The following is a 112,961-nucleotide window of genomic DNA, read 5'->3' on the forward strand; positions in this document are numbered from 1 at the left end:
AGCTCCGGCAATCGGACATAAATTTCGCAAGCGAAATTTATGTCCGATTGCCGGAGCTGACCCCGACTTTCAAAATTAATGTTGGACCTCCACGCCGTGCCAGAAGGCGATGCGGTCCTTGATATTGTTGGCCGCTTCTTTTGGCGACGGGTAGTACCAGGCGGCGTTGGCGTTCACCTTGCCATCCACCACCACGTTGTAATAGCTGGCCACGCCCTTCCATGGACACAGCGTGGTGTGCTGGCTTGGCTGGAGATAGTCCTGCTTGACCCGCGATGGCGGGAAATAGATATTGTGCTCGACGATCTCGACTTCGCTGCTATCGGCTTCCGCAATCACGGCGCCATTCCAAATTGCCTTCGGCATGCAAACTCCTGTCCTGTTCAACCTTCCACACGGTTGCGGCCATTGGCCTTGGCGCGGTACAGGGCGGCATCGGCCTGCTTCAGCAGCATTTCGGCATCATCAATATCCATGTGATTGAAGGAGCCGACGCCAAGGCTGGCCGTCACCGCTACCGTGCGGGCCCCGGCGCTGTGCACCTGGGCCTCGATCCGCGACCGCAACGTCTCTGCGAACTTGCGCGCCCCTTCGAGCGGCGTGTTCGGCAACAGGATACACAATTCTTCGCCGCCGTAGCGTCCAGCCACGTCGATCACCCGCACGTTTTCGCGCACCAGGCGGCCGATGGCGGCCAGCACTTCGTCGCCCACTTGGTGGCCGAACTCGTCGTTGACGTTCTTGAAGTGGTCAACATCGAGCATCACTGCCGACAGCGGCGTGCGGAAGCGGCGCGTGCGCGCGACCTCAAAACGAAGCCGGTTCATCAGCGAGCGGCGGTTGTGCAGCCCGGTCAGCTCGTCGGTAGTGGCCAGGGTTTCCAGCTCATCCATTGAGGATTTCAGCGCCTTTTCGTTGGCGCGCAGCTCGAACAGCGCCATCACCTGGCGTGCCAGCTTGCGCAGCATGTCCCGCTGTGAGCTGGACAGGCAACCGGGTTTGCTGTCCATCACGCACAGGGTACCGATCGCCAAGCCGTCGCTGGTGGTCAGCGGCACGCTGCTGTACATGCGCATGAACGGTGCCTGCGTCGTCAGCGGCATGGCCGCAGTGCGGGCGTCCTTGCTCAGGTCGCAGATCTCGGTGGCCGCGTCGCCCAGCACCGCCAGCGAGCAATAACACTGGCTGCGCGGCATGGATCCCACCGCCAGTCCGGTAAAGGATTTGACGAAGGCGCGCTCGGCGTCGACCAGCGTAATGAAGGCATAGGGAACGTCGCAGACCTTGGCGGCCAACTCGGTCAGGAAGGTGAAATCTTCGCTAGCGGGCGCGTCAAGGGCCTCGTAGCGGTGCAGCGCGGCCAGGCGGTTGTGGTCGTCCGACTGCCCTGGGTACAGCGTCGTTATGATTTTTTCGGCGGCAGACATGCTCTCTCCCTTGTTACTATACCAAGTGTAACAAGGTTGTTAGCAAGATAATAGTCTTATTTGTCCGCCATGATTTGCCGCAGCGCGCGCTCAAAGGCTTCTGGTGGTTGCCCGCCAGAAATCAGGTGTTTTTCGTTGATGATGACGGCCGGCACTGACTGAATGCCGTTGCGGTGGTAGAAGTGCTCCATATCGCGCACTTCCTGCGCGTAGCGCCCAGAAGACAGCACTTGCACGGCTTCCGCCTCGTCCAGGCCTACCTTGCCGGCGACTTGCACCAGCAGGGTGCGTGAGCTCGGGTCCTGTCCGCGTGTGAAATAGGCGTCGAAAAGGGCCTTTTTCAGCTCCTTCTGCTTGCCTTGTTCGCCAGCCCAGTGCAATAGGCGGTGGGCATCGAAAGTGTTGTAAATCCGGCTGCGCATGCCTACGCCGAAGTCGAAACCGACGTCGGCGCCGCGCTGGCGGATCATTTCCCTGGTTTGCTCTTGCTGGGCGGGGCTGGCGCCGTATTTCTGGCGCAGGTGCTCGGTGATGTCCTGCCCTTCCGGAACCATGTGCGGGTTCAGTTCGAAGGGCTGGAAATGGATTTGCGCCTGGACGCTGTCGCCAAGCCGGGACAGCGCCACTTCCAGGCTATTCAGCCCGATCGCACACCAGGGACAGGAAACGTCGGAGACGAAGTCGATGCGGATCGGGGTAGTAGTCATGGTTTTCTAGGCCTTTTTCTTGGCTTTGCTGCCGATGCGGCTTTCTTTGCCAGCAATAAGGTTAGCAATGTTTTTGGAATGGCGCCAAATCAGCAGGCCGCTCATCACCAACACCGCAGCCAGTTGCGGCTCGGCGCCGAACAGCAGGCCATAGTAAAACGGGGCAAACACGGAAGCGATCAGGGCAGCCAGCGAGGAATAGCGGAAGGCATACACCACCACCGCCCAGGTCGCCAGCGTCGCCAGGCCCAGCCATACGTTCAGCGCGAGCAGCACCCCCAGCGCAGTTGCCACGCCCTTGCCGCCTTCGAATTTGAAGAATACCGGCCACAGGTGGCCAACGAATACAGCCACCGCCACCAGGGAGATGATCTGGTCCGCCTGGTCACCCAGGCCCAGTTGCTGCTGGAAGTGGTCCACCAAGAAGACCGCCAGCCAGCCCTTGAAAGCGTCGCCGATCAGGGTCCAGATCGCGGCGCCCTTATTGCCGCTGCGCAGTACGTTGGTCGCGCCGGGATTGCCGGAGCCATAGGTGCGCGGGTCGTCCAGGCCGTAGACCTTGCTCACCACGACGGCGAAGGAAATCGAGCCGATCAAGTAAGCGCCAATAATCAAAAGCAAAGTAATCATAAATCCCCAGGATTCGTTGTTTTTATATGCGGCAGCGACTATACACCATACCGTCCAGCGCGGGCGGCACGGCGGCAAGCCAATCTTATCAATCCGCCAATGCGCATTGCACCGGCTTGGCTGCCAGTACTGCGGTCAACACCGTTGGTTTGATACCAATCAGGAAGCCACGACGCCCGCCATTGATATAAATCGTTTCCAGGCCGAGGATGCTTTCTTCGACATACACCGGCATCGCCTTCTTGGTGCCGAACGGCGACGTGCCGCCCACCATATAGCCGGAATGGCGCTGGGCCACCTCGGGCTTGCAAGGTTCAACGGATTTGCAACCGATATTGCGCGCCAGGTTCTTGGTCGAGACCTTGCAGTCGCCATGCATCAGCACGATCAGCGGCTTGGCCGCCTCGTCCTGCATGACCAGGGTCTTCACCACATGGTGCTCGTCGACGCCCAGTTCGCGCGAAGAGACGGAGGTGCCGCCATGCTCTTCATACTCATAAGGATGTTCGGAAAAAGCGACTTTGTGCTTGCGCAGTAAAGCTGTCGCCGGTGTTTCGGAAATGTGCTCTTTTTTTGCCATGCCGTGATACGCTAATGCCAAGAGAGGAGTTTCTCATTATGCAGCAAGAAATTCGCTTTGCCACCTTCAATGTCTGCAACCTTGCTCCACCAGGGGCGAAACTGTACGACAACCTGCAGCCTTTGACGGAGCAGGAATACGAGGCCAAGGCGGAATGGACCGCGCAGCAACTGGACCAGCTCGATGCCGACGTGATCGGATTCCAGGAAATCTTCTCGCAGGCAGCCTTGCGCGACGTGCTCTCGCGCACCCGCAAATACCGCGATGCGGTGCATGCAGGCTTCGATCCCGATCCGCAGGCGTCCCGCTTGACGCCCAATGTGGCGCTGGTATCGCGCCTGCCATTGGCGGTGGCGCCGGAAGTCTATGCCAATTTTCCCGAAGGTGTACCGGCCGATTCAGGCCTGGCGGAGTCGGACCGTTTCGCGCGGGCGCCTCTGCACGCACAAATCGTGCTTCCTAACGAAGTGGTGGTGGACGTCATCGTGGTGCACCTGAAATCGCGCCGCCCCGATTACCGCAGCGGCGACACCTCGGAAGACCCGCTGCACCTGGCCATGGCCAGCTTGCGCTCGCTGGTCTGGCGCGGCACGGAAGCCGTGGCTTTGCGGGTATTGTTAAGCAAGATGATGCGCGAATCGCGCCGCCCCTGCATCGTGCTGGGGGATTTCAACGATACAGCTGATGCGGTGACCACCACCATTGTGCTGGGCAACGGCGGCGGCCTGATGCCTGGCGACGAGCGGCGCGGCCGCATGTACGACGCCAACCAGATCCAGCTGCGGCAAGACCACTTGCGCCACGTGGCCTACACCAGCATTCACGAAGGCCACTACTCCACCATCGACCACGTGCTGGTGTCGGAAGAATTCAATCCCGTCTCGCCGCGCGCCATCGGCGAAGTGCTGGACGTCAGCTATTTCAACGACCACCTGCGGCAGGAACGCCCCGAAGTTTCCGATCACGGCCAGGTGCTGGTGCGCCTGCGGCTGCGCTAGGTTTCTCATGCTTACGCCAGCGAGGTGGTCATGGTTGGTGACCACCTCCAGCCTCCTCGCCCAGCCCCGCTCCAGCAACGACACCGGCCAGGTGGCCTTGAAATTGGTCGCAGCCAAGCTCGCGCAGGAGCTGGAGCTGGGCTTCGGTTTCGACGCCTTCGGCGATGACCGTCATGTCCAGGCTGCGCGCCATGGCGATGATGGTGCGAATGGCGGTAGCGTCGGTGCCGCGCTCAAAGAAGGATTGGGCAATCTTGAGCTTGTCGATCGGGCTGTCCTTCAGCTGCCCCAGCCGCGAGTAGCCGGTGCCGAAGTCGTCGATCGACAGCCGCACGCCAAGGCCGCGCAATTTCCCCAATACGGTTTCGGTCTGCGCGCCTCCTTGCATCAGCATGGCCTCGGTGAGCTGCAGTTCCAGCAGGCGCGGCGGCAACCCTGCCATGCGCATGGCCTTGCCCACGCAGTCGAGCAGGTCTTTATGCACAAACTGCACCGGCGCCAGGTTGACCGACACCACCAGCTCGCGCCCCTCGTCCTGCCAGCCGCGCGCATGGCGGCAGGCTTCCTCCAGCACCCAGTTGCCGACAGCGACCATCAGGCCGGCCTCGGTGGCGACATCGATAAAGCGCTCCGGCAACAGCACGCCGAATTCGGGATGGCGCCAGCGCACCAGCGCCTCCATCCCCACCACCGCGCCACTGGCAATATCCACTTCCGGCTCAAACACCAGTTCAAACTGCTGCTCGGCCAGCGCGCGCCGCAAGCCATGCTCCAGCCCCGAGCGCTCGACGACACGCGCATTCATTTCTCCGCTGAAGAACTGGTAGCCGTTGCGGCCTTCCTGCTTGGCATGGTACATGGCGATATCGGCATTCTTCAGCAGCGTGTCGATCTCGTCCCCGTCGGCCGGAAACATGGCAATGCCGATCGAACCGGAAACATGCGCGATGTGCTCGCCCAGCACGAACTCCTGTTCCAGCGCATGCAGCACCGAGTCCGCAGCATGCGCCGCCCCCTCCGGCCCCGCCACATCCGACAGCACGATGATGAATTCATCGCCACCCTGCCGGCTCACCGTGTCGGCCTCGCGCACGCAATGCACCAGCCGGCTGGCCACTTCCTTCAACAGCCGGTCGCCGACAGAGTGGCCCAGCGTATCGTTGACCATCTTGAAGCGGTCAAGGTCCACGAACAACACCGCCAGCAATGCGTGGTTGCGGCGCGCTGCCGCCAGTGCCAGCCGCAGCCGGTCGAGCAGCAGTACCCGGTTCGGCAAGTCGGTCAGGAAATCGTGTTCGGCCAGGTGGCGCGTGTGTTCTTCAGTCTTCTTGCGCTCGGTGATATCGGTGACCGTGCCCATATAGTTGCTGACACGGCCCGCGCTGTCGCGGATGGCGCTGATGCTGGTCCAGCAGGGAAACAGCGCCCCGTCCTGCTTGCGCCCCCAGGATTCGCCTTCCCAATGGTCGCTGGCATCCACCTGCGCCCATACTTCACGATAAAACGATTCGTCATGCACGCCGGAGCGGTACAGGCTGACCGGCTTGCCCAGCATATCCTGCGGTGAGAAGCCGGTGATGTCCGTGAAGGCGCGGTTGAGGGCAATCACCCGTCGGCCGCGGTCGGTCAGCACAATGGCGTCGCGGCTGTTCTCGAACACCTGGGCCGCCAGGTACAGCGCGCGCTCAGCGCGCTTACGTTCGGAAATATCACGCACCACCACGTAATACAGGTTACTGCCGTCGAGGGAAATCGCGGTCAGCAGCACTTCCGCCCAGAACAGCGCGCCTTCGCAGTCCACATAATGCCATTCGCCGCGCGCGTTGCCGCCCTGCCGAGCCTCCTCGGCCATGCTTGCCTCGGCTTCCGCTGACAATTGGCCCGACGGCTGCGTCATCGGAGAAAAATCGTGCAGGCTGCGCCCAACCAGGCGCTCGGGCCCTTCGCACTTGAACAGGCACACAGCCGCCGGGTTGGCCTCTTCCACCACGCCGTCGCGCAGCAGGAAGATCGCGTCGCTGGAACGCTGGAACATATGGTGGAAGTTGACGCCGGCCGCCTTTAGTGCGTCAAAATCCATGCGGCGCTGCGTGATATCGACTTGCATGCAAAAAATCTGGGCCAACTCACCGTCGTGCCAGACGGGAATGCAAGTCGAATACAGCCAGAGCTCACGGCCGTCGCCGGTCTTGACATGCCAGTCGCCAGCTGGCGGCGAGTGGCCGTTGCGCCAGACTTCTTCCACCATTGCATCATGCTCCGCCTGTCGCACACCATGCGAACACAAGGTAGACATGGCTTGACCGATCGCTGCCTCAACTTTAACGCCGAGCATATCGGCGTAAGCCTGGTTGCAGAACCGGATCACGCCATCGCGGTCGAAGCTGCAGACCGACACCAGCGGCGTCAGCTCAAGCGCCGCGACCATCCGCGCGATCAGATCGAGCGCGGCATGGGCAGGCGTCAGCGCATGGTGCAAGGAAGGCATGGTGGTACTCATAGTCCCATTTTTGCCAACTGGGGCGGCGCGCCGATTGCGCTGCATCAAAGGTGTGCAGGAAGACGCGGCTCCATCCTCACTTTTTGCATTTCAGGTCGCCGTTTGTGCGCTTTATCGCATTCCCGTGGCTGCTGGACTTGTTAAAACCTACAGTGACACCATCGCAACCCGCGCCAGCGGACAACATTGACGAAGAGACAAAAATGAGCCCACAACCCGTGCACCTGAAATCCCCGAAACGCTGGCGCCTTCCCCTGATCGGCCTGCTTGTAGCGGGTCTGGCGGGCGGTGGCTGGACGGTCATGAAATCGCAGGCCAAGCCGGCGGAAGCGCCCAAGGCTGGAGTGGCCAAGCCTGCGCCAGTGCTGGAGCTGGCCAGTGCCGATGTCGCCGCCATCGATGCGCGCCCACTGTCGGTCGGCCTCCCACTGTCGGGTTCGCTGATTCCGGTCAACCAGGCCACGATCAAATCCAAGGTCTCGGGCCAGGTGCAGGAAGCGGCCTTGCGCGAAGGTGTGTCGGTGCAGGATGGCCAAGTGCTGGCCCGCCTCGACCAGGCCGACCTGAAAGCACGGCTGGCCCAGCAGCAGGCCATGCTGGAAGAAGCCCAGGCCAGGCTGAGCATGGCCCAGAAAAACGAATACAACGCGAAAGCGCTGCTGTCGCAGAAATTCATCTCGCAGACCAGCTTCGACACCACGGCCAACGCCGTCGAGCTGGCGCACGCCAACGTCAAATCTGCTTCCGCCATGGTTGAGCTGGCCCGCATTGCGCTGAACGACAGCGTAATCCGCGCGCCGATCAGCGGGATCATCTCCAAACGTCATGTTCAGGCGGGCGATAAAGTCGCGCCTGACATGCCTGTCTATACCATCGTCGGCCTGCAAGAGCTGACGCTGGAGGCGCAAGTGCCCACCACCGATATCCCGCGCGTGAAAATCGGCCAGGAAGTCAGCTTCCGCGTCGACGGCTTCGCCAGGCGCGATTTCAGCGGCAAGGTGGCGCGCATCAACCCGACGACGGAAGCCGGCTCGCGCGCGATGCTGGTCTATATCTCGGTGCCGAATGCCGATGGCGTGCTGCGCGGCGGCATGTTCGCCAAAGGCAATATCACCACCGAGCGCACCAAGGAAGCGCCAATGGTGCCGCTGGCCGCCCTGCGCGAAGAAGCAGGCAAGCAGGTGGTCTACCTGGTCTCCAACGGCATCATCGTGTCGCAGCCGGTCAGCCTGGGGCTGCGCAGCGAAGACGTGGGCCTGGCCGAAGTCACTGCTGGCCTGGACAAGGGCGCCAACGTCATCATCTCCAAGCTGGACGGCGTGAAGCCAGGCGCCAAGGTGAAGCTGGCCGCGCCATCAAGCGTCCCGGCCGCCAAGCCTGCCCTGCTGGCTGCAGCTAAAGGTTAAGGGGCGCCGCCATGTGGATCACTAAAATCTCGATCCGCCAGCCGGTCTTTGCCACCATGGTGATGGTGGCGCTGATGGTGCTTGGCATCTTCTCGTACAAAGGCCTCGGCGTGGAATCCATGCCGAACGTTTCGTTCCCGTTTGCTGCGATTGAAGTGGTGTATCCGGGCGCCTCGCCGGAGGCGGTGGAAAACGACATCACCCGCCCGATCGAGGACATCGTCAACACCGTCTCCGGCGTCAAGACCATCCGCGCCAACTCGTGGGAGGGCAAGGCCGGCGTGTACGTCGAATTCGAACTGTCCACCAATATGGACAAGGCGATGCAGGACATGCGCGACAAGATCGCCCTGGTGCGCCCGAAATTCCCGCGCGAAGCAAAAGAGCCCTTCATCGCCCGCGCCGAAGGCGAGAACGACCAGCCCATCGTCAGCCTGTCCTTCACCTCGGACAAGCGCAGCCTGCGCGAGCTGTCCACCATGACCGACCAGATCCTGGCCAAGCGCTTCCAGGGCGTGCCGGGCGTGGGCCAGGTGCGCGTGTTCGGCACCACCAAGCGCCAGATGCTGGTCAGCCTGCGCCCAGCCGACATGCGTGCGCAAGGCGTCGGCGTGGACGAAGTCATGCGCGCCATCCAGAACACCAACGCCAATCTTCCCGCCGGGCGCCTGACTGCCGATGTGACGGAAACCCTGGTACGGGTGGAAGGCAAGCTGAAAGAAGCGCAGGAATTCAACAAGATCATCGTGGCGCGCCGCGCCAACGGCCCGGTCTACCTGGACCAGGTGGCCGACGTGATCGACGGCGAGGCGGAAGAACAGTCGATCTCGCGCGTCAACGGCAAGCGCGCCGTATCGCTCGACATCACCAAGGTGCAGGACGCCAACGTGGTTGAAGTCGGCAACGGCATCCTGAAAGTAGTGGAAACCCTGCGCAAGACCCTGCCGGACGACATCAAGATCAAGGTGATGGATTCGCAGTCCGAACGCGTGCAGGCGCAATTGGATAACGTGAAGCGCACCATCATCGAAGGAGCGATCCTGACCATGGTGATCGTGTTCTTCTTCCTGCACTCGTGGCGCTCGACCATCATCACCGGCCTGACGCTGCCGATCTCGGTGCTGGCTTCCTTCATCGCCATGAAGGCCTTCGGTTTCACCCTGAACTTCCTGACGCTGATGGCGCTGTCGCTGTGCATTGGCCTGCTGATCGATGACGCCATCGTGGTGCGTGAAAACATCGTGCGCCACCTCGGCTTCGGCAAGCACCACCGCAAGGCGGCGGAAGACGGCACCAATGAAATCGGCATTGCCGTGATGGCGACCACCTTTGCGATCGTCGCCGTGTTCGTGCCGGTGGCCTTCATGGAGGGCATTATCGGCCGCTTCTTCCTGCAGTTCGGCGTGACCGTGACAGTGGCGGTGCTGGTGTCGTTGTTCGTATCCTTCACGCTGGACCCGATGCTGTCGTCGGTATGGCATGACCCGGTCAAGGACCGCTTCAAATACCTGCCGTGGCTGGGCCGCATCATGGAAAAAGTCGAGCATGGCGTGGAGAGGGTGCACAAGCTGTACGGCAAGGTGCTGGCCTTCGCCCTGAAATGGCGCAAGCTGACGCTCGCTTCGGCCTTTGCGCTGTTCGTCGGCAGCCTGATGCTGGTGCCGATGATTGGTGGCGAGATGTTCCCGGAAACCGACCAGGGCCAGATCTTCCTGCAGTTCAAGGTGCCGGTCGGCTCCAGCCTGGAATACAACGACGCCAAGGTGAAGCAGGTGGAAGCGGCGCTCAAGGAATTCCCTGAAATCGACGCCGTGCTGGCCAACGTCGGCGATCCCGCCGGTCGCCACATCTCCTTCATGCGCCTGAAACTGACCGACGCCAGGAAGACCCGCCGCCAGTCGCAACAAAAGCTGGAGAGCGCCATCCGCAAGCGCTTGGAGAGCATCCCCGGCATCACCATGTCCGTAGGCCAGAAGCCGATCTTCATTGCCATCCTCGGCACCGACGAGGCGAAGCTGGAGCAAACTGCGCAGACGCTGATGACCAAGATGCGCAAGATCAAGGGCGTGGCCGACCTGGAATACAGCCAGGAAGGCGCCAATCCTTCGACCCTGATCAAGATCAACAACGAACTGGCCAGCGACCTGGGGCTGAGCGTGCAGCAGATCGGCAGCGCCATGCGTCCTTTCGTGGCGGGCGACACGGCCAGCTACTGGCTGGCGGCCGATGGCCAGAACTATGAAGTCAACGTGCAGTTGCCGAAGTCGGGCCGCCAGCGCATCGCCGACCTGGCCGACTTGTCGCTCACTTCGAGCAAGACCGGCCCGGACGGCAACCCGCTGATGGTGCCGCTGCGCCAGGTGGTGGACTTCGTGCCCGGCTTCAGCCCGCAAGTGCTGAAGCGCCAGGCCTTGCAGCGCCGCGTGGCGATCTACGCCGGCACCGAAGGCCGGCCGGCCGGCGACGTGGATGCCGACGTGAAGAAAGCCATGGACTCGATGACTTTGCCGGACGGCGTGCGCTTCGACGTGGCCGGCAACGCGCAGCAGATGGCCGAGACGATGAACGGCGCCATCACGGCGCTGGGCATTGCGGTGGTGTTCATTTACATCGTCCTGGCCTCGCAGTTCGGCAGCTTCCTGCAGCCGATTGCGATCATGGTATCGCTGCCGATGTCGCTGATCGGCGTGCTGGTGGCGCTGCTGGCGACCGGCTCCACGCTGAACGTGTTCTCCGTGATCGGCGTGATCATGCTGATGGGGCTAGTGACCAAGAACGCGATCCTGCTGGTGGACTTCACCAACCATGGCCAGCGTGAAGGCATGAGCCAGTTCGACGCCATCATGGCGGCCGGCCAGGTGCGCCTGCGCCCTATCCTGATGACGACGCTGGCCATGATCTTCGGCATGCTGCCGATGGCGATCGGCCTCGGCGAAGGCGGCGAAACCCAGGCCCCGATGGGCCGCGCAGTGATTGGCGGCGTGATCACCTCCACCCTGCTGACGCTGGTGGTGGTACCGGTGACCTACACCTACCTCGACTCCTTCGGCAAGCGCGCCAAGCGCTGGCTGCGCCGCGGCCACCACGACGACGCCCCTGACTCTGAAAAACCCGGCGTGGCGGAAGCCGCATAGCAAAGGTCGCCTTACCCGTCCCCGCATTGGCGGGGACGATACGGCGGCCAATCACTTGCCGCGGTTCGCTTCCACCAGCTCTTTCCATGCTTTGCCCTGGCGGCCAAGGATCCAGTAGCCGTTGGATTCGTAAAATCCTTCGCGCAGCACGAGTTCCGGCTTGCCGTCCTGGTTGACATCGGCATACGTCAGGAAGTCCAGGGTGGTCTCCTCGCTCTCTCCCGAAGCCTTCCTGAATACCTGGTGCGCTACCTCGTACTTGCCCTGGCTGTTCGCCTCCATCACCAGCAGCAGGGTATAGATGCGGAAAACCAGCATGTCCTGTTGCTGCTTCTCCGGAGGGATCGCCAGGTTGGCTGTCAATACCAGCACTGGCGCCGCGCCGTCCTGGCCGGGAACAGCGCTGATCGCGACATGCTCCGCCTCCAGGATGCGCGGAATATCTGCAGGCTGCACGCCCTTGGCTTTCAGCACATTGCGCGCCAGCTCCAGTGCAGCTTTTTGCTGGCCGGCGCTGGCCGCCAGTTCGCCGTCCGGCTGCTTTTCGGTGAGCTTGAAGTTCGCCATCAGGCCATTGGCCCCCGGCGCTTTGGCCGCGACACGCTTGATGGTGGCCATTGGCTGCTCCAGCTCGTCGCTGAATCGCTGTGCCAGCGCCATGCCATCGACACCGCCACGGGTGTAGAAATGATAGGCCCGGCCAGCAGCAAAATAACGCGCCACATAGCTGAGGTAATCCTTGCTGTACTCCAGGCCGGTGCCGCCAATCGATGGGAAGCTGAATAGCTTGCTGCCTTCCAGGCGCGCGAGCGGCCTCATGTTGCCGTTGTCTGCGATGAAGATCACCTTCGGTTCATCGCTTCCTTGCGCCACCGTGGGCGAGCGCAGCGCTGCCAGGCGCGCTTCCAGCTTGTGCACCGTCTCGGCATCGCCCGCTTGCCGCAAGGCCTGCAATACGGTTTCATAGTTGCGCTCTGCCACCGGATCGAGGGCAATCACCCGTTCCCCCTGCGTGCGCAAGGCAGGCAAGTTACCGGGTCCGATGGCATGCAGCGCAGCGAGCGCCGCTTCAATGGTGGGCATGTCGCGGCCCTGCAGGTTGGCCCGCATCCACCCCTGGAAGCCGCTTGACGCCAGGACATCCACCTTCAACCAGCTTTCCTGCTGGCACAACACATTGAGCCGGGTCGCAATGGGCGCATACGCGATCAGCTCGGCCGTTGCCGATGGCGCCGCGCGCACTGCGGCCGAGCTTGCAATTACATAGGCGAAGGCGGGGTCAGGGTTCTCGGGCTGCACCGCGCACTGTGGCGTGGGCGCCGCAGCTTCGGCGGCAGATGCGGGGAAATTGGTCAGGCAGGCGGTAGCAAGAATGCTGGTGGCGAAAAGGCTTCGATTCATCAGTCCGGTGTGGTCAAGTCCGACTCCGCGGTTTCAAAACCGGCCTCATCGGCCGATTGTTCCGTCGGAGGGCGGTTTTTTGCGTCCAGCTTGCGCTGGGCTTTTTCTTCTGCCTTACGTTTCTTTTCCAACTCGCGTTGCCGTTTTTCGTACTGGAAATTTGTCTTCGCCATGTTGTGATCCTCCCAGGCTTCAAGGTAAGCCGATTGACGGCGCTGCGCAAACGAAATTATCCGCGTGGATGATGTAGCGCATGAATCTGCTTCAAACGTTCGCGGGCAACGTGCGTATAAATCTGTGTTGTAGAAATGTCAGAGTGGCCCAAAAGCAACTGTACCACGCGCAGGTCGGCGCCGTGGTTCAGCAGGTGGGTGGCGAACGCGTGGCGCAGGGTGTGCGGCGACAGCGGAACCGTGATGGCGGCCTTCTGGGCATGCTTTTTCACCACCACCCAGAACATTTGCCGCGTCATCGGCCCGCCGCGGCCGGTGATGAACAGGGCATCGTCCTGCTGGCCGTCGAGGATGACTCCGCGCGCTTCGCGCAGGTAGCGCTCGATCCACAGGCGCGCCTGCTCGCCGAACGGCACCAGGCGCGTCTTGGCGCCTTTGCCGGTGATGCGCAGCACGCCGTCATTCATGCTCAGTTCGAGGGTTTTCAGTGCAACCAGTTCCGACACCCGCAGGCCGCTGGCATACATCAGTTCCAGCATGGTGCGGTCGCGGATGCCAAGCGGCGTGCGCAGGTCGGGCGCGGCCAGCAGCGCTTCCACCTGCCCTTCGCTCAGGGTATGGACGAAGCGCAGCGGCTGCTTGGCCGAGGCCATGCGCAGGCAAGGGTCTTCCGAGATATGGCGCTGGCGCAGCGCGAGCTGGTAGAAGCGTTTCAGGGCCGACAGGCGGCGGTTGGCCGAACTGGCCTTGGTGTCCTCGTGGCGCGCCGCGAAATAGGCCTGCAGGTCGGCGGTGCCGGCTGCGTGCAGGCTGCCGACCGAGGGCCGCGCCGTTTCCAGCCATTTGGCAAAGGCAGTCAGGTCGCGCCGGTAGGCATCGAGTGAGTTTTTGGACAGCCCGTCCTCCAGCCACAGGCTGTCGCAGAACTCGTCGATCAGAGCAAGGTTGCCTGTTGCCATTGATACTCTTTATGTCCTTCGTGTGCCAGCAGCCAGCGCTTCACGCCAAGGGTGAAGCCGTTCTGGTCGTCGCTGCCGGCAAAGCCGCCCAGGCTGTTGGCGCCCATCACGCGGTGGCAGGGCACCAGCGGCGGGAAGGGATTGGTGCGGCAAGCCTGCCCTACGGCGCGTGCCACGGAATCGAGGTGCTTGGCCAGCTCGCCGTAAGTGCGCACCTGGCCGCGCGGGATTTCGCGCAAGGATTGCCACACGCGGCGCTGGAATTCGCTGCCGCGCATTGCCAGCGGCAGGTCGAAGACATAGTCGGCATCGTCGCAATAGGCCAGCAGCTGCTGCACGGCGTTTTCGGCCAGGGCATTGGCCGGCGCCTGTTCCGGCGTGTCGCCGGGCAGGTAAAACAATTCCGTCACGACGGCGCCGGCCGTGCCGACGCCCATGGCGCCGAACGGGAGATGGATGATGGCGCTGAAGTCCCTGCCAACATGTTGTTTTTCGGTCACGCTTACTCCAATAAAACTGTGGCAATCATGCTACACCAGCGCGCCAGGATAGGGCAAAAAAAAACGCACCCTCAGGTGCGTCTTGAATCTTTTTTTTCACCACCCCGGCCATCTAACCCCGCTTGTGGCGGCGGCCAACAGCATACTGTCAGGCAGCGTGTCTCCTCTATGATCCGCGGCCGGGCCGCTAGTTCTTCTTCTTCACTCCCCACTAAATCCTGTGCCCGTTACCATCATGGTGCAAGCTGCACCGTTCGGGGGCGTCGCCATAGTAACCGATCTTTTTCCGAATATCGTTATTTATTTTGAGCAACTTGACAGGATTTCACTTTGCTGTTTCGCGGTTGATGGCCTGGATCAGGTCCTTGCCGATGCGCTCTTCCATCTGCTTTTGCACCGGCAGCAGGGCATTGCGCCACAGCGCCTGTTCCTGGGCGCTCAGGTTGTAGATCTGGGTCTTGCCGGACTTGCGAATCGCTTCCAGCGCCATGTCGTTGTCGCGCTGGGCGATGGCTTTCTCGTAAGTGGTGGCTTCCTTCATCGCGCCTTCCAGCTTGCTGCGGATGTCCGATGGCAGGCCGTCCCAGAACTTCTTGTTGACGATCACCGCGTAGCCCAGGTAACCGTGGTTGGAAATGGTCAGGTGCTTCTGCACCTCATGCATCTTCTGCGTGTACATATTCGATGGCGGGTTCTCGGTGCCATCCACCACGCCGGTCTGCAGCGCCATGTAGGCTTCGGAGAAGGCCAGCGACTGCGGCACCGCGCCCAGCGCGCGCATCTGGATGTCCAGCACCTTGGAGGACTGGATCCGCATCTTCAGGCCCTTGAAGTCGGCCGGCACCCGCAGCTGGCGGTTGGCCGACATGACCTTGAAGCCGTTGTCCCAATACGCCAGGCCGGTAATGCCCTTGGTCTCGAGCTTCTTCAGCAGCGACCTGCCGATCGGGCCTTCGGTGACGTTGTACAGCGCGGTCTTGTTGGGGAAGATGTAGGGCAGGTCGAAGACCTCGAATTCCTTCACGCCCAGCGGGCCGAACTTGGCCAGCGAGGGCGCCAGCATCTGTACCGCGCCCAGTTGCAGGGCTTCCAGTTCTTCCTTGTCCTTATACAGCTGGCTGTTCGGGTATACCTGGACTTTGACGCGGCCGCCGGTGGCCTTCTCCGCGAGCTGCTTGAAGCGCTCAGCTGCCTGCCCCTTGGGCGTATCCGGCGCGACGACGTGGCTGAATTTGATGACGATGGGCGCCTGCGCGAACGCTTGGGACGTGACAAGGACGGCCGCGCCGAAGGCGGCCAGGAGGGTCTTCAAATGCATAAGGTCTCCCGGCGATTCTGGTGCATTATTATTCTCACTTTATATTGTGTTGAGCGGAATGGTGGCACACAACTGTGGAAACCCACAATACAAGCAGTAACTGGATTCGATACCCTCGGCGCATGTTTAAACGCATATCCCTGCCATTTTCCATCCGCTGGCTGCTGCCGGTAGTGCTGGTGCTGCTGTTCGTCGCCATCGTGTTCTGGCTGCCCTGGCAGGCGCGCCAGCTTGAAAGCAATGAACGGCAGGAGCAGTTGATCGCCGATACGCTGTGGGTGGAACAATCGATCCGCTTCCAGTTAGGGCGCCACGAGGAAAGCCTGCGCGGCCTGGCCAATGAAATCGCTACCGGCCACCCGGCGCCGGCCGACGTGCAGCAGCGCATGGGCCGCATGCTGAAAAATGGCGCCGAGCTGAAAAGCGTGGTGCAGGTCGATACGAAGGGCCGGATCGTGGTAGCCAGCGAAGGCGCACCGGTCAGCCCGACCGGCAGCGCCCTGCTCGGCCCGGCCGCGCTGGCGGCGCAGGACCATGCGCGCCGCACCCACTCGCCGGTCTACGCCGAACCGGAACCGGTCGGCGGCGACGCCGCGCCGGAAACGCTGAAAATGGACCTGCTGTTTCCGATCTACCGCGGCGACCAGTGGATCGGCAGCCTGGTAGCGACCTTCCAGCTCAGCAGCCTGCTCGATGAAATGGTGCCGTGGTGGTTCGCGCAGGATAACCAGATCTCCCTTCTCGACCGGGACGACAAGGTGCTGGCGCGCCGCAGTTCGGCCGGCCCCGGCCACGGCGTCTACACCCACAAGCGCGCCCTCGACCTGCCCGGCGCCACCATCACGCTGATGACCGATAGCGTCAAGAGCGAACCGAAGCTGCTGCCCAACCTGCTGGTCGGCTCGGTCATCGCGCTGTCGCTGGCCCTGCTGTGGAGCCTGTTTGCGCTGTGGGGCCACATTTCGCGCCGGCTGGCCGCGGAAGGCGAACTGCGGCAGCAAATGACCTTCCGCACGGCGATGGAAAACTCGCTGGTAACCGGCTTGCGCGCACGTGACCTGGAAGGCCGCATCACCTACGTCAATCCTGCCTTCTGCCAGATGGTGGGCTACCCGGCGGAGGAATTGATCGGACGCTCGCCGCCCATGCCGTACTGGGCGCCGGACGTCATGGAGGAATACCAGCACCGCCTGGCCAACGTGCTGGCCGGTTCCATCACGCCCGAATTCGAAACCCTGTTCCAGCGCCCCGACGGCACCCGCATCCCGGTGCTGGTGTTCGAAGCGCCGCTGGTGGACAAGGAAGGCCGCCACACCGGCTATATGGGTTCCATCCTCGACATCTCCGACCGCAAACGCATGGAGGAACTGAACCGCCAGCACCAGGAAAAGCTGCAAGCCAGCGCGCGCCTGGCCACCATGGGCGAAATCGCCTCCATGCTGGCGCATGAACTGAACCAGCCGCTGGCGGCCATTTCAAGCTATACCACGGGCGCCTTGAATATCCTGGCGCGCGGCGGCGACACGGCCATGCTGAAGCCGGCGCTGGAGCAGGCCGGCTCACAGGCCCAGCGCGCCGGCCAGATCATCCGCAGCGTGCACGAATTCGTGAAGAACCGCGAATCGGAGCGCCAGGATGTGGCGCTGCAATCGATGCTCGACGCGATCCTGGTGCTGATCGAGCTGCAAGCGCGCCAGCATCACGTGTCGCTGCAAATAGAAATCCCCGAATCGCTGCCGCTGGTGCGCGCCGACCGCATGCTGATCGAGCAGGTGCTGCTGAACCTGACCCGCAACGGCATCGAAGCGATGGGCGACGTGCAGCCGCTGAAGCGCGTGCTGCGCGTGGTAGCCGAGAGCGATCCGCAGGCCGGCATGGTGGTGGTGCAGGTCATCGACAATGGCCACGGCATTCCGCAGGACGTGGCCGAGCGCCTGTTCTCGCCCTTCTTCTCGACCAAGGCGGAAGGCATGGGCATGGGCCTCAACATTTGCCGCACCGCGATCGAGTTCCACGGCGGCACATTGACGCACCGCGACAACCCGCAAGGCGGTACCATATTCACTTTTACGCTGCCGGTTGCCGGCGGCGCCCAATAGAGCAAATTCGGGAGACCCCAGAATGCTACATATCGTTGACGATGAAGCCGTGGTGCGCGATGCCTTGTCCTGGCTCGCTTCCTCGCGCGGCATCGCCGCTACGACTTACGAGAGCGCGGCCGCCTTCCTGGCTTTTGCACAAGGCGGCGCTTTCGATCCGGAGGGCGACTGCGTGCTGCTCGACGTGCGCATGCCCGAAATCAGCGGCGTGGCCGCGTTCGACCAACTGGCGGCACGCGGGCTGACGGCGCGCCTGCCCGTCATCTTCCTGACCGGCCACGGCGACGTGCCGATGGCGGTCGATACCCTCAAGCGCGGCGCTTTCGACTTCTTCGAAAAGCCTTTCAACGACAACCAGCTGATGGACCGCGTACAGGAAGGCCTGGCAGCCTCGCGCCAGGCCAGCGGCAAGGCTGCCGTGCAGGCGCGCCTGGCCACGCTGTCGAGCCGCGAACGCGAAGTGCTGGACCTGATCCTGGCCGGCAAGATGAACAAGGTGGTGGCCGACGAACTGGGCATCTCGATGCGCACTGTCGAAGTGCATCGCGCCCACATCTTCGACAAGATGCAGGTGAAGACTGCGGTCGAACTGGCCGGCCTGCTGAAGTAAGACGTGAAGTAAGACTGTTACACGCCCATGACCGCCTGGTTGCGGCCGCCCTGCTTGGCGCGGTACAGCGCCTCGTCGGCACGCCGCACCCACTGTTCATAGCTGGCCTCGTGCTTGTCGCTGACGGCGATGCCAAGGCTGACCTGGCAGCGGAACAGGCGGTTGTCATGGTTGATCTCGCAGCCCGCCACGCGCTCGCGCAGGCGCTCGGCAAAGACGAATGCCCCTTCGCGCCCGGTTTCCGGCAGCACGATCAGGAATTCCTCGCCGCCGTAGCGCGCGCCTGCGTCGACTTCCCGCATCACCGAACGGATGCAGGAGGCCAGCATGCGCAGTGCCGCATCGCCGCCCGGGTGGCCGTACTTGTCGTTGACCTGCTTGAAATGGTCGATATCGAGCAGCACCAGCGACGAGGCGTGGCCGGAACGGCGCGCCCGGTGCCACTCCGCGTCCAGATGGCGGTCGGCTGCACGGCGGTTCAGCAAACCGGTCAGCGCATCGGTGGTCGCCAGGCGCTCCAGGTCGATATTCAGGCGCTGCATCTCGTTCAGCAGGCCATCCGTCGAATCCTGCCAGTGCGAGAACAGCTGGTAGCCGAAGAAAGCGATGAAAATGATGATCGCCGCGAACACCCAATAGAAAATCCACACGGTCTGGCGGAACACTTCCGGCGCGCGGACGGCATCGGCTTCGGCCAGGCGAATCGTGACAAAGCCATAAATCAGCACGCCCGCCGCCACCGGTGCCAGCATGCGCAGCACGGAACGGCGCGAGCCGCCGCGCCGCCGTCGCATCAGTTTCTGGCGCAGCAGCTGCCAGCGGTCCACGCGCGGCCACAGCATGGCCATGGCCGGCCCGCCAATCAATACGCTTTGCAGGAAGGAGCCCAGCCACCAGCCCTGCCAGATCGGCAACTGCGCCCCCGGCGCGAGGTGGTTGGTATAGCTCCAGATCAGGGCTCCGGCCGAACCGAAAATGCTGGCGATGAAGCAAAGCTGGACATAGAACAGCAGCGATGTCAGGTGGCGCAAGTCGCGCCGCATCACCATGGCGCGGTAGCCGATCGCCAGGATGCTGAATCCGAGCGGGTTGGCGCAGGCAAACAGCAGCGCCCACTGCAAGGGCATGCCGGCATACAACGCCAGCACCAGGGTCGAACAATAAGCGGGTATCGCGCCCCACCACCAGCCCAGCGTCAGCGTCAGCAGCAGGCAAATGGGCAGCGGAGGATAAATGGTGACGTAGGCGGTGATGCCGCCCATGTCGACTGGCATCCCGGACCAGCGCCATTTGACGGTCGCCACGCCCAGCGCCACGCAAAGCAGCAGCACCAGCAGCCAGCCGCCGAAAATGGCGCGTTTTTCTGCCGGACTGCCATGCCGCCACACATTCAACGGTGACAACTCGCGATAACTCTGTACTGCTTCCGCAAAAGGAGACAATTCGTCACTCGGGATTTTTGACCAGGACAAGCCAATTATGCCTCAGTGTGTTGCCGCAGCGCCCATTCCACGTGTTCGCGCACCAGTTCCGAAGGGTGGCCGCGGCGCGCCTGCAGCGCGGCCAGGATGGCTGGATCGCCCTTGGCGCCCATGCGCGCTGCGTTCCCCAGGCCAACCGCCAGATTGCGCAGCCAGCGTTCATGGCCGATGCGGCGGATCGGGCTGCCCTCCATGCGGCGGTTGAATTCTTCCTCGCTCCACCCAAACAGTTCGATCATGCCGGCGCTGCCCAGGGCGTGGCGCTCGTCGAAGTCCGGCAGCGTGGCGCGCTGGGCGAACTTGTTCCAGGGGCAGGCGGTCTGGCAATCGTCGCAGCCGTAGACCCGGTTGCCCAGCAAGGGCCGCAGTTCTTCCGGAATGGTGCTTTTAAGTTCGATGGTCAGGTAAGAGATGCAGCGCCGCGCATCGAGCTTGCCCGGCCCGAGGATGGCCTGGGTCGGGCAGATGTCGATGCAGGCCGTGCACTGGCCGCAGTGCGCGCCGGTGGCCTGGTCCACCGGCAGCGGCAGGTCGACCAGGATCTCGCCCATGAAGAACATGGAGCCCGCGCTGCGGTTGATCAGCAAGGTATGCTTGCCGCGCCAGCCCAGGCCCGACTTTTCCGCCAGCGGCAGCTCCATCACAGGCGCCGAGTCGGTGAATACGCGGTAGCCGAATTCGCCGACCGCCGCGCTAACCTTGTCCGCCAACTGCTGCAAGCGCGCGCGCAGCACCTTGTGGTAATCGCGGCCGCGGGCATAAACCGAGATCACGGCCTGCCCAGGATCGGCCAGGCGCGCCGTTTCGCGTTCGCGCCAGTCCTCGTCGGCCGCCCCGGGCAGGTAATTCATGCGCGCCGTGATCACCCGCACCGTGCCCGGCACCAGCTCCGCCGGACGCGCGCGCTTCATGCCGTGGCTTGCCATATAGTCCATATCGCCGTGCATGCCGGCATCCAGCCAGGCTTGCAGCCCGGCCTCGGCGGCCGACAGGTCGATATCGGCAATCCGCACTTCCGCGAAGCCGAGTTCCTGCCCCCACGCCTTGATGCGGCTGGCTAATTCGTCTAAATTGGCTTGGGAGAGCGACACGGCCTTACAATGCGGGGAAATCCAAACCATCATTTTATTCGATGCAGCACTTTAAATCCCATCTTCACGATGAAGCCGGTACCGCGGCGCTTGGCGCTGCGCTGTCGCGCGCCCTGCTGCCCGGCATGGCGATCTACCTGCATGGCGACCTGGGCGCCGGCAAAACCGCGCTGACGCGCGCGCTGCTGCATGCGGCCGGCCATATAGGGCCGGTGAAAAGCCCGACATATACCCTGTCCGAGCCGTACCGCGTGAAGATCGACGGCAAGCTGGCCAACGTGGTGCATTTCGACTTGTACCGCATGGGCAGCCCGGAGGAATTCCTCGACGCGGGCTTCCGCGAGGAGTTCAATGGCGAGAACGTGTGCATCGTCGAATGGCCGGAGAAAGCGGACGGCGTGCTGCCGCCGCCCGACCTTCATGTTTTCCTCTCTGTAGCGGGGTCCGGACGTGATGTAGAATTGCAGCCGTCTTCCGCTCTTGGTACGTCATGCCTGCAACGCCTCCAATTCGCTCCAAACCTGTAAGCCGCCGCACGGTGCTCAAGGCCGGCGGTACGCTGCTGCTGTCCGTGCTCGCACCGATGTCTGCGCAGGCAGCGCAGATCCTGGCTGTGCGCGTGTGGCCGGCGGAGGATTACACGCGCGTCACGCTGGAAAACGACACCGACCTCAAGGTCAAGCACTTCCTGGTTCCCGATCCGGACCGGCTGGTGGTCGACATTGAAGGCCTGGTGCTGAACTCCACGCTGAAAAGCCTGGTCGCCAAGATCGAGTCGAACGACCCGTACATCAAGGAAGTGCGCGTCGGCCAGAACCGCCCGAACGTGGTGCGGCTGGTATTCGACCTGAAAGAAAAAGTCACGCCCCAGGTATTCACGCTGGAACCTGTCGGCAACTACAAGCATCGCCTGATCTTCGACCTGTATCCGGTCAAGGCAGTCGACCCGATCGCGGCATTGATCGAAAAAGGCGAATGGTCGCAGGACGACAAGACCAACGGCACCGGCGCACAGCAGCCAGCCGCCGGCTCGTCTGCGCGCCCGGCGCCAGGCAGCCAAGGCAGCGCAAGCAGCCAGCCAGCGCTGGCAGGACAAGCGGCGACGCCTGGACAGCCTGCAGCACCCGGCGAGGCCGGCAATGCGGGCCAAACAGCAGTTCCCGGCCAAGGCAGCGCGTCCGGCCAACCCGGCGCCGCCAAGGCCGGCGCAACCGCGTCCGCGCCGGGCGACGCCGGCAACGCTTCCGGCCAATCGCCGGCACTCGCCGCGCAATCAGGCAAGCCGGCTCCTGGCGACCCCGATCCAGCGCCGGCGCACCACAAGCCCGGCCAGAAACCCGGACCGGAGAAAATGGTCCGCATGCTCACCATCGCCCTCGACCCCGGCCACGGCGGCGAGGACCCTGGCGCCATGGGCGCGCGCGGCAGCCGCGAAAAAGACATCGTGCTGGCCATCGCCAAGCGGCTGAAGGACAAGATCGAAGATCACCCCAACATGCGGGTGATGCTCACGCGCGACGGCGACTACTTCGTCCCGCTCGGCAAGCGCGTGGAAAAAGCCCGCAAGGTCGACGCCGACCTGTTCGTCTCGATCCACGCCGACGCCTTCGTGAAAACCAGCGCCCGCGGCTCCTCGGTTTTCGTGCTCTCCGAAAAAGGCGCGACATCGAGCGCCGCACGCTGGCTGGCCGACAAGGAAAACCAGGCCGACCTGATCGGCGGCACCAACGCCAAGGGCCACGATCCGCAACTGGCCAGCGTGCTGTTCGACCTCTCCACCACCGCCCAGATCAACGACAGCATGAAGGTCGGCAAGGCGGTGCTGGGTGAAATCGGCGGCATCAACAAGCTGCATAAAGGCTCGGTCGAGCAGGCCGGTTTCGCCGTGCTGAAAGCCCCGGACATTCCGTCGATCCTGATCGAGACAGCCTTCATTTCCAATCCGGAAGAAGAAGCGCGCCTGCTGGACGACGATTACCAGGACAAGATCGCGGACGCCATCGTCAAAGGCATCCGACGCTATTTCGCCAAGAACCCGCCGCTCGCCAAGAACCGGCTCACCTGAGGAAAGCGCATGAACGAAGTTCGCATCTCCACACCCGAAGGCGCCGAAGCCATCATATCCCTGTTCGGTGCACATCTGATGTCGTGGAAGACTGCGGACGGCAAGGAACGCCTGTTCCTGAGCCAGCGTTCGGCGCTCGACGGCAGCGCCGCCGTGCGCGGTGGCATGCCGGTGATTTTCCCGCAATTTGCCACGCGCGGCGACGGCCTGCGTCACGGCTTCGCCCGCACCTCCACCTGGCGCATCGCCGAGCAGGCCAACGACTGGGCCGAACTGGCGCTGGCGCAAAGCGACCTGCCGCGCAGCCACTTCCAGTCCTGGCCGCGCGCCTTTGAATTGCGCCTGCGCTTTGAATTGAAAGCCAGCGTTCTCGCGATCCGCTATACGGTGCGCAACACGGGCCAGCAGGACTTTAGCTGGGCCGGCGCCCTGCACACGTATTTCGCGGTCACGGAATTCGAGCAAGCCACGCTGGACGGCATGCCCTTCAGTGGCGCGCTGGACGATATCCGCCCCGCCACGCCGCAACTGCGCCTGGACACCGGCGCCGGCATGCTGCAACTGGACCAGCAAGGCTTTTCGGAATGGGTGGTCTGGAATCCAGGCGCGGAAGGCGCGGCAGCCACCGCCGACATGGAAGACAGCGACTATCGCCGCTTCGTCTGCATTGAACCGGCCCGGGTGGACAAGCAAGTGCTGCAGGCCGGCGCCGAGTGGACCGGCCTTCACACCATCAGTTTGATTCCTTGATCATGCGGCCGGAGTTGGCCTGGATCGGACGTGCATTGAACGGATACAGGCGGCTGAACAAGGCCAATTGCGCAGGCGAGGCCTGAACCGGCTCCTTCATCACCAGCCACAACACGCCTTCGGTGCAGGGCGGCGTGGTCAGCGAACCCATATACGTATAGTAGTCGCGGCGCTGCGGCAGCAAGTCGTTCGGGTCCAGCACGATGCTCGGCGTTGCCGTATCGCCCTTCTCCAGCGGCAGGTTGTTCCACACGGTCTGGATGGTCGCTTGCGGCTTGCCGCGTTCCAGCAGCAGCGCCAGCACCGCCAGCCTGCCTTCCGGGTCTTTGTGCACCAGGTGCACCACCATTTCGAAGCCCTTGCCGTTGACACGTTCCTCGGCAGGACGATGGAAGTGGAACTGCTGCAGCTCGTAAGTGCGGCCCGCCACGCTCAGGTAATTGCCGGGGCCGACCATCACCTGCACGGTATGGCCGTTATCGGTCACATTGAAGCCGGATGGACGGTAGTCGAAGGCGATCTGCTCCAGGTCCACCTTCATGCCGTCGCGGATGTCGATCGGCGACTGGCGGCTGCCGGTCGAGCATTTCGCCCAGTCGGAATTGATCTTGGACCAGTTGGCCGGGCCGGCTTCGCCCTCATAAGTCCAATGGGTGCCGTACACGCGCGGCGGCGGCGCCTTGGCCGCAATTTCGGCAGCGGCAACCTTGGCGGCCTTCTGCTTGCGCGCCTTCTCGGCAGCAGCAATGCGGGCGGCCTGGTTGGCACGCATTTCAGCCAGGCGCTGGGCGATTTTTTCCGACAGTTCCGCTTCGGCGCGCGCTTCGTCTTCGCGCTGGGCAGCGGCAGATGCGGCCGAATTCTTACGCGCCGGAGGAACGTACTTGGGGCCGCTGGACGAATTGGCATCCTTTTCAATATTCGCCTTGTCGGCCGCAGCGGCAGCGGCCAGGTTCGGGCGAATACTCGGCACGCCTTTTGATGGGGTGACGGCGGGATCGGCGGCGCCTGCGGTCCCGATGACAAGACAACAGGCCGACAGGGCGATCAAGTTACGCATGTTAAATCCGGAGGAGAGACTGTTACTCCGGTTAACGGTTGCGCTGCGGGAAAACTTGAGAGCGGCTTAACGCTTGAGCATGCGGCGGGCCAGTTTCCAGGCACCGCCCAGCGCCATCGGCACCACGGCAATACCGACACCGAACAGCACGATGGTGCTCAGGTGGTCGCGCACGAACGGAGTGTTACCAAAGATGAAACCTGCCACGCACAGCGACACCACCCAGGCCACCGCGCCGACGATGTTGAACAGCTGGAAGCGTGCGTGGGTCATGTCCGACACGCCGGCCACGAACGGGGCAAAGGTGCGCACCACCGGCACGAAACGCGCCAGGATGATGGTCTTGCCGCCGTGCTTTTCAAAGAATTCGTGGGTTCGCCGCAAGGCATCCTTGTTGATCCACCGGTAATCGTGGGTGAATACCCGCTGTCCAATGGCTTCGCCGATCCAGTAATTGGTGGTATTGCCCAAAATTGCGGCAGTCGCCAGCAGGAACATCAGCAGCCCGAGGTGCATCTGGCCGGTGGCGCAGAAGGCGCCGCCAATGAACAGCAGCGTGTCGCCGGGGAAGAAGAACAGTACCACCAGGCCGGTCTCGCAAAAGACGATGGCAAACAGCAGCGCATAAACATACATGCCGTATTGCGCGATCAGTTTGTCCATCGCACTATCTACGTGCACCAGCATGTCCAGCAATTGAACGAAATCCATTTATTAGTCCCAAAAGGTTGCGGCGGGAATGATACCAAACTGTCTATCTTACAGGCTAAAATTGCCCGGCATCTTAGCACCTGCTTAGAACCCTATAAAGGAGACCCTTAGTGAAGTCCCACATGTCCGCCCTCCTCGCGTTGGCCCTGCCCCTGGCCGCGATAGCCGCACCGATCAAAGAATTGCCACCCAAGCCGAGCGTCGGCGACATCGTCAAGGCATCGCCGCAAGCCGACTGGCGCCAGCTGGACCCGGCCAACACCCTGTATATGGACCTGCCGGCAGGCCGCGTAATCATCGAACTGGCGCCGGCCTTTGCGCCGAATCACGCTGCCAATATCCGCACCATGGCCAAGGAAGGCTATTGGGACGGACTGTGGATCTACCGCACGCAGGATAATTTCGTGGTGCAGTGGGGCGATCCGCGCGAAGACAAGCCAAAATCCATCGGGACGGCGAAGGCCAAGCTGGAACAGGAATTCACGGTGCCGATGAAGAACGACACCCAGTTCACCCGCCTGCCGGACAAGGACGGCTATGCGCCGCAGGTAGGCCACTCCAACGGCTTCCCCTCCGCCCGCGACCCGAAAACCGGCCAGACCTGGCTGGCGCATTGCTACGGCATGGTTGGCGTCGCGCGCGGCAATGAGTCCGACAGCGGCAACGGCGGCACCTTGTACACCGTGATCGGCAATTCGCCGCGCCACCTGGACCGCAACATCACCGTGGTGGGACGCATTGTCAGCGGCATGCCGCTGCTGTCCGTGCTGCCGCGCGGCCCGGCGCCGATGGGCATGTTCGAAAAAGAAGAACAGTGGGTGCCGATCAAGTCGGTCAAGCTGGCGGCCGACGTGCCGGAAGCCGAACGTTCGAAATTTGAAGTGATGCGCACCGATTCGGCCAGCTTCAAGTCGGTGATTGAGGCGCAGCGCAACCGCGGCGGTCCGTGGACCAAGTACGCGGCCGGCCATGTGGACCTGTGCAACGTGCCGATCCCGGTGCGGGAAATCAAATAAGCGCTTCTGCGGGGTCGCCGGCCCCGCAGTTATAATCTTGCCCATGAACGCCCCGACCCCACCACGCCCGATCCGGGCCCTGCCAGACCAACTGATTTCCCAGATCGCTGCCGGCGAGGTAGTGGAACGTCCATCGGCAGTTGTCAAAGAACTCCTGGAAAATGCCCTGGACGCCGGTTCGACCCAGATCACCGTGCGGCTGGAAGAGGGCGGCGTCAAACGTATTTGCATTACTGACAACGGTCGCGGCATCCCGCCCGACCAGATGCCACTGGCGCTGGCGCGCCACGCAACCTCGAAAATCGCCTCCCTGGACGATCTGGAAAACGTCGGCACCCTCGGTTTCCGCGGCGAGGCACTGGCTTCGATCGCCTCCGTGGCGGCAGTCACCCTGACCTCCCGCACCGCCGACGGCGCCCACGCCTGGGAACTGGAAGGTTCGCACGAAGGCACGGTGGTGCCCTCTTCCGGCGCGCCCGGTACCACGATCGACGTGCGCGACCTGTATTTCAACACTCCTGCGCGCCGCAAATTCCTGAAATCCGAGCAGACCGAATTCGGCCACTGCGCGGAAGTGGTGCGCCGCATTGCGCTGGCTCGCCCCGACGTATCGTTCACCTTGAGCCACAACGGCAAGACGGTCGACCACTGGATGGTCAGCGACATGGCCAAGCGCAGCGCGCAAATCCTGGGCAGCAATTTCGAAGAAGCCCGCCTGGCGCTGGATGAAGGCTCCGGCGTGCTGCGCATCCACGGCTTCGCCGGCCTGCCGACTGCCTCCAAGGGCCGCGCCGACAGCCAGTATTTCTACGTCAACGGCCGCTTCGTGCGCGACAAGCTGCTGGTGCACGCCGTGCGCGCCGCGTATGAAGACGTGCTGCATGGCGACCGCTATCCCTCCTACGTGCTGGCGCTCGACCTCGACCCCGCCTTGGTCGACGTTAACGTGCACCCATCGAAGATCGAGGTTCGCTTCCGTGATGGCCGCGCGGTGCACCAGTTCGTGTTCCACGCGGTACAGCGCGCGCTGGCCGCGACCTCGGCCACCTCGCACGGCAGCGTACCGTCGCCGCTGCCGGCCGCTGACAACCTGCAGGCATCGGGCCCTGTCTGGCGCCCGCAACAGCAGACCAGCTTCGGCTCCATCCTGAACCCGGAATACCGCCCGACGTTCTCGCCATCGCCATTCGGCGGCCCAGGCGCGGGAGCAGGTGCGGGCGGCGTAGCCCAGAGCACGGAACGTTACGGCGCGCTGTGGTCGAACGACCCGCGCGACAATTTCGCGCCGGCCGCGCCGGCAGCGGAGGGCGGCAACGGTTTCCGGGCCTCCTCCGATTACACGCTGCCGCAAGCCGCCCCGATCGCCGCCTCCTCGGCGCAGCTGGCCGGCGAGGAGTTCCCGCTCGGCTTCGCACTGGCGCAACTGCATGGCATCTATATCCTGGCCCAGAACAGCAAAGGTCTGGTACTGGTCGACATGCATGCCGCCCACGAACGCATCCTGTACGAGCAGTTGAAAAATGCGCTGGATGCCCAGATCGACGGCGCCGAAATGTCGGTACAGAACCTGCTGATCCCAGTCACCTTCTACGCCGACGCGGTGGAAGTGGGCACCGTGCAGGAACACGGCGACACGCTGAAGACGCTGGGCTTCGACATTGCCGTGATGTCACCAACCACGCTGGCCGTGCGCGCCGTCCCTGCCCTGCTGAAGAACGCCGACGCCCAGACCCTGGCGCGCGACGTGATCCGCGACGTGCGCGAATACGGCGGCTCGCGGGTGCTGATCGAACGCCGCAACGAGCTGCTTGGCACCCTCGCCTGCCACACCGCGGTGCGCGCCAACCGCATCCTGGCCGTGCCGGAAATGAACGCTCTGCTGCGCCACATGGAAGCGACCGAGCGCGCCGACCAATGCAACCACGGCCGCCCGACCTGGGTGCAGATCGACATCAACGCATTGGATAAACTCTTCCTGCGCGGGCAGTAAACCATGAACGAGCAGTTGAACAAGCGCCCGCTGGCGGTCGCCATCATGGGGCCGACCGCCTCCGGCAAGACCGCCGCCGCGCTGGCCATCGCGCAGCAGGTGCCGTGCGAAATCATTTCCGTCGACTCCGCGCTGGTGTACCGCGGCATGGACATCGGCACCGCCAAGCCATCGAAGGAAGAACTGGCCGCCGCGCCGCACCACCTGATCGACATCATCGACCCGCTGGACTCCTACTCTGTGGCCCAGTTCCGCACCGATACCTTGGGCTTGGTCTCCGAAATCAGCGCGCGCGGCAAAGTCCCGCTGCTGGTCGGCGGCACCATGCTGTATTACAAAGGACTGGCCGACGGCCTGGACGACCTGCCGGGAGCCGATGCGGCCCTGCGTGCACAACTGGACGGCGAAGCGGCACGCATCGGCTGGCCCGCCATGCATGCACGCCTGGCGCAAGTCGACCCCGAAACCGCCGCTCGCCTCAAGCCTGCCGACGCCCAGCGCATCCAGCGGGCCCTTGAGATTCACGCCCTGTCCGGCAAGCCGATGTCCGAGCTGCTGGCCCAGCGCGAAAAAGAAGAACTGCCATTCGAGCTGGTGTCGTTCGCACTCGAACCGTCCGATCGCGCCTGGCTGCACGAACGCATCGCACGCCGCTTCGACATCATGCTCGATTCCGGCTTCCTCGACGAAGTGAAAGCCCTGCGCGCGCGCGGCGACCTGCACCTTGGCCTGCCGTCGATCCGCTGCGTGGGCTATCGCCAGGCCTGGGAATACCTCGATGGTGCGATCGACCATGCGACGATGCGCGAAACCGGCATCATCGCCACCCGCCAGCTATGTAAGCGCCAGCTAACCTGGCTGCGTGGCATGCCGGAGCGGATCGTGGTCGACTGCTGCGCACCGGACGCCAGCCAGCAATTGCAGCAGCAAGTGCTTGCCAAAATATCCAAGGCGAAAATCAGTCCTTGACAGAACATCCGCTGGCACCGATAATGCTGGCCTTGCGGTGATATAGCTCAGTTGGTTAGAGCATAGCATTCATAATGCTAGGGTCGGTGGTTCAAGTCCACCTATCACCACCAAAAGGATTCAGCGAAAACCCGCACTGCACTCGATGCGCTGCGGGTTTTCGTTTTCTCAGCGCTCGCGCCCCGCGTGGCGCAGTACCTGCGTGACCGGCTCGAGCAGGTATTGCAGCGGCGTGCGCTTCTCCCCTTCGATAAACACTTCTGCCGGCATGCCGGCCAGCAGTTTGAGATCGCCCGCCTTGGCCAGGGATGCCGGATCTGCCTCCACCAGCACCGAGTAATAGGGTGCCTCGGTGGCACGGTCGATCAGGCGATCGGCGGAGATGTAGATCACTTTGCCACGAACCAGTTGTGTGGTGCGGTACTTGAAAGCGGTGAAACGGATGTCGGCTGGCTGGCCGCGCCCAATGCGGCTGATGTCGTCCGGCCGAATCCGCGCCTCCGTCACCAGGCGCGTATCGTCCGGCACGATGTCGGCGATTGTTTCACGCGGCGCGATCACCGCTCCGGGCACAGGATATTTCAGGCCAATGACTTCGCCGCTGGCAGGTGCGGTGATGACCTGGCGTGCCGACGCATCGACCGACTTGCGCTGTTCCTGCTCAATTTCCGACAGGCGCGCCGTCGCCACCTTGAGCTGGTCGCTTGCTTGCTGCCTGTATTCGCCTTCCAGCGCACTTGCGCGTAAATCGATGTCGACCATGCGTTGCTGGGCGCGCGCCAGCTCCGAGCGCCGCTCTTCGAGCTTGACGCCATAATCGGCAATTGCGCCTTCGATCTGCGCGATGCGCGTGGCAGAAACAAAACCGTCCTTGCGCAGCTTGTTGTTGGTGTCCAGGTCGACCTTCTGGAACTTCATCGACTCGCTTGCCTGTGCGATCTGCGCGCGCAGTGCGACGACTTCCTCCGCGACTTTGTCCCGCTGCGAATGCAGCAGCCGCACCTGCCCCACCAGTGCATCGCGCCGCGCGGCGAACAACGAGCGCTCCTTGGAGACCTGCTCGGCCAGGCGCGCATCGGTTTTAGCGGATTCGACCACGTCCACTGGAAAATTGAGCGACTGCTGCATGCCTTGCTCAGCATCGAGCCGCGCCAGGCTGGCGCGTTCCGTTTTGACGCGGTAATCCAGCCGGTTCTTGTCTGCATCGACCGAGACGTCGCCAAGCACCAGCAAGGGCTCGCCCTGCTTCACGTGTTGGCCGTCACGCACCAGCACCTGGCGCACGATGCCGCCCTCGGCATGCTGCACCGGACGGCGGTTGAGATCCACCTTCACGTAGGCTTGCGCCACCACTGCCGACGACAGCGGCGCGAAGGTCATCCAGGCCGTCACCGGAAGCAGCCCGAAGATGACTACCGCTATGCCCCAATTCGCCAGGCGGCGTGCTTCACCGACATGCAGATGCGTGGCATCGTTAGCCGCCATCTTTTGCAATGCGCTTTCCATCATGCCCTCCCTTCGGCTGCACGCGGCATGGCCACCACCTGCGCACCTGCCCTGCCCTGGCCAGGCTGCATCGCCTGCATTACTTCCGCCACGGTGCCGAAGTGCTGCACGCGGCCGCCATCGAGTACCAGCATCTTGTCCATGTGCTGCACCAGGGTACTGCGGTGCGTAACCACGATCACGGTTACCTGTCCGCTCAGGGCCTTCAATGCATCGGCAAGCGCCAGTTCACCAGCGCCATCCAGGTTGGAGTTTGGTTCGTCCAGCACCAGCAGCTTGGGATCGCCGTACAGGGCACGCGCCAACGCAATACGCTGTCGCTGGCCGGGCGACAGCATGACACCCATGCCGTCGATCTGGGTGTCGTAGCCTTGTGGCAGCCCTAAAATGAGCGCATGCACGCCGGCGCGCTGCGCTGCCAGCACCACCTTTTCCGCATCGGCTTCGCCCAGCCGCGCAATGTTGTCCGCCACAGTGCCAGGGAACAGTTCAACATCCTGCGGCAGGTAACCAAGCCAAGGCCCAAGTTCATGGCGCGGCCATTGGGCCAGGTCCACGCCGTCCAGGCGCACCGTGCCAGTATTCGGCGTCCAGAGCCCCGTCAGCAACCGCGCCAAGGTTGACTTGCCGGCTCCGCTGGCACCGATAATGGCCAGCGATTCGCCGGGCTCCAGGCTGAATGTGACGCCTGCCAGTATCATCCGCTCGCTTTGCAGCGGGCGGAACACCAGGCCCTGTGCCTGCAACCTGCCAACGGGCGCGGGCAGTTTCATGCGCTCCGGCTGCTCGCCGGCGGCTCCCAGCAAATCGGTCAGCCGCGCGAAGCCAAGGCGCGCCTCAGCCAGCGTGCGCCAGCTTCCTACCACCTGTTCCACCGGCGACAATGCCCTGCCTAACAGCACAGTGGTCGCTACCAGGATGCCGGGCGTGCCTTCGCCGCTAATCACCAGGTAGGCGCCCAGCGCCTGCATCATGATCTGCACCAATTGCCGTGTCATGCGCGTGAAGGCCGCCATCGCCACCGATTTTCGTGCTGTCGCGCCCTGCAGTTCGGAGACCCTGGCATTCTGGCCCTGCCAGCGCCCAATCAATGCGTCGGACATGCCGAGCGACTGTACCACTTCGGCATTTTGCAAGGACGACTCAAGGTAGCGCGTGGCCTTGGCGGCTTCTTTCTGCAGCGTTTCGATGCCACGCCGCGTAATACGATCGTTCAACACCGCCAGGACCAGCATCAACACCGAGGCTGAGGCTGCCGTCGCCCCAAGCAGCGGGTGGGCCAGCCAGATCACGGCAACATACACCACCGCCCACGGCGTATCGAACAATGCCAACAAGCCTTGCGCCGAAAACAGATTGCGCAATGCAGCCACATCGCGCAAGCCTTCGGCAGATGTGCGCCCGACGCCGCGTGCCGATCTTTCCAGCATCGCCTTGACGACGACGGGCGACAGTTGTTCGGCGATCAGGTTGCCGATCACGCCCTGCAAGCGGCTGCGCAGGTAATCGAGCATCAACATCAAGCCAAGGGCGATCACCATGCCAAGCGACAGCACCAGCAAGGTTTCCTTGCTCTGGCTGGCAAGCACGCGGTCAAAGACCTGCAGCATGAAGAGAGCAGGTGCCAGCAGCAACAGGTTGACGAGGAAAGAAAACGCCGCGACAACCAGCAGCGGGCGCTTAAGGAGCTGAAAGAGTGGTTTCATGATTGGCCCCGTCCTGTTCGCAAATCATGAACCAACCCTGATGTCGTTCTGGTTGAACGTGTCGGCCGGATTTTCCAGCGTCAGCGTCGCAAACAGGGTACGGTTGGCCGCGCCCAGGCCATCCGAATCGTAGTACAGGTTGCCTGTGGCGCTGTCATAGATCACCCTCACCCCGGCGGCCACGACATCGGCTGAACCGCCGCCTGCGGACGCCGCGAACTCGGACGACGACAGCAGGTTGCCTGCCGATGTCGTGATGCCGGTAAAGGTAGCCAGCGACAATTCGATCCAGTCGCCGCTCGCCGCCGGTCCCGAGGCGTTGAAGTCGGTGATCGCATCAACTGCGTTGGGCGCCGTATCGAAGACGAAGGTGTCGTGGCCTGCCCCACCGGTGAGCATATCGGCCCCCGTTCCGCCAACGATGCGGTCATCGCCCGCCTGGCCGTTGATCACGTCGCTACCGCCACCACCGCGTATTTGGTCGGAGGAGGCTGAGCCGGTCAGGTTATCGGCGAAAGCAGTGCCAATAACGCCTTCGAAGCCCGTGTATGTGTCGGTGCCAAGTCCTGCCGCGCTGCCTGCAAAGGTACCCGGGCCGTTGTTCACCAGTGTGAACGTGATGCCTGCAGTGCCATCCGAGAAGTCGAGCAGGTCGCTGCCGCCCTTGCCGTCGAGGATGTCATTGCCCGCTCCGCCGCGGACGACATCATTGCCGGCACTGCCGTTGATGGTATCTGCCAGCGTTGTGCCGATCACCCCTTCCATATTCATATAGCTATCGGTGCCAAGGGCGCCGGCACCTCCCGTGCTCACAAATGCTCCGCTCTGCACCAGGGTGAAATTCAACGCCGCAGTGCCATCGGAAAAGTCGAGCATGTCCTCACTGCCAGCGCCGCCATCCATCTTGTCGTCGCCCAGTCCCCCGGTCATTACGTCGTTTCCTGCGCCACCCGACAATTGGTCATCGCCCCCGTTCCCGGACAGCAGGTCATTGCCGGCGGAGCCATTCAAGGTGTCGGCCGCATTGCCTGTTCCGCCAATGAAAACATCGCCTGCCGCGCCGCCGGTCACGCTATCTGGACCACCGCCGGCATCGATGTACGAGGCCTGATAGGAACCAGCGGTACTGAGGTCAATCGTGTCGCCTGTGCTGTTGTTGTTTGTCGCGGCCCGGACGTCGATCATTACCGAGGCTGTCGCACTGCCGCCGGCGCCGTCCGACACCGTGTATTGGAAACTGCCGCTTGTAGCGCTGTTGTTACTGGTGAAGCTGATTGTGCCCGCAGTTGCGTTCAGGGTAAGGCCTGTGATGCCGGTACCGCCGCTAACGCCGGTGATCGCCAGTGCATAGCCATCAATGTCGGTATCGTTGCCGAGCAATGCACTGGTTGAAATCGTGACAAAAGTATTGTTGGAAACGATGATACGGTCAGCCACACCGACGGGAGGCTGATTGTTGGCGACAACCGTGATCGCTGCAATGTCGGCAGTGGTCGAAAATGCCGAGCTGCCGCCATTGATGGAAGTATCGGCTTTGGCTCCTGCGGTGCCACTGGTTCCATCCCAGGCGCGGAACGTGACGCCGTCGCTGATCGTGCCGCTGTAACTCGTGTTCCCCTGGAAGTAGACCCGCGTATTCGCATCCGCCGACAACAGCAATGCAGAAGAATTCGAGACGCTGCCAACGGTCAACCACGTAGTCCCGCCATTCGTGGAATACCACCAAGTTCCGCTAGCGGCGTTCGTGGCAGTTAATGCGATACCGGTCACCGCGCCGTTGTCCGCATCTATCACGTTGTCGAGACCACCACTCGGTGGGTTCAAGTTAACCAGGCTCGATACGAGCGTGCCAACCGCGCCACTTGGCCCGCCGGCATTCTGGAGAACGTTTGCCAGAACGGGAGTCGCTGCGGAGATCAAGACTGGCGCATCGTTAGTGCCGGTAACGGTGAACTTCACAGTTCCTGGTGTCGTGGCCGTACCGTCGCTCACGCCGTAATTGACCACCACATCCAGCGTCTGGCCTGCCGCCAAGCTCTGATAAGCGGAATGACTCGGGTCCAGCGTAAAGCTGTGCGCATCAGCGTCGTAAGTCACACCGGCTGGCAGCGGCGCGGGTACCGACACCACTGCGAGCGTCGTACCAGCATCGACATCCGATGCATTGGCCAGCGCATTGAGCGTCACCGTAGCACCGTCTTCGGTCGCGTCGCCAGTGACCGCCCCCGTCACCACCGGCGCATCGTTAGTGCCGGTAACGGTGAACTTCACAGTTCCTGGTGTCGTRGCCGTACCGTCGCTCACGCCGTAATTGACCGCCACATCCAGCGTCTGCCCTGCCGCSAGGCTCTGGTAAGCCGAATGACTTGGATCCAGCGTAAAGCTGTGCGTATCAGCGTCGTAAGTTACACCGGCTGGCAGCGGGGCGGGTACCGACACCACTGCGAGCGYCGTACCGGCATCGACATCCGATGCATTGGCCAGCGCATTGAGTGYCACCGTCGCACCGTCTTCGGTCGCATTGCCAGTCACCGCCCCCGTCACCACCGGTGCATCGTTAGTGCCGGTAACGGTGAACTTCACAGTTCCTGGTGTCGTGGCCGTACCGTCGCTCACGCCGTAATTGACCGCCACATCCAGCGTCTGGCCTGCAGCCAGGCTCTGATAAGCGGAATGACTCGGGTCTAGCGTAAAGCTGTGCGTATCAGCGTCGCCGTAATTGACCGCCACATCCAGCGTCTGGCCTGCAGCCAGGCTCTGATAAGCGGAATGACTYGGRTCYAGCGTAAAGCTGTGCGTATCAGCGTCGTAAATCACACCAGCCGGCAGYGTGGCGGGCACCGATACCACTGCGAGCGCCGTACCGGCATCGACATCCGATGCATTGGCSAGCGCATTGAGTGTCACCGTCGCACCGTCTTCAGTCGCGTCGCCAGTGACCGCCCCCGTCACCACCGGCGCATCGTTAGTGCCGGTAACGGTGAACTTCACAGTTCCTGGTGTCGTNAGTGTCACCGTCGCACCGTCTTCAGTCGCGTCGCCAGTGACCGCCCCCGTCACCACCGGCGCATCGTTAGTGCCGGTAACGGTGAACTTCACAGTTCCCGGTGTCGTAGCCGTACCGTCGCTCACGCCGTARTTGACCGCCACATCCAGCGTCTGCCCTGCCGCCAGGCTCTGGTAAGCCGAATGACTTGGATCCAGCGTAAAGCTGTGCGTATCAGCGTCGTAAGTTACACCGGCTGGCAACACTGCCGGCATTGATACAACTGCGAGCGTCGTACCGGCATCGACATCCGATGCATTGGTCAGCGCATTGAGCGTCACCGTCGCACCATCTTCGGTCACATCGCCAGTCACCGCCCCCGTCACCACCGGTGCATCGTTCGTACCGGTAACGGTAAAATTCACGGTTCCTGGTGTCGTGGCCGTACCATCGCTTACGCCGTAATTGACCGCCACATCCAGCGTCTGCCCCGCCGCCAGGCTCTGATAAGCGGAATGACTCGGGTCCAGCGTAAAGCTGTGCGTATCAGCGTCGTAAGTCACACCTGCTGGCAGCGTGGCGGGCACCGACACCACTGCGAGCGTCGTACCGGCATCGACATCCGATGCATTGGCCAGCGCATTGACTGCCACCGTCGCACCATCTTCGGTCGCATTGCCATTGACTACCCCCGTCACCACCGGCGCATCGTTAGTGCCGGTAACGGTGAACTTCACAGTTCCCGGTGTCGTGGCCGTACCGTCGCTCACGCCGTAATTGACCGCCACATCCAGCGTCTGCCCTGCCGCCAGGCTCTGGTAAGCCGAATGACTTGGATCCAGCGTAAAGCTGTGCGTATCAGCGTCGTAAGTTACACCGGCTGGCAACACTGCCGGCATTGATACAACTGCGAGCGTCGTACCGGCATCGACATCCGATGCATTGGCCAGCGCATTGAGTGCCACCGTCGCACCGTCTTCAGTCGCATTACCAGTCACCGCCCCCGTCACCACCGGCGCATCGTTAGTTCCGGTAACGGTGAACTTCACAGTTCCTGGTGTCGTGGCCGTACCGTCGTTTACGCCGTAATTGACCGCCACATCCAGCGTCTGGCCTGCAGCCAGGCTCTGATAAGCGGAATGACTCGGGTCTAGCGTAAAGCTGTGCGTATCAGCGTCNCCGTAATTGACCGCCACATCCAGCGTCTGGCCTGCAGCCAGGCTCTGATAAGCGGAATGACTCGGGTCTAGCGTAAAGCTGTGCGTATCAGCGTCGTAAGTCACACCGGCTGGCAGCGGGGCGGGTACCGACACCACTGCGAGCGTCGCACCGGCATCGACATCCGATGCATTGGCCAGTGCATTGAGTGTCACCGTCGCACCATCTTCGGTCGCATCGCCAGTGACCGTACCCGTCACCATCGGCGCGTCGTTGGTACCTGTAACGATGAACGTCACCGATGCCGGGGTGGCCGTGATGCCGTCGGATACTTGATAGTTGACCGTCACCTCTTTCGTCTCTCCCTGAGCCAGACTTTGATAGACAGTTTGGCTGGGATCCAACGTAAAGCTGTGGGTCGCGGCATTATAGGTAACACCTGCTGGCAGCACAGATGGTAATGACTCCACTGTCAACGTCGTGCCAGCATCAACATCTGATGCATTGGCCAGTGCATTGAGTGTCACTACAGCGCCGTCTTCGGTTCCATTACCGGTCACTGCGCCCGTCACTTCCGGCGCGTCGTTACTGCCTGTGATAGTAATGTCGACGACCTTTACAGCACCGTCGGCGCTTTGCACGGTGATGCTGTCATGCAGGGTTTTGCCCGCCGCGAGCGCCTGCACATGGCTATTAGCGTTGTTCAGCGAATAGGTCCAGCTCCCCTTGTCCGTGACGACATATGTACCGTATTTAGCGGTACCCGCACTTACCGACAAGAAGGCATCGTCGAGACCATTCAAGTCGTCGGCATAAAGGTCACCGCTGACTGTCGGGGTTCCGCCATTTGAATTACCGACACCTCCTGCCTCGATAACAGTACCTGCGGCATTGCCGCTAATAAGCGACAAGCGGTAGTCGACCGTCGCGAACGAACCGCCGGGCGCTGGCTGTACCCACACGTCGAGCTGCTCCATCATTTGCACAGTCAGAGTCGACACTCCGTTTCCGCTGGGTGATGCAAAGGTGAAAGTAAAGTCGCTGGCAGAGCCATTCGAAACTTCGCCCTGCGCGCTTAATTTGACCGTCGAAAGAAACTGCACATATTTTTCGAGCTGCGCGCGCACGGCAGGATCGCACCACTGGTTCCAGGTCAACTGAAGTTGGATGACATCGACGCCCGCACCGCCCGTGTACACGTCCTTGGTTCCCGCCACCAGGTTTTCACTCAGGTTGTAGACCAGCGTATCGTTTCCGGAACCACCGTTAAGTTGGTCACTGCCGCTGCCGCCGTCGAGGGTATCGTCGCCTGCACCTCCATTCAACGAATCGTTTCCGCCGCCTCCATAGACATAGTCGTCGCCGTTGCCGCTGTTGATGGTGTCGCTACCGCTGGTGCCAACCAGTGTGTCGTTTCCGTTAGATCCGGTAATAGTGCCCATGCTCTTCTCCCCAGATTACGCCGGGCGCGCGGCGAAAGATGACTATTCGTAAATATTGATTCTTCTCGTCCATCAAGAGTGATCGGAGGGCATTTGTCTTTCCCAATCTCAATCGATATCAATTTAACAGTTGAGATTGCGCGAACGCATGAGAACAATGCCCTCTTTTCACTAGGACTAAGAACCCATCAATAAGCGCACTAAGCAGGGCTTTTGTCATGTTCCACGCAGGAGTCTAATTGCGCGGGGAGAGGATTTTGGGCGGGATGGAATAACGAGAAAGCAACGTATCGCCGGCTGCCTGCGGACCGAGGCCTTGCGCTTGAGGGCCAGAACGTCCGACCCTCATTAATTGCATAATCACAAATGGTTGACAGTATAGGCGAAACGCCGCATAATGCGTGGCTCTGGTGATATAGCTCAGTTGGTTAGAGCATAGCATTCATAATGCTAGGGTCGGTGGTTCAAGTCCACCTATCACCACCAGGATTCATCAAAAAAGGCCTGATCCGGAAACGGTTCAGGCTTTTTTTGTTTTCGATCAGCTCAGCAGCTCTGTGGCCAAGCGGGAAGTGCTTAAATCAACTCAGAACTCTTTTCCTGCTAACAAACACCTCAAGATACTCCCCGTCCAGCCCAAGCTTCCGGTCTCGATTGATATAGGTGATCGTCGTGGAGTTCGACCAGTGACTCAACAGTTCCTCAAAATCGTCCCCATAGTCCCACGTAACAAGCGCCCGTCCGTCGCCAACCGGATTTCCGTGATAAACCTCTTCCTTGATATGTTCGATCTGATCGCCCAGGAGTCTCGCTCTTTGATAACTCTTGCTTAAGCCTTTATGCTTGGGCGCGGTAAATACATGAACGCCTCCAGGCTTCAGTACCCTCATGATTTCCCTGGCTGCACGCTCGGGATCAAAGATGTGCTCAAACACGTCCTGGGTGATGAAAATATCGAAAGTTTCATCAGCGAATGTAAGCGCCTCGAGGTTTTCGCAACGCACTCCGTTGACCAGCGTTCCCACTTCCGCTCCCGCAAAATATTGCGAACACGAGTAAGAAGTGCAGAATCTTGGAAGTAGCTGGTTCGAGGGAGATGACTCGTGCAACTCTTTCTTCTCCCATCCCTCGAAATATGTATCCAGAACATACTGGATATGGCGTTGCCGGGGAATCGACAGGCAATTAGCGCAGAGGTATTGGTCCCGAAGCCACGTCCCATGAATTTCAAAAACACACTCATTTCTACAGCAGTGACAGTACCCTGAGTTACTGGCCTCAATGAGGTCTTCGCCTTCATTATGCAAAGGCTTTCGCTCTGCAGAAAATCGGGCTACCTCACCGCGTAGCCGATCGCGTTCGCTCACGATCTGCCCCAAGACAGGTGAACGCAAAGCTAGTGACTTGAAAATTTTTGGGTACACTTAGCATCCTATCAAGTATGAAAGTACATTCCCGCCTCGAGTTGCCGCCCCGTCGGGCTGACCAGGCCGTTGTCGCCCAGCTTATAGCAATTTAATAATAATTGAGCAATTCGGGTGGCAATGTCAAGCATCCATACACATGGGGTGAAAGCGACGCCGATCACCACCAAAGACTGACCAGGAGCGGCCTGAATTTGCAACGGTCCAGGCCATTTTTGTTTTCCAGCCTGTCCGGCAACTGCAGGTCCCTCACCAGCCCAAAGTGCTCAAGCACCCGCAAGGCCCACCAGCCCGGGTCCCACTCGCCTTCTCCCAGTCCAAGCCGCGCCGAATGCGGGAAGGCATGGTGATTGTTGTGCCAGCTCTCGCCCATTGTCAGCAGGGATGTCCAGCGGATGTTGCGGCCCTGGACGGCGGCGCCGTCCACCTCATACGACATATCGCCGTGGTTATGGGCGAAATAGCCGATCAGCCAATGGCCAGTCACCCCGGCGACGATGCGGGCGCACACGCCCCAGCACACGAAGGCCCAGCCGCCCCACACATAAAACAGCACAGCAAGCGGCAACTGCTGCAGCATCCAGGTCCGTTCCAGGAAGCGGTAAAACGCATCGCCGGCAATGCGTCGCTCAATGTGGATCGCTGGCGGCTTGTCCAGCACCAGGTCGCATTGCAACTGCCACCAGGCATCGCGCCAGAATCCCGCGCCATGCCGCAAATATGGGTGACAGTCGGACTGGCGCTGCGCGTAATCGCGCAACTCGTGCTGACGCAGCAAGCCAATCGGTCCGGCCAGGCCAACTTGCACGCCGGTCCAGACCAGCAGGTATTCCAGCCATTTGGGGCACGCGAAGCTGTTGTGGATCAGCTTGCGATGACTTCCCAGCGAGTGCCCGAACAGCAGCACAAGAGCTGTGGCCGTGGCGAACAGCGCCATTGCCGGCAACAATGGGTAGGCAATGGCGCCATACAGCGCTCCTCCCCACATTGCCACCAGCCAGAGCGACTTGGCCGGGGCATAACGCACTTGGCCTGCGCACACCGCAGCCAGGTCCTCGCTTGCGACGCGATGCTTATGTATGACGTTACGAATCTTTTTCATGCCGTCCCCCTTTTTTTACCGAAGCCATCGCCCGCGACTCGCGCTTGAGCGGACGCCCAACGGGACAGACCTCCAGCGCATAACCAGTCAAGGTATTCACCAGGTTGTCCCCGTTCAGTTTGTAGAACACGAACTGCCCTCGCCTTTCGCTGCTGACGAGGCCTGCGTTTTCCAGCACCGATAAGTGCCTTGAAATCGCAGGCGCACTGATGCCAAAACGCTCGGCCAGCTCGGACGTGGACAGCTCTACCTCGGACAGGTAAGCAAGGATCTGGCGGCGCGGCTTCGACGCAAGCGCCTCAAAGACTTTATCAAGTTCCATAATTTCAAAATTAACTAATTCGTTAATAGTTAAATCGAAATTCGGGCCGATGTCAAGCCGTTTGAATTAATCAGGGTTCAGGCGCCGGAGATCTGGCGGAAGCCTTCGCGCAGTTCATCGGCATCTTCGGGCCGCACGACGCGCGCGACTTCCTTGCCGTCTTTCAGGAAGATCACGGTCGGCCACAGCTTGACGCGGAAGGCGCGCCCCAGCACGCGGCCAGGACCGTCTTCCACTTTGAAGTGAGGGATGTTGGCGTACTCGCGGTACGCTTCAGCGATGGCCGGCTGGGCGCCGCTGCAATAGCCGCACCAGTTGGTGCCGAATTCCAGCACCGCCGGCCCGGTGAGCGCATCAATGTCAGCCCTGGAAGGCTGTTCTGTCTTGTACACAGTTTCCATCATGCGGCCCACCTTATCATGATCGGCCAGGCTTATGCGCCCGGCTGGATCTTGCCGTCGACTACGCGCGGCACGTTTTGCGGATTGCTGTTGGCCAGGGTCGAAGGCAGCGCCCATTCCGGCGCATCCTGGTAGCACACCGGGCGCAGGAAGCGGTCGATGGCGGTAGCGCCAACGGACGTGCTGCGCGGATCGGAAGTCGACGGGAACGGACCGCCGTGCACCATGGCGTGCGCCACTTCGACACCGGTCGGGAAGCCGTTGAACAGGATGCGGCCAGCCTTGCGTTCCAGCGTTGGCAGCAGGGCCGCGGCGATCTCGCGATCGTCGGCGGTGGCGTGCACGGTGGAGGTCAACTGGCCTTCCACGTGTTCGGCGATGCGGCGCATGTCGGCCGCATCGCGGCAGCGCACCAGCACCGAGCTGGGGCCAAAGTTCTCGTCTTCCAGCGCCGGCGTGGACAGGAAGGTGTCGACGTCGGTGCTGTACAGGTGCGGTTGCGCCGCGCAGGCCGTGCTGCCGGCGCCGCCTTGCGCCAGCAGCGCCACCTTGTCCAGCGAGGACAATTTGCCCACGCCGGCTTCATAGGATTTGTGGATGCCAGGGGTCAGCATGGTAGTCGATGGCTTGGCCTGCACTGCAGCCGCAGCCGCAGCCGCAAATTCGTTCAGCTCAGGGCCTTCCAGCGCGATCAGCAGGCCAGGATTGGTACAGAACTGGCCGGAGCCCATGGTCAGCGAATCGGCAAAACCTTGCGCGATACGCGCCGCGCCAGCTTTCAGGGCGCCCGGCAGCAGGAACACCGGATTGATCGATGCCATTTCGGCATACACCGGAATCGGCTCCTTGCGGGCCTGCGCGATGCGCACCAGCGCCAGGCCGCCGCCGCGCGAACCGGTGAAGCCCACAGCCTTGATGGCCGGATGCGCCACCAGGTCGCCGCCAATCTGCACATCGCCGATCACCAGCGAGAATACGCCTTCATGCAGGCCGCAGTCGGCCACGGCTTTCTGGATCGCCTTGCCCACCAATTCGGACGTGCCGAGGTGCGCCGGGTGCGCTTTCACAACCACCGGGCAGCCGGCAGCCAGTGCCGATGCGGTATCGCCGCCGGCCACCGAGAACGCCAGTGGGAAGTTGGAAGCGCCGAAGACGGCAACCGGGCCAACGCCGATCTTGCGCATGCGCAGGTCGGAGCGTGGCGGCACGCGCTCCGGCAGTGCGGAGTCCAGGGTGGCGCCGAGGAACAGGCCATCGCGCACCACTTTGGCGAACAGGCGCAGCTGGTTGACGGTGCGACCGCGCTCACCTTCCAGGCGCACCTGCGGCAGGCCGGATTCCTGCATGGCGCGCTCGATCAGTTGCGGCCCGATGTCGAGGATGTTCTGCGCCACCTGCTCCAGGAATTGCGCGCGCTTTTCCAGCGTGGTTTCGCGGTAGGAGTCGAATGCTTGCGCTGCCAGTTCGCAGGCGCGCTGCAGGTCGGCCGGGGTAGCCATGCCAAATGCTGGCTCAATTTCAGTATTTCGGGCCGGGTCGGTGGCCTTCATCTGGCCTGCGCTGCCTTTGATGGCGGCTTGTCCGATCAACATTTCACCTGCGATCTGCATTCTTTGCTCCTTGATTGATTGGGGTCGGCAGGGCCGGAAGTTTACTTGAATTTGGCGCAAGGGTCTGTGCGCTTTTGCGCAGCCACCTTGCGGATTTCGTCATAGCTGCCCTGCAGGCCATCAGGCTCGATAAAGCCGATGGTGCGGACATTCAGCCTGGGTTCAATGGCATTCAGCCAACGCGGCACGCCGATATCCTTGCGCACATGGCCGTTGCCGGCGATGAGCACTACGTCGCGCGGCTGCTGCTGGCGAATCAGCTTGGCCATCCAGATATCGCGCGCCACCTGGGCGTTGACCATGCCGGGCAACATCATGTCCGGCGCCATATTGCAATGGCCCTCCTGGATCGCCTTTTCCTGGCCTCGACGCAGGTCCGCCGGCAGAGGGTCTTTCAGCTTGTAGGCGGCAACGGTGGCGGCATCAAAACTGGAGGCGACGCCATCGCGCACCACTTTCGATGCGTCGTTGCGCGACAGATTGACGGCCACCAGCGGCAGGTGGTTGCTCAGGGCGAGCTGGATGATGGGGTGGTAAAGCTGCCAGTCCCAACCCTTCTTGTTCATGACGTTGATCACACAGGAGGCGTCCAGGCAGCCCTTCTGCGCTTCGTCCAGCAAGCCTTGCGACTCGCGGTCGAACTGCTCCATCGCGATCGCAGGACGCCAGCCGGCTTCCACGCGCTGCCGCAAGTCCTCGAAGCGCAGCTTATGCCCTTCCTTGTTGTCATGCACTTCCCCCAGCAACAGCACTTGCGGGTTGGAGGCGGTGATGTGGGCCGTGTAGGTGACGGTTTGTTTGCTGCTGCAGCCGGCCAAAGCCAGGCCGGCCAGCAGCAGTGCGATGGTGTATGGCTTCATCGATGCGTGGTCAGGCTATCCTCGAAAGCGTCTAGTCTAACAGGGCGTGGATGGCTTTGCCGATCACCTCGACGTGGGTTTCGAGCGCAAAATGCCCGGTATCGAGCAATTGCACGATCGCGTTCGGGTTATCGCGGCGATAGGCCTCGGCGCCCGGCGGAGTGAAGAACGGGTCGTTCTTGCCCCAGATCGCCAGCGTTGGCACCTGCGCTTTGCGGAAGAATTCCTGGAATACCGGGTACAGTTCGAGATTTTTGCGGTAGTCGTAGAACAGCTCGAGCTGGATATCGACATTGCCGGGACGCGCCATCAGGGCCGAGTCCAGCGTGTAGGATTCGGGCGCCACGCTGGCGGGATCGGCAACACCATGGGTGTACTGCCATTTGGTGGCATCCGGCGTCAGGAAGCCGCGCATGACGTTGGTGTTTTCTTCGTTCGGGTCGGCCCAGTGTTTGCGCATTGGCCCCCAGCCATCGCTCAAGCCTTCCAGGTAAGCGTTGCCGTTCTGGGAAACCAGGGCCGTAATGCGTTCCGGTTTGGCGGCAGCCAGGCGCAAGCCGACCGGGGCGCCGTAATCGAACACGTACAGCGCAAACTTATCCAGCTCGATGGCTTGCAGGAAGGCCTCCATGGTGCTGGCCAGGTTGTCGAAGGTGTATTGGTATTTGCGTTCAGGCGGCACCTCGGTGAAGCCGAACCCCGGCAGGTCGGGAGCGATCACGCGGTATTTGGTCGCCAGCAGCGGGATCAGGTTGCGGAACATGTGGGAACTGGTGGGGAAACCGTGCATCAGGAGGATGGCCGGAGCGTCCGGTGCGCCTGCCTCGCGGTAGAAGATGTTGACGCCGTCTGCCTGGATGGTGCGATTCATAATTAACCCCTTAAAGTTAGTTTTGATGGTTACCAGATTACTCTCGCCGCGTAACTTGTCAAGCATTATTTTGATGGTTACAATAAAGTCGGGAGGACAGAAAAATGATTGAGTTCTATGGCGATCATCCGGCGCTGGATTTGATGAATACCGTCGTGCAAGGCGAAGAAACCTGGCATGACGACGCCAGCGTCATGGAGTGGCTGGCGGCGGCCGGGCAGTTCGCAGCGGAAGGCACGGCGCCTGGCAAGCCAGGCGAATTGCTGATGGCTGCACGCGCACTGCGCGAGACGGTCCGCGCGGCCGTAGCGGCGCGCAAGGCTGGCCAGCGGGTCGACGCGGCAGCACTGAACGCGGCAATGGCACACGCCGAGCGCCACCTGGTACTGATGGAAGAAAGTGGGGATGGGCTGTCGCTGCAGGCCCGCTACGCCGCCCGCACGCCGCAGCAGCTTTTGGCGCCACTGGCGGAAGCGGCGGCACAGTTGCTGGCTACGGCCGACTTCAAGCTGGTGCGCAAATGCGAAGACCACGCCTGCACGCTATGGTTCCTTGACCGCACCAAATCGCACCGCCGCCGCTGGTGCAGCATGGCGCTGTGCGGCAACCGCAATAAGGTGGCAGCCTTCCGCCAGCGCCAGCAGGAAGGCTAGCGCAGCAGGAACTCGACGAAGCTGCGCACCCGCAGCGACAGGTGGCGCGCGTGCGGGTAAATCAGGTAGAAGGGACGCGAACTGCCGGCATGCTGCGGCAGCAATTCGACCAGCGCCCCGCTGGCCAGTTCGCGCTCCACGGCAAAGCGATAGGTCTGGGCAATGCCGCCGCCGTGCACGGCCAGCGCGCCCATGCCAAGGAAGTCTTCCGCGCACACGATGGCATCGCTGCCCGCCAACTCGATTTCAATGCCATCGCGCATGAACTGCCAGGGAATCAGGCGCCCGGTACTTGGCAGAACGAACTGGATGCAGTCATGCCCCGCAAGTTCCTCCAGCGTTTTGGGCTCGCCGCGCCGCTTCAGGTAGGACGGCGCCGCCACCAGCACCAATGCCGCATCTTCCAGCTTGCGCGCGATCAGGGTTGAATCCTGCGGCGCGCGGCCGCGCACGGCCAGGTCATAGCCCTCCTCCGCAAAATCGATGTTGCGGTTGCTGACGTGGACTTCGACCTGCACTTCGGGGAACTGCTGGCGGAACGCCGCCACGCGCGCCAGCAAGCGGTAATGCGCATACGGTGTCGGCACGCTGATGCGCAGCCTGCCCGACGGCGCGGCCTGCTGCCCCGTTACTTCGCGTTCTGCTTCCACCAACTGCGACAGCGCTTGCCGGCACTGCTCGAAGTACACCTTACCGCCATCGGTCAGGCGGATCTGGCGCGTAGTGCGCACGAACAGCCGCACGCCGAGGCGCTCCTCCAGCCGTGAGATCGAACGGCTTACTGCCGCCGGCGTCACGCCCGCCATGGCCGCCGCCGCAGTAAAACTCCCGTGCTCCCCGGCCAGCACGAACAGCTCGATGCTGCCCAATTGCATATCATCGAAATGGCGCTGCATTTATTACTCCATGTATCAAGTCAATTTCTGGAAGCCATATTTATCAACCAAAACGTCATAAGTATAGTGGACTCACCGTCACCCAACCAAGGAGTTCCAAATGACTAAGACAGCAATCATCACCGGCGCCTCCAGCGGCCTCGGATTCGCCATCGCCAAGGCCTACCTGGCGCGCGGCTACAACGTGGTCGGCAATGCGCGCACCATGGACCGCCTGCAAACGGCCGCAGCGCAACTGGGCAACCCGGCCAACTTCCTGCCTGTCGCCGGCGATATCGCCGCGCCGCAAACTGCCAGGGAATTGTTCGAAAAAGCCGCTGCCCGCTTTGGCAAGGTCGACATCCTGGTGAATAACGCCGGCGTCTTCATCGCCAAGCCGGCTGTCGATTACACCGAAGCCGAAACCGACGCCCTGGTGGCGACCAACCTGAAGGGCTTTCTGTTCCCCACGCAGGAAGCGGTGCGCCATATGGAAGCCAACGGCGGCGGCCATATCGTCAACATCACCGCCAGCCTGGGTGTGACGCCAGCCAAGGCAAGCGCCCTGCTGCCGGTGCTGATCAAGGGCGGCCTGAATATGGCAACCCGCGCCCTGGCGCTGGAAGTAGCCAACAAGAACATCAAGGTGAATGCTGTGGCGCCCGGCATCATCAGCACCCCGCTGCATAGCCCGGATGCCGGCACCCAGGAATTCCTGAAAGGCCTGGTGCCGACCCACAAGATGGGCACGGCCGGCGACATCGCCGACGCGGTGCTCTACCTGACCGATTCCACCTTCATCTCCGGCCATGTGCTGACCGTCGACGACGGCGCCGCAGCCGGCAACTGGTAAGCAAGGAGAACGACATGCCCTATGTGAATATCAAAGTCACCCGCGAACAAGGCGGCCCGACCAGGGAACAGAAGAAGGAATTGATTGCCCGTACCACCAGAATGCTGCAGGAGGTGCTGGACAAGGATCCGGCCACCACCTTCGTCATCATCGACGAAGTGGAGACCGATAGCTGGGGAGTGGGATATGAATCGGTGACCGAACGGCGCGCCCGCCAGTCATAAACCGCAAACGCTGTGGATATTGCTCAGTGCAACACCCCCGACAATGGCGCGGCCAACGCAACTGACCTTTTGCCAGCCATTGTCGGCCACAGCGAAGCCGCCGATTACCAGGGCCAGGACCACGGCGCCAAGTATCATGGCGCCTCTTATCGAATCGTTAATCCTCATTGTGCATCTGACAAAAACATGGATAAACGATTTTAGACGCTGAACGTAACAGCCGACAACTAATTATTTGCCATTGCGTGCAATTTGCTGATCGTGCTCCAGTTGCGGGAAGTGACCGCATCGCCCAGCGCCTTGCCCATGGCGGCGGCAGCGCGGCTGGCCAGCACGCCGTCCGGGCACCAGATATAGGCGGCGTGGCTGCCGAGTGCGAACGCTTCCGGCTGCCAGCTCTGCCGCGCCAGTGGCTCCAGCTTGCCGCGGTCTTCATCGGGTTTGTTGAGCACGGCCACCACCAGGCGCGAATGGTCACTGGCCACGTTCTGCAAGCTGTTTTCCCTGACGATCTCGGCCAACTGGGCGGCTTCAATCACCGTGACTTTGGCGGGAACGCCGAGCTTCAGCACCAGCGCTTCCTCGATGCGCACCGCACTGTCAGCCGCATCGGTGGCGTTGCAATCGAACACGACATTGCCACTGTTGAGCAGTGTGCGCACATCGCCGTATCCCATATCGCTCAGCACCTTGCGCAGGTCGGCCATCGCAACGCGTTTTGCGCGTCCGACATTTATGCCGCGCAGCAAGGCGATCAGGCGCTGCTTATCCATAACATTTCTCCCTGCATGGCCGCAGTATGCGGCAGATACAGCAGGGGCGGCGCTCAGCTCACGGTCGGTGCATGCAACGGCGCATCCGGATGCTTGTCCTCGCTCTCGTCGCCCGGCGTCACGCGCGGAATGCGCAACACGAAGCTGGCGCCTTTGCCCTGGATGCTTGCGACGGAAATCGTGCCGCCGAATTGCTTGACGATCAGGTTGAAGACAATGTTCAGGCCAAGGCCGGTGCCGCCCTGGCCGCGCCGGGTGGTGACGAAGGGGTCGAACACCTTGTCCAGCATATCCGGCGCGATGCCCTTGCCGTTGTCGACCACCTGCATCTCGATGATGTCGCCGTCGGGGATGACATTGATATCGATATTGCCCGCGCCATCGGGCTCGAAGGCGTGCTCCACGCAATTCAGTGTGAGGTTGGTGATGACCTGGGCCAGGGCGCCCGGGTAGCTGTCCAGCATGATGTCGTCGGGGCAGTTGATCGCCACCACGATGCGCGTCTTCTTCAGTTTTGGCTGCAGGCTGGACACCACCTCGCCAATGTATTCCTTCAACTCGAAGCGGCGGCGCGCTTCGCTGACCTGGTCGACCGCGATCTGCTTGAAGCTGTGGATCAGGTGCGCTGCGCGGTAGGCGTTGTTCATGATCAGGCGCGCACTTTCGCCGGCCGTTTCGATGTATTTCTGGATTTCCGACTTCTTCACCTGGCCGGCCTTCATCGACTCGTCGACGGCCGTCGTGGCATCCATCAGCACCGAGGCACTGGTCAGGGCAATGCCTACCGGGGTATTGATTTCATGCGCCACGCCGGCCACCAGCGAGCCAAGCGATGCCAGGCGCTCGGCCTGCAGCAGCGATTCCTGGGTGCGTTGCAGGTCGTCCAGCGCCTGCGCCGTTTCCTGCGCCGAGCGGCGCGCCAGGTCTTCCGCCTCGCGGGTGCGCTTGATGATCGACTTAACCTTGCGCTGGATGGCATTGAAGCCGCGGATCACGTCGCCCAGCTCGTCGCTGCGCTTTTCCGGCAGCTCCTCCACTTCGTCGGAGCCGCGCGTGGCCAGTTCGAACAAGCCGTCGCGCAGCTTTTTCAATGGATCGAACACGATGCGCAGCGACAGCGCCAGCGCCACCACCAGGATCAGGTCCAGTGTCAGCACTTCCACCACCTTGCGCCGCACTTCGGCGGCCAGCGTGGCATCGATCTGGGCCCGGCTGAAATTGACCACCACGCGGCCCACGATCACCGGCTTCAAGGCACTGCCGGCGGCGCCGGCGTCGCGGTAAGCCAGGTCGGCCACCACCGGCGCGCCCTGCACGGTTGTTTCGGATTCGATGGGAACGATGCTGCCATCGTCCTTGCGGCGCTTGCCGGAGAACAGGCCGACCGAAGTGTCATAGACACGGATCGCCACCAGTTCCGGCGGCAGCATCTCGGCCGCCACGATATTGTCGACCTTGGCCTTGTCGAGGTCCCAGAGGGCTGACGGCAAGCTGGTTTGCAAACGGGTCAGCACCCCTTCGCGCAGGCGCTGGTTAGCCACTTCCAGTTCATGGCCAAGGCTGTACTGCGCGTAAGTACCGGAAATGCCCAGCACAACGGTGACGATCACCACGAACAGCGCGGTCAGCCGGCCTTGGATACCAAACATTCACTCCCTCCCCCGAATTCCCACCAATGTAAGGGATGGAGTGTTGCTTGGCAAGATTTTAAGGATGATGGCTTTCCGTCACTGAGGTAAGATTTGCCTTGCATACAATGGAGATCAAAATGACGGGCACATACCGCCACCTGCCTCTGGCTAAAGTTGAGCCTGGCATGGTGCTTTCAGACGAACTGTTGGACACGCATGGCCAGGTCTTGCTGCCGGCAGGCGCCGTGCTCACTGAACGCATGCTGGAGCGCTTGCAGGACCACGGCATCGAGTCACTGGCGGTGGTGTGCGACACGCCGCCTGACCCGGCCCAGACTGCCGCCGAACGCGAAGCCCACCTGGCGCGCATCGGCGTGCTGTTCCGCCGCCACGATCCGACTGATGCCGAAGACTGGGCGGCCAATGCGCTGCGCGCGCTGGTCACTGAATTTCGTGTCGGCAAGGAGGCTGCATGAGCGAACAGCTCAGTTATGACGATGTGGTGAAGAACCTGGACGACCTGCCCTCGCTGCCGGCGGTGGTGATGGAATTGCTGAACAGCGTGGACCAGGAGGACATCGACATCGCGGTACTGGCCAAAAAGGTCTCGCACGACCAGGCACTGACCGCCAAGACGCTGCGCCTTGCCAATTCGTCGCTGTTCGGGCTGCAGGTCAAGGTCACCACGATCCAGCAGGCGATCACCTTCCTCGGCTTCCAGAGCACGCGCAACCTGATTACGGCGGCCGCCGTCACCGGCTGCTTCGCCGACAAGCTTTGCCCGGGCTTCGACCACAACTTGTTCTGGCGCCATTCGATTGCCACGGCTGCATGCGCCAAAGTGCTGGCGCGCCACGTGCGCTTCAACCAGGATTACGCTTTCACGGCAGGCCTGCTGCACGATATCGGCCGCCTGGTGCTGGTGTCGACCTTCCCGGACCTGTATGCCGAGGTGATCGCCTACCAGAAGGAGAACGACTGCTACATGCTGGACGCGGAACGCGCCGTGCTCGGCATCGATCACGTCGAAGCCGGCCTGGCGTTGGCGGAGCATTGGAATTTCTCAGACACCATGCGGCTGGCAATTGCCGGCCACCATGAACCAGGAACACCGGGTGCCGGCTTCCTGGCGGCGATCGTGCACGTGGCCGACGCGGTGGTGCATGCGCTGGACCTGGTGCAGAAACCGGACGGCCTGGTGCCGCCCGTTTCCCCGATTGCCTGGAAAGCGCTCAACCTGGGTCAAGACACTTTCCTGCACCTGTTCCGCGAAACGGAACTGCAATATGAAGAAATTGCGATGGTGCTGATGGCCTGAGTTGCCGGCGTGCTGCCGGCACGCTCAGTGCGCGCTGGCTTGCGGCATGCCGCCCTGGGTCGAGGCGCCGACTGGCTTGTCCTCTGGCTTCGGGCGGCCTTGTGCATCCGACAGGCGGTACTTGGTGCGGCGGTCGCCCATCAAGTCACGCAGTTCGCGGATACTCATGCCAGTCACTTCGTGCATGCGGATCAGCAGGGAAGCGCCGACTGGCAAGCGGTGGTGACGGATTTTACTGATTACAGGCGGTGCAACTTCCAGCATGCGCGACAGCGCAGCGTCGTTCTTCAATTGCATTTTGCCGAGCAGGATGTCCAGCAGGTGGTTCGGGTTGTAGCTTTCCTGCGAAGCGAGAGCGTGGTGTGCCATGATGATCCTCTCTTGACAGTGGAGTGTTGAGGAAAGGGCCTTGCAGTCTTGCTAAATTTTCATGCTGCTCTGCGAAGCGAACCTTGTTCAACATCAAGACTTTGCGATGATTTACCGAAAATCTTGACAACAATGCCATTTCAACACAGTCATTATTCCTGTGTCGCACGAAAGAACCACACGGAAATTGTGTTGCGCGGATATTTCAAGCTGTAACGGAAATAATGCTGCCCGGTGCCGGGGTGCCTGGGGTCTGGCGGTTGGCCTGGGCATTCTGGGCCAGCAGGTCTTGCCGGGTGAGGAAGTCTTGCTGCTCGGCCGACTGGGCTTGCTGTTGGACGCGGGTTTCTTCGCGTCGGGTGCTGATTTGCTCGGTACGCGCGGCCTGCTGCTCGCGGATGCGCTGCTCTTCCTGCTGCAACTGGCGCTGTTCGGCCAGGCGGCGTTCGGTGGCGGCGGCATCGACCTGCTGGGCCTGCTGGAAAATCGGGGTGGTCGATCCTATTCCATTGATAGCCATGACATAGCTCCCGCAGAAGATTGCTCTTTTAACTCTAGAGCCCGCGGGGCCTGTTTTCAAGGGCCAGTTGGCGATTTACGGTAAACTTGCGGATATGCAGAAAAAAGTATTCATCAAAACCTTCGGCTGCCAGATGAACGAGTACGACTCGGACAAGATGGCAGACCTGCTCGGCGCGTCCGAGGGACTGGTACGCACCGAATCCCCGGAAGACGCCGACGTTATCCTCCTCAACACTTGCTCGGTGCGCGAGAAGGCGCAGGAAAAGGTGTTTTCGGACCTGGGAACCTTCAAGAAGCTCAAGCAAGCCAAGCCTGAACTGGTGATCGGCGTGGGCGGCTGCGTCGCCTCGCAGGAGGGCGAAGCCATCGTCAAGCGCGCGCCGCTGGTGGACGTGGTTTTCGGCCCGCAGACACTGCACCGCCTGCCGAAGATGATCGAACTGCGCCGCCACACCGGCAAGCCGCAGATCGACATCAGCTTCCCCGAAATCGAGAAGTTCGACCACCTGCCGCCGGCACGCGTGGAGGGCGCTTTCGCCTACGTCTCGATCATGGAAGGCTGCTCCAAGTACTGCTCCTACTGCGTGGTGCCCTACACCCGCGGCGAAGAAGTGTCGCGCCGCTTTGAAGACGTGCTGACCGAAGTGGCCGGGCTGGCAGCACAAGGCGTGAAGGAAGTCATGCTGCTTGGCCAGAACGTGAATGCCTTCCGCGGCGAGACTGCCGACGGCAGCGTCGCCGATTTCGCTATGCTGATCGAATACGTGGCCGAAATCCCCGGCATTGAACGCATCCGCTTCGTCACCAGCCATCCGAAAGAATTCACGCAGCGCCTGATCGACTGCTATGCGAAGATCCCGAAACTGGCCGACCAGCTCTACCTGCCGGCCCAGCATGGCTCGGACAAGATCCTGGGCGCCATGAAGCGCGGCTACACTGCCCTGGAATACAAGTCCATCATCCGTAAGGTGCGCGCGGTGCGCCCGAACGTGGTGATTTCCTCCGACTTCATCGTCGGCTTCCCTGGTGAAACCGACGAGGATTTCGAAGCCATGTTCAAGCTGGTGCAGGATGTCGATTTCGACAACAGCTTCAGCTTCATCTTCAGCAAACGTCCCGGCACGCCGGCCGCCAACCTGGCCGACGATACCGCGGCCGAAGTGAAATCGGCCCGCCTGCAGCGCCTGCAAGCCCTGTTCGACGAGAACACCAAGCGCCACAGCGCCGCCATGGTCGGCATGACCATGCAGGTGCTGGTGGAAGGCCCGTCCAAGCGCGGCGGCAATGAAATGCAGGGCCGCGCCAGCAATACCCGCACCGTCCACTTCGACGGCGGCGCCAATGCGCAGACACTGATTGGCCGGATGGTCAGCGTGCGCATCACTGAAAGCCTGGATTACTCCCTGCGCGGAGAAGCGATACTTTGAAAACAAAAACCCCGGTGCAACCGCACTACTTCGTTCCAGAACCACTGGACAACACGCGCCTGGCCCATTTGTGCGGCCCGCTCGATGAAAACCTGCGCCAGATTTCGGCAGCGCTGGACGTGACTATTTTCCGCCGCGGCGAGAAGTTCATCGTCAGCGGCACCAATGCCGAACGCGCCGTCGCCATCCTGGAACACTTCTATGATGTCGCCGACAAGGTGGTGCCGGTGGAAGAAGTGCAGCTGGCATTGGTGGAGCAGCGCGCCAGCGAGGCGCAGGACGATTTCGCCCCTGCCGGCGAAGAGCCGCCCTTCCACGAGCCGGACATCACCAGCCCGGTGCTGAAAACGCGCCGCAACGACCTGCGCGGCCGCACCCCGCACCAGATCCGCTACCTGCGCAATATCCTCGATCACGACATCAGCTTCGGCATTGGCCCGGCCGGTACCGGCAAGACCTACCTGGCCGTGGCTTGCGCTGTCGATGCGCTGGAGCGCGACGCCGTCAAGCGCATCATCCTGACCCGCCCTGCGGTGGAGGCGGGCGAGCGCCTGGGCTTCCTGCCTGGCGACCTGGCGCAAAAGGTCGACCCTTACCTGCGCCCGCTGTACGACGCGCTGTACGACCTGCTGGGCTTCGACCGCACGCAGAAGATGTTCGAGAAACAGGTGATCGAGATCGCACCGCTGGCCTATATGCGCGGCCGCACGCTGAACCACGCCTTCGTGATCCTGGATGAGGCGCAGAACACGACGGTCGAACAGATGAAGATGTTCCTGACGCGTATCGGATTTGGCAGCAAGGCCGTAGTGACGGGCGACGTAACCCAGATCGACCTGGCCAAGCACCAGAAGTCCGGCCTGATCGACGCCATGCATGTGCTGCGCAATGTGCGCGGCATCGCCTTCAGCCAGTTCTCCAGCGCCGACGTGGTGCGCCATCCGCTGGTGGCGCGCATTGTCGACGCCTACGAAAGCTCGCAGGAAGCCAGTGCCGAAATCGCCCCCCTGCTGCAGACCGTCAAACCCGCTGTGAAAGCCGTGCGCAATGTCCGAAAAAAATAAGCTGACCCTGTCCGTCCAATATGCCGACCCGCGCCTGCAGCAGGAAATCACCCGCCCGATGATCCGCAAATGGGTCAAGGCCGCCCTGTTCGCTCCGGCGGAACTGACCATCCGTTTCGTCGATGCGGAAGAAGGCCAGGAACTGAATCGCGATTATCGCGGCAAGGACTACGCCACTAATGTGCTGACCTTCGCCTACAACGAGGGCGAGGAAGTGGCGGAAGACGAACCGACCCGCGCCGACATCATCCTGTGCACCGACGTGCTGCAGCGCGAAGCGGCCGAGCAGAAGAAAACCGTGGAAGAACACACCGCCCACCTGATCGTGCACGGCGTGCTGCACGCCCAGGGCTACGACCACGAGGACGATGAGGAAGCGGCCGAGATGGAAGGCATCGAGACCGAGATTGTCACCGGTCTCGGCTATGCCGACCCGTACTGAACCTTCAGCGACAGCATCGCCAGCCCGAACGCGCAAAACACCAGTGCGCTCAGGCGCGACAACATACGCGCGCTGCGCGGTTGGCAGAGCCAAGTCCTGGCCCGTGCCGCCAGCCCCGCATACAAGGCATGAATCGCAATCAGTACCAGGCAGTAGGTGGCGATGGCCAATGCCAGCGGCATCTGCTGCCGCGCCGAGACCGCTGCGCCGGCAAACTGCGGCAGGACCGACAGGAAGAACAGCAGCGCTTTCGGATTGCTGGTCTGAAGCAATGCGCCGCGCAACAGGCGGCCGCGCCACCCGCCGCCACGCGGCAAGCGGCCTGCCGCGACAGTGACGCCAGGAGGCGGCGGCATCCGGCGCCAGGTTTTGCAGGCCAGGTAAAACAGATAAGCCACGCCGCAATATTTCAGCACCAGGAACAGGTTCGGCGATGAGCGGATCAACAAGCCGATGCCGGCAGCCGACAGGCCGGCCATCACCGCAGCGCCGGCTGCCAGGCCAAGCACGCCATGCATAGCTGCACGCCAGCCGCAGGCAATCGCATTATCAAGCGTCATCAGCACGCCAGGCCCGGGGCTGGCGACCGTGACGGCCACCATGACGAAGAAAATCCAGTAAGTATTCTGCATGCGGGCAGTGTGCGCCAGCACCGGCCTGGCGATCAAACGAGATTTTGGTATGATGCGTTGAGTTTTCCTCAACACTACCACGCCGGATTTCCATGCCCGTCCGCCCGCCACTTCATGCGCTGCATATTTTTTGTGTCGTCGTTCGCGAAGGAGGATTTCGCCAGGCGGCACAAGCATTGCACTTGACGCCGGGCGCCATCAGCCGTCAGGTGCAAGCGCTGGAAGAACACCTCAAGCAAGTGCTGTTCGAGCGCGCCAGCAGCAATGCGGCGACGCTGACCGCCGCCGGCAAGCAACTGCACGAAAACGCGGCCGGCAAGATGGCGCACCTCATCCAGGTCCTCGAACCCGGCGGCAGGCCGGCGCGCCGGCATTCCATTCTGGTCGATACCAGCGTGACGCTGGCCATGCACTGGCTGATTCCGCAATTGCCGGACTTCCGCCAGCGCTATCCGCACATCACGGTCGATGTGCGCACCGCCGATGGCGACATCAATCCTGCCGCGCCGGTCGACGTCTTCCTGCGGCGCGAAGAGGCCGAGTTGCGCGGCTTGCCGTCGCATTGCTTCATGCGGGAACGCAGCATCCTGGTGTCGAGCCAGGCCTTCGCTTCGGCCCTGAGGCCGCACCCAACGGCCAACATGCGCTGGCTGGCCAGGGCGGCGCGCATCGGCATGCGCTCGCGGCCCGATCTGTGGCCGGGCTGGTGCCAGGCACACGGCATGAAGGCTGGAGCACTGGCGCCGACCATTGAATTCGACAATACGGTGCTGGCGATCCAGGCTGCCATCCAGGGACTGGGCATGCTGGTGGTGCCGGAAGCTTTTGTCGCGGCAATACTCGCCAGCGGTGCGCTGCTGCGCATTGCTCCGGCCAGCGTGGAGACCGGCAGCTACTCGTATGCCGTCGGCCGCCGGCGCGCCTCGCCGCGCGTGGAAGCTTTCACGCAGTGGCTGGCGGAACGCGCAAACGCCAGCTAATCGTTTCGCTGGCGGAACAGCCAGGCGCCCGCCACCACGGTAAACAGGACCACGATGCCTGCGATGATCCAGAAGCCGGCCTTGTCGTCGGCCAGCGGCACGCCGCCGACATTCATGCCCAAAAGACCGGCGATGATGTTGATCGGCAGCGCCAGCACCGTCACGATGGTCAACACATAGAGGCTGCGGTTATTGGCTTCGTTGACCAGGGCCGCAATCTCCTCCTGCAGCAACTTGATACGCTCCTGCAGCGCTGCCATATCGTTCAGCACCACGGCAAACTCCTCGGTCGATTCGCGCAGTTCCTGGCGATCGGCTTCGTTGGCCCATGATGGAGGACGCTGCAGCAGGCGGAACAAGGCCGCCGGTTCCGGCGCCAGCAAGCGTTGCAAACGCACCAGCACCCGCCGCAGGGCGCCCAGGTCGGCGCGCTTGAATTTCAGCTTGCCCGACAGGAGATTGTCTTCGATCCGGTCCACCTTGCCGGTAGCGTCGCGCACGATGCGGGTCAGCACGTCGGCCTGGTCGCGCAGCAGGTGGGTCAGCAGCACCACGCTCGACACCAGGTTCTCGCCGCCGCGCACCGCCTGCCGCAGCCTCTCGACGGCCTGCAGCGGCTTGCGCCTGGCGCTGACCACCAGCCGCCGGTCGACGCTCAGGCAGACGCTGGAAATATCCGATGGTTCGAAACTGAAATCACGCAGCACATCGTTGACCACCGCCACCAGGGTATCGTCGGCCTGCTCGATGCGGGTCGAGCGCGCGCCCTCTTCGTGCAGGCTGTCGTAGTATTCATTGGCCAGCACGGCATGTTCGCGCATCCATTTCTCGCTGGCAGTGTTGGCAAGATTGAAATGCAGCCAGAGGAATTCACCGGGCGGATTGGCAGGGTCGCGCAGCCATTGTTCGGCCTCGGAGGCCTCGATCGGCACCGGTTGCGGGCCGCGCCCGAACAGGTAACCACAAACGAGGCCGCATTGGTCGGATCCATAGGTGACTGCACTGATCTGCATGAGTTTCCAATCTGATAATTTCGGCCGGTACTCGGCCGTTTAGTGTATGCTATAGCACTTCGGAACAACGGCTTTAATGCCAATTATGCAAGAGCACTCTAGTAGCGTCAGGAATGACGCTAAACCACACCGGTCGCTGTTCGAGCGACTCACCGCCCTGATTTCCCCTGAGCCCGAGAGCCGCTCGGAGCTGCTTGAAGTCCTGCACGACGCCCATGAACGCAACCTGATCGACGCCGATGCCTTGTCGATGATCGAAGGCGTGTTCCAGGTGTCGGACCTGTCCGCGCGCGACATCATGATCCCGCGCTCGCAGATGGACGTCATCGACATCACCAAACCGATCGAGGAATGGATCCCGCTGGTGCTGGAAACGGCCCACTCGCGCTTCCCTGCCATCGAAGGTGAACGCGACAAGGTGGTCGGCATCCTGCTGGCCAAGGACTTGCTGCGCTACTACGCGGAAGAATCGTTCGATGTGCGCGACATGCTGCGCCCGGCGATTTTCATCCCGGAGTCGAAACGCCTGAACGTGCTGCTGCGCGATTTCCGTGCCAACCATAACCACATGGCCATCGTGGTCGATGAGTACTCCGGCGTGGCCGGCCTGATCACCATCGAGGACGTGCTGGAGCAGATCGTCGGCGATATCGAGGACGAATATGACTTCGACGAAGAGGAAGACAATATCCTCTCCATCAAGGAAGGCAAGATCGGCCCGCGCTGGCGCGTCAAGGCGCTGACCGAGCTGGAACAGTTCAACGACGAACTGGATACCGGCCTGGCCGACGAGGATGTCGACACCATCGGCGGCCTGGTGGCCAAGCACCTGGGCCGCATGCCGCACAAGGGCGATACCTTCGACATCGCCAACCTGCGCTTTGAAGTGCTGCGCGCCGACGCGCGCCAGGTCCATGTGCTGACGGTTGAAAAACTGCCGGCTTCCGTGGACGAGCAGGACTGATGCGCTGGCGCAAGACCAAGGCAGGCGAGCCGCCTGCCCCGCCCCGTTCTACCCGTAGCCGCATGCTGATCGCCGCCATCTGCGGCGCGATTGGCGTGTTTGCGTTCGCGCCGTTCGGCTGGTGGCCGCTGCAGATCCTGTCGCTGGCGGTGCTGGTGTACCAGGCCTTGCGTGCCGATGGCGTGCGCGCCGCCGCGCTGGTGGGCTGGGCTTTCGGCTTTGGCTGGTGCCTGGCCGGTTTCCACTGGCTGTACATTGCGATCCACAATTTCGGCGGCATGCCGGCGCCGCTGGCCGCCATCTCGATCGCCCTGCTGGCCGCGGCGATGGCGCTGTATGCTTCGGGCGCCATGGCCGCTACGGCCTGGTTGCGCAAGCGCTGGCCGCTGCCGCTGCCTGCCGCCACGCTGCTGGTGCTGCCGGCCTTCTGGGCCTTGTTCGAATTCCTGCGCGGCTGGCTGTTCACCGGCTTCCCGTGGGTGACTGCGGGCTATGCGCACAACACCTCGCCGCTGGCCGGCTATGCGCCGGTGCTGGGTGTGTACGGCATCAGCTGGCTGGCGGCCATGACTGCCGGCGCGCTGCCGCTGCTGATGCATCCGTTCCGCTACAAGGCGATCGCGCTGGTGGCTGCCATCTGGATTGGCGGCTTTGCGCTAGGACGCATTGATTGGACCGTGCCTTCCGGCCAGCCGCTGTCGGTGCGGCTGGTGCAAGGCAATGTCCCGCTCGAGAACAAGTTCGATGTCAAACATCTCGGCGATATCTTGCGCATGTACCAGCAAGTGGTAACCTCCGCCCCGGCGGACCTGATTGCCATTCCCGAAACGGGTGTACCGCTGTTCGCTTCGCAATTGCCGCCCGGCTATCTCGATTCCTACGGCCAGTTCGCGCGCCGGACTGGAAGCCACCTTGTGCTGGGCATGCCGATGACCAACGGCGTGGAATATTCAAACAGCGTACTTGGGCTGGCACCGACGCTGGCTGCCAGCACCTATCGCTACGACAAGCACCACCTGGTCCCGTTTGGCGAATTCATTCCGACCGGCTTCCGCTGGTTTACCAACCTGATGCAGATTCCGCTTGGCGACCAGACGCGCGGCGCGGTGATCCAGGCGCCGTTCCCAGTGAAAGACCAGAAGGTGCTGCCGAATATCTGCTACGAAAATGTGTTCGGCGAAGAGATCGCGGAACAGATTTCGCTGACCGGCGCCACCGTCATGCTGAACGTGTCCGAACTGGCCTGGTACGGCGAGTCGATCGCCATCCCGCAGCATTTGCAAATGTCGCAAATGCGTTCGCTCGAGACGGGCCGCCCGATGCTGAGCGCCACCAACAGCGGCGCCACGGTTGTGATCTCCCCGCGCGGCGAGCTTGTGCATGCGCTGCCTTACCGTCAACCGGGTGTGCTGAGCGCAACGGTGCAAGGCATGTCGGGCGACACGCCGTACATCAAGCTGCAGAACAAGCTGTTCCTCGCTCTGGCCGCCCTGTCCATCGCCGCCGCTTGGCTGTGGTCGCGCGGCCGCAGGGGCTAAAACACCTCGTCAATGGTCCTGGCGGTCAACACCGCCTGGCACCAACGCTGCAACTCATCCGGCGAAGCGCTCATCACTTTTTGACGCGCGCTCGCGTCGAGTTGCCCAAAACGCAGCTCGAGTTGAGCGCAGATCATGCTTCGCATCGACTCCAGTCGACCACGCGCTTCACCACGCGCTTCACCTCGCGCTTCACCTCGCGCTTCGCCAATAGCCTCGCCCTTTGCTTCGCCACGCTCCACCCCACGCTGTTCGGCTCGCTCTTGCCATAGATATTTCCAAGCCATTTCTCGCCTCCCATCGAAAATTTCCTGCTGTGCTTCCAACTCGGCCTGCAGAGGTAGCGGCAGTGCCATCATCCTGTCAATCAGGTCGGACACGTCTCTGAACTTCTTGCGCGCCCAACCGCATGTACGCAGCCCCGTCAGGAGTTTTTCTTTGACAATCGCGCGCCTTAAAGGTTCCCTGCGGGTGCGCTGGGTGAACAGATGTGCCACCACCAGCCATGCAAAAACGTTCTCACTGAGCAGAAGCGCTACCAGACTGCCTTCAAAGTCCCGTAGCTTGATGGTCTCAAAGTCGAATGTCATGCGCGTGTCCCCAGCGGCGAGTTCAAATCGGCTCGGCCGCCAGGTGGGACTGCGGTCGCCGAGGATGGCGATGCTGCGCATCGGCAATTGAAAATGGTCGTATAAGCGGTATTGGCAAACAAACATGCGTTCCGCGAACCCGCGCTGGCGGGCAGCCTGGATTTCGATATGCCACAGGCAAGGCCGGCCATCAATGCCGGGCGCGCCGAGCAGCTTATCGACCCTGAACAGACCCATCTGACCATCGCGGGAACACTTGGCGAGTTCCTGGTCCCTGCTTTCGGGCGCGGGACGACCTCCCCACTGTTCGAGCAGGAAAAATTCTGTGAAATCAGGCCAGTAGAGCTCAATCGCCTGCTTCCAGACGGAGTCGTAATCGGCATTTGGCGTGTCCATGCCGATTTGACGGCCCGGCGGGACGGCAGTTCTCGCCGCGCACTGAGGCTTTGATATGGATCAAACGCCCCGCGGATCGGGCAAAACTCTACAGGTTCGCCACAAAAACCGCTAAAATGAGCCGTTTTAGCGAACCGATAACGCTCGCGCCCAGGCGCCACCAACGACCACGATGCTGACATTTCAACAAATTATCCTGACCCTGCAAACCTATTGGGACAAGCAGGGCTGCGCATTGCTCCAGCCATACGACATGGAAGTCGGCGCGGGCACCTTCCACACCGGCACTTTCCTGCGCGCCATCGGCCCTGAGCCTTGGCGTGCCGCCTATGTCCAGCCATCGCGCCGGCCGAAAGATGGCCGCTACGGCGAAAATCCGAACCGCCTGCAGCACTACTACCAGTACCAGGTAGTCTTGAAGCCGGCGCCGGAAAACATCCTGGACCTGTACCTCGGTTCGCTGCAAGCGCTGGGCCTGGACCTGAAGCAGAACGACGTGCGCTTCGTGGAAGACGACTGGGAAAGCCCGACCCTGGGCGCCTGGGGCCTGGGCTGGGAAGTCTGGCTGAACGGCATGGAAGTGACCCAGTTCACCTACTTCCAGCAAGTTGGCGGCCTCGATTGCAAGCCTGTGCTGGGCGAGATCACTTACGGCGTCGAGCGCCTGGCCATGTACCTGCAGGGCGTGGAAAACGTCTACGACCTGGTCTGGACCGAATGGGAAGAGAACGGCGTGACGAAGCAGCTGAAGTACGGCGACGTCTTCCACCAGAACGAAGTGGAGCAATCCACCTACAACTTCGAGCACGCCAACACCGACCTGCTGTTCTCTCAGTTCGCCAACCACGAATCCGAAGCCAAGCGCCTGATCGAGCTGCAACTGGTGCTGCCTGCCTACGAGCAAATCATGAAAGCATCGCACAGCTTCAATATGCTGGATGCCCGCGGCGCCATCTCCGTGACTGAGCGCGCCGCCTACATCGGCCGCGTGCGCACCCTGTCGCGCATGGTCGCCCAGGCCTATTACGAGTCCCGCGAACGCCTCGGCTTCCCGATGGTCGCCAAATAAAAGAATACCGAACATGAATCAGACCCTGCTCATCGAACTGCTGACCGAAGAACTGCCGCCGAAAGCCCTGTCCAAGCTGGGAGAGAGCTTTGGTCATAGCATTTTCTCAACATTAAGCAAATTGGACTTTGTTGGTCCAAATGGCAAATTCCAATGGTATGCAACGCCTCGTCGCCTCGCTGTTACTATCAGCGACGTTCTAGACGTCTCTCCACCTAAAGATGAAGAGATCAAACTCATGCCGGCTGCTATCGGTCTAGATAGCGAGGGTAAGCCAACTGCTGCATTACTTAAAAAACTTGCAGCCCTCGGTATTCCAGACGAAAAAGTTGCCGAGTTTGAGCAGCGCGATGATGGAAAAGCAAAAACGCTCTACTACAAGCGCACTGTAAGTGGTGGGCAACTGGCAACGGCTGCACAAGGAGCGTTGCTCGTTGCTGCCAACAATCTGCCGATCCCCAAAGTCATGAGTTACCAACGCCAGAACGGCGAAACAGTGCAATTTGTTCGCCCTGCACACAGTTTGATCGCATTGCATGGCGCTACGGTCTTGCCTCTGACTCTTCTAGGTCTTAGCGCATCGAACAAGACCGAAGGCCACCGCTTCCTTACGGCTCCGGGGAAGCGCACGGTATGTATTCAACACGCGAATCGTTATGCTGAGATCCTCGCTGAGGAAGGAATGGTTGCCCCGAACTTTGAAGTTCGAAAGGAAGCAATCCGCGAGCGTCTCATGGGCAAAGCCGGTACTGACCAAGTACTAATGCCGGAAGCGCTGCTCGATGAAGTGACATCGTTGGTCGAATGGCCAGTCGTGTACGAGTGCCACTTCGAGGAAGAATTCCTGGCCGTGCCGCAGGAATGCCTGATCCTCACCATGCAGACCAACCAGAAATACTTCGCCCTGACCGACGCCAACGGCAAGCTGCGCTCGCGCTTCCTGATCGTGTCGAACATCGCGACCGACACCCCGGCAGCCATCATCGGCGGCAACGAGCGCGTGGTGCGCCCGCGCCTGTCCGACGCCAAGTTCTTCTTCGAACAGGACAAGAAGAAATCGCTGGAGTCGCGCCTGCCGCTGCTGAAGAACGTCGTCTACCACAACAAGCTGGGCACCCAAGCCGAACGCTCGGAGCGCGTGACCTCTCTGGCTGCGGCCATTGCCGGCCGCCTGGGCGGCGACAAAGCGCTGGCCGAACGCGCCGCACGCCTTTCCAAGGCCGACCTGCTGACCGACATGGTGGGCGAATTCCCTGAGCTGCAAGGCATCATGGGCACCTACTACGCGCGCCACGACGGCGAGCACGAAGAAGTCGCGCTGGCCGCTTCCGAGCACTACCAGCCGCGCTTCGCCGGCGACAACCTGCCGTCCACCGCCACCGGTACCGCCGTGGCGCTGGCCGACAAGGTGGAAACTCTGGTCGGCATCTGGGCCATCGGCCTGCAGCCGACCGGCGACAAGGACCCGTTCGCGCTGCGCCGCCACGCCCTGGGCGTGCTGCGCATGCTGCTGGAAAAGCGCCTGCCGCTGTCCATCTCCGCGCTGCTGGGCGACGCCGTCGCACAGTTCGTGGCCGTGCCGAACTTCAAGGACCCAAGCGCCGAAGTTACCGCCTTCATGCTGGACCGCCTGCGCGGCATGCTGCGCGAGCGCGGCTTCAGCGTGAACGAGATCGAAGCAGTGGTGGCGCAGAATCCCGACCGCCTGGACGACATCGTGCAGCGCCTGGAGGCCGTGCAAGCTTTCGCCGCCCTGCCGGAATCGGTCTCGCTGGCGGGCGCCAACAAGCGCATTACCAACATCCTGAAGAAGAACGAAGAAGCGCTGGCACAGGCAAGCACCGTCAAGGCCGAACTGCTGCAGGACGCAGCGGAGAAAGCCCTGCACGCCGCCATGGGCCGTGTCGCGCCGGAAGTCGATGCAGCATGGGCCAAGGGCGACTTCAGCGCCACCCTGAAGACCCTGGCGCAATTGAAGGAAGAAGTCGATGCCTTCTTCAACGACGTCATGGTCATGGCCGAAGACATCGCCCTGCGCAACAATCGCTTGGCGCTGCTGTCTTCCCTGCACGGCATGATGAACCGCGTGGCCGACATTTCCAAGCTGGCGGCCTGATATGCCACAGAGCCAGCCGACCAAGCTGATCATCCTGGACCGGGATGGCGTGATCAACCACGACTCGCCCGACTTCATCAAGTCGCCGGACGAGTGGATCCCCATCCCCGGCTCGCTGGAAGCGATCGCCCGCCTGAACCAGGCGGGTTATCGCGTGGTGATCGCGTCGAACCAGTCGGGTATCGCCCGCCAGTACTTCGACATCAACACCCTGAACGCGATCCACCAGAAGATGCACCGCCAGGCGCAGCAGGTTGGCGCCGATATCGACGCCATTTTCTTCTGCCCGCACGCAGCGGCAGACAACTGCGACTGCCGCAAGCCAAAACCTGGCATGTTCACGGAAATCTCGAAACGCTTCGAGGTCAGCCTGAAAGGCGTGCCGACCGTGGGCGACTCGCTGCGCGACCTGCAGGCCGGCTTCATCAGCGGCTGCGTGCCGTTCCTGGTATTGACGGGCAAAGGCGAGAAGACCCATGCTACGGGTGGCCTGCCGCCCGGCACGCAAGTCTTCCCTGACCTGGCGGCCACTGTGGACCACCTCTTAAAAGCTGAATAAAACTGGAGACTGTCGTTGCGTAATTTCGTTCTGTTCCTGCGTTCCGCCCTGTTCATGGTTCTGATGGCGATTGCCACCGTCATCTGGTCCGCAGTCTGTATGCTGGCAGCGCCGCTACCCTACAACAAACGCTATTTCGTGACCTCGCGCTGGAATGTCTTCATCGTCGGGTGTGCCAAATGGATCTGCGGCATTAACTACCAGTTCAAGGGCTACGAGAACTTCCCGGATGCTCCCGCGATCATCCTGTCCAAGCACCAGTCGGCATGGGAGACCATCTTCTTGCTGGCCAACCTGCCACGCCCGCTGGTGTTTGTATTTAAAAAAGAAATCCTGTACATCCCCTTCTTCGGCTGGGGCATCGCGCTGCTGCGCATGATCCCGATCGACCGCAAACAAGGCAAGAATGCATTCAAATCTGTTGTCGCGCATGGCAAGCGTCGACTCAAGGACGGCCAATGGATTATCATGTTCCCGGAAGGGACTCGCATTCCGGTCGGACAGCAAGGCAAATACAAGAGCGGTGGCACGCGCCTGGCGGTGGAAACCGGCGCGGTAGTAGTGCCGATCGCGCTGAACTCCGGCGAATGCTGGCCGAAGAATTCCTTTATCAAGAAACCAGGCACCGTCACGGTGTCGGTTGGCAAACCGATTTCGTCGGAAGGCAAGACCCCCGACGAATTGATGGAGCAGGTGGAACAGTGGATCGAATCAGAAATGCGCGTCATTTCGCCCCACGCCTACAGCGCTGGCTAGCCGAAAAGGCTGAAGCGCAACAGGAGGCGCCGCCGCCAGCGGCCGCGCCTTCTTCCCCGTTTCCCGTTCCCGCTCCCGCGGCAGTGAACCTGTTGCGCCCTCCGGTGCAGTTGCGCCGACCCGAACCGATTTCCCCGCCGCTGACCGGCGACCTGGACAAGCGCCAACTGCTTGTCGGCGAATACATCCTCGAATATGTGCTGAAGCGCTCCACGCGCCGCTCGATCGGCTTCACGGTCGACGACACCGGCCTGTACGTGACGGCGCCCAAGCGCTGCTCGCTGGCCGACATCGACAATGCCATCCGCGCCAAGCAGCACTGGATTCTGTCCAAGCTCGATGAACGCCGCCAGCGCCGCGCCGCGCGCCTGGAAAAGCCTCCTATCGTGTGGGACGACGGCGCCCGCCTGCCCTACCTTGGCGAAGAAATCACATTGCGCTTGTACCAGGCGCCGCGCAACCGCACCGAATTCGACCCGGTGGCGATGGAACTGTCCATGGGCCTGGTGCAAGGCGCCACCGAGCAATTGCTCAAGGAACGGGTCAAGAACTGGTACAAGGCCCAGGCGGAAGGCCTGTTCCAGCAGCGCCTGGACCTGTATGCGGCGCGCCTGGGCGTGCAATATGCCGGCTTCTCGCTGTCGTCGGCCGACACGCGCTGGGGCTCCTGCACCGCGCAGCGCACCATCCGCCTGAACTGGAAGCTGATGCACTTCTCGCTGCCGCTGGTGGATTATGTGGTGGCGCACGAGCTGGCGCACATCCTGGAAATGAACCATAGCCCTCGCTTCTGGGCCAACGTCGGCCGCATCTATCCGCAATACGAAGAAGCCAAGCAATTGCTGCGCAAACGCGCCGCGGAGCTGCCTACCCTGTTCGCCTGATGCGCATTCTCGCGGCCGCCGTCGCCCTGCCGCTGTTTGCCTTGCTGGCAGCATGCGCATCGATACGCGCCGCCGAGCCCCGGTTTACCGTTGTGACAGTTGATCCCGCCCGCGAGCACCTGCAGCTATTCCTCAATGATGAACACGGGCGTCCTTACAAACGCCTGGAGAACGTCGCAGCCGCGTTGGGCAGGCATGGAAAACGGCTGACCTTCGCCATGAACGCCGGTATGTACCACGCGGACTATTCGCCGGTCGGGCTGTTCATGGCCAACGGAGTCGAACTGTCGCCGCTTAACCTGGCATCCGGCAAGGGCAATTTCTTCATGCGCCCGAACGGCGTGTTCCTGGTCACCGAAGCCGGCGCGCTGGTGGTCGAGTCGTCTGCCTTTCCGGGACTGGCTGGCAAGGCTCGCATCGCAACGCAATCGGGCCCAATGCTGCTGTCGCACGGATTGATCAATCCGGCGTTCGATCCGAACTCCCGTTCCGTCCATATCCGCAACGGCGTCTGCACCCAGGATGGCAAGGCGACGTTCGTGATCAGCGAAGAGCGCATCAATTTCTACGACTTCGCCAGGTATATGCGCGATACCTTGAATTGCCGCGATGCGCTGTACCTGGACGGCTCCGTGTCTTCACTCTATTCACCGGCGCTTGGCCGAAACGATCATCGGGCCGACCTGGGCCCGATGATCGGCGTGGTAGCAGACTGAATTAAGCCAGCACCCCGCATAGATTTCTTGATAATATTCCGGCCACCTTTCATCACTTCCAGCCTGCCAATGAATTTTCGCCTCAAATCCAGCTTGTCGTTGCTTGCCCTGCTTGCACTCGGAGGCTGTGCTACGCCATACGTCGCGCCATCCGATCCCTCAAGCGCCAGGCTGCTCCTGGAAAACAACAATACCCAGCACATCGTCAATTTCGCGACCTTCGACGATGGAGAGACTTGCCAGGCCAGCACCGTCAAACGCATTACCCTGGATTCCTCCGGCAACTGGGGCATTGCACCGGCTGGGAAGCACGAAATCCGCATCAAGCCCGGCGAACCTTTCACACTCAGTTCATCCGTCGGTACCGGCTGCGAGGTCATGATCACGTTCCTGCCGAAGAAAGACGCGGTCTACCGGGCCTCGTTTACCTTCAGAGAACAATACTGCTTCCTGACGGTCGAGCGTGCAGTCCAGGATAGCCGGACCGGCCAGCGCTATGTACCGGAGGAGTCAGCCCGCAAGCGTGAGCCGGTGGCTGGCCTTGCAAACGGTGGCAGCTCCTGCAAATAAGCGTTCCCTCTGCAATCAGAGCCAGCCTGCTTCGCGGGCCAGGCGGAAGGCTTCCACGCGATTGCCGGCATTGAGCTTGCTGATCGCTTCCGACAGGTAGTTGCGCACCGTGCCTTCCGACAGGCTCAAATGCCTGGCAATCTCCGCGCCGCTGCGGCCTTCGCCGGCCAGGCGCAGCACCTGGCGTTCGCGTTCGCTCAAGGGATCTTCACCGCCGCTCCAGCTTTCCAGCGCCAGCTCGGGCGCAATGGCGCGGCCGCCGGCATGCACGCTGCGGATGGCGGCTGCCAGCGATTCGGACGGCGCATCCTTCAGCAGGTAGCCCCGCACGCCGGCCGCCATGGCACGGCGCAGGTAGCCGGAGCGGGCAAAGGTCGTGACGATCACCACGCGCGTCGCGGCGCCACGTTCGGACAGCACCGCGGCCAGCTCCAAGCCTGTCATCAGCGGCATTTCGATATCGGTCAGCACGATGTCCGGGTGCAGTTCCTGGCACAGGGCCAAGGCATCCTGGCCGTTGCGTGCCTGGCCAACCACGTCCAGGTCGGGTTCCAGTTTCAATAGCGCCGCCAGGGCGCCCAGTACCATCGACTGGTCTTCGGCAATCAACACGCGGATCATGCAACGGCTCCCATCGGCAAATGTAACTCCAGCGCCAGGCCGCCCGCAGACGCGCCGTGGCCCGCCAGCATTGTCAGGCGTCCCCCTGCTGCCGCAATACGCTCACGCATGCCGCGCAAGCCATTGCCGCATGCCAGCGCATCGCGGTCGACGGGCGCACTGCCATCGTCACTGATGTGGCAGACGATCTGCCCGTCCTCCTGGCGAACCCGGACCTGGCAGCGTGTCGCCCTGGCATGGCGCAGGATGTTGGTGACGGCCTCGCGCAGGGACAGCGCAAGCACGTTTTCCACCGTGGCCGGCATGGGGAATGGCTGCACGTTTGCATCGAGCTCCACGCCGGCTGCCGCGAGCGCGGCACGCGCCTGCGCCAGTTCCTGGGCAAAGCCGCTTTGGCGGTAGCCGGTAACGGCGCTGCGCACTTCGGCCAGGGCATGGCGTGCTGTGGTTTCGATATCCTTGATTTCCTTCGCCGTTGCCGCCGTATCGCGCTCGAGCAAGCGCCCAGCCAGTTCGGCCTTGATGGCAATCAGCGACAGGGTGTGCCCCAACAGGTCGTGCAGGTCGCGCGAAATGCGCTCGCGCTCGGCGATGCGGGCGATGTGCTCGACTTCTTCCTGTTTGCGAAGAAGCTGCTGGCTCGAACGGCGCACGCGGGCATCCATCACGCTGGCGATGCCGACTGGTGCGCCGACCGCCAGTGCCGGCAACAGGAACGGCAGCGTCAAGTCCACCGCCAGGGCCGCCAGCGCCGCACTACCGAGTACCAGGCCGATCCCCAGGTAGGCGTGGCGCGGCTGCTCCAGCGCCGCACACATCGAACAGGCAAAAATGAAAAAGGTGCAGGCGCCGAAATTGAATGGCGCCCAGGCGAAGCCCAGGGCGACCGTCGCCAGCAACAGCGGCACCGCCTGCCGGTTGCGCAGCCGGTAGCTGGCCAGGTACATCGGCACGAAGGCCGCCACCGACAGCACCAGCAGGGCAAATTCCAGCAGCGTGGGCCTGATGTAGAAGTACTTCCAGAGGAAGAAATTCAGCGACAGCAACCACAGGTAAGGCGCCTTGCCCAAGTGCGGCGGCACCCAGGGACCTTCCAGCCAACGTCTTACCTGGACCATGCTGATTCCCTTTACTGGTTAGTCAAACGAACGTCGGCAATCTGGAACTGGTAGTCGCCAATCCTGGGGCCGGCGTTAAACATGATCAGGGTGATCGCACTGGTATCGACGCCGGCGAAACTGGCCATCGGCATCGCCACTTCCTGCCATTCCGCTCCGGCGGCAAACGGCTGGTAGACCGGAATGCGCGCACTACCGTGCATGATCCCCACCTGGTAGCCCTGGCCATCACCCTTGACGCGGAAGCGCAAGGTCTTGGCGGCGCTCAGGTTGGCGGCCTGGAACGGCTGGCTGCCGGGCACGAACGCGATACCAGCCCATGGGAAGGCGAAGCCCTGCTGCACGCTCGCTTTCACGTTGACCGCATTTTCACCCGCGTACTCCAGGTTCACCGTCGATTTGCCGCCCAGGAAAGCGTCGTTGGAGGGCACCCAGCCGGTGCCGAACGGACTGGCCAGCTTTTCCTTGCTGAACAGGCTGATCATGCCATCTGCAGGCAGCACTAGCGGCGTACCTTTCGGCGTGCTCAATTCCTTGGCCACCAATTCCTGCTGCGCCTTGCGGCGTGCAGACTGGGTCTCGCCATCTTTCCAGACTTCGACAATATTGCGGGTCGCCTTGATGTCCTGGCTTGGATCGCCGTCCACCAGCACCAGGTCGGCCTTGGCGCCCTTGGCAATCGTGCCCCGGTCAGCCAGGCGGAACGCCTTGGCCGGCACCGACGTGGCGGCGCGCAGCGCTTCCAGCGGCGTAAGTCCTGCCTGGGTCAAGGAGAGCAGTTCGTGGTGCAGGCTGGCGCCGGCCTGGGTACCGCCGTTGCCGGCGTCGGTGCCGGCCAGCACCGGCACGCCAGCCGTGCGCAATGCAGCGACCACCGACCTGGTCGCGCTCAGGCGCTGAGCCATTTCCTTTTTGCCGTATGGGGAGTTCAGCGGCGCGATCTGGTCGCTCGTCAGCAGGGCCATCATCTGCTTGTCTTCCAACACGTCCTTCTCCTTCAGGCCAGCCACGCTTTCCAGTACGCTGAAGGTCGGGATGATGAAAGCCTTGCGCTCGTGGGCCAGCTTGACGAAGGACTTCAGGTCTGCGTCCGCAATCGACTGGCCGTCGAACATGTGCACCAGGCCGTCGGCGCCTTCTTCCAGCGCGCTGCGGGCATCCTGCGCATTGGAAATGTGCACCACGGCCAGCTTGCCGCGCTGATGCGCGGCCGAGATCAGCGCCCTCACCGTGGCGCGGTCCAGGCTTGGCGTCGGATGGCCCGGCCAGCCCGGCTCCATCACGATCTTGATGAAATGCGAGCCTTCGGCAATGCGGGCATCGACCCAGGGCTGCGCCTCTTCCGGCCTGGTCAGGGTGGGAATAGGCATGCCGTATTCGGTACCATGGCCGCCGGGCACGGTGGCCAGTACGCCAGCCGAGATGATGTCCGGACGGTCCTTGTTCTCGCCGCGCGCCATGCGGCCGTTCATTTCCTGCAGCAGCGGCACGGCGGTGAACATATCCAGTTCGCTGGTCACGCCGAACACCAGCGGCAGTTCGAGATGCTGGAAGCTGTGGGTATGCGAATCGATCAGGCCCGGCATCAGCGTGCGGCCGGCGCCATCGACCACCTTCGCACCAGCGGGCAGCTTGCCCTTGAAGTCGGCGTTGGCGATCTTGCCGCCTTCCAGCAGCACGCTGCGCCTGGCATGCACTTTCTGCCCGTCGAAAACCCGGACGTCCTTGATCAGGGTGGTTTCAACTGCCATGGCAGGCACGGCGCAGGCCAGGCTGGCGGCAACTAACAGTTTTAGCATTGCGGTTCTCCTTGTGGTCAGGTGAACGCAGTATCCGGTGTGCGCCCGGTGCGCGCCAGAACGGAATGCCACGACTTCGTCATGACATTTGTCACTTCAAATCAGGAAGCAACGCGATCGTGCGTGCGGTGGCGCCGCGGTGGGTATTGGCGAAGGTCAGCGCATGCGCGCCCATCGCGCCGCGTGCCGTGCTGTCGGCCAGCAGGCGCGCAGCCTGCTGCATCAGGCCATCGCTGTTCGGCACGCGTACTGCGCCGCCTTGCTGCAGGCAGTCTTCGGTGGCTTGGGCGAAGTTGAAAGTATGCTCGCCGACGATGATCGGCTTGCCCAGTGCGGCCGGTTCGATCAGGTTCTGGCCACCCAGCGGCTGCAGGCTGCCGCCGATAAAGGCCAGGTCGCAGGCCGAATAATAGGCAAACATTTCGCCCATCGAATCGCCCAGTACCACTTCGGTGGAAGGGGCGACGCCGGCGGCCGCGCCGTTGCTCATTGCCGTCAGCGACGAGCGGCGCTGCAGCGACAGGCCGCGCTCCGTCACCATCGCCGCCACTTCGTCGAAGCGTTGCGGATGGCGCGGCACAATCAGCAGCAGCACGTCCTGCGGCAGCGCTGCGCGCGCGGCCTGGAATGCTTGCAGGATCATGTCCTCCTCGCCCTCACGCGTGCTGGCGCACAGGAACACCGGACGCACGCCGAACTGCTGGCGCAAATGCGAGCCCGTTGCCAGGGCTGCTTGCGGGATCACCACGTCGAACTTGATGCTGCCGGTCACGCTCACGTTGGCGGCGCCCAACTCGCGGATGCGCAATGCATCGGCTTCGGTCTGCGCCGCCACCAGGGTAATGCCCTGGGCTGCATCGCGTATCACCTTGCCGAAGCGCTGCGCCTTGACCAGCGAACGCTCGCTCAGCCGGGCATTGGCCAATACCACCGGCACTTTATCGCGCTGGCATTGCAGGATCAGGTTGGGCCAGACTTCCGTCTCCATCAGGATACAGACGCGCGGCTCGAAATGGCGGATGAAGCGCGCCACCAGCAGCGGCATGTCGTATGGCAGGAAGGACTGCACCACGCGCGCGCCATGCTTGCCGAACAGGCTCTTGCCGGTGGCACGCCCGGTCGGCGTCATGCAAGTGAGCACGATGCGCGCCTGCGGATATTTCTTCAACAGGGCATCGACCAGCGGCTCGGCGGCACGCGTCTCGCCGACCGACACCGCGTGCACCCAGATGGTGGCCGGTTCATCGTTGGCAGCGCGTGCGCCATAAAAGCCCAGGCGCTCGCCCCAATGCTGGCGGTAGCCCGGCTCCTTGCGGCCGCGCCACCACAGGCGGCACAGCACCAGCGGCAAAGCCAGCCACCACATGAATGTGTAAAAGAGTCGCATACTCAGAGCAGGCTTTGGGCGGCGGCCAGCACTTCAGCCACGCCGGGCGGCGAGCCTTTGTCGCCGAGGTTGATAATGCGGGGCGACCAGTTGCCTTCCGTTTTCCAGCGCGGCGAATCGGCGTAGATTTCCACCACGGGACGCGAAAACGCCGCCGCGATATGGGTCAGGCCAGTGTCCACGCCGACGGCCAGCGCAGCGCGGCGCGCCAGCATGACGGCATCGGCCATCGACAGCTTCGGCAGCACGCGGGCATTCGGCATGCCGGCGGCCAGCGCTTCCGCTTCCGTCTTTTCCTTGTCCGAGCCCCATGGCAGCAACACCGGCATCGGCGCCAGTGCCTTGCCCAGCTCGATCCAGTTGGCCGGAGCCCATTTCTTGGCGTCACGTGCCGTGCCGTGGAAGAACACGGCGTATGGCGCCTCTCCCATCCACTGCGGCCGTGGCTCGCCGGCAGCTACTTCGGGCAGGCCGAAATCGGCCGGGTAATCGACCGTGAACCCGAGCGCAGCGCCCACTACCAGGCGGCCGCGTGCCACCGCGTGCGTGCGCGGGTCGAGTGCAACGCTCTTGCTGTGGAAGATGCGGGAAATGCCTTCGTAGCCCGAACCTTCGCTGCCGTTGGCCAGGCCGACCTTGTTCTTGCCGCGTGCAGCGCCCATGATGACACCGGTCTTCAGCAGTCCCTGGGTGTCGAACACGTAGTCGTATTGCACTTCGCGCAGCTTGCTGAAGAAGGCGCCGATCTCGGCGCGCGTTTCCTTCTTGCCCAGGCTCTTGCGCCAGCGGCGCAGGCCCCACGGCAGGATATTGCGCACCATCGGGTTCAGGCGCACCAGGCTGACATAGCCTTCCTCCACCACCCAATCGATGTTCGCGTCGGGGAAATGGCGCTTGATGTCGGCCACGATCGGCATATTGTGCAGCACGTCCCCCAGCGAAGAGACGCGCACGAGCAGGATATTCATCTAGAACGGCAGTTTCGCATCCGGCTTGGCAGCCAGGATCACATCGCGGAACTGCCCCTGGATGCGTGCCAGCGCAGCCGGCGATTCCGCCTCGAAGCGCATCACGATCACCGGCGTGGTGTTCGAGGAGCGCGCCAGGCCGAAGCCATCGGCATATTCCACGCGCAGGCCGTCGATATCGATGACGCGTTCATTGCCAGGGAATGTCGCCTCGGCGGCCAGCTTGGCCATCAGCGCGTAGTTTTCGCCTTCGTCCAGTTGCAGTTGCAGTTCCGGCGTACTGTCCGACTTGGGCAGTGCATTCAGCAGCGCCGAAGGATCGGCGTGGCGGGTCAGGATTTCCAGCATGCGCGCGCCGGCATACAGGCCGTCATCGAAGCCGTACCAGCGGTCCTTGAAGAACACGTGGCCACTCATTTCGCCGCCCAGCGGGGCGCCGGTTTCCTTCAGCTTGGCCTTCACCAGCGAGTGGCCGGTCTTGCACATGAGCGGCTTGCCGCCGGCTTGCTCGATGTAGGAAGCCAGGTGGCGCGTGCATTTCACGTCGTACAGGATTTGCCCGCCCGGATTGCGGCTCAGCACGTCTTCCGCAAACAGCATCAACTGGCGGTCCGGGTAGATGATCTGGCCATCCTTGGTCACGATGCCGAGGCGGTCGCCGTCGCCGTCGAAAGCCAGGCCGATTTCAGCGTCGGTATCCTGCAGCGCCTTGACCAGGTCCTGCAGGTTTTCCGGATGCGCCGGGTCCGGGTGGTGGTTCGGGAACGTGCCGTCCACTTCGCAGAACAACTCGATCACTTCGCAGCCCATGCCGCGATACAGCTCGCCGGCGAAGGCGCCGGCCACGCCGTTGCCGCAATCGACGGCAATCTTGATCGGGCGCGCAATCTTCACGTCGCCGATGATGCGCTGCAAATACTGTTCGCGGATGTCGTAAGTGCTGTACTTACCGGCGGCAGCAGCCGGCCGCAGGCCCCCTTCGATGGCATGGTACAAGGCGGTGATGGAGTCGCCATGGATCGCCTCGCCCTTCAGCACCATCTTGAAGCCGTTATAGTCTGGCGGGTTATGGCTGCCGGTGACCATGATGCCGGAACGCGTGTCCAGCACCTGGGTACCGAAATACACCATCGGCGTCGCCACCACGCCCAGGTCGATCACGTCGACGCCGGCAGCCTGCAGGCCCTGCGCCAGGGCTGCGATCAGGCCGGGGCCGGACAAGCGGCCGTCGCGGCCGATGACGACACTGCGCTCCCCCTTGGCGGCGGCAGCCAGGCCGAATGCATGGCCGACCGAACGCGCCACGCCTTCGTCCAGGGTGTTACCGATGATGCCGCGGATATCGTAGGCTTTGAAGATGGATTTAGAGAGAGCAACCATGGAGACTGAAAGACAAATATTAAAAAGCTGGCTCAGATGCGCAGGTCGTCAATCGACTTGCCGCCGTCGACCCAGTCCTTGACCCATTTCGGCTGGCGGCCGCGGCCGGTCCACTGCTCGGCTGCATTGGCGGGATTGCGATAGCGCGCTTCGACCTTGCCCCCCTTGTTGCGGGTACCTGGGAAGCCAGCCAGCAATTCCTTGAGCGGAACGCCGGCTTGCTGGGCGATGGCGAATATCTGTTCGCGCGCCTTTTGCTTATCCATGCCTTCACGCTGCTTTAATTCGCGCTTAATCTGTTCCTGCAGGTTGCGCAATTCAGAGGATGACAAATTCGACAGGTCCATCTTCCTATCCTTTATTAGATTTCGATGCTTGGGAATATACACGAAATCGGCCTAGCGGATTTTCTTATGTCGAATCATCCAGCGCGGCGCTTTAAAGCGGACAATCCGCGCATATAGCCAGACATAACTCGCAATAAATAACAGGCAGAACAGCATCAACACCCAGGTATAGCGCCAGAAAATCGTGGCGGGAATCACGGCCATCAGCGAAAACATCCACAGGTATGGCGAGGTCATCGAATTGCGGCGCACCAGGGCGCGCGCATCCTTGCGGCCAACGGTCCATTGCACCACGCGCCGGAAAATCAGGCTATGCAGGTGAATACCGTCCGGCATGGCCGGCGAAGTGCCGCGGATGAAGAAACGCCGATATACGCTGAACAGGGTTTCAAAAGTCGGATATATTAATAGCAATACGGCGTACCAAGTAGAAACTTGTGGATTGCGCATTACCAGCAACAGGGCCAATTCGCCCAACATAAATCCGATAAAGTAAGCACCGCCATCGCCCAGGAATATCAGCCCGACCGGATAATTCCAGATCAGGAACCCAGCCGTGGCGCCGGCCACCATCAAGGCCGCCACCAGCACGAACATATCATTGACCTGCAGCGCGACATAACCCAATGACAGCAGCATGCAAATCGTCACCACGCTGGCCAGCCCATTGAAGCCATCGATAATATTGATGGCGTTGGCAATGCCGGCCACCGCCAGCACCGTGAGCGGCAGCGTAAACCACAGGTAGGGTAGCGGCGTGGTCGAGAACATCCAGTCGATGCGGTCAATCCGCGCATCCATCAGGAAATAGGCCAGCAAGGCGGCAAACATGGTCAGCAGCAGGCGCCGGCGCGCGCTGACTTTGCCCGTATAGTCTTCGACAATGCCGCCGAGGAAGGCAAACATGGCGCACATGATCAGTGACAGCATCCAGCTCGTCATGACCGGCACGCGCCAGACCGAAACGCAGGCGCTCAGGGCAACGGCCAGGAAGATGGACAAGCCGCCGATGCGGGCCACATGGTGGACGTGTACTTTCTGTACGCCGCCGAAATCAGTGTCTAGTGCCGGGCCATGCAAGCGCACTTCCTTGATGACCCACAGGGTCAAGAGTGCGGACGTGAAAAAGCTCACGAGGAAGGAAAACATTTGTTCTTATCAGTATAGTGAGCCAGCCGCCATTGTCGCAGCGCAGCAAGAAAGATTGCTCGCGCGCTAAGCGGCGATTGTACCGTATGCGCAGGACGGGACGGGAAATTCTAGCCTATAGCGTTGCGTCTAAGGTATTTACTTACTAATTGATACTTTTAGCCCGGCAGGCCCGGCGCTGCGCACCGCCAGCCGGCATGATCATGCGTTATCCTATGCTGATGAAAACTTACGTAGTCGGCGACCTGCAGGGTTGCCATGGCGAGACCGTCACCCTGGTCGAACGGATTCTGGACACCGAACATGCTGCCGGCAATGAACCGCCTGCCATCCTGTTTTGCGGCGACTTGATCAATCGCGGGCCCGATTCGCTGTCCACCTTGCGCTATGTGCAAGCCCTGAGCCAGGGCAGCGACGGCCGTATCGACGCGGTGCTGGGCAACCACGACCTGCACCTGCTGGCAGTGGCCAACGGCATCCGCCCCGAGTCGAGTTCCGACACCATCGAACACATCCTGGCCGCAGCCGACCGCGAAGCCCTGCTGCACTGGCTGCGCCTGCGGCCGATGGCCCTGATGCGCCTCGGCCACCTGCTGGTGCATGGCGGCGTGCTGCCGCAATGGACGGCGCAGCAGGCCATGGCGCTGGCCGGCGAAGTGGAGACCGCACTGCGCGGCGAGGAATGGGTGGCTTTCCTGCGCGAGATGTACGGCAACCAGCCCGACCGCTGGAGCGATGAGCTGACCGGTGCCGCGCGCCTGCGCTGCATCGTCAACGCCCTGACCCGCATGCGCTTTTGCAGCGCCGAGGGCGTGATGGACTTCAAGATGAAGGAATCGGCGCATGCCGCCCCGTCGAGCGGCCTGATGCCGTGGTTTGAGGTGCCGGGCCGCCGCACCAGCGATATCACCGTGGTCTTCGGCCACTGGTCGGCGTTGGGCTTGCGCATCATGCCGCGCCTGATTGCCCTCGACAGCGGCTGCGTCTGGGGCGGCAAGCTGTCGGCCGTCTGCCTGGACGACCGCAGCCTGCTGCAGGTGGACTGCCCGGAATACCGGATGATTTAGTGCTTCGAGCTGCCCTCGGCTGGTGTCGAGGCCTGCGCCTGTGACTGTGCCGGGCCCTGGCTGTCGGCCTTGCCCGCTTCGCCCGCGCCTTCCGCCGCGGCGGGCGCCGTGCCTTCGGCCGGCGCAAAGGTCACCACCATCAATTCCTTGTACGCTTCCGACTTGCGCAACGGCTCCAGGTTGGCACTGCCCTTGATCGCCTCTTCATCCGTGAAGCCGTTGACGATGGCCGTCTCCAGCGAGGCCATGGCGGCGTTCTTGCGGCCTAGCTGCGCCTGGGCCTGGGCCAGCAGGAAGTAGGACTCCGCCTCCTTGGGGGCCTTCAGCGTGGCGGCATACGCCTTGTCGGCCGCGATGCCGAAATTCTTCTGCGCCAGGCTTTCCGTCGCCTGCGTGCGCAGGGTCCTGGCATTGGTGAAGGTGTCGCCACTGCAGGCCGCCAACAGCAGGCAGGCCGCCAGCACACTGATCCTGGTCATGCTGATTGCTCCTGTAAAGATTCCGGCTGCGGCACGATGCCCAGCGCGGCGCCGATCGCAGCATGGGTTGCTGCCGCCAGTTCACGGCGATGGGCGCCCTCGCCCGGCACCGCTTCCAGCACGCTCAGGCGTGCCCGCACCGGCTTGCCATCAAGGATATTTGCCACGCTTTGCACGAACGTCATGTCGCCGATGAAGTCCACCGAGGGATGCGGCTGGCCCGCCGGGTCGACATAGGACAGGGCGAAAGGCTGCACCAGTACCTTGCCGTCCACTGCCGCCTCGAACAGGTTGGCGTGGAAAGGCAGCAGCGTGCCTTGCGCGGCTGTCGTCCCCTCCGGGAAGAAGGCTACGCGCTGGCCGTCCTGCAAGGCATGCACCAGGCCCTTGAAGATATTGCGCAGCTCGCGCTTGTTACCGCGTGCGATGAATACCGTTCCCGCCTGCGCCGCCAGCCAGCCGGCCAGCGGCCAGTCGCGGATTTCAGACTTGGCCACGAAACGGCAAGGATACAGCGCATTGATGACGAAGATGTCCAGCCACGAAATGTGGTTGCAGACGATCATGCCCTGCTCCAGCGGCGCCGCGCTGCCCGGCGTCATCTGCACCGCGACATTGCACATTGCCAGCAGCTGGCGCGACCAGCGCCGGATCTGGCCACTGCGCTTTGCCGTCCCGATGAAGGGGAACAGGAAAGCGCAGGTGGCCATGCCCTCCAGCATGTGCAGCAAAACGCGCCCGAGGCGCAGCACCAGGCGCCAGTCGAGATTGCGTTTAGCCGGCTGTGCGTTCATAGGCGACTTGGCCCGCTACGATGGTCGCCTGCACCTGCCCCGCCAGCTCGTAGCCGAGGAACGGAGTGTGCTTGCCCTGGCTGGCCAGGGCGCTACCGGTGACGGTCCAGCGTGCGGCCGGGTCGAACACCACCACGTCGGCCACGCTGCCCACGCCCAACTGGCCGGCTTGCGCCAGGCCAGCCACGCGTGCTGCTTCGCAGGTGACGCGTGCCACGGCGCGCGACAGCGCATCGTCCTTGCCCTGCGCCGCGGCATAGTCGTCGGCCCACTTGAGGGCCAGCGACAGCAGCAGTTCCAGCCCGGTGGCGCCGGGCGAAGCTTCGCCGAACGGCAGCAGCTTTTCGTCGTCGTCGCACGGGGTGTGATCGGAGCACATCGCATCGATGGTGCCGTCCAGCAGGCCGGCACGGATCGCATCGCGGTCGCGCTGGCTGCGGAACGGCGGGTCGACACGCGCGTTCGAGTCGAAGAAGTTGATGTCGGTGTCGGTCAGGTGCACGTGGTGCGCACCCACGTCGCAGGTGATCGGCAAGCCTTCGGCCTTGGCGGCGCGCACCAGCTCCAGGCCGGCGGCGGACGACATGCGGCACAGGTGGACCTTGGCGCCCGTGGCGCGCATCAGCTCGAAGATGGTGTGCAGGGCGATGGTCTCGGCCATCACCGGTACGCCGGACAGGCCCAGGCGCGAAGCCAGCGGGCCGCTGTTGGCAACGCCGCCGCGGCCGATGTACGCGTCCTGCGGGCGCAGCCAGATGGTGAAGCCGAAGGTGGCCGCGTACTGCATGCAGCGCTGCAGCACGGTGGTGTCCTTGATCGGGCTTTCGGCCTGCGAGAAGCCGATGCAGCCGGCGCCGGTCAGTTCCACCAGCTCGGTCAGCGCTTCGCCTTTCAGGCCGTGGGTCAGTGCGCCCAGCGGATGCACGTGGGCCTGGTTCAGGGCATTGGCGCGGTGCTTCAGCATTTCAATCAGGCCCGGCTCGTCAAGCACCGGATCGGTATCAGGCGGGCACACCAGGGAAGTCACGCCGCCCTGCACTGCCGCCTGCATTTCCGATTTCAGCGTGGCCTTGTATTCAAAGCCCGGTTCGCGCAGGCGCGCCGACAGGTCGACCAGGCCCGGCGCCACCACCTTGCCGGCGGCGTCGATGGTGCGCTCGGCCTTGAAGCCGGCCGGCGCGCTGCCGATGGCGGCCACCTTGCCGTCCACGATATACAGGTCTTGTTTGGAATCGATCTTGTTGGCCGGATCGATCAGTCGGCCGTTTTGGATAAGTACGTTCATTTTTATGCTTGCGTGCCTGCCAGGATGCTCATCACCGCCATGCGGACTGCGATACCGAAGGTGACCTGCGACAGGATCACCGCTTGCGGGCCGTCGGCCACGGCGGAGTCGATCTCCACCCCGCGGTTCATCGGGCCCGGGTGCATCACGATGGCGTCCGGCTTGGCCAGCGCCAGGCGCTCCGGCGTCAGGCCGTAGGCGCGGAAATATTCGCCGGCCGACGGCAGCAGGGCGCCGCTCATGCGCTCGTTCTGCAGGCGCAGCATGATGATCACGTCCACGTCCTTCAGGCCTTCATCCATGTTGGTAAAGGTGCGCACGCCCAGTTGCTCCAGGCCGCCCGGCAGCAGGGTGTGCGGGCCGATGGCGCGGATTTCCGGCACGCCCAGCGTGGTCAGCGCATGGATGTCGGAACGGGCCACGCGGCTGTGCAGGATGTCGCCCACGATGGCCACGCGCAGGCTGGTGAAGTCCTTCTTGTAGTGGCGGATGGTGTACATGTCCAGCAGGCCCTGCGTCGGGTGCGCGTGGCGGCCGTCGCCCGCGTTCACCACGTGCACGTGGTTCTGTTTGGTGTCCTGCAGGTGCTTGGCGATCAGGTATGGCGCGCCCGATTGCGAGTGGCGCACCACGAACATGTCGGCGTGCATGGCCGACAGGTTGTCGATGGTGTCCAGCAGCGACTCGCCCTTGCTGGCGGAAGACGCGGCGATGTTCAGGTTGATCACGTCGGCCGACAGGCGCTTGGCCGCGATCTCGAAGGTGGTGCGGGTACGGGTGGAATTTTCGAAGAACAGGTTGAAAACGCTTTTGCCGCGCATCAGCGGGACCTTCTTCACTTCGCGGTCCGACACGGACACGAATGAGGAGGCGGTATCGAGGATCTGGTTGATGATGGCCTTCGGCAGGCCCTCGGTCGTCAGCAGGTGCTGAAGCTCGCCGTGTTTGTTGAGTTGCGGATTAAGCATGGTTCTGTTCAATAGTCAGGGAAAACTTTCCTTCGCCGGCCTGCTGCAGGCGCAGCGCCTGGCCGGGCGCGCAGCGGGTGTGGGCCGCCACGAAATCGGCAGCCACCGGCAGTTGGCGTTCGCCGCGGTCCACCAGCGAGGCGAGCATGATGCGCGCCGGGCGGCCGTAGTCGAACAATTCGTTGATGGCGGCGCGCGTGGTGCGGCCGGTGTAGAGCACGTCGTCCACCAGCACGATGCTGGCGCCATTCACGTCGAAGCCGATATGGGTCGGCTTCACCTCGTGCGGCAAGCCCTTCTTCGCGTAATCGTCGCGGTAGAAGGACACGTCCAGCACGCCCAGGCGCGCGGTGAGGTTCAGGTCCTTGGCCAGGCGCTCGGCAATCCAGGCGCCGCCGGAATGGATGCCGACAATGGCCGGCTCGTTGGCGCCGGCAATACCGGTCTTGACCTGCTCGAGCAGGCTGGCGTACAGCGCTTCGGCGTCAAGCTGTTGGGGATCAGTGTGGGACATATTCGTCAAAGTATTGTTGGAGGATGATGGCGGCGGCACGGTCGTCGATGATTTCGCCGCGCTTGGCGGCAATCATCGCCGACGAGTAGCGCTCGTCGACCAGCACCACGGGAAGATTGAAGCGGCCGTTCAATTGATTGGCGAACTTGCGGCAGCGCGCAGTCATTTCGTGCTCTGCCCCGTCCGGGTGGAAGGGCAGGCCCACAATCAGCCTGGTCGGCCCCCATTTATCGATCAGGGCCTTGATCTCGGCGAAGCGTGCATCGTTGACGGTGGATTGAATGACGGCCAGGGGGCTGGCCTGGCCGATCATCGTATTTCCCATTGCGACACCAACGCGTTTGATGCCGAAGTCGAAGCCTAAAACAGTTTCCGGACTATGCATGACCCGCTTCAGAGTTCAACATCAGGGGGTCGAAGCCCAGCAGCTTGATGGCGGCCTGGTAGCGCTCCTCGATCGGCACATCGAACACGATGCGCGGGTCGGCGGCCACAGTCAGCCAGCCATTGCGTGCCAGTTCGTCTTCCAGCTGGCCGGGGCTCCAGCCCGCGTAGCCGATCGACACCATCATGCGTTCCGGGCCCTGGCCGCGGGCAACCGCTTCCAGCACGTCGATCGAGGTGGTAAAGGCCACGTCGTTGGTCACCGTCAGCGACGACGAATAGTGCGCGCCCGGAGTATGCAGCACGAAACCGCGGTCATCCTGCACCGGGCCGCCGAACATGATCGGCTCCGATTCCAGGTGGCGTTCGGCGGCGGACGACACTTCCAGGTCGATCCGGTCGAACAGCACTTCCATGGTCATATCGGTAGGCTTGTTGATCACGACGCCCAGCACGCCGTTCTCGTTGTGTTCGCACACATACACGACCGTGCCGCCAAAGATCGGGTCATGCATGGATGGCATGGCAATCAGGAAATGATTTGCCAGATTGAGCGCAGGGGCAGTCATATGTGCCTTTAGCTCCTTCAGTTCGCTAGTTTCCGGTAACAATCCCGGCACAGGCATGCTTCTGGTCAATTTGACTTTTTTCATGATTGCTCTCGATGCAGGACTGTTAAGAGTTCTTTACTGTAATATCCGCGCTGCAACTGCCGGATATACCCACAGTTTACTATGAATTGCTGATCCAGCCATGAAAAACGCCCTTGTCTGGTTGCGCCGGGACCTGCGCCTGTTCGATCATGCCGCCATGCATCACGCGCTGGCCTCTGCAGGGACAGTGTACTTTGCCTTTATTTTCGACCGCGCCATCCTGGATGCGCTGCCGGCGGCTGACCGCCGGGTCGAGTTCATCCACGATACGCTGTCGGCGCTTGCGGCTGAGCTGGAAGCGGCTGGCGGTCACCTGATCGTGCGGCACGACTTTGCCGAAATGGCAATCCCCGCGTTGGCTGCCGAGCTCGCAGTGGACGTTGTTTTTGCCAATCACGACTATGAGCCGGCAGCCATTGCCCGCGACGCCGCCGTGGCGCACACCCTGCGCGCCGCCGGGCGTGCGTTGCGTACTTTCAAGGACCAGGTGGTGTTCGAACGCGACGAGGTGAGGACCCAGTCCGGGCAACCGTTTTCCGTGTTCACCCCCTACAAGAACGCCTGGCTGCGCAAGCTGGAGGCCGATCCCTCGGTGCTGGCGCCGTGGACCGTGGAGCCGGGCCGCTTTGCGCCGGGCCGCAGCACGCTGCCGTCGCTGGCCGACATCGGTTTCGAGCGCACCAACCTGCATGAACTGGGCATCGGCAACGGGCCGCAGCTATTCGACGACTTCCTGGGCCGGATTGCCGGTTACGGCGCCGCGCGCGATTATCCGGCCGTAAAAGGGCCGTCCTACCTGTCGCTGCACCTGCGCTTCGGCACTGTGTCAATCCGCCACCTGGTGCGCACCGTGATGACCATCTCGGCGCGCGGCGCGGCAGGCGACGGCGGCGCGGTCTGGCTGTCCGAGCTGGTCTGGCGCGAGTTCTACATGCAGATCTTGTATCACAACCCGCACGTGGTGGAAGGCGCCTTCAAGCCGGCCTACGACAAGATCGAATGGGAGACCGGCCCGCAAGCCGACGAGCTGTTTGCCGCCTGGTGCCAAGGCCGGACCGGTTACCCGCTGGTGGATGCGGCCATGCTGCAGATCAACCGCACCGGCTATATGCACAACCGCCTGCGCATGGTGGCGGCATCGTTCCTGTGCAAGGACCTCGGCATCGACTGGCGCCGCGGCGAAGCTTTCTTTGCCTTGCACCTCAATGATTTCGACCTGGCCAACAACAACGGCGGCTGGCAATGGGCCTCGTCCTCAGGCTGCGATGCACAGCCCTACTTCCGCATTTTCAATCCCGTCACCCAATCGCAGAAGTTCGACCCGGAGGGGAAGTTCATCAAGCGCTACCTGCCGCAACTGGCAGGACTGTCGGCCAAGGAGATCCACCTGCCGCGCAACCCGGTGGTCGACCACGACGAAGCGCGCAAGCGCACGCTGGAACGCTACGCGGTCGTCAAAAAGTAAGCGATGCAGCCGAGCACTTCGCGCGGAATCGAGTAAAGGTCGCGCAGCTCGACATAGCGCGCGTGGCTATGGCCGGCAACGCGCACGCCGGCACGTTCGAGCGCAAGCCCGGTGCGCGGCACATGGAAGTACTGCGTCGCGACCAGCGCCGTGCGCAGGCCCCTGGCGCGCATGAAGGCAGCCGCGTTCCTGGCCGTCGCCATGGTATCCAGGCCCTGGCTGTCGACAACGATGGCAGCTGCCGGCACACCGTTCCCTGCCAGGTAGCCTGCCATCACCACTGCCTCGTCAAAGCCTTCCCTGCCCAGCCCTCCGCTCACGAAAATCAATGGCGCACGCTGGTCGCGGTACAAGGCCAACGCCATGTCGAGCCGCGCCTGCAGCCTTGGACTGGGCCTGCCATCTGGAGCTACTGTATTGCCTGGCACGACAATCAGGTCGGCATCGGCGTGCCGGTCGCTGCAGCCCGCAACGACAAGCAGGCCGCAGCCCAGCAGGAATACGCCCGCCAGCAGCGCGGCAAATAACTTGAGCAGTCGCATTCGATCAAATAAAAAAAAGGGCAGGCGCGGCGGCCTGCCCTGTGGTTCGCTACTGCACGCCTCAAGCGCGTTGCGGCAGCAGGCCGGCGATGGCGCCAAGCAGGATGTCTTCCTGGAACGGCTTGCCGAAGTAGGCATTCACGCCCAGTTGCAGCGCGTAGTTGCGGTGCTTGTCCGCCGAACGCGAGGTGATCATGATGATCGGGATCTCCTTGGTGCGTTCGTCGCCGCGCACGTTGCGGGTCAGGTCGAAGCCGTCCATGCGCGGCATTTCGATGTCGACCAGCATCAGTTCCGGCAAGCGGTCCTGCAACTGCTCCAGCGCATCCACGCCGTCCTTGGCCAGCATCACGTGATAGCCTTCGCGCTCCAGCAGGCGCTGGGTCACCTTGCGCACGGTGAGCGAATCGTCCACCACCATGACGGTGCCGTGGGCGCGGGTCGGTTCCGCCGGTTCGGCAACGCCGCCGGCCGGCGCTGGCGCCGGAGTCGCGGAAGTGCGCGGTGCCAGTTCCGGGTGCTGCGCCACGTGCAGCTGCAGCGCCACCGGATTCAGGATCAGCACGATCTCGCCCGAACCGAGCACGGTCGCGCCGGCGATGCCTGGCATGCGCGACAGTTGCGGGCCGATGTTCTTGATTACCACCTCGCGGTTGCCGAGGATCTCGTCGACGTGCAGCGCGACGCGGTCGGTACCGTTACGCAGCATCATGACCGGCGAAGAACGCTGCAGCAGCGGACGCGCATTGCCGTCGCCCAGCAAGGTCGCCAGGTAGCGCAGCGGCACGTGCTGGCCGTGGTGCACCACGGCGCCCTTGCCGGTTGCTTCGGCCAGTGCGCCTTCTTTCAATTGCAGCACCTGCTCCACCATCAGCGCCGGCACCGCGTGGGTGCGGCCGCCGGCGGAGATCAGCACCACCTGGGTCACGGCCAGCGTCAGCGGCAGGCGAATGGTGAAGCGGGAACCCTTGCCTGCTTCGGTGAAGGTTTCCACGCGGCCGCCCAGGGCTTGCGCCTCGGACAGCACGATGTCCATGCCCACGCCGCGGCCGGCCAGTTCGGTCAGCGTATCGGCGGTGGAGAAGCCAGGCTGGAAGATCAGGTTGGACGCTTCGGCGTCGCTCACCACCTGGTCTTCGGCCAGCAGGCCGACACTGCGCGCCTTGGCGCGGATGCGCTCCAGGTCCAGGCCGGCGCCGTCGTCGCTGAACTCCAGCACCACTTCGTTACCCTGCTGGCTGACCTGCACCAGCAGTTCGCCGGTCTCGCCCTTGCCGTGTTCAACGCGGCGTTCGCGCGACTCGATACCGTGCACGATGGCGTTACGCAGCAAGTGTTCGAACGGAGCGGCCATGCGTTCCAGAACGCTACGGTCCATTTCCACGCCGCCGCCGCGGATGTCCAGGTTGACGCGCTTGTCGGTTTCTTTCGCACCCTGGCGGGCCACGCGGAACAGACGCTCGGACACGCTGTTGAACGGCACCATGCGCACACGCATCAGGTCACGCTGCAGGTCACGCGTCATGCGCGCTTGCTGCGTCAAGTCGCCGGTGGCGCCGTCGATGGAACGGATCAGGCCTTCGTGGAAGGAGGCCACGTCGTTCACCGATTCGGCCATCATGCGGGTCAGTTCCTGCAGACGGGTAAAGCGGTCGAACTCCAGCGGGTCGAATTCACGCTCGCCGGCAATCGACATACGCGAGGCGATCTGCGATTCAGCTTGCATTTCGACTTCGCGCAGCTGGCGGCGCAGGCGATTCAAGTTCTCCTGGAAGTCGGATACCGAAGTACGTAGCGAGGTCACTTCGTTTTCCAGGCGCGACCGGGTGATCGATACTTCACCGGCCTGGTTGACCAGGCGGTCGAGGATGTCTGCACGCACACGCACCAGCGGCGAGGCCTTGGCGGCTTCCGCTTCATCGCCGCCACGGGCTGCCGCTGCAGGCGCTGTGGCCAGGCGCGCGGCCAGGGCGCTAAGCGAAGGCTGGGCTGCGCCTGGCACGGCTGGCGCGCCCGCTTCGGCGGCCGGCGCCGCGGCTGCCGCTTGCGCGGCGGCCATGGCAGCGGCGTAGGCTTCCGGATTTTGCAGTTGTTCGAACAGCAGCAGCGCGTGGTCGTAGTGCGCCATCAGCTCGTCGAACGAGTGCTGGGACGCGCTACCTGCGTGCACCATGTTTTCAATGTGCGTTTCGATTTCGTGCGCGTGCTGGCCAAGGCGCATTGCACCGGCCATGCGGGCGCTGCCCTTCACGGTGTGCAGCACGCGCTGCAGGCTGTGGGCATGCGAGAAATCGGTCGGCTTGGCGTGCCAGGCGCGCAGCGACTCGCCGATCTGCGGCAGCAGGTCGGTACCCTCTTCCAGGAACACCGGCAGCAGGTCCGGATCCAGCTCGTCGTGGATGTCGGACGGGCTGGCACCGAGCAGGTGCGGGGTTTCCGGCAGTTCGACCACCTGCACTTCGCTTGGCGCGGCGTGGTCGAGGTCGACCGCGTCTTCTTCGATCGCTTCGCCGGCGGCCAGCGCGGTGGCGTCGATGGCGTCGACTTCGATCGCGGCTTCCGCAGTCGCAGCGTCGGCTTCGGCCAGCAGCGCAGCTTCTTCAATTTCTTCGGCGGCCGGCTCCGGTTCGGCTTCGGCAACAGCGGGCGCAGCGATTTCTTCAACCACTGGCGCAGCGATTTCCTCGACGGCCGGTGCAACGATTTCTTCCAGCACTGGCGCAGCGATTTCCTCGACGGCCGGTGCTGCGGTTTCTTCGATGGCTGGTGCAGGCTGTTCGATCACCGGTGCGGCTTCGGCAACCAGTTCTTCCATCGCTTCAGGCGCCGCTTCGACCGGCTCCACCAGGTGCAAGGTGTCGGCCGCAGGCGCCGCTTGCGTCAGCTCCGGCGCGTCGAACGCATCATCGAAGGCGGCATCGAACAGGTTGTCGATATTGCCTTCCTGGGCGGCCACTGCCGGCGCCGGCTGCTCTGCGCTGTCGACTGCGGCAGGCGCTTCGGTCACCAGGCTGTGGTAGGTGTCGCTGAACAGGTTGTCGAGACGCTCTTCCAGCTGCTCGCCGCCTGGCTCGCCCACGATGCTGTCCAGGCGCTCGTCGAGCTCATGGCCAACTTCCGGCGGATGCGCCAGGTGGTCGCGCAGCTTGTGCAGCGCTTCGATCAGTTCCGGTTGCTCCGGCGGCAGCTCGCCGGTAGCGAAACTTTGCAGCATCTGCCGCACGCGCTCGATCGTGAAGTCGAACAGGTCGTGCTGGGCATCGTCCAGGTGCGGTGCCGGCGGCTGCAATTCTTGCAGCGTGATTTCCAGCGCATAGGACAGTTCCCGCAGCGGCTTGAAGCCCACCGTGCCGGACGTGCCGGTCAGGGTGTGCACCGCTTGCAGCGCTTCCGCGTTGACCGGGCGCCGTTCGTGGCGCCACTCGCCGAAATCTTGCGACAACAGGCGCACCAGTTCGTCGGTCTCCGCCATGTAGATGTTGTACAGCGGCAGCGGGATCGCCAGGCGTCCCACGAACTTCATATTGTCTTCCGCAGGCGGCTCTGGCGGCGTAGGTGCGGTAGCGGTCGGGAATTCGATGACGTTGGTGGCACGGGCCGGTGCCGCCTCGTCGTTCAGCGCCTCAAGTTGCAGGTCGGCGCTTGGCTCGCCTTCCACATATTCCGCGACCGGCAGGTCGGCGCTGATGTCGAACTGTTCGACACTGTCTGCGCCTGCTGCCCCAACGACGATCGGCTCTTCCAGCGACAAGGCAGGCTCGGCTTCGGGCACTTCGATCGCGTCCAGGTCGAAGGACAAGTCGCCGGACAGCGCTTCGCTTGCAGCGGCGACAGGTTCTGCCGCTTCGATTGCTTCCGCAGCCAGCTCCGGCAGCGGCTCTTCGGCCACCGGCGCGCTTGCTTCGGCAACTGCTTCGGCCGCGGCCGGGGCGGCTGGCGCAGGCGCTGCCTGGGTGCCGACAGCCGGACGCTCGAACACGCCGGTTTCCTGCACCCGCGCGGCGGCATCGACGATCGGTTTTTCCTGGCGCGCCGAGTTGCCGGTGGTCGCCAGTTCCTCGACCCAGGCCGACATCTCTTCGCTTGCATAGTTGAGCAGCGCGAACAAGTCTTCCGAGGCGCGGCGCTCTTCCGCCAGCCACAGGTTCATGACTTTTTCGATCGCATGGCCGCCATCGCCAAAGCGGTTCAGGCCCACCATGCGGCTGCTGCCCTTCAGCGTGTGGAAGGAGCGGCGCAGCATGGTCATGGTGTCGAGGTTGGAGATCTCGCCGTGCGGGCGCGCCAGCGTCTCGCGCACGAAGGCCAGCACTTCCTGGGCCTCGCCGATGAAGATTTCCAGCAGTTCGGCTTCGACTGCCTCGTCGCCGGCGGCGCCGGCTTCAGGGACAGGCGCCGTCAGCACCGGTTCGGGAGCCGCTTCCGGCTCCGGCAATGCTTCCTCCAGCACCGGGATCGATTCCGGGCCGGAAATTTTCTTGAACGGCACGGCGCGGAAAGTGCCGTGCTCCGGATCGAAGGTGAAACGCTCGCGTGCGCCGGATGGATTCTGCGCCAGCATGTCGACGAAGAAGCCCAGCGCGCCCACGTTCTGCGCGATATCGTCCAGCGCCTTGGCTTCGTGCGCCTCATCGAACTGGCCCGATGCCAGGCGGCCGATCTCGATGCGCACGTGCGCGGCGGCGTTCATCGCGTCATCCTGGTCCAGGATGGCGCAGGCGCCGTGCAACTGGTGCAGCACCTTGTCCAGGTCCGACAGCTCGGCGCGGCGCGCCGGGTCGGTGTAATACTCGTCCAGCATCTTCTCGACCTGGCGCAAGCCGGTCTTCATTTCCAGCGCCAGGGCGACGACGGTATCTTCCTCGTGCAGCTGGCGGGCCAGGCCGCCTTGCCACTGCGCCGGTTCCGGCGCCGCACCGCCGGCCGCCAGGGCCTGCAGGCGAGCCGCGATGGTGTCGGCGTGGGCGTTGAAATCGTCCGGCAGGTGGCGGATCTGGGCGATGCCATGCTCGGCGAACAGCAGCGCCGTCGCCATCTCCAGCCCCAGCGCCTCGCTGCGGCGGGTGCCTACGGTGCTGCGTGCCGATTCTGCGAGCTGGCGCAGCAATGCTGCCAGTGCGCCCAGGCCCAGCATTTCGCTGGCCACGGCGACCTTGGCCAGCGACTGGCCGAAATCGTTATCGAGTTCCTGGTTGTTTTCGTGCTGCTCGATGCGCTGCCACACCGAACGCGCATGGGCGATGCCCTCGCGCGCAGCGGCCAGCGATGCATCGTCGATACGGCCGTAGCGGCGCGTTTCGAAATCGTGCGGCACCATGCCGTCCAGCGCATAGCCGGCGCGCAGCTGGCGCGCCAGCGGCGGCAGGTGTTCCGGATCGGCCGAGGCGACGAAGAACAGCGCCTCCTTCAGCACGTTGTCCGGCAGTTCAGGCGAACCGGCCGACAGGCGGCGCAGTTGCAGGTTGATCAGGCCGAACAGCTGTTTGACGTAGCGGTTGCTTTCCTGCTGGCCGCCCACCACCAGCTCGGCGAAGGCCTGCATGGCGCGCCAGAACACGCGCGACTTGCGCTCGGCCTGCTGGTCTGCCACATCGGTGATGGCTGCCTGCAGCGCCGCGGCGTGGATAGCCTGGGTGCCGGCATCGGCCGCTTTCAGGTAAGGCAGCAGCGCGCGTTCAAAGCGCTGGCGCAGGGCCTTGTAGTCGGGGGTGCCGGTTGGCGCGCCGCTCGACGGCAGGGCTGCCGGCAGTTCCGGCACATGCGATACGTCAGGGAAGAACAGGTCGGCCGGGTGCACCCGGTCGATGCCCAGCAAATCCTGGATATCGCGGAAGAACGGGAACAGCCGCACCGGCTGGAACGGGGCGCCGGACAGCAGCTCCTCCAGGAATTCCACCAGTGCCTGGTACATATTGGCCAGCAACTGGGCGTGGTCCGACGTGCATTTCAGGGTGCCGTCACGCATGCGGTCCAGCACCACTTCCGCCAATTGCGTCAGCAGCGCCACGCCGTCCACGTCCACCATCTGCAAGGCGCCGTGCGCCTGGTGCAGGTGGGACTTGGCATGCATCAGCGCCGTGGTCTGGTCTTCCGCGTCACGCCCGCCGGCTTCGAACAGCGCCGTGCGGGAACGGGCCAGCGCTTCGCGGATTTCACCCATGACCCAGGACAGCGGGCCGGTGTCGTATTGCGGCAAAGCGGTGAACGAAAGATCAGGTTTGCTCATAGATTCTAAAAATTAAGCGGCAACTTGGGCACTAATCAGGCACCAACACGGAATCGCGACACGGAGTTCTTCAACTCCTGCGCCAGCGAGGTCAGTTTGCGAACCGAGCTAGCGGTTTGCTGGGTACCGTCCTGGGTTTGCTGCGTTACCTGCAGGATGTGCTGCATATTGTGCGCCACGCCGTTTGCCGACGTCGCCTGCATCCCGGTTGCGTAGGAAATGCCCTGAATCAGTTCCGCCAGGCGGTTCGAAACCTGCGAAATGTCCTGCAGTGCGGTACCTGCCGCGTCGGACAGTTTGGCACCTTCAACCACACCCTGCGTGGATTTTTCCATAGCGGCTACGGCGTCGTGGGTGTCGGTCTGAATGGTTTTCACCAGCGCACCGATCTGCTTGGCCGCTTCGGCGGAACGTTCCGCCAGTCGCTGAACCTCTTCCGCAACCACCGAGAAGCCTCGGCCTGCTTCACCTGCCGATGCCGCCTGGATCGCCGCGTTCAGCGCCAGCACGTTGGTCTGTTCGGTAATGTCGGAAATCAGCTCGGTAATTTCACCAATCTCCTGCGAGGATTCACCCAGTCGCTTGATGCGCTTCGAGGTTTCCTGGATCTGCTCGCGGATCTCGTCCATACCCTTGATCGCGTTCTGCACCGCGTCCGCACCCTGGCGTGCCGCATCAACCGACTGGCGCGCAACGTCCGCCGATTCTGCCGCGCTGCGCGACACGTCGGTAATTTCGTTGGCCATCTTCACGACGGTGTTCGATGCATCCTGAATCTCTTTCGACTGCGCTGCCGATGCTGCCAGCAGGTCGTTCGAAATGCCCTGTGCGTGGCTGGAAGCGGAGGTAACCTGTTCCGCGGTGACGGTCACACGGCCGACCAGGCCGCGCAGCTCTTCCACGGTGTAGTTGACCGAGTCGGCAATCGCGCCGGTAATGTCTTCGGAAACGGTTGCCTGCACGGTCAAGTCGCCGTCCGCCACTTCCTGCAGTTCGTTCATCAGGCGCAAAATTGCGGCCTGGTTCTGCTCGTTAATGGCCTTGGTTTCTTCTTCCTGCTGCTGCGCTTTCTGGCGCATGGCTTCCGCTTCCTGGCGGCGCCGCTCGGAAGCGCGGCCACGGTTCTGGGAATCGAGCAGCAGCACGCGGCCGATCGCCGCAGCGGAGACCAGGGTCACCACCAGGCCAACCACCATCAGCCAGAACGAAATACCCAGCGAGTCCTGCTGTTCGCGCAGCTTGGTCTGCAGGTTGGCGAAGTTGTTACGGACGTCTTCGTTCTCATTGAACAGCAGGCGTTCCGCGCTCTTCGCGGCGGAGAATTTTTCCAGACGGTCCAGAATGAACTTGACCAGCTTGTCGTAGTCTTCAAAGCCTTTTTTCAGGGCTTGCAGGTTTTCGCGGGTCTCGCCATCCTTCACGGCCGGCAGGCCGAGCTGGTCGCTGCCGCCCAGGAAGCCGTCCACGGTCTGGCGGAACACGGTGGCGTCGCGGCCCAGCTGGAACGCCGTTTCGGAGGAGGAAATGCCGCCCTCGGTCAGGAAGGCCGAAGCGCTACGGCTCATGCGCTGGGTCAGCATGCCCAGCTTGCCCAGCGCCGCCAGTTCCTTGGCGCTGCCGCCCTGCTTCAGGCGCGCCGACGAGACTTCTTCGGTCAGCGACAGCAGGTCAGGCGACATGGCGTTCAGTTTTTGCAGGGTCTCGTCCAGACCCGCCAGGTCCCACTTGTATTTGGCGATGGTGGCAGCCGCCTTGTCGGAAGCGGTCCACTTCTTGCGGGCGTCGTTCAGGGTCGGCAGCACCGCGCCTGGCGCCGACAGCACCGAGTGGCCGGCATAGCGGCCGCCGTCGGCCAGCGTCAGCAGCGCGCGATTCAGTTCGCTGCGGCTGTCTTCCAGCTGCTTGATCGCTTGCTGATTACCCTTAATCGCGTTAGGCGCCGCCTTGCCGATACGCTGCGAGTGCATCAGCACGTCGGAAGCGATCTGGGTACGGGTCGAGGTCACGCCGCTGTTGTACGCGTTCCATGCCACGAACACCACCGACAGCAGCAGGGACACGCCCAGCGTGGTGGACAGCAGGCTCAGCTGGCGTGCGCTCGGCAGGTGGCCGATCAGCGGCAGCTTGACGTTGGCCGCCGCTTCGCCCACCGAGCTGGTGCGCAGGCGCTGCAGCAGGCCGCGTGCGCCTTCTGCCGCTTCCGGGGTGACGCCGTCGGTCGCTGCCGGTTGTTCAGCAGTGGCAACCGCCGCTTCTGGCGACCCGCCCTCGTACTGAGAATTGTTAAAGCTGGCAAACTCCGAATTGGAACCCAGCTCGGCGCTGGCCTCCGGTGCGGAGCGCGACAAGAATTTAAATGCCATTACTACGTCCCCCGATAGCTTTCGATATATTGCGCCTGCCCGATGGCAGCGCGAGATTACAGGCCGATTTGCAGGAACCGCGCATCGTGCACCAGTTGGCCCAGGTCCAGCCTGGTCCACTGCTGCCCGTCACGGTCTTTGAATTGCTGGCCACCCCAGGCAGCTTGCCCATTGTCCGCCGGTGCTTCTTCCACCATTTCGTCCAGGTTGCGCAAGCCAAGCACACGCCCGGCCAGGATTGCGACGTTGAAGCCGAGGTGGGTGGCCAACGTCACCAGGCGGCTGTCCGGACCCGGCTGGGTGCCGGCCTCGCCCATATAGCGCGCCAGGTCGACCACACCGACCAGGTTGCCGCGGATATTGGACAGGCCGCGATACCAGTCCTGCGACAGCGGTACTGCTGTCACGGCCTGGAACGGCACGATTTCGCCGACCTGGGTCAGGTCCAGCAGGCAGCGGCGGCCGCCCAGCAGCACGCCCAGCTCGCGGCCTGCATTGCCCGTGCCGGCCTTGGCGGCCTGCATGCGCTCCAGCAGCGTCACTTGGTACTGCCGCAAGCGGCTGCGGCGTTCAGCGCCGGTCGGCGCCTGCTGTTCGGTCGTCATCGTTTAACCGAGTGCCGCGATCTTGGCCAGCAGCTCGGCTGCATCGACCGGTTTCACCAGGTAATCCTTGGCGCCCTGGCGAATGCCCCAGATGCGGTCGGTTTCCTGGTTCTTGGACGAGCAGATGATGATCGGCACGTCCTGCAGTTCCGGGTCCTTGGCGATGGCGCGCGTGACCTGGAAGCCGTTCTGGCCAGGCATCACCACGTCCATCAGGATCAGTTGCGGCTTGTCGGCCTTGATCTTGGCCATGGCTTCTTCGCCGTTTTCAGCGGTAGAAACGGTGAAGCCGCTGCGTACCAGGATGTCGGTCAGGTAATAACGCTCGGTAGGCGAGTCGTCTACGATCAGGATTCGTTGAATGGCCATGCTTTACTCTCTGTATTACGGTGTTTACGCACTGGCGGCGGCGGTGTGCTCTCGCACCGCAGCCAGCAGGCTATCTTTGGTGAAGGGTTTGGTCAGGTAGGCAGCCGAACCGACCATGGCGCCGCGCGCACGGTCGAACAGGCCATCCTTGGATGAGAGCATCAGCACTGGGGTGGAATGAAACTTGGCGCTCTTTTTGATCAGGGCGCAGGTTTGGTAACCATCCAGCCGCGGCATCAGGATGTCGCAGAAGATCAGCGCCGGCTGCTGGTCATTGATCTTGGCCAGCGCGTCGAAGCCGTCTTCGGCCAGGATTACCTGGTATCCCGCCTGGGTCAGGAAAATTTCTGCAGACCGACGAATGGTGCTGCTATCGTCGATCACCATGATTTTCAGTCCGGTTCCTTGCGGTTTATTCGTCATTTCTAAAGTATTCGCTCAATAGTCTCGCTACGATAGCACAGGGGGAGGGCCTGTGGCAGATCATGCTGCTGAAAAGAAACACTTATTTATTTGAAAACTTGGAAACATTCATTATTTGTCAAGTAACTGAGTTTTCAAATATATAACTTTTAGATCGCCACCATTTCGAAATCATCCTTGCGCGCGCCGCATTCGGGGCAAGTCCAGTTCATCGGCACATCGGCCCAGCGGGTGCCTGGTGCAATGCCTTCTTCCGGCAAGCCTGCGGCTTCGTCGTAAATCCATCCGCAGATCAGGCACATCCAGCTTTGGAATTCCTGGCTTGGTTCATTGCTGCTCACGTTGAGTCACCTTCTAATAAAGTAAAATGCTGAATTAGGTATCTTAATCTACCCGCCGTGCAAAACCAAACATCTCCCCTGATCCTGACATTTGGCGTGGCCGATCCGGTCGGCGCGGTTGGCGTGCATGCCGACCTGGCTGTATTCAATGCCCTGGGTTGCCGCGGCCTGTCCGCCACCACCGCCCTGCTGGTGGGCGACAGTGCGCGCGTCGAAGACCAGCAGCATGTCGATCCCGACTGGGTGGCCGACCAGGCCCGCATGGTACTGGAAGACGTACCGGTGCAAGCCTTCAAGGTCGGCGCGCTGGACCACCTGGAGCATGTCTCCACCCTGGCCGAAATCGTCTCCGACTATCCCGATGCGCCGCTGGTGCTCGATCCCTTCGGCAGCCAATTGCCGCCGCCGGGCGACGAAGACGATCCGGAAGAACTGCTGACGGTGCTGCGCCAGCTGCTGGTGCCGCAAGGCACGCTGCTGATGCTGTCCGAAGTCGAGCTGGCGCGCATGGCTGAAACCTGGCGCGAGCTGGGCAACGGCGAAACCATGGCCGACGACGCCGAGCACCTGATCGACCTCGGTTGCGAATACGTGCTGGTGACCGGCACCAATGCCGGCAGCGGCCAGCGCGCCAACACCCTGTATAACGCCGAAGGCGTGCTGCGTCACGATAAATGGCAACACCTGCCCGGCCCCTTCGTGGGCGCCGGCGGCACCCTGTCGGCCGCCATCGCCGCTTACCTGGCGCACGGCCTGGCCGTGCCGGAAGCGGTGGAACGCGCCGAGCAATACACTTACCAGACCCTGCTTCATGCCCAGCGCTACGGCATGGGGCGCTTTGTCCCCAATCGATTCTTCAAACTATGACCATTTCGAAAAACGACACCCTGTTTGAACGCGCCCAGAAAACCACCCCGGGCGGCGTCAACTCGCCGGTGCGCGCCTTCCGTTCGGTGGGCGGCACGCCGCGCTTCATCACCCGCGCCGAAGGTCCTTACTTCTGGGATGCGGACGGCAAGCGCTATATCGACTACATCGGCTCCTGGGGCCCGGCCATCGTCGGCCACGCCCATCCGCAAGTAGTGAAGGCGGTGCAGGACGCGGCGACGCGCGGCCTGTCCTTCGGCGCGCCAACCGAAGCGGAAATCGAGATGGCGGAAGAAATCTGCCGCCTGGTGCCGTCGATCGAACAGGTGCGCCTGGTCTCCTCCGGCACGGAAGCGACCATGAGCGCGCTGCGCCTGGCGCGCGGCGCCACCGGCCGCGACAAGATCGTCAAGTTCGAAGGCTGCTACCACGGCCACGCCGACTCCCTGCTGGTGAAAGCGGGCAGCGGCCTGCTCACCTTCGGCAACCCGACCTCGGCCGGCGTGCCGGAAGACTTCGTGAAACACACCCTGGTGCTGGACTACAACAACGTGGAGGCGATCCGCACCGCGTTTGAAGAATACGGCGACGAAATCGCCTGCGTCATCGTGGAACCGGTGGCCGGCAATATGAACCTGATCAAGGGCACCCCGGAATTCCTGGGCGCGCTGCGCGAACTGTGCACCCGGCACGGCGCCATCCTGATATTCGACGAAGTGATGTGCGGCTTCCGCGTCGGCCTGGGCGGCGCACAGGCACGGTACGGCATCAAGCCGGACCTGACCGCGCTGGGCAAGGTGATCGGCGGCGGCTTGCCGGTGGCAGCCTTCGGCGGTTCCAGGGAACTGATGTCGAAAATGTCGCCGGTTGGCGCCGTGTACCAGGCCGGCACCCTGTCGGGCAATCCGGTTGCCGTGGCAGCCGGCATGACCACCCTGAAGCTGATCCAGCAGCCGGGCTTTTATGACGGTCTGGCCCGCAGCGCGCGCCGCCTGGCCGATGGCCTGACCGCCGCCGCGAAAGAAGCCGGCGTGACCTTCTGCGCCGATGCCGAAGGCGGCATGTTCGGCCTGTACTTCAGCGCCACCCCGCCCAACAACTACGCTGAAATGATGGCCGGCGACCGCGACAAGTTCAACCTGTTCTTCCACAAGATGCTGGACGAAGGCGTCTACTTCGCCCCCGCCGCCTTCGAAGCGGGTTTCGTCAGCGCGCAGCACGATGATGCCGTGATCGACGCCACCATCGCTGCCGCGAAAAAAGTCTTCGCTACGCTCTAAAGCACCGGCGCGCTGCCGAAAGGCCGCGCGTCCATCGGGATGTCGATCAGGAAGGTGGTGCCCAGCGCCGCGGAACTGGTGACGATGATGCTGCCGCCGTGGCTCTCCGCCACGCGGCGCGCATACGGCAGCCCGACTCCCCAGCCATCCTTGGTGCATTTGCCGCCGCGCGCGCGGCGGTAGACCTGGAAGATCGATTCCATCTCTTCCGGCGGGATCGGATCGCCCTCATTGTGCACGGACAATTGCACGCGCTGGCCAAGGCTGCCCACCCGCACCAGTACCGGCGTGCCCGGTGCACGATACTTGATCGCATTGCCCAGCAAGTTCTCCAGCGCCCGCTGCAGCGAGGCGCGGCACCAGTGCCCCACGGCCGACTCAAATTCCACCTGCACCTGCACTGCGCTGCGCTCGATCGTTTGCTGCGCAATCTCATACGCCAGCAAGGCCAGGTCGAATTCCTCCAGGTGCAGCGGCAGGCGCTGTCCACCTTCAAACACCATGCAATCGAGCAGGTCGCGTGTCATGGCCTCGATGCGCTGCGCGTTCACCACGATGCGCTCGGCCAGGCGGCGGATATCGTCGCTCGGCGCCTTGCTTTCGATCACCTGCGCCGCCACGCTGACCGTCGACAGCGGCGTGCGCAAATCATGCGTCAGGGCGGCGATGAACTGCTCGCGCAGCGCCGACTGGATCAGCGCAAATGCCGTCACGCTTTCGCGGATGGCGCTGTCGATCGAGGTGGCAATCGCTTCACGCTGCTCATGCGTCAGCGTCACGTTGCCCTGGTGCAGCATCTTGAACAGCACCTGCCGGAACAACTGGTATTCGCGGATCAGGGTGGTGGTGTCATAGCCGCTCAGGCGCGCCCGCTCGCCGCCATGCTCTTGTGCGATCAGCGCCACGTCGACCCCGCTGGCCTGGTAAAACTCTTGCGTCAGCAGGCGCGCCAGGTGTTCGTAAAAAGTCGGCAAGGTGTTCAGCAAGATCGGATCGGGCAGCTCGCCGGCCTTGCCCAGCGTCTCCCGCGCGGCCTGGCGCCAGGCGTCGATCACCTGGTCGCGCAGCGCCAGCATCGCTTGCGATGAAGGAGACAAACCGACCTCAGTCATTCAGCCTCCTGGAAAATGTGAATTGTGAATCGAAAGAATGTGGCGGAGATACTTTCGTGTCAATACACAGCGGAATGCAGTAAATAACCGACAAGTACAAAAGCGGCGCGGCACGGGCGTGCCGGGCAGGCGTGGGCAAACACTGCTTAACCAATGGTTACAGGCAGTGTTGCAATCTTGCAGCGTGATTAGCGCGCCGGCGAACCGGCCGGCGCCTCGCACTCGGCCGCTGCCGGGCGGGTGCGCTGGAGCGGCACCGACATCAACCAGCCGCGCAGGTTCCTGATCAGCGCCCGGCCGCAGTGTTCGCTGATCGGTTCTGCCCGTTCGAGCGCATCGGTCTGCCCTTCCAGGTAATGGAAGGTCCGTTGGGCACCGGCGGCCCCCGCGGCCGGTGCCAGCGCATGCTTGCGCACGATCTCCACCGAGGCGCGGAACAGTGCGGCGCTCGCCTCGCGCAGCCGCAGGCCGCCGTCCTTTTGCCAGAATACGGCCTCATTCTCGACTTCGACCGCGCGCGACACCACCCGTACCGTGTTGCTGTAGACCGGCTGCTCGCTGCCGCCCTGGAATACGGACACGGTGTTATCAATGATCAGCGCGGTCTGGTCCTGCGTCATGTAAAACACCGGCGTGCTGGAAATCCGCCAGCCCGACTGTGGCCGGGCATTGGGCGCCAGCAAGGGCACGCCCGCCCGCTCGGCCAGTTCACCGTAGTTGAAGGAGTCCAGCGTTTTCCTAAACGGCACCAGGATCCGGTCGGCGTCGGTTTGCATCTCGCTGAGTTGCTCTTTCCTTTGGCCGTTGACCACCGCCGCATGCGTCACCAGGGCCACGATAAAGCCAAGCAGGCCAGGCGCCGGGTACAGCATGGTGCCCGGCTCCTGCCCTGCCTTGTCGAAATTGACCTGGCCGCGGAAATCGACTTTTTCCCTGGCCGGCAAACTCAGCGACCAGGCGGCATCGGGCTCGACCGATTCGCTCGCCTGCGTGGCCGGCATGCAGGCCAACAGCGCGGCCAACGCAATCAGGATCTGGCGTGCCATCAGTTTGCCAGCGGCTTGAGGATGGCCTGGCGCGCCTCTTCAATCGCCTGGAAATAGGCATTGCTCAAGCCAGGGAAAGCCGGCGCCTCATCCCAGTTGCCGTGCGCGCTCTTTTGCCGCAACACCGGCTGGTACCAGTCATAGGAATTGTCCTTGAGGTTGACCATATAGCTGACGCCGCTCACGATACCCTTGGGGTCGCCTGTTGGAATATAGGAAGAATAAGGGCGGGTGATGCCGACTTCGGTCAACTCCACCACCAGCAGCTTGTCGAGCCGGTATTTCGATCGCAGCGATGCGTAATCCCTGGCGGCCGCATTGCGCGCCGTGGCGCTGGCTTTCGGCAACTGGTCGGCCGCAATCGGCTCGTCGATCATGACCGGCACCTGGCCCTTCAGTTTCAGCGCTTCGGCGATGTCGCCCTTCAGGCTGGCCAGGTCGTCAGCCGGCAAGGTCCGGGTATGGGCCGTCAGCGCGGCATTCGCAACCGAGGCGGCAACGCGGGTCAGCGGCCAATCGGCGCCGGGGAAACTGGTATCGACCTTCGGCAGCCTGCTCATCGCGACACCGACCCGCAACCCCGGTTCAGCAAAGACCCTGAAGCCCTTCGATACCGGGGCTTGGGGCGCGCTGGCGCAGCCGCTCAGGAGTGCTGCGGCAACGGCAGCCAGCAGTCCAAATCGGAAGCTCATCTCAGCCCTTTCGTGTAGTTAAAATTTCCGCAACCGGGAGTTGCGACGAAATTTTACCTATCAAACGGGACTTAGCAAATGAATATGTTGCCCAATTTCAACAAATATGTTGCAGTAGTGCAAGAACGGTAATGGTGGGGCGGGACCGGATGGTCATTCGCGCTCTACAGATTGACGAAGGCATTTTCACCACGCAACCATTTGCCGGCATCTTGCTGCCCAGTGCGCAACCAGGTGTTGCGCACTGCCGGCACGCGAAACCACGCACAACGTATTGGTGCAGACCGGCTTCGCTACGGCGGCGGTTGCCGGTCGGCGGCCCAGTGCGGCTGGCTGAACGCGGCGGGCACGCCTTCGGCGTCGTAGATGCGGCGCCCCAAGCGCCAGGAATAAGGCATGGTCAGGTGGCTGGCGTCGGCATAGCGCAAGCTGCCGTCGGCCTCGTGCGCGCGGCAGACGCCGTTGTCGCACAGGTAAGCGTTGGCGTCGAAGTAGGCCACGTTGCGGTCCTGGCGCGCCAGTTGGCGCAGGTAGTCGTTGGCCGCCGCGATTTCGGGCTTGATCTCGACCCCGGACGGCTGGCAATCCAGCGCCGGATAAGTCAGCGCCTTCGCCTGGCAACCGCGCCGCACGCCCGGCACCTCCGGCACCTTGCCAAGCAGGACCACTTTCTTGTCCTGGCGCGTCAACTGGCTTACGGTCGCGCTCAATTGTTCGAAGAACTGCGGCGAACGGGCCTGGTATTGCGACCAGGAGGCGCCGAGGATGATCATGTCGTACTGCGCCAGCACGCCTTGCACCAGCTTGAGGGAATTGCGGCAATCCTGCAGGCGGCGCGCTTCGACAAAGGGTGCCGGGTCGCCCAGCACCGGCGGGCAGGAACCGATTTCCAGGTTGCGGAAGCGCAGCGCCGAATGCCTGGTGAATTCGCCCAGCATGCCGACGTAATGGGCCGCGTTCGAATCGCCCCACAGCAGCACCCGGATCTGGCCAGGGCCGCTGCCGACCACGCACTGCGCATCCACCAGGTCCGATTCGCTCAGGCGCTGGCGATGGCAGACATAGGGCTGGCCGGCGGCGGGCTGGTTGGCGTCGCCCAGCCGGACCAGTTCCTTGCGATACGGGGTGTCAAGCAGGCCCGGCCAGATCTTTCCGCCATATACCAGGGCCAGTGCCGCCATGCCGGCCAAGCCGCCCGGCAGGACGAACTGGCGCCAGGCCAGCGGCAACAGCGGCGCGCGGGAGTGGCGCGCCGGCACTTCGACCAGGCGGTAGCTGAGCGCAGCCAGCGCGAAGGTCAGCGCCGCCAGCAGCAGTGCCACCTTCAGATCGGGCGCGCCGTAACCATACTGCCACAGGGCGATCAGCGGCCAGTGCCACAGGTAGGCCGAGTACGACACCTTGCCGATGGCCACCGGCACGCGGTGCGCCAGCAAGCCGATGCCGGCATAGCGGCTGCGCCCGGCCTGGATCAGCAAGGCCGTTCCCAGCGTGGGCGGCAAGGCCAGCAGGCCGGGGAAGCGATCCAGCTTCGACAGGCCAAATAGCGACCACAGGATCAGCGCCGCGCCCAGCAGGGCCGCCGCGCCAGCCACGCGCGGCCGCCAAGCTGCCTGGCCGTCGCGCGCCGGCCAGGCCAGCATGGCGCCGGCCAGCATTTCGCCGCCGCGCGTGGGCAGCATGAAATAGGCCAGGTCTTTTTGCGCCCCCACCAGCCATTCGGCGCCGAGGAACGATGCCGCCGCCAGGCCGCCGGCCACCAGCAGGTAGGCCAGCCGGCTGCGCGGCCGCCAGCACATCAGCAGCAAGGGCCACAGCATATAGAACTGTTCTTCCACGCCGAGCGACCACAGGTGCAGCAAGGGATAGTTCTCGTTGCCGCCGGCGAAGTAGCCGCTGTCCTTGAAGAAGCAGAAATAGAAATTGGCCAGCGAAGCCAGCGACCACACTGCCGACTTGGCCGTGGTGCGCACGTCTTCCGGCAGCATCAGCAGCGCCGACAGCGCCAGCGTGACGCCCAGCACCAGCAGCATGGCCGGTGCAATGCGCTTGATGCGGCGGCGGTAGAATTCGGCCAGGGAGAAGGTGCCGGCGCCCAGCTCCTGCAGGATGTAGCGCGTGATCAGGTAGCCGGAAATGACGAAGAAGATGTCGACGCCGACAAAGCCGCCGGGCAGCCACTCCGCCCGCATGTGGAAGATGATGACGGCCAACACCGCAACGGCGCGCAGGCCATCGATATCCGGTCGATAGTCCTGTGCCGCCGGGCGCATCGCCTACCTGAGCCAGCCGCGGCGGCGGAAGTACAGCAGCGGCGCGGCGGCGCTGACGATCATCAGGCCCCAGGCCCAGCCATAGCCAATCTGCCACTTCAGTTCCGGCATGAAGTCGAAGTTCATGCCGTACACCGAGGCGATCAGGGTCGGCGGCAGGAAGGCCACCGACGCCACCGAGAAGATCTTGATGATCTTATTCTGGTTAATGTTGATGAAGCCGACGGTGGCATCCATCAGGAAGTTGATCTTATCGAACAGGAAGGAGGTGTGGCCGTCCAGCGATTCGATGTCGCGCAGGATCTGGCGCGCTTCCTCGAACTGGTCGGAATTCAGCAGGCGGCCGCGCATCAGGAACGACACCGCGCGGCGTGTATCCATCATGTTGCGGCGGATACGGCCGTTCAAGTCTTCCTCGTGGGCGATGGCGCTCAGGGCGTCGGCTGCGTCCTTGTCGGTGAATTCCTCCTGCAGCACGCGGCCCGAGACTTCTTCCAGGTTCTGGTAGATGCCCTCCAGCGCGTCCGCCGAGTATTCGGCGTCGGTAGCGTACAGGTCCAGCAGCACGTCCATGTAGTCGGCGATCGAGCCCGGGCGCGAACGGGCGCGCATGCGCACCAGGCGGAACACCGGCAGGTCGTCGGTGTGCACCGAGAACAGCATTTTCTTGGCCAGGATGAACGCCACCGTCACCACGCGCGACGGGCCTTCATCTTCTTCCAGCAGGAAGTCGGTACGCAGGTGGAGGTCGCCGTTTTCCGCTTCGTAGTAACGGGCGGAAGCTTCGATGTCCTTGACTTCGTCTTCGCCGGGCAGGATCACGCCGTAGATGGACTTGACCCAGGCGCGTTCGGCTTCTGTGGGATCGGTCAGGTCGACCCAGACCGGCGCCACTTGTTCAAGGTCTTCGCGCGTCTCAATAGGCACCTGGTTGAGCCGGCCATTTTGTAAAACGAAAACATTGATCATAGGCAATCTCAGCCGGACAGGAGGTGTAGAGCGCGGGTTCTAAAAAACTTCGCAAGTGTACCCGCAAAGGGGTAGCCGTTGCCACCCCCGGCGCTGCATATTTTTTAGCGTGTCGCGCGCTCGATGGCACGCTCTGTGGCACTTGGCATCGCCGCTGGCGGCGGCTTGGGCGGCTCTTTCGGCGCCTCGATCCCGCGCGTGTCGTGGATCTCGATGACTTTGCCCTTTTCACCACAGTCGGTATTGGAAATCACCGTCTGGCCATTGATGACGCACTTGCGCATCGGCGCCGCCGGCGGCGTCACCGTTGCCACCACGGGCGCCGCCGCTTCGGCAGCCTTGGCGCCGACCTTGTTCAAGCCTTCGGCAAACAGGTTTCGGTCCTGCCGCATGGAGATCAGCGCAAATACCGCCACTGCGCCCAGGGCGCCCATGATGACCGCCACGGTGACCAGGCTGATGCCCGATTGATATTTTTTCAAGGAAGCTCCGCCGAATTCATTCTTTGCATGATGATGCTGGTACGCCGCGCCAGGTAAGCCGATTCGCGGTGCGCATCAAAGTATTTGGGGCGCGGCAGCATCACTGCCAGCCGCGCCGCCTGTTCAGGCCCCAGCCGGGACGCCGGGATCCGGTAATAATGGCGCGCCGCTGCTTCCGCGCCGTAAATGCCGCGGCCGAACTCCGCCACATTCAGGTAGATCTCGAAGATGCGGCGCTTATCCATCAGCAGCTCCAGCATGTAAGTGATGATCAGCTCCTGCCCCTTGCGCAGGTAGCTGCGCGAGCCGGACAGGAACAGGTTCTTGGCCAGCTGCTGGGTGATCGTCGAGCCGCCATGGATCTTGGCGCCCTTTTTATTTTCCTGGTTATGCTCGTAGGCTTTCTGCATCGCCTCCCAATCCACGCCTTCATGTTCGGCGAAGTTGGCGTCTTCCGAAGCGATCACGGCGCGTTTCAGGTTCGGCGAAATGGCCGGGTAGCTGACCCAGGCCTGCTGTACGCGCGCTTTCGGGTCCTTCTCCTGCATCGCCGCCTGCTGCTCGCGCATGAAGGCCGTCATGCTCGGGTTATGGTCGACCCACCACCAGATCTGCACGAAGAAATACAACTGCACCGCGAGGAAAATCGCGATCGGGACGATGATGAACCATTTCAGCTTCTTGATCATAACTTGGCGCGCAACTGCTGCAGCACTTCGGCAGTTTGCGGGCGCACGCCGCGCCAGAGCTGGAAGGCTTCGGCGGCTTGCTCGACCAGCATGCCCAGGCCGTCGCGCGTGACGGCGCCGTGGCGGGCGGCGAATTCCATGAAGACGGTCGGCTTGGCGCCGTACATCATGTCCAGCGCCAGGGCGCCGTGCGCGAAGACGGTGGCCGGCACCGGCGGCAGGTCGGCGCTCAGGCTGGCGGACGTGGCATTGATGATGATGTCGAAAGCGCCCAGCACGTCGGCAAAGCCGCAGGGCGACAGCACGCCCGGCCCGGCCAGCGCGCCGAACTGATCGACCAGAGCTTCCGCGGTGGCGACGGTGCGGTTGGCAATCACCAGCGACGCCGGACGGTGTTCCAGGATGGGCAGCACCACGCCGCGCGCGGCGCCGCCGGCACCCAGCAGCAGCACGCGCTTGCCGGTAATCGGCACGCCGGCATTGAGCACGATATCGGCCACCAGGCCGGCGCCATCGGTATTGTCGCCCGTGATGCCGCCGTCGGCGTCGAACACCAGGGTGTTCACGGCGCCTGCGGCCTGGGCGCGCACGGTCAGGGAGCTAGCCAGCTTGTGCGCTTCCAGTTTGAACGGCACGGTGACGTTGGCCCCCTTGCCGCCACCCGCAATAAAGGCTTGCACCGCGGCGCCGAAGCCATCCAGCGGGGCCAGCCATTTTTCGTAACTCAGTTGCTGGCCAGTCTGCGCCGCATAAGCCGCGTGGATTTCAGGCGACTTGCTGTGGGCAATCGGGTTGCCGAAGACGCAGTACTTGTCCATTACTGGTTGCTTCCGTAGGAAACCTCGACCTTTTCTTCGCGCGTGAACACGAACTTCTGCACGATCACCCACAGGTCGTCGCGATCCTTGGAGCGCATATTCGGCGGGAATTTGCCGAACGGTGCGGAGCGGCGCACGATGCTGATGGCCGCTTTATCGAGATCCGGGTTGCCGGAACTGCGTTCAACCACGGTGCCGCCTTCCTTTTCATAGACGCTGCCGTCCTGGAAGATAGGAATGCTCAGCACTACCACGCCATACAGCTTGCGCCCATCCTTCTGCGGGAAATTCAGCGTGCCGATATCTTCCACGCGGCGGCGGAAGGCGTTGTAATACATGGCATAGCCCACGCCCTGCGTGCTCGGCGACAGGAAAGTCTTTTTCGGACGCTTGTTCTGGTCTTCGATGGTTTGCGTGATTTCCGCTTCCATGCGGGCGATGGCCTTGCTGCTTTCAATCAGCTCGGCGCCGGTGCGGCTCGGATCGGTCTGGTTCTTTTCCGCCACCGGTGCCGCGCTCAAAGGACTCTTCCTGACCTGGGTCAGCAGGTTTTTCTGGCGTTCTTCCAGCTCCTGCATATAACGCTGGGAAGCCTTGATGCTTTCGCCGGTTTCCATGCGGCGCATGTCGGGCAGCGGCGACTTGGCACGGCCGGCATCGGCATTGCCGCCGCCATCCAGGTCGGCCTGCGCCAGCGCATCGGCCTTCAGCGGCTTCGATGCATGCTTGGCATTGACCAGGATGACTTCAAGGCCGGGGTCGGTTGGCTCGACCTTGAAATCTTTGGGGGCGACGAAATGCACCGTCAGCGCCACGGCGTGGAACACCACCGATACTGCGGTGGCGATGACAAGGAACTGGTTTTCTTTGAAAGACTTCACGCGCTGGAATCAGAAATGATGCTTTTGAGAATCTTGAATTCTACTTCACTGTGGGCCTGGTTCGGTAACAACCGTCTCGCTGGCGAGCGAAGCTTCCTCCGCATCGACCTCGGTCGGCTGCGCCGGGTCGGCCGGCGCCTCTTCCTCGTCCAGTTCCGCTTCGGGCTCGGCAGGCAAGGTAATCGAGCCTTCCTGCAGGCGCGTCTCGATGGCAAGGTCGACTTCGTCCCAGCGCAGCAGGTCCAGCTTCACGTGTGACCCGCGTGCAACAGACGGCATGCCCGGCATGCGCACGATCAGCGGAATATCGGCCAGGCGCAGCACTTCATCCTTCAACACCACCGCCTCGACTTCCTTCGCATTTTCCTGGCCCAGCCAGCGCAGGCACCAGTAACGCTCCATATTCGACTGGAAGTCGGCATACGCCGCGTAGGCCGCATCGAAGGCCGACACGATGGCAAACAGGTTGGCATCCTTGTGCTTGAACGGCGCCACCATCGGCGCGGTCACGCCATGCGAGGCGCAAGCCAGGATCTGCCACTGGTTGACCAGGTCGGTATACCGGCGCAGCGGCGAGGTCGACCAGGCGTACTGGTCGACGCCCAGGCCCTGGTGCGGCGCGGCCTGGGTCATCATGCGTACCTGCATCTTGGCGGCCCAGCCGCCGACGCCCTGCCCCTGGGTACGGTAAATGCCCGGCACGCCGTGGTCATGCATCAGCTTGCCCCAGGTGCTGTTGGCGAAGATCATCAGCTCGGCCACGATCTTGTCCAGCGGCGCGCCGCGCTTGCGGCGGGCGATGGTGACCACGTCGTCTTCCACGTAGAAGTTGAAGTCGACGCGGTTGTTCTGTTCCGGCTTCAGGCCAAAGGCCTCGCGCTTGACCATGCGGCCCGCTTCCAGGTGCTGGGCCCAGCCCCACAGCAGGGTCAGTTCGGCCTTGCGCGGGTAGTCGCCCGCGCCGCTGGCCAGGGTTTCCTCGTTGACCAGTTCGTCCAGCGTGTTGTGGCGCAGGTTGTTGGCAATCGGGACCAGCTCGGCCCTGGTTTCGGTCGAAATCACCGACCAGTCGGCCGGATCGAGCACGGCGTACAGCGACAGCGCCGGGCAGGTCTTGCCTTCGGCCAGGGTGAAGGCGTCGACGATGCTGTCCGGCAGCATGGTGATCTTATCGCCCGGCATATAGACCGTGGACATGCGGCCGCGCGCGATCTTGTCGATGGCGTCGTCCGGCTTGATGCCCAGGCCAGGGGCGGCGATGTGGATGCCGACCCGCACCTTGCCATCCGCCTGGTGCACCACGGAGAAGGCGTCGTCGATCTCGGTGGTGGTCACGTCGTCAATCGAGAATGCTTCGACTGCCGCAGTGGGCAAGCCGGCCGGCGCGGCAGGCACCGGCAGTTCCGGGAAACCGTGGCCTTTGGGGAAGTTCTCGAACAGGAACCTGGCCATGTGCAGGTCTTTCGGCGACTTGATGCCGCCGGCCGACAGCATCAGGCGCGCCGGCGTGGTGTGCGCCTCGTTGGCGGCTTGCTCCAGCGCCTTGTATTCAATCGTGTTCTTGTCCGGCTTGAACAGCAGCTGGCTTACGATGTTCTGCATCGATGCCGGCAGGGTGCCCGCCTTCAGTTCCTCGGCATACTGGCCCTGGATGATGGCTTGCTGCTTCTTCTTTTCGATGCCGGCCAAGGCGGCCTTCAGGGTCTGCTCCGGCGCTTTCTTGTAGCGGCCGCGGCCCTTCTTGTGGAAGTAGATCGGGGCGGCGTGCAGGCTCAGGATCAGGCCGGCTGCTTCGGCCGGCTGCGGGGCGTGGCCGAAATACTCGGCGCCCAGCTCGGCAAAACCGAATTCCTCTTCGCCCGCCACTTCCCACAGGAAGTCCAGGTCGACGTCGGCGGCGATGGCCTTGGCCTGCTCCATCAGTTCGGCCGGCGACGGCTTGTCGAACTGCAGCATCACATCCTTGGTCTTGACCTTGTTGCGCTTGCCGCTTGCCATTTCGACCTGGTAGGCCTCGCCTGCTCGCGACAGCACGCTGCCTACTTTGAAATCGCCGGATTCTTCAAAAAATACATTCATTTCACATTGTTCCGTTCAAGCTGGAGCACCGGCGGCAGGAAAACCTCGGTCACCAGCAAAGTTCCTTCATGGCGCTGGTACAGGCAGCGCCGTGCATACAGTAAAGCGTCATCCGGCACCGCGGCACCATGCACCGCCAGGGCGCCGCGGGCGCGCCGGGCCAGCGGATGAGTCGCGCGCAAGCGCGCAAATTCCAGTTCGCCGCGCCGCACTTGCGGGTCGCCAAACAGCGTACTGCCGAGCGAGCGTTCGCCCAGGGCGCTGAACAGCGGCCAATCCGAGGCGTCGGCCGACATCGGCACCACGGTGTGGGCGAAGACGACAGGCGTATTATCACACCGCAGCAAAACCTCCCGCTCCCAGACGCGGCCGGGGCGATGGTAGCCGATGATATTGGCTTCGTCGGCGAGGCAGGTTGCCGTGTCCTGGTGCAGCAATTGCACGCGGAAGACGCTGCTGTGCGCTTTCAGCTTATTGGTCAGCGAACCGCCGCCCGTCAGCCAGTGGCGGTAAGGGTGCGGGGCGTTTGTCGCGAGCACGTGAGCGTGCCAGTTGGCCTGGCGCAGCGATTGACCTTTCATTGAATTTTGCCCGTGGTGCCGCAAAACTCGAGTACTTCGCCGAGGTAGCCGGCGTACTCGCTGATGGCGTGGTCGCTGCCCTGCACCACCTTCTGCTTCGCGCCGGCATAATGCGCCACCATGTCGCGGTAGTCCAGCACTTCGTCGCCGGTGCAGGCGACCAGGAAATAGCGTTCCGGCTGCGTGACTTGCGCCACGGCCAGCGCCCGCAGTTGCCCTATATATTCACGCTTGAATTCGAACGGCTGGTCCGAGTGGTAGGCGGTGGTGACGCCGACGTGCTGGTCGAGATCCAGCATCGGCACCACGGCGGGGTTCAGCAGGACGGCGCGGCAGCCCAGCTTTTCCGCCATCCACGTGGCGTAGTAGCCGCCCAGCGAGGAGCCGACGATGGCCAGTTCTTTCGCCGGCACGCCCGCCACCAAGCCGAACGCCAGCTCCATCGCCAGCTTGGGGCTGGCCGGCAGTTGCGGGCAGATGAACTCGGCGCTGCGGCCAAGCTGCGCCATCCGCTCCCCGGTCAGCCGCGCCTTCATCGACAGCGGCGAGGAGCGGAAGCCATGCAGGTACAAAATCATTACTTCAGGGCCTCCAGCAATTTCTGGTGGACGCCGCCGAAGCCGCCATTGCTCATCACAATAATATGGTCGCCCGGCCTGGCCTGCGCCACGATGGCTTTCACCATCAGGTCGAGGTCGTCGTAGGCCGACGCGATTTCGCCCATTGGCAACAGTGCTTCGCCCAGCTTCCAGCCCAGGGCTTTCTCGCTGCCGAAGCCGAATACCAGGTCGGCCTCTTTCAGGCTGCCGGGCAGCGCATCTTTCATGGTGCCCAGCTTCATGGTGTTGGAGCGCGGCTCCAGCACAGCCAGGATGCGGACATTCTTGCCGATCTTCTGGCGCAGGCCACCGACCGTGGTCTCGATGGCAGTCGGATGGTGGGCGAAGTCATCGTAGACGGTCACGCCGTTGACGCTGCCGCGCACTTCCATGCGGCGCTTGACGCTCTGGAAGCTGGCCAGTGCCTGCACGGCGATCTCGATCGGTACGCCCACGTGGCGCGCAGCGGCAATCGCTGCCAGCGCATTGGAACGATTATGTTTACCGGTCAGTTGCCAGTTCACGGTGGCGGACTTGGCGCCTTTGAAGATCACGTCGAAGCTGCCATCGGCATGTTCGGCCATGGCCCAGTCGGCGCCGTCCGCACTGCCGAAAGTTTCCTTCTCGCTCCAGCAGCCGCGCTTCAGCACGCGCTGCAGGCTGGTTTGGTCGGCATTGGCGATCACGCGGCCGATGCCCGGCACGGTGCGCACCAGGTGGTGGAACTGGGTTTCGATGGCGCCGATGTCGGGGAAGATGTCGGCGTGGTCGTATTCCAGGTTGTTCAGGATGGCGGTTTTCGAGTGGTAGTGCACAAACTTGCTGCGCTTGTCGAAGAAGGCAGTGTCATATTCGTCCGCTTCGATGACGAAGAATTCGGAGCTGGCGCCAGGACCGGTCAGGCGCGCCGAGATGCCGAAGTTCTGCGGAATGCCGCCGATCAGGAAGCCGGGAGCGTAACCGGCATGTTCCAGTATCCAGGCCACCATGGCCGAGGTGGTGGTCTTGCCGTGCGTGCCGGCGACCGACAGCACCCATTTGTCTTTCAGGATGTGGTCGCCGATCCACTGCGGGCCGGAGATCATCGGCAGGTTGCGGTTCATGATCTCTTCGACCAGCGGATTGCCGCGCGAAACCACGTTGCCGATCACATATAAATCGGGATTCAGTTCCACTTGCTCGGGGCCAAAGCCCTGGATCAGCTCAATACCCTGCGCTTCCAGCTGCGTGCTCATCGGGGGATAGACGTTGGCGTCGCAACCCGTTACGCGGTGGCCGGCTTCCTTTGCCAGAACGGCAAGGCCGCCCATGAAAGTGCCGCAAATGCCTAGGATGTGGATGTGCATGGTGGTGATGGAAAAGAATCAAGAGCCGGATTTTACCTGATTAAAACCGGTAAACCGGGGTCTGACACGAGTGTCAGACCCCGTCTGCTCATCTGTCTGGGGTCACGGTTGTGCGCTGTTGATCTTCTCAATAAATCAAAAGCCCAGAACCGGAACCGCAGACCGCGAGACCGTAGAGGGTCGGCCCCTGTGGGTCAGACCCTGGTTTACCGGTTTTAGGTATGATGCAACCATGAACCCCGAGATCAAAACCGAAATCGCCGCCGCCGCCGCCCGCATGATCGCGCAGGATGGTGCCGACTACGGTAGCGCCAAACGCAAGGCCGCCCGCCAGATATTGGGCGAGTCGCAGGCCCGCGACCTGTCCGACATCCTCCCCGACAACGAACAGATCGAAGAAGAAGTCCGCCTATACCACGCTCTATATAACGCCGACACCCACCCGGCACACTTGTTCAGATTGCGCGGCCTGGCTTTGCAAGTGATGGAAATGCTGGAACAATACCAACCCTTCCTGACCGGCTCCGTGCTGCACGGCACGGCGGGCATGCACGACGACATCCACCTGCAAGTGTTTGTGGACAGCGCCAAGGAAGTGGAGATTTATCTATTGAACAAGAACCTGCAAATCGAGATTTCCGAATCGCCCCACTTCCGCGGGCCCCGTTTCGAAGACGTCGAAACGGCCAGCTTCATGTGGAAAAACGTGGGCGTGCACGTCGAACTGTATGAACAGGACGACCTGCGCGGCGCCAAAAAGAAAAGCGGTGACAAGCTGCTGCGCGCCGACATCGCGGAACTACGCACCATCCTCACCAACAGCTCCCACCCAGCCCAACAATGAAAAAAATTGCGATGTACGCCGTGGTCGCCGTCCTGTTTGCCGGCGCCGGCGCCTGGTACGGCACACATAAAAAACCAGCTCCGGCCCCGATTACCGCCACCGCGCCGGCCGGCGTGAGTGGCCCGGTAGCAGCCATGATGGCCGAAACCTTGCCAAATGATAAAGGCATCAAGGAAGCGCTGTCGAAATGGCAAGGCAAAAACCTGCTGGTGAATTTCTGGGCACCGTGGTGCGCGCCATGCGTGGAAGAGATGCCGGAATTGTCGGAACTGCAAAATTCCGAGCTCGGCAAAAAAATCCAGGTGATTGGCATCGGCATCGATTCGCCGTCCAATATTGCAGAATTCACACAGAAAGTGAAAGTCGCCTACCCCATCTATGTGGCCGGCATGAGCGGCACCGAACTGTCGCGCCAGTTCGGCAATACGCAAGGCGGCCTGCCCTTTACGGTCCTGATTGGCGCTGACGGCACGGTCAAAAAGACCTACCTGGCGCGCTTGAAATTCGACGACCTGAAGGCCGACCTGGCGGCCTTAAACTAGCAGAAGCCGGTCGCCGAACGATCGTTCTATTAACTTCCGCCAAGCTATTTTCTCTTGCCAATGCTCGTAGATGGCGGCAAAATGCGGAACTTTCGCGGAAAATGGTCAGGGAATCATGGCATCGAACCTGCTGCTACTTAATGGCCCCAACCTGAATTTGTTGGGGACGCGCGAGCCTGAAACCTACGGCGCCAGCACATTGGCGGACGTTGAACAGGCAGCGCAGGCGCAGGCCAAAACAGCCGGTGCACAGCTCGCCTGTTTCCAGAGCAACCACGAAGGAGCGTTGATTGACCGCATCCACGCAGCCCGAACCGAGGGCGTGGATTTCATCGTCATCAACCCGGGAGGCTATACCCACACCAGCGTCGCACTGCGCGATGCATTGGCAGGCGTAGCGATCCCTTTTATTGAAGTACACATTTCGAATATTTATCGGCGGGAGGAATTCCGCCACCATTCCTATCTCAGCGCAATCGCACAGGGGACGATCTGCGGGCTTGGTATCGACGGATATCGTCTCGCCATCGACTTTGCTTTAAAAAGCAGTTAATCTACCGCGATCTGCGCACATCTAACGCGATGCCGCCCATAAGGCGACATCAAAGTAACCGTCAACATAATAGATAGAACAAGGGAGCCAACAACATGGATCTACGCAAGCTGAAGACGCTGATCGACCTGGTAGCAGAGTCGGACATCGCTGAACTGGAAGTG

106 protein-coding genes, 2 tRNA genes and 2 pseudogenes (1 of these 110 running past the window's edge) are annotated in these 112,961 nt (G+C 62.6%); 39 read left to right on the plus strand and 71 right to left on the minus strand.

The window, feature by feature from the left end; genetic code table 11:
- Positions 1-75 precede the first annotated feature (75 nt).
- From ASD58_RS08815 to ybaK, 5 genes are all read right to left on the minus strand, one after another.
- Positions 76-366: a DUF427 domain-containing protein gene (locus ASD58_RS08815; RefSeq protein WP_057260755.1), complete on the minus strand. Its 291-nt coding sequence runs from the start codon at positions 364-366 to the stop codon at positions 76-78.
- A gap of 17 nt (positions 367-383) precedes the next feature.
- Complete coding sequence (locus tag ASD58_RS08820) at positions 384-1,427, minus strand: sensor domain-containing diguanylate cyclase (RefSeq protein ID WP_057260756.1); 1,044 nt, start codon at positions 1,425-1,427, stop codon at positions 384-386.
- A 56-nt stretch (positions 1,428-1,483) separates the two neighbouring features.
- Positions 1,484-2,134, minus strand: coding sequence for a DsbA family oxidoreductase (locus ASD58_RS08825; protein ID WP_057260757.1), 651 nt, complete (start codon positions 2,132-2,134; stop codon positions 1,484-1,486).
- Between the two features lie 6 nt (positions 2,135-2,140).
- Positions 2,141-2,764 carry a glycerol-3-phosphate 1-O-acyltransferase PlsY gene (gene plsY / locus ASD58_RS08830; protein WP_057260758.1) on the minus strand — a complete coding sequence of 208 codons (624 nt, stop codon included), beginning with the start codon at positions 2,762-2,764 and terminating at the stop codon, positions 2,141-2,143.
- Positions 2,765-2,852: 88 nt separating this feature from the next.
- A complete protein-coding gene (gene ybaK, locus ASD58_RS08835; RefSeq protein ID WP_057260759.1) occupies positions 2,853-3,344 on the minus strand; it encodes a Cys-tRNA(Pro) deacylase in 492 nt (163 codons plus the stop codon).
- Positions 3,345-3,382: 38 nt separating this feature from the next.
- Here ybaK and ASD58_RS08840 point away from each other — a divergent pair, with 38 nt between their 5' ends.
- A complete protein-coding gene (locus tag ASD58_RS08840) occupies positions 3,383-4,342 on the plus strand; it encodes an endonuclease/exonuclease/phosphatase family protein (protein ID WP_057260760.1) in 960 nt (319 codons plus the stop codon).
- A gap of 28 nt (positions 4,343-4,370) precedes the next feature.
- On the opposite strand, the gene ASD58_RS08845 is transcribed toward ASD58_RS08840, so the two are convergent.
- Positions 4,371-6,830 (minus strand): EAL domain-containing protein, encoded by a 2,460-nt coding sequence (locus tag ASD58_RS08845; protein WP_229209939.1) that lies wholly within the window; start codon positions 6,828-6,830, stop codon positions 4,371-4,373.
- A gap of 215 nt (positions 6,831-7,045) precedes the next feature.
- On the opposite strand from ASD58_RS08845, the gene ASD58_RS08850 reads away from it, so the two are divergent.
- A complete protein-coding gene (locus ASD58_RS08850) occupies positions 7,046-8,248 on the plus strand; it encodes an efflux RND transporter periplasmic adaptor subunit (RefSeq protein WP_057260762.1) in 1,203 nt (400 codons plus the stop codon).
- Between the two features lie 11 nt (positions 8,249-8,259).
- On the plus strand, positions 8,260-11,382 hold the full coding sequence (locus ASD58_RS08855; RefSeq protein WP_057260763.1) for an efflux RND transporter permease subunit: 3,123 nt from the start codon (positions 8,260-8,262) through the stop codon (positions 11,380-11,382).
- Between the two features lie 51 nt (positions 11,383-11,433).
- Here ASD58_RS08855 and ASD58_RS08860 read toward each other — a convergent pair whose 3' ends face one another.
- The 5 genes from ASD58_RS08860 to ASD58_RS08875 form a co-directional block, all read right to left on the minus strand.
- The gene (locus ASD58_RS08860) at positions 11,434-12,783 is read right to left on the minus strand and encodes an SH3 domain-containing protein (RefSeq protein WP_057260764.1); all 1,350 of its coding nucleotides are present in this window, start codon (positions 12,781-12,783) and stop codon (positions 11,434-11,436) included.
- Positions 12,783-12,956 carry a hypothetical protein gene (locus ASD58_RS31810; protein WP_200951597.1) on the minus strand — a complete coding sequence of 58 codons (174 nt, stop codon included), beginning with the start codon at positions 12,954-12,956 and terminating at the stop codon, positions 12,783-12,785. Before ASD58_RS31810 ends, ASD58_RS08860 begins: the two co-directional genes overlap by 1 nt.
- 56 nt (positions 12,957-13,012) lie before the next feature.
- The gene (xerD, locus tag ASD58_RS08865) at positions 13,013-13,915 is read right to left on the minus strand and encodes a site-specific tyrosine recombinase XerD (protein WP_057260765.1); all 903 of its coding nucleotides are present in this window, start codon (positions 13,913-13,915) and stop codon (positions 13,013-13,015) included.
- Positions 13,891-14,415, minus strand: coding sequence for a methylated-DNA--[protein]-cysteine S-methyltransferase (locus tag ASD58_RS08870; RefSeq protein ID WP_229209940.1), 525 nt, complete (start codon positions 14,413-14,415; stop codon positions 13,891-13,893). The genes xerD and ASD58_RS08870 overlap by 25 nt, the downstream gene beginning before the upstream one ends.
- A 325-nt stretch (positions 14,416-14,740) precedes the next feature.
- Positions 14,741-15,733, minus strand: a complete 993-nt coding sequence (locus ASD58_RS08875; RefSeq protein WP_057260766.1) for a TRAP transporter substrate-binding protein — start codon at positions 15,731-15,733, stop codon at positions 14,741-14,743.
- 122 nt (positions 15,734-15,855) lie between these two features.
- Between ASD58_RS08875 and ASD58_RS08880 the strand changes: the two genes are divergently transcribed.
- A complete protein-coding gene (locus ASD58_RS08880; protein ID WP_057260767.1) occupies positions 15,856-17,832 on the plus strand; it encodes a nitrogen regulation protein NR(II) in 1,977 nt (658 codons plus the stop codon).
- Positions 17,833-17,854: 22 nt separating this feature from the next.
- Positions 17,855-18,442, plus strand: coding sequence for a response regulator transcription factor (locus tag ASD58_RS08885; RefSeq protein ID WP_057260768.1), 588 nt, complete (start codon positions 17,855-17,857; stop codon positions 18,440-18,442).
- A 17-nt stretch (positions 18,443-18,459) separates the two neighbouring features.
- On the opposite strand, the gene ASD58_RS08890 is transcribed toward ASD58_RS08885, so the two are convergent.
- Entirely contained in the window at positions 18,460-19,884 is a 1,425-nt protein-coding gene (locus ASD58_RS08890) for a diguanylate cyclase (RefSeq protein ID WP_200951592.1), read from the minus strand.
- Positions 19,885-19,919: 35 nt separating this feature from the next.
- Positions 19,920-21,014: a tRNA epoxyqueuosine(34) reductase QueG gene (queG, locus tag ASD58_RS08895; RefSeq protein ID WP_156401208.1), complete on the minus strand. Its 1,095-nt coding sequence runs from the start codon at positions 21,012-21,014 to the stop codon at positions 19,920-19,922.
- 41 nt (positions 21,015-21,055) lie between these two features.
- On the opposite strand from queG, the gene tsaE reads away from it, so the two are divergent.
- From tsaE to ASD58_RS08910, 3 genes are read left to right on the plus strand one after another with little or no spacing between them, the layout of a single operon-like run.
- Entirely contained in the window at positions 21,056-21,541 is a 486-nt protein-coding gene (tsaE, locus tag ASD58_RS08900; RefSeq protein ID WP_057260769.1) for a tRNA (adenosine(37)-N6)-threonylcarbamoyltransferase complex ATPase subunit type 1 TsaE, read from the plus strand.
- Entirely contained in the window at positions 21,505-23,079 is a 1,575-nt protein-coding gene (locus tag ASD58_RS08905; RefSeq protein ID WP_057260770.1) for an N-acetylmuramoyl-L-alanine amidase, read from the plus strand. Before tsaE ends, ASD58_RS08905 begins: the two co-directional genes overlap by 37 nt.
- A 9-nt stretch (positions 23,080-23,088) precedes the next feature.
- Positions 23,089-23,829 carry a hypothetical protein gene (locus tag ASD58_RS08910; protein ID WP_057260771.1) on the plus strand — a complete coding sequence of 247 codons (741 nt, stop codon included), beginning with the start codon at positions 23,089-23,091 and terminating at the stop codon, positions 23,827-23,829.
- On the opposite strand, the gene ASD58_RS08915 is transcribed toward ASD58_RS08910, so the two are convergent.
- Entirely contained in the window at positions 23,813-24,889 is a 1,077-nt protein-coding gene (locus ASD58_RS08915; RefSeq protein ID WP_057260772.1) for a carbonic anhydrase, read from the minus strand. The two genes, ASD58_RS08910 and ASD58_RS08915, sit on opposite strands and share 17 nt — an antisense overlap.
- Positions 24,890-24,955: 66 nt before the next feature.
- Complete coding sequence (locus ASD58_RS08920; RefSeq protein ID WP_057260773.1) at positions 24,956-25,600, minus strand: VTT domain-containing protein; 645 nt, start codon at positions 25,598-25,600, stop codon at positions 24,956-24,958.
- Positions 25,601-25,722: 122 nt separating this feature from the next.
- On the opposite strand from ASD58_RS08920, the gene ASD58_RS08925 reads away from it, so the two are divergent.
- The 4 genes from ASD58_RS08925 (at position 25,723) to ASD58_RS08940 (ending at position 29,688) form a co-directional block, all read left to right on the plus strand.
- Positions 25,723-26,616: a peptidylprolyl isomerase gene (locus ASD58_RS08925; protein ID WP_057260774.1), complete on the plus strand. Its 894-nt coding sequence runs from the start codon at positions 25,723-25,725 to the stop codon at positions 26,614-26,616.
- 43 nt (positions 26,617-26,659) lie between these two features.
- Positions 26,660-28,606, plus strand: coding sequence for a DNA mismatch repair endonuclease MutL (gene mutL, locus ASD58_RS08930; RefSeq protein ID WP_057260775.1), 1,947 nt, complete (start codon positions 26,660-26,662; stop codon positions 28,604-28,606).
- Between the two features lie 3 nt (positions 28,607-28,609).
- Complete coding sequence (gene miaA / locus ASD58_RS08935; protein WP_082565314.1) at positions 28,610-29,575, plus strand: tRNA (adenosine(37)-N6)-dimethylallyltransferase MiaA; 966 nt, start codon at positions 28,610-28,612, stop codon at positions 29,573-29,575.
- Between the two features lie 36 nt (positions 29,576-29,611).
- Positions 29,612-29,688: transfer RNA gene (locus ASD58_RS08940), tRNA-Met, on the plus strand.
- Positions 29,689-29,743: 55 nt separating this feature from the next.
- Here the strand turns inward: ASD58_RS08940 and ASD58_RS08945 are convergent.
- The 5 genes and pseudogenes from ASD58_RS08945 to ASD58_RS32750 form a co-directional block, all read right to left on the minus strand.
- Complete coding sequence (locus ASD58_RS08945) at positions 29,744-31,084, minus strand: HlyD family type I secretion periplasmic adaptor subunit (protein ID WP_229209941.1); 1,341 nt, start codon at positions 31,082-31,084, stop codon at positions 29,744-29,746.
- On the minus strand, positions 31,081-32,787 hold the full coding sequence (locus ASD58_RS08950) for a type I secretion system permease/ATPase (protein ID WP_057260776.1): 1,707 nt from the start codon (positions 32,785-32,787) through the stop codon (positions 31,081-31,083). Before ASD58_RS08950 ends, ASD58_RS08945 begins: the two co-directional genes overlap by 4 nt.
- A gap of 24 nt (positions 32,788-32,811) precedes the next feature.
- Positions 32,812-35,778 (minus strand): calcium-binding protein, encoded by a 2,967-nt coding sequence (locus ASD58_RS32135; protein WP_229209942.1) that lies wholly within the window; start codon positions 35,776-35,778, stop codon positions 32,812-32,814.
- A gap of 16 nt (positions 35,779-35,794) precedes the next feature.
- Positions 35,795-36,951, minus strand: a pseudogene (locus ASD58_RS32745) (VCBS domain-containing protein); the annotation flags it as partial.
- 1 nt (position 36,952) lies between these two features.
- Positions 36,953-38,373, minus strand: a pseudogene (locus tag ASD58_RS32750) (VCBS domain-containing protein); the annotation flags it as partial.
- A gap of 409 nt (positions 38,374-38,782) precedes the next feature.
- Here ASD58_RS32750 and ASD58_RS08960 point away from each other — a divergent pair.
- A tRNA-Met gene (locus tag ASD58_RS08960) sits at positions 38,783-38,859 on the plus strand.
- Positions 38,860-38,954: 95 nt separating this feature from the next.
- Here the strand turns inward: ASD58_RS08960 and ASD58_RS31815 are convergent.
- The 7 genes from ASD58_RS31815 to ASD58_RS08995 all read right to left on the minus strand — a co-directional run bounded on the left by ASD58_RS31815 (position 38,955) and on the right by ASD58_RS08995 (position 44,963).
- The gene (locus ASD58_RS31815) at positions 38,955-39,398 is read right to left on the minus strand and encodes a class I SAM-dependent methyltransferase (RefSeq protein ID WP_200951593.1); all 444 of its coding nucleotides are present in this window, start codon (positions 39,396-39,398) and stop codon (positions 38,955-38,957) included.
- 559 nt (positions 39,399-39,957) lie between these two features.
- The gene (locus ASD58_RS08970) at positions 39,958-40,899 is read right to left on the minus strand and encodes an acyl-CoA desaturase (protein WP_082565315.1); all 942 of its coding nucleotides are present in this window, start codon (positions 40,897-40,899) and stop codon (positions 39,958-39,960) included.
- Positions 40,883-41,221 (minus strand): metalloregulator ArsR/SmtB family transcription factor, encoded by a 339-nt coding sequence (locus ASD58_RS08975; protein ID WP_057260778.1) that lies wholly within the window; start codon positions 41,219-41,221, stop codon positions 40,883-40,885. Before ASD58_RS08975 ends, ASD58_RS08970 begins: the two co-directional genes overlap by 17 nt.
- A 77-nt stretch (positions 41,222-41,298) precedes the next feature.
- Positions 41,299-41,622, minus strand: a complete 324-nt coding sequence (locus ASD58_RS08980) for a thioredoxin family protein (RefSeq protein ID WP_057261029.1) — start codon at positions 41,620-41,622, stop codon at positions 41,299-41,301.
- 32 nt (positions 41,623-41,654) lie between these two features.
- Positions 41,655-43,232, minus strand: coding sequence for an aldehyde dehydrogenase (NADP(+)) (locus tag ASD58_RS08985; protein WP_057260779.1), 1,578 nt, complete (start codon positions 43,230-43,232; stop codon positions 41,655-41,657).
- A 41-nt stretch (positions 43,233-43,273) separates the two neighbouring features.
- Positions 43,274-44,092, minus strand: a complete 819-nt coding sequence (locus ASD58_RS08990) for a ChaN family lipoprotein (RefSeq protein WP_057260780.1) — start codon at positions 44,090-44,092, stop codon at positions 43,274-43,276.
- Positions 44,093-44,123: 31 nt separating this feature from the next.
- Entirely contained in the window at positions 44,124-44,963 is an 840-nt protein-coding gene (locus tag ASD58_RS08995; RefSeq protein ID WP_082565316.1) for an alpha/beta fold hydrolase, read from the minus strand.
- A gap of 104 nt (positions 44,964-45,067) precedes the next feature.
- Between ASD58_RS08995 and ASD58_RS09000 the strand changes: the two genes are divergently transcribed.
- Entirely contained in the window at positions 45,068-45,616 is a 549-nt protein-coding gene (locus ASD58_RS09000) for a CGNR zinc finger domain-containing protein (RefSeq protein ID WP_057260782.1), read from the plus strand.
- On the opposite strand, the gene ASD58_RS09005 is transcribed toward ASD58_RS09000, so the two are convergent.
- On the minus strand, positions 45,613-46,512 hold the full coding sequence (locus ASD58_RS09005; RefSeq protein WP_057260783.1) for a LysR family transcriptional regulator: 900 nt from the start codon (positions 46,510-46,512) through the stop codon (positions 45,613-45,615). The two genes, ASD58_RS09000 and ASD58_RS09005, sit on opposite strands and share 4 nt — an antisense overlap.
- Before the next feature lie 100 nt (positions 46,513-46,612).
- On the opposite strand from ASD58_RS09005, the gene ASD58_RS09010 reads away from it, so the two are divergent.
- Positions 46,613-47,344, plus strand: coding sequence for an SDR family NAD(P)-dependent oxidoreductase (locus ASD58_RS09010; protein WP_057260784.1), 732 nt, complete (start codon positions 46,613-46,615; stop codon positions 47,342-47,344).
- A 14-nt stretch (positions 47,345-47,358) separates the two neighbouring features.
- Complete coding sequence (locus tag ASD58_RS09015) at positions 47,359-47,568, plus strand: 4-oxalocrotonate tautomerase family protein (RefSeq protein WP_057260785.1); 210 nt, start codon at positions 47,359-47,361, stop codon at positions 47,566-47,568.
- On the opposite strand, the gene ASD58_RS31625 is transcribed toward ASD58_RS09015, so the two are convergent.
- The 3 genes from ASD58_RS31625 to ASD58_RS09025 all read right to left on the minus strand — a co-directional run bounded on the left by ASD58_RS31625 (position 47,563) and on the right by ASD58_RS09025 (position 49,990).
- On the minus strand, positions 47,563-47,706 hold the full coding sequence (locus ASD58_RS31625) for a hypothetical protein (protein ID WP_162253001.1): 144 nt from the start codon (positions 47,704-47,706) through the stop codon (positions 47,563-47,565). The two genes, ASD58_RS09015 and ASD58_RS31625, sit on opposite strands and share 6 nt — an antisense overlap.
- Before the next feature lie 89 nt (positions 47,707-47,795).
- Positions 47,796-48,341 carry a DUF1697 domain-containing protein gene (locus tag ASD58_RS09020; RefSeq protein ID WP_057260786.1) on the minus strand — a complete coding sequence of 182 codons (546 nt, stop codon included), beginning with the start codon at positions 48,339-48,341 and terminating at the stop codon, positions 47,796-47,798.
- 53 nt (positions 48,342-48,394) lie between these two features.
- The gene (locus tag ASD58_RS09025) at positions 48,395-49,990 is read right to left on the minus strand and encodes a sensor histidine kinase (protein ID WP_057260787.1); all 1,596 of its coding nucleotides are present in this window, start codon (positions 49,988-49,990) and stop codon (positions 48,395-48,397) included.
- A 119-nt stretch (positions 49,991-50,109) separates the two neighbouring features.
- On the opposite strand from ASD58_RS09025, the gene ASD58_RS09030 reads away from it, so the two are divergent.
- Both ASD58_RS09030 and ASD58_RS09035 read left to right on the plus strand, forming a co-directional pair.
- On the plus strand, positions 50,110-50,448 hold the full coding sequence (locus ASD58_RS09030) for a hypothetical protein (RefSeq protein ID WP_057261030.1): 339 nt from the start codon (positions 50,110-50,112) through the stop codon (positions 50,446-50,448).
- On the plus strand, positions 50,445-51,290 hold the full coding sequence (locus tag ASD58_RS09035) for an HDOD domain-containing protein (RefSeq protein WP_057260788.1): 846 nt from the start codon (positions 50,445-50,447) through the stop codon (positions 51,288-51,290). The genes ASD58_RS09030 and ASD58_RS09035 overlap by 4 nt, the downstream gene beginning before the upstream one ends.
- 24 nt (positions 51,291-51,314) lie before the next feature.
- Here ASD58_RS09035 and ASD58_RS09040 read toward each other — a convergent pair whose 3' ends face one another.
- Positions 51,315-51,659, minus strand: a complete 345-nt coding sequence (locus tag ASD58_RS09040) for a hypothetical protein (protein ID WP_055929479.1) — start codon at positions 51,657-51,659, stop codon at positions 51,315-51,317.
- A 205-nt stretch (positions 51,660-51,864) separates the two neighbouring features.
- Positions 51,865-52,179, minus strand: coding sequence for a hypothetical protein (locus tag ASD58_RS09045; protein WP_057260789.1), 315 nt, complete (start codon positions 52,177-52,179; stop codon positions 51,865-51,867).
- Between the two features lie 94 nt (positions 52,180-52,273).
- Here ASD58_RS09045 and miaB point away from each other — a divergent pair, with 94 nt between their 5' ends.
- Genes miaB through ybeY form a run of 3 tightly spaced genes read left to right on the plus strand, consistent with a single transcriptional unit; the run spans position 52,274 to position 55,114 of the window.
- On the plus strand, positions 52,274-53,608 hold the full coding sequence (miaB, locus tag ASD58_RS09050) for a tRNA (N6-isopentenyl adenosine(37)-C2)-methylthiotransferase MiaB (protein WP_057260790.1): 1,335 nt from the start codon (positions 52,274-52,276) through the stop codon (positions 53,606-53,608).
- On the plus strand, positions 53,605-54,672 hold the full coding sequence (locus tag ASD58_RS09055; RefSeq protein WP_057260791.1) for a PhoH family protein: 1,068 nt from the start codon (positions 53,605-53,607) through the stop codon (positions 54,670-54,672). The genes miaB and ASD58_RS09055 overlap by 4 nt, the downstream gene beginning before the upstream one ends.
- On the plus strand, positions 54,656-55,114 hold the full coding sequence (gene ybeY, locus ASD58_RS09060) for an rRNA maturation RNase YbeY (RefSeq protein WP_057260792.1): 459 nt from the start codon (positions 54,656-54,658) through the stop codon (positions 55,112-55,114). Before ASD58_RS09055 ends, ybeY begins: the two co-directional genes overlap by 17 nt.
- Here the strand turns inward: ybeY and ASD58_RS09065 are convergent.
- Positions 55,096-55,782 (minus strand): LysE family translocator, encoded by a 687-nt coding sequence (locus ASD58_RS09065; protein WP_057260793.1) that lies wholly within the window; start codon positions 55,780-55,782, stop codon positions 55,096-55,098. The two genes, ybeY and ASD58_RS09065, sit on opposite strands and share 19 nt — an antisense overlap.
- Before the next feature lie 56 nt (positions 55,783-55,838).
- On the opposite strand from ASD58_RS09065, the gene ASD58_RS09070 reads away from it, so the two are divergent.
- The gene (locus ASD58_RS09070; RefSeq protein WP_082565317.1) at positions 55,839-56,726 is read left to right on the plus strand and encodes a LysR family transcriptional regulator; all 888 of its coding nucleotides are present in this window, start codon (positions 55,839-55,841) and stop codon (positions 56,724-56,726) included.
- Here ASD58_RS09070 and ASD58_RS09075 read toward each other — a convergent pair.
- Positions 56,723-57,739, minus strand: coding sequence for a transporter (locus tag ASD58_RS09075; RefSeq protein ID WP_057260795.1), 1,017 nt, complete (start codon positions 57,737-57,739; stop codon positions 56,723-56,725). The two genes, ASD58_RS09070 and ASD58_RS09075, sit on opposite strands and share 4 nt — an antisense overlap.
- An 85-nt stretch (positions 57,740-57,824) precedes the next feature.
- Here ASD58_RS09075 and ASD58_RS09080 point away from each other — a divergent pair, with 85 nt between their 5' ends.
- Both ASD58_RS09080 and lnt read left to right on the plus strand, forming a co-directional pair.
- Positions 57,825-58,703, plus strand: coding sequence for an HlyC/CorC family transporter (locus ASD58_RS09080; RefSeq protein ID WP_057260796.1), 879 nt, complete (start codon positions 57,825-57,827; stop codon positions 58,701-58,703).
- Positions 58,703-60,241: an apolipoprotein N-acyltransferase gene (gene lnt / locus ASD58_RS09085; protein ID WP_057260797.1), complete on the plus strand. Its 1,539-nt coding sequence runs from the start codon at positions 58,703-58,705 to the stop codon at positions 60,239-60,241. Before ASD58_RS09080 ends, lnt begins: the two co-directional genes overlap by 1 nt.
- Here lnt and ASD58_RS09090 read toward each other — a convergent pair.
- Entirely contained in the window at positions 60,238-61,227 is a 990-nt protein-coding gene (locus ASD58_RS09090; RefSeq protein WP_057260798.1) for a hypothetical protein, read from the minus strand. The two genes, lnt and ASD58_RS09090, sit on opposite strands and share 4 nt — an antisense overlap.
- A gap of 172 nt (positions 61,228-61,399) precedes the next feature.
- On the opposite strand from ASD58_RS09090, the gene glyQ reads away from it, so the two are divergent.
- The 7 genes from glyQ to ASD58_RS09125 all read left to right on the plus strand — a co-directional run bounded on the left by glyQ (position 61,400) and on the right by ASD58_RS09125 (position 67,897).
- Positions 61,400-62,296: a glycine--tRNA ligase subunit alpha gene (gene glyQ, locus ASD58_RS09095; protein WP_057260799.1), complete on the plus strand. Its 897-nt coding sequence runs from the start codon at positions 61,400-61,402 to the stop codon at positions 62,294-62,296.
- Positions 62,297-62,309: 13 nt separating this feature from the next.
- Complete coding sequence (glyS, locus tag ASD58_RS09100; protein WP_057260800.1) at positions 62,310-64,412, plus strand: glycine--tRNA ligase subunit beta; 2,103 nt, start codon at positions 62,310-62,312, stop codon at positions 64,410-64,412.
- Between the two features lies 1 nt (position 64,413).
- Positions 64,414-64,971 carry a D-glycero-beta-D-manno-heptose 1,7-bisphosphate 7-phosphatase gene (gmhB, locus tag ASD58_RS09105; protein ID WP_057260801.1) on the plus strand — a complete coding sequence of 186 codons (558 nt, stop codon included), beginning with the start codon at positions 64,414-64,416 and terminating at the stop codon, positions 64,969-64,971.
- A 15-nt stretch (positions 64,972-64,986) separates the two neighbouring features.
- Positions 64,987-65,727: a 1-acyl-sn-glycerol-3-phosphate acyltransferase gene (locus tag ASD58_RS09110; protein ID WP_057260802.1), complete on the plus strand. Its 741-nt coding sequence runs from the start codon at positions 64,987-64,989 to the stop codon at positions 65,725-65,727.
- Positions 65,673-66,611, plus strand: coding sequence for a M48 family metallopeptidase (locus ASD58_RS09115; protein WP_156401210.1), 939 nt, complete (start codon positions 65,673-65,675; stop codon positions 66,609-66,611). Before ASD58_RS09110 ends, ASD58_RS09115 begins: the two co-directional genes overlap by 55 nt.
- Entirely contained in the window at positions 66,611-67,327 is a 717-nt protein-coding gene (locus tag ASD58_RS09120) for a phosphodiester glycosidase family protein (protein WP_057260803.1), read from the plus strand. The genes ASD58_RS09115 and ASD58_RS09120 overlap by 1 nt, the downstream gene beginning before the upstream one ends.
- A 69-nt stretch (positions 67,328-67,396) precedes the next feature.
- On the plus strand, positions 67,397-67,897 hold the full coding sequence (locus tag ASD58_RS09125; RefSeq protein ID WP_057260804.1) for a hypothetical protein: 501 nt from the start codon (positions 67,397-67,399) through the stop codon (positions 67,895-67,897).
- Between the two features lie 15 nt (positions 67,898-67,912).
- On the opposite strand, the gene ASD58_RS09130 is transcribed toward ASD58_RS09125, so the two are convergent.
- From ASD58_RS09130 to ASD58_RS09165, 8 genes are all read right to left on the minus strand, one after another.
- Positions 67,913-68,518, minus strand: coding sequence for a response regulator transcription factor (locus ASD58_RS09130; RefSeq protein ID WP_057260805.1), 606 nt, complete (start codon positions 68,516-68,518; stop codon positions 67,913-67,915).
- The gene (locus tag ASD58_RS09135) at positions 68,515-69,636 is read right to left on the minus strand and encodes a sensor histidine kinase (RefSeq protein WP_057260806.1); all 1,122 of its coding nucleotides are present in this window, start codon (positions 69,634-69,636) and stop codon (positions 68,515-68,517) included. Before ASD58_RS09135 ends, ASD58_RS09130 begins: the two co-directional genes overlap by 4 nt.
- A gap of 11 nt (positions 69,637-69,647) precedes the next feature.
- Positions 69,648-71,435 carry a CIA30 family protein gene (locus ASD58_RS09140; protein WP_057260807.1) on the minus strand — a complete coding sequence of 596 codons (1,788 nt, stop codon included), beginning with the start codon at positions 71,433-71,435 and terminating at the stop codon, positions 69,648-69,650.
- 91 nt (positions 71,436-71,526) lie between these two features.
- Entirely contained in the window at positions 71,527-72,822 is a 1,296-nt protein-coding gene (gene waaA / locus ASD58_RS09145) for a lipid IV(A) 3-deoxy-D-manno-octulosonic acid transferase (RefSeq protein ID WP_057260808.1), read from the minus strand.
- A gap of 2 nt (positions 72,823-72,824) precedes the next feature.
- The gene (gene waaC / locus ASD58_RS09150; RefSeq protein ID WP_057260809.1) at positions 72,825-73,790 is read right to left on the minus strand and encodes a lipopolysaccharide heptosyltransferase I; all 966 of its coding nucleotides are present in this window, start codon (positions 73,788-73,790) and stop codon (positions 72,825-72,827) included.
- Positions 73,791-75,170, minus strand: a complete 1,380-nt coding sequence (locus tag ASD58_RS09155) for a phosphomannomutase/phosphoglucomutase (protein ID WP_057260810.1) — start codon at positions 75,168-75,170, stop codon at positions 73,791-73,793.
- Between the two features lie 32 nt (positions 75,171-75,202).
- Positions 75,203-75,517 (minus strand): H-NS family nucleoid-associated regulatory protein, encoded by a 315-nt coding sequence (locus ASD58_RS09160; RefSeq protein WP_057260811.1) that lies wholly within the window; start codon positions 75,515-75,517, stop codon positions 75,203-75,205.
- 51 nt (positions 75,518-75,568) lie between these two features.
- Positions 75,569-76,666 carry a glycosyltransferase gene (locus tag ASD58_RS09165; RefSeq protein ID WP_057260812.1) on the minus strand — a complete coding sequence of 366 codons (1,098 nt, stop codon included), beginning with the start codon at positions 76,664-76,666 and terminating at the stop codon, positions 75,569-75,571.
- 221 nt (positions 76,667-76,887) lie between these two features.
- Between ASD58_RS09165 and ASD58_RS09170 the strand changes: the two genes are divergently transcribed.
- Positions 76,888-77,733: a symmetrical bis(5'-nucleosyl)-tetraphosphatase gene (locus ASD58_RS09170; RefSeq protein ID WP_156401211.1), complete on the plus strand. Its 846-nt coding sequence runs from the start codon at positions 76,888-76,890 to the stop codon at positions 77,731-77,733.
- On the opposite strand, the gene ASD58_RS09175 is transcribed toward ASD58_RS09170, so the two are convergent.
- Genes ASD58_RS09175 through ASD58_RS09205 form a run of 7 tightly spaced genes read right to left on the minus strand, consistent with a single transcriptional unit; the run spans position 77,730 to position 82,726 of the window.
- Positions 77,730-78,212: a tetratricopeptide repeat protein gene (locus ASD58_RS09175; protein ID WP_057260814.1), complete on the minus strand. Its 483-nt coding sequence runs from the start codon at positions 78,210-78,212 to the stop codon at positions 77,730-77,732. The genes ASD58_RS09170 and ASD58_RS09175 overlap by 4 nt on opposite strands.
- Positions 78,209-79,006, minus strand: coding sequence for a 1-acyl-sn-glycerol-3-phosphate acyltransferase (locus tag ASD58_RS09180; protein ID WP_229209943.1), 798 nt, complete (start codon positions 79,004-79,006; stop codon positions 78,209-78,211). Before ASD58_RS09180 ends, ASD58_RS09175 begins: the two co-directional genes overlap by 4 nt.
- A complete protein-coding gene (locus ASD58_RS09185) occupies positions 78,987-80,291 on the minus strand; it encodes a dihydroorotase (RefSeq protein ID WP_057260815.1) in 1,305 nt (434 codons plus the stop codon). Before ASD58_RS09185 ends, ASD58_RS09180 begins: the two co-directional genes overlap by 20 nt.
- Before the next feature lie 2 nt (positions 80,292-80,293).
- Positions 80,294-81,259 (minus strand): aspartate carbamoyltransferase catalytic subunit, encoded by a 966-nt coding sequence (locus ASD58_RS09190; RefSeq protein WP_057260816.1) that lies wholly within the window; start codon positions 81,257-81,259, stop codon positions 80,294-80,296.
- Positions 81,252-81,773 carry a bifunctional pyr operon transcriptional regulator/uracil phosphoribosyltransferase PyrR gene (pyrR, locus tag ASD58_RS09195; RefSeq protein WP_057260817.1) on the minus strand — a complete coding sequence of 174 codons (522 nt, stop codon included), beginning with the start codon at positions 81,771-81,773 and terminating at the stop codon, positions 81,252-81,254. The genes ASD58_RS09190 and pyrR overlap by 8 nt, the downstream gene beginning before the upstream one ends.
- Positions 81,760-82,158 carry a Holliday junction resolvase RuvX gene (gene ruvX / locus ASD58_RS09200; RefSeq protein WP_055929388.1) on the minus strand — a complete coding sequence of 133 codons (399 nt, stop codon included), beginning with the start codon at positions 82,156-82,158 and terminating at the stop codon, positions 81,760-81,762. Before ruvX ends, pyrR begins: the two co-directional genes overlap by 14 nt.
- Positions 82,151-82,726, minus strand: coding sequence for a YqgE/AlgH family protein (locus tag ASD58_RS09205; protein WP_229204455.1), 576 nt, complete (start codon positions 82,724-82,726; stop codon positions 82,151-82,153). The genes ruvX and ASD58_RS09205 overlap by 8 nt, the downstream gene beginning before the upstream one ends.
- Before the next feature lie 184 nt (positions 82,727-82,910).
- Between ASD58_RS09205 and ASD58_RS09210 the strand changes: the two genes are divergently transcribed.
- Positions 82,911-84,275, plus strand: a complete 1,365-nt coding sequence (locus ASD58_RS09210; RefSeq protein WP_057260819.1) for a deoxyribodipyrimidine photo-lyase — start codon at positions 82,911-82,913, stop codon at positions 84,273-84,275.
- On the opposite strand, the gene ASD58_RS09215 is transcribed toward ASD58_RS09210, so the two are convergent.
- The 7 genes from ASD58_RS09215 to ASD58_RS09245 all read right to left on the minus strand — a co-directional run bounded on the left by ASD58_RS09215 (position 84,254) and on the right by ASD58_RS09245 (position 95,105).
- A complete protein-coding gene (locus tag ASD58_RS09215; protein WP_057260820.1) occupies positions 84,254-84,817 on the minus strand; it encodes a YdcF family protein in 564 nt (187 codons plus the stop codon). The genes ASD58_RS09210 and ASD58_RS09215 overlap by 22 nt on opposite strands.
- 61 nt (positions 84,818-84,878) lie before the next feature.
- Entirely contained in the window at positions 84,879-91,043 is a 6,165-nt protein-coding gene (locus tag ASD58_RS09220; RefSeq protein WP_057260821.1) for an Hpt domain-containing protein, read from the minus strand.
- 35 nt (positions 91,044-91,078) lie between these two features.
- Entirely contained in the window at positions 91,079-93,406 is a 2,328-nt protein-coding gene (locus tag ASD58_RS09225; RefSeq protein ID WP_057260822.1) for a methyl-accepting chemotaxis protein, read from the minus strand.
- A gap of 56 nt (positions 93,407-93,462) precedes the next feature.
- Positions 93,463-94,011, minus strand: a complete 549-nt coding sequence (locus tag ASD58_RS09230) for a chemotaxis protein CheW (RefSeq protein ID WP_057260823.1) — start codon at positions 94,009-94,011, stop codon at positions 93,463-93,465.
- A 3-nt stretch (positions 94,012-94,014) separates the two neighbouring features.
- Positions 94,015-94,380 (minus strand): response regulator transcription factor, encoded by a 366-nt coding sequence (locus tag ASD58_RS09235; RefSeq protein WP_055929369.1) that lies wholly within the window; start codon positions 94,378-94,380, stop codon positions 94,015-94,017.
- 24 nt (positions 94,381-94,404) lie between these two features.
- Positions 94,405-94,803, minus strand: a complete 399-nt coding sequence (locus ASD58_RS09240; protein WP_055929366.1) for a PleD family two-component system response regulator — start codon at positions 94,801-94,803, stop codon at positions 94,405-94,407.
- A gap of 149 nt (positions 94,804-94,952) precedes the next feature.
- Positions 94,953-95,105: a rubredoxin gene (locus ASD58_RS09245; protein ID WP_028104578.1), complete on the minus strand. Its 153-nt coding sequence runs from the start codon at positions 95,103-95,105 to the stop codon at positions 94,953-94,955.
- A gap of 96 nt (positions 95,106-95,201) precedes the next feature.
- On the opposite strand from ASD58_RS09245, the gene ASD58_RS09250 reads away from it, so the two are divergent.
- Both ASD58_RS09250 and hemL read left to right on the plus strand, forming a co-directional pair.
- Positions 95,202-96,011, plus strand: coding sequence for a bifunctional hydroxymethylpyrimidine kinase/phosphomethylpyrimidine kinase (locus ASD58_RS09250; RefSeq protein WP_057260824.1), 810 nt, complete (start codon positions 95,202-95,204; stop codon positions 96,009-96,011).
- On the plus strand, positions 96,008-97,291 hold the full coding sequence (gene hemL / locus ASD58_RS09255) for a glutamate-1-semialdehyde 2,1-aminomutase (RefSeq protein WP_057260825.1): 1,284 nt from the start codon (positions 96,008-96,010) through the stop codon (positions 97,289-97,291). The genes ASD58_RS09250 and hemL overlap by 4 nt, the downstream gene beginning before the upstream one ends.
- On the opposite strand, the gene ASD58_RS09260 is transcribed toward hemL, so the two are convergent.
- From ASD58_RS09260 to mpl, 13 genes are all read right to left on the minus strand, one after another.
- Positions 97,288-98,403, minus strand: a complete 1,116-nt coding sequence (locus ASD58_RS09260; RefSeq protein ID WP_082565318.1) for a sensor histidine kinase — start codon at positions 98,401-98,403, stop codon at positions 97,288-97,290. The genes hemL and ASD58_RS09260 overlap by 4 nt on opposite strands.
- A gap of 188 nt (positions 98,404-98,591) precedes the next feature.
- A complete protein-coding gene (locus ASD58_RS09265; RefSeq protein ID WP_057260827.1) occupies positions 98,592-99,449 on the minus strand; it encodes a hypothetical protein in 858 nt (285 codons plus the stop codon).
- Positions 99,449-100,141 (minus strand): hypothetical protein, encoded by a 693-nt coding sequence (locus tag ASD58_RS09270; RefSeq protein ID WP_057260828.1) that lies wholly within the window; start codon positions 100,139-100,141, stop codon positions 99,449-99,451. Before ASD58_RS09270 ends, ASD58_RS09265 begins: the two co-directional genes overlap by 1 nt.
- Before the next feature lie 293 nt (positions 100,142-100,434).
- Complete coding sequence (locus ASD58_RS09275) at positions 100,435-102,414, minus strand: acyltransferase family protein (RefSeq protein ID WP_057260829.1); 1,980 nt, start codon at positions 102,412-102,414, stop codon at positions 100,435-100,437.
- Positions 102,415-102,417: 3 nt separating this feature from the next.
- The gene (gene corA / locus ASD58_RS09280) at positions 102,418-103,383 is read right to left on the minus strand and encodes a magnesium/cobalt transporter CorA (protein ID WP_057260830.1); all 966 of its coding nucleotides are present in this window, start codon (positions 103,381-103,383) and stop codon (positions 102,418-102,420) included.
- Positions 103,384-103,487: 104 nt separating this feature from the next.
- Positions 103,488-103,865 carry a hypothetical protein gene (locus ASD58_RS09285; RefSeq protein ID WP_057260831.1) on the minus strand — a complete coding sequence of 126 codons (378 nt, stop codon included), beginning with the start codon at positions 103,863-103,865 and terminating at the stop codon, positions 103,488-103,490.
- Positions 103,862-104,554: a monofunctional biosynthetic peptidoglycan transglycosylase gene (gene mtgA, locus ASD58_RS09290; protein WP_057260832.1), complete on the minus strand. Its 693-nt coding sequence runs from the start codon at positions 104,552-104,554 to the stop codon at positions 103,862-103,864. The genes ASD58_RS09285 and mtgA overlap by 4 nt, the downstream gene beginning before the upstream one ends.
- Positions 104,551-105,372 (minus strand): shikimate dehydrogenase, encoded by an 822-nt coding sequence (aroE, locus tag ASD58_RS09295; protein WP_057260833.1) that lies wholly within the window; start codon positions 105,370-105,372, stop codon positions 104,551-104,553. Before aroE ends, mtgA begins: the two co-directional genes overlap by 4 nt.
- Complete coding sequence (locus tag ASD58_RS09300) at positions 105,372-106,253, minus strand: energy transducer TonB (protein WP_057260834.1); 882 nt, start codon at positions 106,251-106,253, stop codon at positions 105,372-105,374. Before ASD58_RS09300 ends, aroE begins: the two co-directional genes overlap by 1 nt.
- 45 nt (positions 106,254-106,298) lie before the next feature.
- A complete protein-coding gene (locus ASD58_RS09305; RefSeq protein ID WP_057260835.1) occupies positions 106,299-108,332 on the minus strand; it encodes a ribonuclease catalytic domain-containing protein in 2,034 nt (677 codons plus the stop codon).
- Positions 108,329-108,913, minus strand: coding sequence for a chorismate lyase (locus ASD58_RS09310; RefSeq protein ID WP_057260836.1), 585 nt, complete (start codon positions 108,911-108,913; stop codon positions 108,329-108,331). The genes ASD58_RS09305 and ASD58_RS09310 overlap by 4 nt, the downstream gene beginning before the upstream one ends.
- Positions 108,910-109,491: a YqiA/YcfP family alpha/beta fold hydrolase gene (locus ASD58_RS09315; protein WP_057260837.1), complete on the minus strand. Its 582-nt coding sequence runs from the start codon at positions 109,489-109,491 to the stop codon at positions 108,910-108,912. Before ASD58_RS09315 ends, ASD58_RS09310 begins: the two co-directional genes overlap by 4 nt.
- Positions 109,491-110,858: a UDP-N-acetylmuramate:L-alanyl-gamma-D-glutamyl-meso-diaminopimelate ligase gene (mpl, locus tag ASD58_RS09320; RefSeq protein ID WP_082565319.1), complete on the minus strand. Its 1,368-nt coding sequence runs from the start codon at positions 110,856-110,858 to the stop codon at positions 109,491-109,493. Before mpl ends, ASD58_RS09315 begins: the two co-directional genes overlap by 1 nt.
- 232 nt (positions 110,859-111,090) lie before the next feature.
- On the opposite strand from mpl, the gene ASD58_RS09325 reads away from it, so the two are divergent.
- The 4 genes from ASD58_RS09325 to accB all read left to right on the plus strand — a co-directional run.
- On the plus strand, positions 111,091-111,702 hold the full coding sequence (locus tag ASD58_RS09325; protein WP_057260839.1) for a hypothetical protein: 612 nt from the start codon (positions 111,091-111,093) through the stop codon (positions 111,700-111,702).
- Positions 111,699-112,244, plus strand: coding sequence for a TlpA disulfide reductase family protein (locus ASD58_RS09330; RefSeq protein WP_057260840.1), 546 nt, complete (start codon positions 111,699-111,701; stop codon positions 112,242-112,244). The genes ASD58_RS09325 and ASD58_RS09330 overlap by 4 nt, the downstream gene beginning before the upstream one ends.
- A gap of 115 nt (positions 112,245-112,359) precedes the next feature.
- On the plus strand, positions 112,360-112,797 hold the full coding sequence (gene aroQ, locus ASD58_RS09335; RefSeq protein WP_057261033.1) for a type II 3-dehydroquinate dehydratase: 438 nt from the start codon (positions 112,360-112,362) through the stop codon (positions 112,795-112,797).
- Between the two features lie 95 nt (positions 112,798-112,892).
- Positions 112,893-112,961, plus strand: partial view of an acetyl-CoA carboxylase biotin carboxyl carrier protein gene (accB, locus tag ASD58_RS09340; protein ID WP_057260841.1) — the beginning only. It continues 399 nt past the right edge of the window; 69 of the gene's 468 nt are visible here — the first part of the coding sequence; it begins with the start codon at positions 112,893-112,895; the stop codon falls past the right edge of the window.

It is taken from the genome of Duganella sp. Root1480D1 (assembly GCF_001427305.1).
GTDB lineage: Bacteria > Pseudomonadota > Gammaproteobacteria > Burkholderiales > Burkholderiaceae_D > Rugamonas.

Coding starts and splice junctions, on each gene's coding strand:
- ASD58_RS08815 (WP_057260755.1), bottom strand. CDS start 366: ATGCCGAAGGCAATTTGGAATGGCGCCGTGATTGCGGAAGCCGATAGC.
- ASD58_RS08820 (WP_057260756.1), bottom strand. CDS start 1,427: ATGTCTGCCGCCGAAAAAATCATAACGACGCTGTACCCAGGGCAGTCG.
- ASD58_RS08825 (WP_057260757.1), bottom strand. CDS start 2,134: ATGACTACTACCCCGATCCGCATCGACTTCGTCTCCGACGTTTCCTGT.
- plsY (WP_057260758.1), bottom strand. CDS start 2,764: ATGATTACTTTGCTTTTGATTATTGGCGCTTACTTGATCGGCTCGATT.
- ybaK (WP_057260759.1), bottom strand. CDS start 3,344: ATGGCAAAAAAAGAGCACATTTCCGAAACACCGGCGACAGCTTTACTG.
- ASD58_RS08840 (WP_057260760.1), top strand. CDS start 3,383: ATGCAGCAAGAAATTCGCTTTGCCACCTTCAATGTCTGCAACCTTGCT.
- ASD58_RS08845 (WP_229209939.1), bottom strand. CDS start 6,830: ATGCCTTCCTTGCACCATGCGCTGACGCCTGCCCATGCCGCGCTCGAT.
- ASD58_RS08850 (WP_057260762.1), top strand. CDS start 7,046: ATGAGCCCACAACCCGTGCACCTGAAATCCCCGAAACGCTGGCGCCTT.
- ASD58_RS08855 (WP_057260763.1), top strand. CDS start 8,260: ATGTGGATCACTAAAATCTCGATCCGCCAGCCGGTCTTTGCCACCATG.
- ASD58_RS08860 (WP_057260764.1), bottom strand. CDS start 12,783: ATGAATCGAAGCCTTTTCGCCACCAGCATTCTTGCTACCGCCTGCCTG.
- ASD58_RS31810 (WP_200951597.1), bottom strand. CDS start 12,956: ATGGCGAAGACAAATTTCCAGTACGAAAAACGGCAACGCGAGTTGGAA.
- xerD (WP_057260765.1), bottom strand. CDS start 13,915: ATGGCAACAGGCAACCTTGCTCTGATCGACGAGTTCTGCGACAGCCTG.
- ASD58_RS08875 (WP_057260766.1), bottom strand. CDS start 15,733: ATGCATTTGAAGACCCTCCTGGCCGCCTTCGGCGCGGCCGTCCTTGTC.
- ASD58_RS08880 (WP_057260767.1), top strand. CDS start 15,856: ATGTTTAAACGCATATCCCTGCCATTTTCCATCCGCTGGCTGCTGCCG.
- ASD58_RS08885 (WP_057260768.1), top strand. CDS start 17,855: ATGCTACATATCGTTGACGATGAAGCCGTGGTGCGCGATGCCTTGTCC.
- tsaE (WP_057260769.1), top strand. CDS start 21,056: ATGCAGCACTTTAAATCCCATCTTCACGATGAAGCCGGTACCGCGGCG.
- ASD58_RS08905 (WP_057260770.1), top strand. CDS start 21,505: ATGCCTGCAACGCCTCCAATTCGCTCCAAACCTGTAAGCCGCCGCACG.
- ASD58_RS08910 (WP_057260771.1), top strand. CDS start 23,089: ATGAACGAAGTTCGCATCTCCACACCCGAAGGCGCCGAAGCCATCATA.
- ASD58_RS08915 (WP_057260772.1), bottom strand. CDS start 24,889: ATGCGTAACTTGATCGCCCTGTCGGCCTGTTGTCTTGTCATCGGGACC.
- ASD58_RS08920 (WP_057260773.1), bottom strand. CDS start 25,600: ATGGATTTCGTTCAATTGCTGGACATGCTGGTGCACGTAGATAGTGCG.
- ASD58_RS08925 (WP_057260774.1), top strand. CDS start 25,723: ATGTCCGCCCTCCTCGCGTTGGCCCTGCCCCTGGCCGCGATAGCCGCA.
- mutL (WP_057260775.1), top strand. CDS start 26,660: ATGAACGCCCCGACCCCACCACGCCCGATCCGGGCCCTGCCAGACCAA.
- miaA (WP_082565314.1), top strand. CDS start 28,610: ATGAACGAGCAGTTGAACAAGCGCCCGCTGGCGGTCGCCATCATGGGG.
- ASD58_RS08945 (WP_229209941.1), bottom strand. CDS start 31,084: ATGATGGAAAGCGCATTGCAAAAGATGGCGGCTAACGATGCCACGCAT.
- ASD58_RS08950 (WP_057260776.1), bottom strand. CDS start 32,787: ATGAAACCACTCTTTCAGCTCCTTAAGCGCCCGCTGCTGGTTGTCGCG.
- ASD58_RS08970 (WP_082565315.1), bottom strand. CDS start 40,899: ATGAAAAAGATTCGTAACGTCATACATAAGCATCGCGTCGCAAGCGAG.
- ASD58_RS08975 (WP_057260778.1), bottom strand. CDS start 41,221: ATGGAACTTGATAAAGTCTTTGAGGCGCTTGCGTCGAAGCCGCGCCGC.
- ASD58_RS08980 (WP_057261029.1), bottom strand. CDS start 41,622: ATGGAAACTGTGTACAAGACAGAACAGCCTTCCAGGGCTGACATTGAT.
- ASD58_RS08985 (WP_057260779.1), bottom strand. CDS start 43,232: ATGCAGATCGCAGGTGAAATGTTGATCGGACAAGCCGCCATCAAAGGC.
- ASD58_RS08990 (WP_057260780.1), bottom strand. CDS start 44,092: ATGAAGCCATACACCATCGCACTGCTGCTGGCCGGCCTGGCTTTGGCC.
- ASD58_RS08995 (WP_082565316.1), bottom strand. CDS start 44,963: ATGAATCGCACCATCCAGGCAGACGGCGTCAACATCTTCTACCGCGAG.
- ASD58_RS09000 (WP_057260782.1), top strand. CDS start 45,068: ATGATTGAGTTCTATGGCGATCATCCGGCGCTGGATTTGATGAATACC.
- ASD58_RS09005 (WP_057260783.1), bottom strand. CDS start 46,512: ATGCAGCGCCATTTCGATGATATGCAATTGGGCAGCATCGAGCTGTTC.
- ASD58_RS09010 (WP_057260784.1), top strand. CDS start 46,613: ATGACTAAGACAGCAATCATCACCGGCGCCTCCAGCGGCCTCGGATTC.
- ASD58_RS09015 (WP_057260785.1), top strand. CDS start 47,359: ATGCCCTATGTGAATATCAAAGTCACCCGCGAACAAGGCGGCCCGACC.
- ASD58_RS31625 (WP_162253001.1), bottom strand. CDS start 47,706: ATGATACTTGGCGCCGTGGTCCTGGCCCTGGTAATCGGCGGCTTCGCT.
- ASD58_RS09020 (WP_057260786.1), bottom strand. CDS start 48,341: ATGGATAAGCAGCGCCTGATCGCCTTGCTGCGCGGCATAAATGTCGGA.
- ASD58_RS09025 (WP_057260787.1), bottom strand. CDS start 49,990: ATGTTTGGTATCCAAGGCCGGCTGACCGCGCTGTTCGTGGTGATCGTC.
- ASD58_RS09030 (WP_057261030.1), top strand. CDS start 50,110: ATGACGGGCACATACCGCCACCTGCCTCTGGCTAAAGTTGAGCCTGGC.
- ASD58_RS09035 (WP_057260788.1), top strand. CDS start 50,445: ATGAGCGAACAGCTCAGTTATGACGATGTGGTGAAGAACCTGGACGAC.
- ASD58_RS09040 (WP_055929479.1), bottom strand. CDS start 51,659: ATGGCACACCACGCTCTCGCTTCGCAGGAAAGCTACAACCCGAACCAC.
- ASD58_RS09045 (WP_057260789.1), bottom strand. CDS start 52,179: ATGGCTATCAATGGAATAGGATCGACCACCCCGATTTTCCAGCAGGCC.
- miaB (WP_057260790.1), top strand. CDS start 52,274: ATGCAGAAAAAAGTATTCATCAAAACCTTCGGCTGCCAGATGAACGAG.
- ybeY (WP_057260792.1), top strand. CDS start 54,656: ATGTCCGAAAAAAATAAGCTGACCCTGTCCGTCCAATATGCCGACCCG.
- ASD58_RS09070 (WP_082565317.1), top strand. CDS start 55,839: ATGCCCGTCCGCCCGCCACTTCATGCGCTGCATATTTTTTGTGTCGTC.
- ASD58_RS09075 (WP_057260795.1), bottom strand. CDS start 57,739: ATGCAGATCAGTGCAGTCACCTATGGATCCGACCAATGCGGCCTCGTT.
- ASD58_RS09080 (WP_057260796.1), top strand. CDS start 57,825: ATGCAAGAGCACTCTAGTAGCGTCAGGAATGACGCTAAACCACACCGG.
- lnt (WP_057260797.1), top strand. CDS start 58,703: ATGCGCTGGCGCAAGACCAAGGCAGGCGAGCCGCCTGCCCCGCCCCGT.
- ASD58_RS09090 (WP_057260798.1), bottom strand. CDS start 61,227: ATGGACACGCCAAATGCCGATTACGACTCCGTCTGGAAGCAGGCGATT.
- glyQ (WP_057260799.1), top strand. CDS start 61,400: ATGCTGACATTTCAACAAATTATCCTGACCCTGCAAACCTATTGGGAC.
- glyS (WP_057260800.1), top strand. CDS start 62,310: ATGAATCAGACCCTGCTCATCGAACTGCTGACCGAAGAACTGCCGCCG.
- gmhB (WP_057260801.1), top strand. CDS start 64,414: ATGCCACAGAGCCAGCCGACCAAGCTGATCATCCTGGACCGGGATGGC.
- ASD58_RS09120 (WP_057260803.1), top strand. CDS start 66,611: ATGCGCATTCTCGCGGCCGCCGTCGCCCTGCCGCTGTTTGCCTTGCTG.
- ASD58_RS09125 (WP_057260804.1), top strand. CDS start 67,397: ATGAATTTTCGCCTCAAATCCAGCTTGTCGTTGCTTGCCCTGCTTGCA.
- ASD58_RS09130 (WP_057260805.1), bottom strand. CDS start 68,518: ATGATCCGCGTGTTGATTGCCGAAGACCAGTCGATGGTACTGGGCGCC.
- ASD58_RS09135 (WP_057260806.1), bottom strand. CDS start 69,636: ATGGTCCAGGTAAGACGTTGGCTGGAAGGTCCCTGGGTGCCGCCGCAC.
- ASD58_RS09140 (WP_057260807.1), bottom strand. CDS start 71,435: ATGCTAAAACTGTTAGTTGCCGCCAGCCTGGCCTGCGCCGTGCCTGCC.
- waaA (WP_057260808.1), bottom strand. CDS start 72,822: ATGCGACTCTTTTACACATTCATGTGGTGGCTGGCTTTGCCGCTGGTG.
- waaC (WP_057260809.1), bottom strand. CDS start 73,790: ATGAATATCCTGCTCGTGCGCGTCTCTTCGCTGGGGGACGTGCTGCAC.
- ASD58_RS09155 (WP_057260810.1), bottom strand. CDS start 75,170: ATGGTTGCTCTCTCTAAATCCATCTTCAAAGCCTACGATATCCGCGGC.
- ASD58_RS09160 (WP_057260811.1), bottom strand. CDS start 75,517: ATGGACCTGTCGAATTTGTCATCCTCTGAATTGCGCAACCTGCAGGAA.
- ASD58_RS09165 (WP_057260812.1), bottom strand. CDS start 76,666: ATGTTTTCCTTCCTCGTGAGCTTTTTCACGTCCGCACTCTTGACCCTG.
- ASD58_RS09170 (WP_156401211.1), top strand. CDS start 76,888: ATGAAAACTTACGTAGTCGGCGACCTGCAGGGTTGCCATGGCGAGACC.
- ASD58_RS09175 (WP_057260814.1), bottom strand. CDS start 78,212: ATGACCAGGATCAGTGTGCTGGCGGCCTGCCTGCTGTTGGCGGCCTGC.
- ASD58_RS09180 (WP_229209943.1), bottom strand. CDS start 79,006: ATGAACGCACAGCCGGCTAAACGCAATCTCGACTGGCGCCTGGTGCTG.
- ASD58_RS09185 (WP_057260815.1), bottom strand. CDS start 80,291: ATGAACGTACTTATCCAAAACGGCCGACTGATCGATCCGGCCAACAAG.
- ASD58_RS09190 (WP_057260816.1), bottom strand. CDS start 81,259: ATGCTTAATCCGCAACTCAACAAACACGGCGAGCTTCAGCACCTGCTG.
- pyrR (WP_057260817.1), bottom strand. CDS start 81,773: ATGTCCCACACTGATCCCCAACAGCTTGACGCCGAAGCGCTGTACGCC.
- ruvX (WP_055929388.1), bottom strand. CDS start 82,158: ATGCATAGTCCGGAAACTGTTTTAGGCTTCGACTTCGGCATCAAACGC.
- ASD58_RS09205 (WP_229204455.1), bottom strand. CDS start 82,726: ATGACTGCCCCTGCGCTCAATCTGGCAAATCATTTCCTGATTGCCATG.
- ASD58_RS09210 (WP_057260819.1), top strand. CDS start 82,911: ATGAAAAACGCCCTTGTCTGGTTGCGCCGGGACCTGCGCCTGTTCGAT.
- ASD58_RS09215 (WP_057260820.1), bottom strand. CDS start 84,817: ATGCGACTGCTCAAGTTATTTGCCGCGCTGCTGGCGGGCGTATTCCTG.
- ASD58_RS09220 (WP_057260821.1), bottom strand. CDS start 91,043: ATGAGCAAACCTGATCTTTCGTTCACCGCTTTGCCGCAATACGACACC.
- ASD58_RS09225 (WP_057260822.1), bottom strand. CDS start 93,406: ATGGCATTTAAATTCTTGTCGCGCTCCGCACCGGAGGCCAGCGCCGAG.
- ASD58_RS09230 (WP_057260823.1), bottom strand. CDS start 94,011: ATGACGACCGAACAGCAGGCGCCGACCGGCGCTGAACGCCGCAGCCGC.
- ASD58_RS09235 (WP_055929369.1), bottom strand. CDS start 94,380: ATGGCCATTCAACGAATCCTGATCGTAGACGACTCGCCTACCGAGCGT.
- ASD58_RS09240 (WP_055929366.1), bottom strand. CDS start 94,803: ATGACGAATAAACCGCAAGGAACCGGACTGAAAATCATGGTGATCGAC.
- ASD58_RS09245 (WP_028104578.1), bottom strand. CDS start 95,105: ATGTGCCTGATCTGCGGATGGATTTACGACGAAGCCGCAGGCTTGCCG.
- hemL (WP_057260825.1), top strand. CDS start 96,008: ATGACCATTTCGAAAAACGACACCCTGTTTGAACGCGCCCAGAAAACC.
- ASD58_RS09260 (WP_082565318.1), bottom strand. CDS start 98,403: ATGACTGAGGTCGGTTTGTCTCCTTCATCGCAAGCGATGCTGGCGCTG.
- ASD58_RS09265 (WP_057260827.1), bottom strand. CDS start 99,449: ATGGCACGCCAGATCCTGATTGCGTTGGCCGCGCTGTTGGCCTGCATG.
- ASD58_RS09270 (WP_057260828.1), bottom strand. CDS start 100,141: ATGAGCTTCCGATTTGGACTGCTGGCTGCCGTTGCCGCAGCACTCCTG.
- ASD58_RS09275 (WP_057260829.1), bottom strand. CDS start 102,414: ATGCGCCCGGCGGCACAGGACTATCGACCGGATATCGATGGCCTGCGC.
- corA (WP_057260830.1), bottom strand. CDS start 103,383: ATGATCAATGTTTTCGTTTTACAAAATGGCCGGCTCAACCAGGTGCCT.
- mtgA (WP_057260832.1), bottom strand. CDS start 104,554: ATGATCAAGAAGCTGAAATGGTTCATCATCGTCCCGATCGCGATTTTC.
- aroE (WP_057260833.1), bottom strand. CDS start 105,372: ATGGACAAGTACTGCGTCTTCGGCAACCCGATTGCCCACAGCAAGTCG.
- ASD58_RS09305 (WP_057260835.1), bottom strand. CDS start 108,332: ATGAATGTATTTTTTGAAGAATCCGGCGATTTCAAAGTAGGCAGCGTG.
- ASD58_RS09310 (WP_057260836.1), bottom strand. CDS start 108,913: ATGAAAGGTCAATCGCTGCGCCAGGCCAACTGGCACGCTCACGTGCTC.
- ASD58_RS09315 (WP_057260837.1), bottom strand. CDS start 109,491: ATGATTTTGTACCTGCATGGCTTCCGCTCCTCGCCGCTGTCGATGAAG.
- mpl (WP_082565319.1), bottom strand. CDS start 110,858: ATGCACATCCACATCCTAGGCATTTGCGGCACTTTCATGGGCGGCCTT.
- ASD58_RS09325 (WP_057260839.1), top strand. CDS start 111,091: ATGAACCCCGAGATCAAAACCGAAATCGCCGCCGCCGCCGCCCGCATG.
- ASD58_RS09330 (WP_057260840.1), top strand. CDS start 111,699: ATGAAAAAAATTGCGATGTACGCCGTGGTCGCCGTCCTGTTTGCCGGC.
- aroQ (WP_057261033.1), top strand. CDS start 112,360: ATGGCATCGAACCTGCTGCTACTTAATGGCCCCAACCTGAATTTGTTG.